This is a genomic window from Mycobacterium sp. IEC1808, from assembly GCF_002101935.1.
GTDB lineage: Bacteria > Actinomycetota > Actinomycetes > Mycobacteriales > Mycobacteriaceae > Mycobacterium.
Genome location: NZ_LQPV01000005.1, coordinates 115344 through 230686 on the forward strand (window position 1 = coordinate 115344; position 115343 = coordinate 230686).

106 protein-coding genes and 2 tRNA genes (2 of these 108 cut by a window edge) are annotated in these 115343 nt (G+C 66.9%); 59 read left to right on the forward strand and 49 right to left on the reverse strand.

Going from position 1 to position 115343, the window contains the following annotated elements; translation table 11 throughout:
• The 6 genes in view from AWB92_RS01740 to AWB92_RS01765 are tightly spaced (at most 10 nt apart) and all read right to left on the reverse strand, a layout consistent with a single transcriptional unit that may run on beyond the window.
• Positions 1 to 696 carry the 5' portion of a class I adenylate-forming enzyme family protein gene (locus AWB92_RS01740; RefSeq protein ID WP_085183791.1) on the reverse strand. The gene continues 831 nt to the left of window position 1, outside the view, so only the first 696 of its 1527 coding nucleotides appear in the window; its start codon is at positions 694 to 696; its stop codon lies off the left edge, out of view.
• A complete protein-coding gene (locus tag AWB92_RS01745; protein ID WP_085183792.1) occupies positions 689 to 2230 on the reverse strand; it encodes a class I adenylate-forming enzyme family protein in 1542 nt (513 codons plus the stop codon). Before AWB92_RS01745 ends, AWB92_RS01740 begins: the two co-directional genes overlap by 8 nt.
• Positions 2220 to 3680 (reverse strand): AMP-binding protein, encoded by a 1461-nt coding sequence (locus AWB92_RS01750; protein ID WP_085183793.1) that lies wholly within the window; start codon positions 3678 to 3680, stop codon positions 2220 to 2222. The genes AWB92_RS01745 and AWB92_RS01750 overlap by 11 nt, the downstream gene beginning before the upstream one ends.
• Positions 3680 to 4465 (reverse strand): enoyl-CoA hydratase/isomerase family protein, encoded by a 786-nt coding sequence (locus tag AWB92_RS01755; protein ID WP_085184056.1) that lies wholly within the window; start codon positions 4463 to 4465, stop codon positions 3680 to 3682. Before AWB92_RS01755 ends, AWB92_RS01750 begins: the two co-directional genes overlap by 1 nt.
• Positions 4462 to 5274: an enoyl-CoA hydratase/isomerase family protein gene (locus tag AWB92_RS01760; protein ID WP_085183794.1), complete on the reverse strand. Its 813-nt coding sequence runs from the start codon at positions 5272 to 5274 to the stop codon at positions 4462 to 4464. The genes AWB92_RS01755 and AWB92_RS01760 overlap by 4 nt, the downstream gene beginning before the upstream one ends.
• 10 nt (positions 5275 to 5284) lie before the next feature.
• Positions 5285 to 6106 carry an enoyl-CoA hydratase-related protein gene (locus tag AWB92_RS01765; RefSeq protein WP_085183795.1) on the reverse strand — a complete coding sequence of 274 codons (822 nt, stop codon included), beginning with the start codon at positions 6104 to 6106 and terminating at the stop codon, positions 5285 to 5287.
• A 130-nt stretch (positions 6107 to 6236) separates the two neighbouring features.
• Between AWB92_RS01765 and AWB92_RS01770 the strand changes: the two genes are divergently transcribed.
• Together AWB92_RS01770 and AWB92_RS01775 are read left to right on the forward strand one after the other, a co-directional pair.
• Complete coding sequence (locus tag AWB92_RS01770) at positions 6237 to 6920, forward strand: hypothetical protein (protein ID WP_085184057.1); 684 nt, start codon at positions 6237 to 6239, stop codon at positions 6918 to 6920.
• Entirely contained in the window at positions 6917 to 7822 is a 906-nt protein-coding gene (locus tag AWB92_RS01775) for an enoyl-CoA hydratase/isomerase family protein (RefSeq protein WP_085183796.1), read from the forward strand. Before AWB92_RS01770 ends, AWB92_RS01775 begins: the two co-directional genes overlap by 4 nt.
• A 181-nt stretch (positions 7823 to 8003) precedes the next feature.
• Here the strand turns inward: AWB92_RS01775 and AWB92_RS01780 are convergent, their stop codons facing one another.
• Entirely contained in the window at positions 8004 to 8810 is an 807-nt protein-coding gene (locus tag AWB92_RS01780) for a TetR/AcrR family transcriptional regulator (RefSeq protein ID WP_085183797.1), read from the reverse strand.
• Positions 8811 to 8949: 139 nt separating this feature from the next.
• On the opposite strand from AWB92_RS01780, the gene AWB92_RS01785 reads away from it, so the two are divergent.
• Together AWB92_RS01785 and AWB92_RS01790 are read left to right on the forward strand one after the other, a co-directional pair.
• Positions 8950 to 9747 carry an SDR family oxidoreductase gene (locus AWB92_RS01785; RefSeq protein ID WP_085183798.1) on the forward strand — a complete coding sequence of 266 codons (798 nt, stop codon included), beginning with the start codon at positions 8950 to 8952 and terminating at the stop codon, positions 9745 to 9747.
• Positions 9748 to 9781: 34 nt separating this feature from the next.
• Complete coding sequence (locus AWB92_RS01790) at positions 9782 to 10789, forward strand: dihydrodipicolinate synthase family protein (protein WP_085183799.1); 1008 nt, start codon at positions 9782 to 9784, stop codon at positions 10787 to 10789.
• Positions 10790 to 10870: 81 nt separating this feature from the next.
• On the opposite strand, the gene AWB92_RS01795 is transcribed toward AWB92_RS01790, so the two are convergent.
• Together AWB92_RS01795 and AWB92_RS29240 are read right to left on the reverse strand one after the other, a co-directional pair.
• Positions 10871 to 11110 carry a CsbD family protein gene (locus AWB92_RS01795; RefSeq protein WP_068110003.1) on the reverse strand — a complete coding sequence of 80 codons (240 nt, stop codon included), beginning with the start codon at positions 11108 to 11110 and terminating at the stop codon, positions 10871 to 10873.
• A gap of 94 nt (positions 11111 to 11204) precedes the next feature.
• Positions 11205 to 11417, reverse strand: a complete 213-nt coding sequence (locus AWB92_RS29240) for a hypothetical protein (protein WP_142281899.1) — start codon at positions 11415 to 11417, stop codon at positions 11205 to 11207.
• A gap of 88 nt (positions 11418 to 11505) precedes the next feature.
• Here AWB92_RS29240 and AWB92_RS01800 point away from each other — a divergent pair, with 88 nt between their 5' ends.
• From AWB92_RS01800 to AWB92_RS01835, 8 genes are all read left to right on the forward strand, one after another.
• A complete protein-coding gene (locus tag AWB92_RS01800) occupies positions 11506 to 11778 on the forward strand; it encodes a GlsB/YeaQ/YmgE family stress response membrane protein (RefSeq protein WP_085183800.1) in 273 nt (90 codons plus the stop codon).
• Positions 11779 to 11983: 205 nt separating this feature from the next.
• Positions 11984 to 12838, forward strand: a complete 855-nt coding sequence (locus AWB92_RS01805; protein ID WP_085184058.1) for an enoyl-CoA hydratase — start codon at positions 11984 to 11986, stop codon at positions 12836 to 12838.
• Positions 12839 to 12870: 32 nt separating this feature from the next.
• Complete coding sequence (locus tag AWB92_RS01810) at positions 12871 to 14073, forward strand: amidohydrolase family protein (RefSeq protein ID WP_085184059.1); 1203 nt, start codon at positions 12871 to 12873, stop codon at positions 14071 to 14073.
• Positions 14074 to 14095: 22 nt separating this feature from the next.
• Positions 14096 to 15715: an acyl-CoA synthetase gene (locus AWB92_RS01815; RefSeq protein WP_085183801.1), complete on the forward strand. Its 1620-nt coding sequence runs from the start codon at positions 14096 to 14098 to the stop codon at positions 15713 to 15715.
• Positions 15712 to 16542, forward strand: coding sequence for an amidohydrolase family protein (locus AWB92_RS01820; protein ID WP_085183802.1), 831 nt, complete (start codon positions 15712 to 15714; stop codon positions 16540 to 16542). Before AWB92_RS01815 ends, AWB92_RS01820 begins: the two co-directional genes overlap by 4 nt.
• A 1-nt stretch (position 16543) precedes the next feature.
• Complete coding sequence (locus AWB92_RS01825) at positions 16544 to 17602, forward strand: acyl-CoA dehydrogenase family protein (protein ID WP_085183803.1); 1059 nt, start codon at positions 16544 to 16546, stop codon at positions 17600 to 17602.
• Between the two features lie 27 nt (positions 17603 to 17629).
• Positions 17630 to 18823, forward strand: a complete 1194-nt coding sequence (locus AWB92_RS01830) for an acyl-CoA dehydrogenase family protein (protein ID WP_085183804.1) — start codon at positions 17630 to 17632, stop codon at positions 18821 to 18823.
• Positions 18824 to 19117: 294 nt separating this feature from the next.
• The gene (locus tag AWB92_RS01835) at positions 19118 to 21871 is read left to right on the forward strand and encodes a LuxR family transcriptional regulator (protein WP_085183805.1); all 2754 of its coding nucleotides are present in this window, start codon (positions 19118 to 19120) and stop codon (positions 21869 to 21871) included.
• 32 nt (positions 21872 to 21903) lie between these two features.
• On the opposite strand, the gene AWB92_RS01840 is transcribed toward AWB92_RS01835, so the two are convergent.
• The 7 genes from AWB92_RS01840 to AWB92_RS01870 form a co-directional block, all read right to left on the reverse strand.
• Positions 21904 to 23538 carry a cation acetate symporter gene (locus tag AWB92_RS01840; protein ID WP_085183806.1) on the reverse strand — a complete coding sequence of 545 codons (1635 nt, stop codon included), beginning with the start codon at positions 23536 to 23538 and terminating at the stop codon, positions 21904 to 21906.
• Positions 23535 to 23882, reverse strand: a complete 348-nt coding sequence (locus AWB92_RS01845) for a DUF485 domain-containing protein (RefSeq protein WP_085183807.1) — start codon at positions 23880 to 23882, stop codon at positions 23535 to 23537. Before AWB92_RS01845 ends, AWB92_RS01840 begins: the two co-directional genes overlap by 4 nt.
• A gap of 153 nt (positions 23883 to 24035) precedes the next feature.
• Positions 24036 to 24749, reverse strand: a complete 714-nt coding sequence (locus tag AWB92_RS01850; protein ID WP_085183808.1) for an NAD(P)H-binding protein — start codon at positions 24747 to 24749, stop codon at positions 24036 to 24038.
• A 66-nt stretch (positions 24750 to 24815) separates the two neighbouring features.
• Positions 24816 to 25964: a thiolase family protein gene (locus AWB92_RS01855; RefSeq protein WP_085183809.1), complete on the reverse strand. Its 1149-nt coding sequence runs from the start codon at positions 25962 to 25964 to the stop codon at positions 24816 to 24818.
• A 25-nt stretch (positions 25965 to 25989) separates the two neighbouring features.
• On the reverse strand, positions 25990 to 26796 hold the full coding sequence (locus AWB92_RS01860; protein WP_085183810.1) for a thioesterase family protein: 807 nt from the start codon (positions 26794 to 26796) through the stop codon (positions 25990 to 25992).
• The gene (locus AWB92_RS01865) at positions 26793 to 28004 is read right to left on the reverse strand and encodes a CoA transferase (protein WP_085184060.1); all 1212 of its coding nucleotides are present in this window, start codon (positions 28002 to 28004) and stop codon (positions 26793 to 26795) included. The genes AWB92_RS01860 and AWB92_RS01865 overlap by 4 nt, the downstream gene beginning before the upstream one ends.
• A gap of 21 nt (positions 28005 to 28025) precedes the next feature.
• Positions 28026 to 29234: a cytochrome P450 gene (locus tag AWB92_RS01870; RefSeq protein ID WP_085183811.1), complete on the reverse strand. Its 1209-nt coding sequence runs from the start codon at positions 29232 to 29234 to the stop codon at positions 28026 to 28028.
• A 239-nt stretch (positions 29235 to 29473) separates the two neighbouring features.
• Here AWB92_RS01870 and AWB92_RS01875 point away from each other — a divergent pair, with 239 nt between their 5' ends.
• On the forward strand, positions 29474 to 30304 hold the full coding sequence (locus AWB92_RS01875) for an SMP-30/gluconolactonase/LRE family protein (protein ID WP_085183812.1): 831 nt from the start codon (positions 29474 to 29476) through the stop codon (positions 30302 to 30304).
• 3 nt (positions 30305 to 30307) lie between these two features.
• On the opposite strand, the gene AWB92_RS01880 is transcribed toward AWB92_RS01875, so the two are convergent.
• From AWB92_RS01880 to AWB92_RS01895, 4 genes are all read right to left on the reverse strand, one after another.
• A complete protein-coding gene (locus tag AWB92_RS01880; protein ID WP_085183813.1) occupies positions 30308 to 31960 on the reverse strand; it encodes an acyl-CoA synthetase in 1653 nt (550 codons plus the stop codon).
• Positions 31961 to 31968: 8 nt separating this feature from the next.
• Entirely contained in the window at positions 31969 to 32583 is a 615-nt protein-coding gene (locus AWB92_RS01885; protein ID WP_085183814.1) for a PaaI family thioesterase, read from the reverse strand.
• Positions 32580 to 33197, reverse strand: coding sequence for a cysteine hydrolase (locus AWB92_RS01890; protein WP_085183815.1), 618 nt, complete (start codon positions 33195 to 33197; stop codon positions 32580 to 32582). Before AWB92_RS01890 ends, AWB92_RS01885 begins: the two co-directional genes overlap by 4 nt.
• A 96-nt stretch (positions 33198 to 33293) precedes the next feature.
• A complete protein-coding gene (locus AWB92_RS01895) occupies positions 33294 to 34286 on the reverse strand; it encodes a Rieske 2Fe-2S domain-containing protein (protein ID WP_085183816.1) in 993 nt (330 codons plus the stop codon).
• An 83-nt stretch (positions 34287 to 34369) separates the two neighbouring features.
• On the opposite strand from AWB92_RS01895, the gene AWB92_RS01900 reads away from it, so the two are divergent.
• The 5 genes from AWB92_RS01900 to AWB92_RS01920 are packed head-to-tail and all read left to right on the forward strand — an operon-like array spanning position 34370 to position 38992.
• A complete protein-coding gene (locus tag AWB92_RS01900) occupies positions 34370 to 34822 on the forward strand; it encodes a nuclear transport factor 2 family protein (protein ID WP_085183817.1) in 453 nt (150 codons plus the stop codon).
• Positions 34812 to 36431, forward strand: coding sequence for an NAD(P)/FAD-dependent oxidoreductase (locus AWB92_RS01905; protein WP_085184061.1), 1620 nt, complete (start codon positions 34812 to 34814; stop codon positions 36429 to 36431). The genes AWB92_RS01900 and AWB92_RS01905 overlap by 11 nt, the downstream gene beginning before the upstream one ends.
• A 19-nt stretch (positions 36432 to 36450) precedes the next feature.
• Complete coding sequence (locus tag AWB92_RS01910; RefSeq protein WP_085183818.1) at positions 36451 to 37569, forward strand: PHB depolymerase family esterase; 1119 nt, start codon at positions 36451 to 36453, stop codon at positions 37567 to 37569.
• Positions 37569 to 37949: a nuclear transport factor 2 family protein gene (locus tag AWB92_RS01915; RefSeq protein WP_085183819.1), complete on the forward strand. Its 381-nt coding sequence runs from the start codon at positions 37569 to 37571 to the stop codon at positions 37947 to 37949. Before AWB92_RS01910 ends, AWB92_RS01915 begins: the two co-directional genes overlap by 1 nt.
• Entirely contained in the window at positions 37946 to 38992 is a 1047-nt protein-coding gene (locus AWB92_RS01920) for a TIGR03857 family LLM class F420-dependent oxidoreductase (protein ID WP_085183820.1), read from the forward strand. The genes AWB92_RS01915 and AWB92_RS01920 overlap by 4 nt, the downstream gene beginning before the upstream one ends.
• A gap of 7 nt (positions 38993 to 38999) precedes the next feature.
• Here the strand turns inward: AWB92_RS01920 and AWB92_RS01925 are convergent, their stop codons facing one another.
• On the reverse strand, positions 39000 to 40496 hold the full coding sequence (locus AWB92_RS01925) for a carboxyl transferase domain-containing protein (protein ID WP_085183821.1): 1497 nt from the start codon (positions 40494 to 40496) through the stop codon (positions 39000 to 39002).
• Between the two features lie 140 nt (positions 40497 to 40636).
• On the opposite strand from AWB92_RS01925, the gene AWB92_RS01930 reads away from it, so the two are divergent.
• The gene (locus tag AWB92_RS01930; protein WP_085183822.1) at positions 40637 to 41659 is read left to right on the forward strand and encodes an LLM class F420-dependent oxidoreductase; all 1023 of its coding nucleotides are present in this window, start codon (positions 40637 to 40639) and stop codon (positions 41657 to 41659) included.
• A gap of 11 nt (positions 41660 to 41670) precedes the next feature.
• The gene (locus AWB92_RS01935; RefSeq protein WP_085184062.1) at positions 41671 to 42897 is read left to right on the forward strand and encodes a cytochrome P450; all 1227 of its coding nucleotides are present in this window, start codon (positions 41671 to 41673) and stop codon (positions 42895 to 42897) included.
• Here the strand turns inward: AWB92_RS01935 and AWB92_RS01940 are convergent.
• The gene (locus tag AWB92_RS01940) at positions 42894 to 44165 is read right to left on the reverse strand and encodes a serine hydrolase domain-containing protein (RefSeq protein WP_085183823.1); all 1272 of its coding nucleotides are present in this window, start codon (positions 44163 to 44165) and stop codon (positions 42894 to 42896) included. The two genes, AWB92_RS01935 and AWB92_RS01940, sit on opposite strands and share 4 nt — an antisense overlap.
• A gap of 113 nt (positions 44166 to 44278) precedes the next feature.
• On the opposite strand from AWB92_RS01940, the gene AWB92_RS01945 reads away from it, so the two are divergent.
• The 5 genes from AWB92_RS01945 to AWB92_RS01965 all read left to right on the forward strand — a co-directional run bounded on the left by AWB92_RS01945 (position 44279) and on the right by AWB92_RS01965 (position 47486).
• Positions 44279 to 45106 carry an SDR family NAD(P)-dependent oxidoreductase gene (locus AWB92_RS01945; RefSeq protein WP_085183824.1) on the forward strand — a complete coding sequence of 276 codons (828 nt, stop codon included), beginning with the start codon at positions 44279 to 44281 and terminating at the stop codon, positions 45104 to 45106.
• A gap of 222 nt (positions 45107 to 45328) precedes the next feature.
• Positions 45329 to 45559, forward strand: a complete 231-nt coding sequence (locus AWB92_RS01950; protein ID WP_085183825.1) for a dsRBD fold-containing protein — start codon at positions 45329 to 45331, stop codon at positions 45557 to 45559.
• Between the two features lie 98 nt (positions 45560 to 45657).
• Entirely contained in the window at positions 45658 to 46206 is a 549-nt protein-coding gene (locus tag AWB92_RS01955; RefSeq protein WP_085183826.1) for a YceI family protein, read from the forward strand.
• A 108-nt stretch (positions 46207 to 46314) separates the two neighbouring features.
• The gene (locus AWB92_RS01960) at positions 46315 to 46755 is read left to right on the forward strand and encodes a VOC family protein (protein ID WP_068130008.1); all 441 of its coding nucleotides are present in this window, start codon (positions 46315 to 46317) and stop codon (positions 46753 to 46755) included.
• Entirely contained in the window at positions 46752 to 47486 is a 735-nt protein-coding gene (locus tag AWB92_RS01965; RefSeq protein WP_085183827.1) for an SDR family oxidoreductase, read from the forward strand. The genes AWB92_RS01960 and AWB92_RS01965 overlap by 4 nt, the downstream gene beginning before the upstream one ends.
• Before the next feature lie 140 nt (positions 47487 to 47626).
• On the opposite strand, the gene AWB92_RS01970 is transcribed toward AWB92_RS01965, so the two are convergent.
• The gene (locus AWB92_RS01970) at positions 47627 to 48784 is read right to left on the reverse strand and encodes a Zn-dependent alcohol dehydrogenase (protein WP_085183828.1); all 1158 of its coding nucleotides are present in this window, start codon (positions 48782 to 48784) and stop codon (positions 47627 to 47629) included.
• Positions 48781 to 50007: a cytochrome P450 gene (locus AWB92_RS01975; RefSeq protein ID WP_085183829.1), complete on the reverse strand. Its 1227-nt coding sequence runs from the start codon at positions 50005 to 50007 to the stop codon at positions 48781 to 48783. Before AWB92_RS01975 ends, AWB92_RS01970 begins: the two co-directional genes overlap by 4 nt.
• Positions 50008 to 50114: 107 nt before the next feature.
• On the opposite strand from AWB92_RS01975, the gene AWB92_RS01980 reads away from it, so the two are divergent.
• From AWB92_RS01980 to AWB92_RS02000, 5 genes are read left to right on the forward strand one after another with little or no spacing between them, the layout of a single operon-like run.
• Positions 50115 to 50513 carry a Rieske (2Fe-2S) protein gene (locus AWB92_RS01980; RefSeq protein WP_085183830.1) on the forward strand — a complete coding sequence of 133 codons (399 nt, stop codon included), beginning with the start codon at positions 50115 to 50117 and terminating at the stop codon, positions 50511 to 50513.
• Between the two features lie 5 nt (positions 50514 to 50518).
• Complete coding sequence (locus AWB92_RS01985; RefSeq protein ID WP_085184063.1) at positions 50519 to 51556, forward strand: amidohydrolase family protein; 1038 nt, start codon at positions 50519 to 50521, stop codon at positions 51554 to 51556.
• Positions 51556 to 52704, forward strand: a complete 1149-nt coding sequence (locus tag AWB92_RS01990) for an amidohydrolase family protein (RefSeq protein ID WP_085183831.1) — start codon at positions 51556 to 51558, stop codon at positions 52702 to 52704. Before AWB92_RS01985 ends, AWB92_RS01990 begins: the two co-directional genes overlap by 1 nt.
• A 4-nt stretch (positions 52705 to 52708) precedes the next feature.
• Complete coding sequence (locus AWB92_RS01995) at positions 52709 to 53146, forward strand: hypothetical protein (protein WP_085183832.1); 438 nt, start codon at positions 52709 to 52711, stop codon at positions 53144 to 53146.
• Complete coding sequence (locus tag AWB92_RS02000) at positions 53143 to 54102, forward strand: alpha/beta hydrolase (RefSeq protein ID WP_085183833.1); 960 nt, start codon at positions 53143 to 53145, stop codon at positions 54100 to 54102. The genes AWB92_RS01995 and AWB92_RS02000 overlap by 4 nt, the downstream gene beginning before the upstream one ends.
• Positions 54103 to 54111: 9 nt before the next feature.
• Here the strand turns inward: AWB92_RS02000 and AWB92_RS02005 are convergent, their stop codons facing one another.
• Positions 54112 to 54627 (reverse strand): hypothetical protein, encoded by a 516-nt coding sequence (locus AWB92_RS02005; RefSeq protein WP_346962939.1) that lies wholly within the window; start codon positions 54625 to 54627, stop codon positions 54112 to 54114.
• A 182-nt stretch (positions 54628 to 54809) separates the two neighbouring features.
• Positions 54810 to 55604: a hypothetical protein gene (locus AWB92_RS02010; protein ID WP_085183835.1), complete on the reverse strand. Its 795-nt coding sequence runs from the start codon at positions 55602 to 55604 to the stop codon at positions 54810 to 54812.
• Between the two features lie 154 nt (positions 55605 to 55758).
• On the opposite strand from AWB92_RS02010, the gene AWB92_RS02015 reads away from it, so the two are divergent.
• Both AWB92_RS02015 and AWB92_RS02020 read left to right on the forward strand, forming a co-directional pair.
• Positions 55759 to 56910 (forward strand): acyl-CoA dehydrogenase family protein, encoded by a 1152-nt coding sequence (locus AWB92_RS02015; protein WP_085183836.1) that lies wholly within the window; start codon positions 55759 to 55761, stop codon positions 56908 to 56910.
• Entirely contained in the window at positions 56907 to 58142 is a 1236-nt protein-coding gene (locus AWB92_RS02020; protein ID WP_085183837.1) for an acyl-CoA dehydrogenase family protein, read from the forward strand. The genes AWB92_RS02015 and AWB92_RS02020 overlap by 4 nt, the downstream gene beginning before the upstream one ends.
• A gap of 21 nt (positions 58143 to 58163) precedes the next feature.
• On the opposite strand, the gene AWB92_RS02025 is transcribed toward AWB92_RS02020, so the two are convergent.
• Complete coding sequence (locus AWB92_RS02025; protein WP_085183838.1) at positions 58164 to 60119, reverse strand: SpoIIE family protein phosphatase; 1956 nt, start codon at positions 60117 to 60119, stop codon at positions 58164 to 58166.
• Positions 60120 to 60336: 217 nt separating this feature from the next.
• Between AWB92_RS02025 and AWB92_RS02030 the strand changes: the two genes are divergently transcribed.
• On the forward strand, positions 60337 to 60831 hold the full coding sequence (locus AWB92_RS02030) for a YetF domain-containing protein (RefSeq protein ID WP_142281900.1): 495 nt from the start codon (positions 60337 to 60339) through the stop codon (positions 60829 to 60831).
• Here the strand turns inward: AWB92_RS02030 and AWB92_RS02035 are convergent.
• From AWB92_RS02035 to AWB92_RS02045, 3 genes are all read right to left on the reverse strand, one after another.
• Complete coding sequence (locus tag AWB92_RS02035) at positions 60823 to 62028, reverse strand: amidohydrolase family protein (RefSeq protein ID WP_085183839.1); 1206 nt, start codon at positions 62026 to 62028, stop codon at positions 60823 to 60825. The two genes, AWB92_RS02030 and AWB92_RS02035, sit on opposite strands and share 9 nt — an antisense overlap.
• A gap of 81 nt (positions 62029 to 62109) precedes the next feature.
• Positions 62110 to 63135, reverse strand: a complete 1026-nt coding sequence (locus AWB92_RS02040) for a hotdog fold thioesterase (RefSeq protein WP_085184065.1) — start codon at positions 63133 to 63135, stop codon at positions 62110 to 62112.
• A gap of 41 nt (positions 63136 to 63176) precedes the next feature.
• Positions 63177 to 63575, reverse strand: a complete 399-nt coding sequence (locus AWB92_RS02045; protein WP_085183840.1) for a DUF4189 domain-containing protein — start codon at positions 63573 to 63575, stop codon at positions 63177 to 63179.
• A 148-nt stretch (positions 63576 to 63723) separates the two neighbouring features.
• Between AWB92_RS02045 and AWB92_RS02050 the strand changes: the two genes are divergently transcribed.
• Positions 63724 to 63984, forward strand: coding sequence for a hypothetical protein (locus AWB92_RS02050; protein ID WP_085183841.1), 261 nt, complete (start codon positions 63724 to 63726; stop codon positions 63982 to 63984).
• 5 nt (positions 63985 to 63989) lie between these two features.
• Here the strand turns inward: AWB92_RS02050 and AWB92_RS02055 are convergent, their stop codons facing one another.
• Genes AWB92_RS02055 through AWB92_RS02075 form a run of 5 tightly spaced genes read right to left on the reverse strand, consistent with a single transcriptional unit; the run spans position 63990 to position 69733 of the window.
• Positions 63990 to 65489, reverse strand: a complete 1500-nt coding sequence (locus AWB92_RS02055; RefSeq protein ID WP_085183842.1) for a class I adenylate-forming enzyme family protein — start codon at positions 65487 to 65489, stop codon at positions 63990 to 63992.
• Complete coding sequence (locus tag AWB92_RS02060; RefSeq protein ID WP_085183843.1) at positions 65486 to 66421, reverse strand: acyl-CoA dehydrogenase family protein; 936 nt, start codon at positions 66419 to 66421, stop codon at positions 65486 to 65488. The genes AWB92_RS02055 and AWB92_RS02060 overlap by 4 nt, the downstream gene beginning before the upstream one ends.
• Positions 66418 to 67575, reverse strand: a complete 1158-nt coding sequence (locus AWB92_RS02065; protein WP_173817325.1) for an acyl-CoA dehydrogenase family protein — start codon at positions 67573 to 67575, stop codon at positions 66418 to 66420. The genes AWB92_RS02060 and AWB92_RS02065 overlap by 4 nt, the downstream gene beginning before the upstream one ends.
• The gene (locus tag AWB92_RS02070; protein WP_085183844.1) at positions 67572 to 68678 is read right to left on the reverse strand and encodes an acyl-CoA dehydrogenase family protein; all 1107 of its coding nucleotides are present in this window, start codon (positions 68676 to 68678) and stop codon (positions 67572 to 67574) included. Before AWB92_RS02070 ends, AWB92_RS02065 begins: the two co-directional genes overlap by 4 nt.
• Positions 68675 to 69733 (reverse strand): acyl-CoA dehydrogenase family protein, encoded by a 1059-nt coding sequence (locus AWB92_RS02075; RefSeq protein ID WP_085183845.1) that lies wholly within the window; start codon positions 69731 to 69733, stop codon positions 68675 to 68677. Before AWB92_RS02075 ends, AWB92_RS02070 begins: the two co-directional genes overlap by 4 nt.
• A gap of 70 nt (positions 69734 to 69803) precedes the next feature.
• On the opposite strand from AWB92_RS02075, the gene AWB92_RS02080 reads away from it, so the two are divergent.
• Positions 69804 to 70670 (forward strand): LLM class flavin-dependent oxidoreductase, encoded by an 867-nt coding sequence (locus AWB92_RS02080; RefSeq protein ID WP_085183846.1) that lies wholly within the window; start codon positions 69804 to 69806, stop codon positions 70668 to 70670.
• Here the strand turns inward: AWB92_RS02080 and AWB92_RS02085 are convergent.
• The gene (locus AWB92_RS02085) at positions 70633 to 71352 is read right to left on the reverse strand and encodes an SDR family oxidoreductase (RefSeq protein WP_085183847.1); all 720 of its coding nucleotides are present in this window, start codon (positions 71350 to 71352) and stop codon (positions 70633 to 70635) included. The genes AWB92_RS02080 and AWB92_RS02085 overlap by 38 nt on opposite strands.
• A 5-nt stretch (positions 71353 to 71357) precedes the next feature.
• On the reverse strand, positions 71358 to 72191 hold the full coding sequence (locus AWB92_RS02090; protein WP_085183848.1) for an FCD domain-containing protein: 834 nt from the start codon (positions 72189 to 72191) through the stop codon (positions 71358 to 71360).
• Positions 72192 to 72252: 61 nt separating this feature from the next.
• Here AWB92_RS02090 and AWB92_RS02095 point away from each other — a divergent pair, with 61 nt between their 5' ends.
• The 3 genes from AWB92_RS02095 to AWB92_RS02105 are packed head-to-tail and all read left to right on the forward strand — an operon-like array spanning position 72253 to position 75334.
• Complete coding sequence (locus tag AWB92_RS02095; protein ID WP_142281901.1) at positions 72253 to 74643, forward strand: CoA transferase; 2391 nt, start codon at positions 72253 to 72255, stop codon at positions 74641 to 74643.
• 18 nt (positions 74644 to 74661) lie between these two features.
• Positions 74662 to 74853, forward strand: a complete 192-nt coding sequence (locus AWB92_RS02100; protein ID WP_046185638.1) for a ferredoxin — start codon at positions 74662 to 74664, stop codon at positions 74851 to 74853.
• A 40-nt stretch (positions 74854 to 74893) separates the two neighbouring features.
• Positions 74894 to 75334, forward strand: coding sequence for a nuclear transport factor 2 family protein (locus tag AWB92_RS02105; RefSeq protein ID WP_085183849.1), 441 nt, complete (start codon positions 74894 to 74896; stop codon positions 75332 to 75334).
• A gap of 1 nt (position 75335) precedes the next feature.
• On the opposite strand, the gene AWB92_RS02110 is transcribed toward AWB92_RS02105, so the two are convergent.
• Positions 75336 to 76643 (reverse strand): cytochrome P450, encoded by a 1308-nt coding sequence (locus tag AWB92_RS02110; protein ID WP_173817326.1) that lies wholly within the window; start codon positions 76641 to 76643, stop codon positions 75336 to 75338.
• Positions 76644 to 76694: 51 nt separating this feature from the next.
• Here AWB92_RS02110 and AWB92_RS02115 point away from each other — a divergent pair, with 51 nt between their 5' ends.
• From AWB92_RS02115 to AWB92_RS02140, 6 genes are all read left to right on the forward strand, one after another.
• Positions 76695 to 77822: an aromatic ring-hydroxylating dioxygenase subunit alpha gene (locus tag AWB92_RS02115; RefSeq protein ID WP_142281902.1), complete on the forward strand. Its 1128-nt coding sequence runs from the start codon at positions 76695 to 76697 to the stop codon at positions 77820 to 77822.
• Positions 77822 to 79387 (forward strand): AMP-binding protein, encoded by a 1566-nt coding sequence (locus AWB92_RS02120; RefSeq protein ID WP_085183852.1) that lies wholly within the window; start codon positions 77822 to 77824, stop codon positions 79385 to 79387. The genes AWB92_RS02115 and AWB92_RS02120 overlap by 1 nt, the downstream gene beginning before the upstream one ends.
• A 91-nt stretch (positions 79388 to 79478) precedes the next feature.
• Entirely contained in the window at positions 79479 to 79904 is a 426-nt protein-coding gene (locus AWB92_RS02125) for a nuclear transport factor 2 family protein (protein WP_085183853.1), read from the forward strand.
• A gap of 59 nt (positions 79905 to 79963) precedes the next feature.
• On the forward strand, positions 79964 to 80437 hold the full coding sequence (locus AWB92_RS02130) for a MaoC family dehydratase N-terminal domain-containing protein (RefSeq protein ID WP_085183854.1): 474 nt from the start codon (positions 79964 to 79966) through the stop codon (positions 80435 to 80437).
• Positions 80434 to 80883 carry a MaoC family dehydratase gene (locus AWB92_RS02135; protein WP_085183855.1) on the forward strand — a complete coding sequence of 150 codons (450 nt, stop codon included), beginning with the start codon at positions 80434 to 80436 and terminating at the stop codon, positions 80881 to 80883. Before AWB92_RS02130 ends, AWB92_RS02135 begins: the two co-directional genes overlap by 4 nt.
• The gene (locus AWB92_RS02140) at positions 80870 to 81406 is read left to right on the forward strand and encodes a maleylpyruvate isomerase N-terminal domain-containing protein (RefSeq protein WP_241523340.1); all 537 of its coding nucleotides are present in this window, start codon (positions 80870 to 80872) and stop codon (positions 81404 to 81406) included. Before AWB92_RS02135 ends, AWB92_RS02140 begins: the two co-directional genes overlap by 14 nt.
• On the opposite strand, the gene AWB92_RS02145 is transcribed toward AWB92_RS02140, so the two are convergent.
• Positions 81401 to 82879 (reverse strand): aldehyde dehydrogenase, encoded by a 1479-nt coding sequence (locus AWB92_RS02145; protein ID WP_085183856.1) that lies wholly within the window; start codon positions 82877 to 82879, stop codon positions 81401 to 81403. The genes AWB92_RS02140 and AWB92_RS02145 overlap by 6 nt on opposite strands.
• Positions 82880 to 82976: 97 nt before the next feature.
• Between AWB92_RS02145 and AWB92_RS02150 the strand changes: the two genes are divergently transcribed.
• The gene (locus AWB92_RS02150) at positions 82977 to 84323 is read left to right on the forward strand and encodes a lipocalin-like domain-containing protein (RefSeq protein ID WP_085184069.1); all 1347 of its coding nucleotides are present in this window, start codon (positions 82977 to 82979) and stop codon (positions 84321 to 84323) included.
• Positions 84324 to 84381: 58 nt separating this feature from the next.
• Here AWB92_RS02150 and AWB92_RS02155 read toward each other — a convergent pair whose 3' ends face one another.
• The gene (locus AWB92_RS02155) at positions 84382 to 85581 is read right to left on the reverse strand and encodes an SRPBCC family protein (RefSeq protein ID WP_085183857.1); all 1200 of its coding nucleotides are present in this window, start codon (positions 85579 to 85581) and stop codon (positions 84382 to 84384) included.
• A gap of 40 nt (positions 85582 to 85621) precedes the next feature.
• Between AWB92_RS02155 and AWB92_RS02160 the strand changes: the two genes are divergently transcribed.
• The 5 genes from AWB92_RS02160 to AWB92_RS02180 all read left to right on the forward strand — a co-directional run bounded on the left by AWB92_RS02160 (position 85622) and on the right by AWB92_RS02180 (position 98765).
• Positions 85622 to 86494, forward strand: a complete 873-nt coding sequence (locus AWB92_RS02160) for a MerR family transcriptional regulator (RefSeq protein WP_085183858.1) — start codon at positions 85622 to 85624, stop codon at positions 86492 to 86494.
• Positions 86495 to 86563: 69 nt separating this feature from the next.
• Complete coding sequence (locus tag AWB92_RS02165) at positions 86564 to 87283, forward strand: DUF1906 domain-containing protein (protein WP_085183859.1); 720 nt, start codon at positions 86564 to 86566, stop codon at positions 87281 to 87283.
• Positions 87284 to 87779: 496 nt separating this feature from the next.
• Positions 87780 to 97007, forward strand: coding sequence for a type I polyketide synthase (locus AWB92_RS02170; protein ID WP_085183860.1), 9228 nt, complete (start codon positions 87780 to 87782; stop codon positions 97005 to 97007).
• Between the two features lie 28 nt (positions 97008 to 97035).
• Positions 97036 to 97428, forward strand: coding sequence for a holo-ACP synthase (locus AWB92_RS02175; protein WP_066928483.1), 393 nt, complete (start codon positions 97036 to 97038; stop codon positions 97426 to 97428).
• Positions 97425 to 98765, forward strand: a complete 1341-nt coding sequence (locus AWB92_RS02180; protein ID WP_085183861.1) for a dipeptidase — start codon at positions 97425 to 97427, stop codon at positions 98763 to 98765. The genes AWB92_RS02175 and AWB92_RS02180 overlap by 4 nt, the downstream gene beginning before the upstream one ends.
• A 3-nt stretch (positions 98766 to 98768) precedes the next feature.
• On the opposite strand, the gene AWB92_RS02185 is transcribed toward AWB92_RS02180, so the two are convergent.
• Positions 98769 to 99296, reverse strand: coding sequence for a DUF3060 domain-containing protein (locus tag AWB92_RS02185; RefSeq protein WP_158090346.1), 528 nt, complete (start codon positions 99294 to 99296; stop codon positions 98769 to 98771).
• A gap of 162 nt (positions 99297 to 99458) precedes the next feature.
• Between AWB92_RS02185 and AWB92_RS02190 the strand changes: the two genes are divergently transcribed.
• Positions 99459 to 99818 carry an MmpS family transport accessory protein gene (locus AWB92_RS02190; RefSeq protein ID WP_142281904.1) on the forward strand — a complete coding sequence of 120 codons (360 nt, stop codon included), beginning with the start codon at positions 99459 to 99461 and terminating at the stop codon, positions 99816 to 99818.
• A 34-nt stretch (positions 99819 to 99852) separates the two neighbouring features.
• Here the strand turns inward: AWB92_RS02190 and AWB92_RS02195 are convergent, their stop codons facing one another.
• Together AWB92_RS02195 and bcp are read right to left on the reverse strand one after the other, a co-directional pair.
• The gene (locus AWB92_RS02195; protein ID WP_085183864.1) at positions 99853 to 100638 is read right to left on the reverse strand and encodes a DUF4239 domain-containing protein; all 786 of its coding nucleotides are present in this window, start codon (positions 100636 to 100638) and stop codon (positions 99853 to 99855) included.
• A gap of 120 nt (positions 100639 to 100758) precedes the next feature.
• Positions 100759 to 101232, reverse strand: a complete 474-nt coding sequence (gene bcp / locus AWB92_RS02200; RefSeq protein WP_067155298.1) for a thioredoxin-dependent thiol peroxidase — start codon at positions 101230 to 101232, stop codon at positions 100759 to 100761.
• A gap of 104 nt (positions 101233 to 101336) precedes the next feature.
• Here bcp and AWB92_RS02205 point away from each other — a divergent pair, with 104 nt between their 5' ends.
• A complete protein-coding gene (locus AWB92_RS02205; protein WP_068135488.1) occupies positions 101337 to 101564 on the forward strand; it encodes a DUF3618 domain-containing protein in 228 nt (75 codons plus the stop codon).
• A gap of 43 nt (positions 101565 to 101607) precedes the next feature.
• Here AWB92_RS02205 and AWB92_RS02210 read toward each other — a convergent pair whose 3' ends face one another.
• Entirely contained in the window at positions 101608 to 101826 is a 219-nt protein-coding gene (locus tag AWB92_RS02210) for a ferric uptake regulation protein (RefSeq protein ID WP_085183865.1), read from the reverse strand.
• Positions 101827 to 102308: 482 nt separating this feature from the next.
• On the opposite strand from AWB92_RS02210, the gene AWB92_RS02215 reads away from it, so the two are divergent.
• Both AWB92_RS02215 and AWB92_RS02220 read left to right on the forward strand, forming a co-directional pair.
• Positions 102309 to 102731, forward strand: a complete 423-nt coding sequence (locus AWB92_RS02215; RefSeq protein ID WP_173817334.1) for an MmpS family transport accessory protein — start codon at positions 102309 to 102311, stop codon at positions 102729 to 102731.
• Positions 102728 to 105685 carry an RND family transporter gene (locus tag AWB92_RS02220; protein ID WP_085183867.1) on the forward strand — a complete coding sequence of 986 codons (2958 nt, stop codon included), beginning with the start codon at positions 102728 to 102730 and terminating at the stop codon, positions 105683 to 105685. The genes AWB92_RS02215 and AWB92_RS02220 overlap by 4 nt, the downstream gene beginning before the upstream one ends.
• Before the next feature lie 28 nt (positions 105686 to 105713).
• On the opposite strand, the gene AWB92_RS02225 is transcribed toward AWB92_RS02220, so the two are convergent.
• Both AWB92_RS02225 and AWB92_RS02230 read right to left on the reverse strand, forming a co-directional pair.
• Positions 105714 to 105786: transfer RNA gene (locus AWB92_RS02225), tRNA-Lys, on the reverse strand.
• A gap of 146 nt (positions 105787 to 105932) precedes the next feature.
• Positions 105933 to 107171, reverse strand: coding sequence for a GNAT family N-acetyltransferase (locus AWB92_RS02230; RefSeq protein ID WP_085183868.1), 1239 nt, complete (start codon positions 107169 to 107171; stop codon positions 105933 to 105935).
• A 174-nt stretch (positions 107172 to 107345) separates the two neighbouring features.
• Between AWB92_RS02230 and AWB92_RS02235 the strand changes: the two genes are divergently transcribed.
• From AWB92_RS02235 to AWB92_RS02250, 4 genes are all read left to right on the forward strand, one after another.
• Positions 107346 to 109706: an MMPL family transporter gene (locus AWB92_RS02235; RefSeq protein ID WP_085183869.1), complete on the forward strand. Its 2361-nt coding sequence runs from the start codon at positions 107346 to 107348 to the stop codon at positions 109704 to 109706.
• The gene (locus AWB92_RS02240; protein ID WP_085183870.1) at positions 109699 to 110589 is read left to right on the forward strand and encodes a DMT family transporter; all 891 of its coding nucleotides are present in this window, start codon (positions 109699 to 109701) and stop codon (positions 110587 to 110589) included. Before AWB92_RS02235 ends, AWB92_RS02240 begins: the two co-directional genes overlap by 8 nt.
• A gap of 118 nt (positions 110590 to 110707) precedes the next feature.
• Positions 110708 to 111931 (forward strand): Ig-like domain-containing protein, encoded by a 1224-nt coding sequence (locus AWB92_RS02245; RefSeq protein ID WP_173817327.1) that lies wholly within the window; start codon positions 110708 to 110710, stop codon positions 111929 to 111931.
• A gap of 87 nt (positions 111932 to 112018) precedes the next feature.
• Entirely contained in the window at positions 112019 to 112309 is a 291-nt protein-coding gene (locus AWB92_RS02250; RefSeq protein ID WP_067155278.1) for a hypothetical protein, read from the forward strand.
• Positions 112310 to 112356: 47 nt separating this feature from the next.
• Here the strand turns inward: AWB92_RS02250 and AWB92_RS02255 are convergent.
• Positions 112357 to 112432, reverse strand: a tRNA-His gene (locus AWB92_RS02255).
• A 53-nt stretch (positions 112433 to 112485) separates the two neighbouring features.
• Positions 112486 to 113133, reverse strand: a complete 648-nt coding sequence (gene orn, locus AWB92_RS02260; RefSeq protein WP_085183871.1) for an oligoribonuclease — start codon at positions 113131 to 113133, stop codon at positions 112486 to 112488.
• A 105-nt stretch (positions 113134 to 113238) separates the two neighbouring features.
• Here orn and AWB92_RS02265 point away from each other — a divergent pair, with 105 nt between their 5' ends.
• On the forward strand, positions 113239 to 114795 hold the full coding sequence (locus tag AWB92_RS02265) for a helicase HerA-like domain-containing protein (RefSeq protein WP_085183872.1): 1557 nt from the start codon (positions 113239 to 113241) through the stop codon (positions 114793 to 114795).
• A gap of 3 nt (positions 114796 to 114798) precedes the next feature.
• Here the strand turns inward: AWB92_RS02265 and mmaA4 are convergent, their stop codons facing one another.
• Positions 114799 to 115343: the 3' portion of a hydroxymycolate synthase MmaA4 gene (gene mmaA4, locus AWB92_RS02270; protein ID WP_142281918.1), read on the reverse strand. The gene runs 391 nt beyond the window's last position; the window shows 545 of its 936 coding nt (coding positions 392–936); its start codon lies beyond the right edge, outside the window; the stop codon is at positions 114799 to 114801.

Below are 115343 nucleotides of genomic sequence, written 5' to 3' on the forward strand. Positions count from 1 at the left end.
GGTCGCGCCGGCCAGCAGCGTGGACAGAATGCCGCTGCCGAATCCGCCCACCCAGAAGAACGGCATCGGAAGATACAGCCGGGTATCGGGCGTGATGCAGCGCGCCGCCAAGCCCGACCCCACGGCGGCCAACGCGTTGCCGTGGGAGTGGATGACGCCCTTGGGTGTTCCGCTGCTGCCCGAGGTGAACATGATGACCATCGGATCGGCGGCCGTGACCGTCTCGGTCATAGCGTCGACGATCCGGCGGGCGGGCTCGCTCGAAACGGCGTGGTCGAGCCGGTCGATCGGCCAAACCTGGCGCAGGGCGGGAAGTTCCAGTCGCGGCACCGCCTCGATGTCCTCCAGGTACCGGTGGCCACGGAACTCTTGCACGCTCACCAGGAATTGAACCGACGCGGCCCGCAGCTGCGCGACCAGTTCGCCGGGTCGTAGCAGAGTGCTGAGCGGAACCAGCACGGCGCCGAGGCGCGTCAGGGCGATCGCCACCTGCACCCAGCGGACGCTGTTCGGCATGATCAGCCCGACGCGGGTTCCCTTGCCGACACCGGCATCGACGAATACCGCCGCCAGATCTCTTGTGGTGGAGTCGAGTTCGCGATAGCTCAGCCGGGCCGTCGGGTCAATCACCGCCGGCTTGGGGCCGTGCTGTGCGGCGCGCGACCGCACCAGTTGGTCGATGGTGCGCTCAGGCATCGAATAGCTTCCGCAGCCGTTGGGTGTCGACCTTTCCGCTCGACAGCCGCGGAATCTCGTCACCCGGCAGGGCGATGAACCGCTTCGGGATCTTGTACGCCGACAATTCCGTCTTGAGCCGCTCCCGCAGCGCGGCTTCGTCGAGACCCGGACGGGCGACGACGGCGGCGACGACTTCCCCCCGTCGCGGGTCCGGAATGCCCACGACGTGAGCCTCGGCGCCGGTGACCTTGGCGATCGCCTTCTCGACCTCGGCCGCCGAGACGTTGGCCCCCGCCGTCTTGATCATCGCGCCGAGCCGGCCGGCGAAATAGAAAAACCCGTCGGCGTCGACGCGCACCAAATCGCCCGTGTGAAACCACCCGTCGGCGTCGAAGCACTCCTCGCGGCTGCGTTTGTAATACCCCTGCATCACGTAGGGCCCGCGGATGCACAGCTCCCCGATGCCCGAGGCATCCGGGTCGACGATCTTGGTGTCGAATCCGGGGGCCGGCTTGCCAAAGGATCCGCGGCGGTGTTCGGGTTGGTCGGATTCGTCGCCACTGATCAACACCACGCTGCCGGCCTCGGTCAGGCCCAGCATGTTGTGCCGCAGTTCCGGATCGGCCGGCCGGGCGTCGGGCGCCATGATCGGATACAGGTTGCCCCGGCGCATCGACGACAGGTCCCGCCCTGGGAAGCTGGGGTGATCCGCGATGTGCGCGATCCCGGCGACGAAACCATTGGTGATGGTGGGCCTTTCGGCCTCGAGCAGGTCGAGGGTCGCGCCCGGGTCGGTGGCGTTCGAGCAGACCAGCGTGGACCCGGCGACCAGCGTGGCGAGCAGGCCGAAAGCGAACCCGCCGATCCAGAAGAACGGCGAATTGCAAAACAGCCGGTCCGCCGCGGTCAGCCCGCGGATCTCGTTGAGGTTCCGCTGGTGGGTTAGCAGGCAGGCGTGCGTGTGCACCACGCCCTTCGGGGCACTGGTGGAGCCCGACGTGTACACGATGGCCAGCGGATCGCAGCCGTCGACGTCGTCCTCCATCGCCTCGAGCAGCGCGGGGGGCACGGTCCGCGCTGCCGTGTGCACACGGCTGGAGTCGACGACGACACGACGCAATTGCGGCACGGCGGTGACGAACAGCCGCTCATCGCTGTCGAGCCCTGCGCACCCGATCACCTCGGCGAGCCGTTGCGCGTAGTCGTGCGAACGAAACGATCTGATGGCCAACAGGATTTCGGTGTCGCTGTCGACGAGCTGCTCGCGCAGCTCGCGAGCGGTGGCGAACGTGGAGAACGGGATCACCACCGCGCCGATTCGCGCGGCCGCGAGCATTCCGATGACGAATTCGATGCCGTTCGGGTAGAGCAGCCCCACGTGGGTGCCCTTGCCCGCACCCAGCGCGATCAGCCCGCGGGCGAGCTCCGCCGAGCGCCGCTCGGCATCCGCGTAGCCGATGCGCTCGCCGTCGCACACGAGAAGCGCGTGCTCCGCGCGGGACTGGGCCTGGTGCCGCAGGACCTCGGCGACCGTGGGGAGGTCACCGGGCATGGTCGCGATGGGCCGCGGACTTGCTGAAGTACAACCTGACCTGGCTGAGGTCGGCCTTGCCCGAAGGCGTTCGCGGGATCGCGTCGACGATCGCGATCTCGGTGGGGATTTCATAGCGCGCCAGCCGCGTTCGCAGATACTGCACCAGCGTGTCGGAGTCGGCGGACGCGGGCTGGCGCAGTTGCACCATCGCGACGGGCGTCTCCCCGAGGCGTTCGTCGGACCGCGCGACCACGGCGGCGCCCGCCACCGCGGGATGGTCTTCCAACGCGACGCGTACGTCGTCGGGCATCACCTTGAACCCGCCGCGGATGATCGCCTGGTCGGCCCGCCCGACGATCCAGACGAAGCCGTCCGCGTCGATGCGGGCCAGATCGGTGGTTCGCATCCATTTCGCCGATGGGCCCAGTTGCCCGGGCTTGACCTCCAGCAGGCCGACCCGGTCGGGCCCGAGCGGCGCGCCTTCGTCGTCGACCACCCGCAGTTGTGCGCCCGGGTTGGCCCGTCCGACGCTGCCGCGCTTGGCTTGCCAGTGCTTTTGGTAATCGGCGAGGGTCCAGCCGGCGACACCGCCGCCGAATTCCGTTGCCGCATAGGAGGTGAGGACCGGAATGCCATACTTCTCGGTGAAGGCGTCGGCGTCGTCGGCCGACAGCGGGGCGGTGCCGCAGGTGACGGCGCGGATGCTCTCCAGGTCCGCGCGCGTCAGGTCGGAGTGCAGCACCGTCCGCAGCGCGGCCGGCACCAGCGACACCGTGCGGGGCCGGTGGGTCCGCACCGCCTCGGCCCATTCCTGCAGCTCGAAGCGCTCCAGCAGCACAAAGGGCCTGGCCTCGGCGACGCACTGCAGAACGCGGAACACCCCGCCGATGTGCACCAGCGGCGAGTTGACGATCGCGACGCCGCGGCGCAGCTGCGTTGGCGCCGGGGACGTTTCCGGGTCGGGGCCCATCACGCTGCGCGCCAGCATGTCGTAGCTGAGATCGATTCGTTTGGGCGGCCCCGTCGTCCCGCTCGTCAGCATCCGCACCGCCACGCCGGGCTGGGCGGCGGATCTGTCGCAGGCCTGCCCCCGGGCGTCGACGGAGGTACCGATGATCGCAACCGTCGCGGTGCCGGCCGGGACCAGCGTGGCCAGGTCGTCGGGTTCGCCGATGATCAACGGCAGCCGCAGGGCGGCGATGTCGGCCCGGGTGCGGTCGTCACCGCGGCCGGGGTTGATGGTGACCACCGTTCCGCCGCCCAGCAGCACCCCGAGGAAGGCCGCGACGTGACCGGGCCGGTTGCGCAGCAGCATGCCGACGCCGGAGGCCCCGGCGGCCACGGATTCGACGCGCCGCGCGGTATCGCCCACCTGGCGCCACGAGATCCATTGGCCCCCATACTCGATCGCGTGCGCGTCGCGCTGCAGGTCGAGCACGTCGGCGATGCGTCGGCTGAGCGGGTGCATCACCGGATCTTCGGTTCGCGCGCAGCGATCTCGCCTTGCTGGGCGCGCAATTCCGCGGTGCCGAGCGGGTTGCCCAGACGCGTGTAGATGAGCCCCTGCTCCAGGGCGGCGCGGTAGGGCCGGTCCAGCGACTCCCAGATCGCCTTCACCGTGCCCTGGGTCGCCGACGGCGGCTTGGCAGCGATGGTCGCGGCGATCTCGTGGGCGCGCCCCCACAGTCGGTCGCGGGCGACGACCTCCGAAACCAAGCCGATGCGCAGGGCGGTGTCGGCCCCGACCCGCTCGTCGTTGCCCATCAGCGCCATCCGCAAGGTCTCGCCCAGGCCGATGCGCCGCATCAGCCCGATCGGCTCCAGCGCGCACACCAGGCCCGCCGATACGTGCGAGTCGAAAAACGTTGCGTCCTCCGAGCAGATGACAACGTCGGATTCGTTGAGGAAATAGAACGCGCCCGCGGTGCACATGCCCTGGACGGCGCACACCACGGGTTTCCACATCTTCTGCCACTTGGGACTGAGCGCCTCGCCCGGGTCCTCGTGGTTCCACACGTTTTCGGGTTGACCGTACGGGGTCTTGACGTCCAGACCGGCGCTGAACGCCCGGTCGCCCGCCGCCCGCAGCACCACCGCGTGCACGGACTCGTCAAGCTTGACCGCGCGCCAGGCCCGGGCCATCTCCTCACACATGGTGCGGTTGAACGCGTTTAGCTGCTCGGGCCGATTCAGCGTGATGGTGGCGACGTGGTCGTCGGCGTCGACCTCGAGCAGGATGGTTTCAAAGCTCATCTGCATTGCCAATTCGGCTTCCGCTTTTCGACGAAGGCCTTGGGGCCTTCCTGCGCATCCTCGGTTCGCAGCACGCGCTCCCGGAAGGCCTCGGCGAGGATCTCGGCCTCGTGCAGCGGCACGTTCAGGCCCTTGAGGATGGCCAGCCGGGTCCCCCGCACCGCCAGGGGCGCGTTGGAGTTGACGATGTCGGCGATCTCGTAGGCCCGGTCCAATAGGCGGTCGTGCTCGACGATTTCGCTGATCAATCCGAGTTCGTAGGCGCGTTGCGCGCTCATCCGCTCGTGCTTGCCCATCAGGGCCATCCGCAGCGCGATCGAGCGGGGCAACACTCTGGACACCCGCACCAATTCGCGCCCGGCCACCAGCCCGATGCTGACGTGCGGATCGAAAAAGGTCGCCTGCTCGGACGCGATGACGATGTCCGTCGTAGTGACCCAGTCCATGCCGGCACCGCAGCACAGCCCGTTGACCGCGGTCAGCACCGGCTTGGCCATGGCGCGAAACGGCGGGGTGCCCTCCTGCGGTGCCTCCCACTGGTCGTATGTCGACAGGTACGGGCGCTCGTAGATCACCTTGCCGTCTTCGGGAATGGCCTTCACGTCGGCCCCCGTGCAGAACGCGCGGCCGGTGCCGGTTACGACCAGCAGCCACACCTTGTCGTCGTTCTCGGCTTCCTCGTAGGCGGCGCGGAGTTCGGTGATCATGAGCGGGCTCAGCGCGTTGAGCGCCTCCGGACGGTTCAGTGTGATGGTGGCCGTGTGCCCGTCGACGTGGTAGTTGATTGTGTCGAACGAGTCAGTAGGCATCCGTGCTCCCTCATCTGCCCTGGAACTTTGGCGCCCGCCGTTGCCGAAACGCCTCCAGCCCCTCTTTGAAATCGCCTGTCCGACACGACAGTTCCAGATTGAACAGCTCCTGCGTCAGCGATTGACTCAACGTCGCGTGCTGACCGAAGTTCAGGGCCTGCTTGGCCAGCCCGATCGCGGCCGTCGGTCCCGAGGCCAGCCGCTCCACCAGTTTCGCGGCGGTGTCGTCGAGTTCGGGCCCGCTCACCGCTTGGTGGATCAGCCCCCAGGCGGCCGCGTCGGTCGCGTTGACCTTCTCGCCCAGCAGCAGCATCCGCCTGGCCCGTGCCAGCCCGACCAGGCGCGGCAGCAGCCAGGTGGAGCCCGAATCCGGGCTGAAACCGCGGTCCACGAACGGTTCCCAGAACACCGCGTCGGCGGCGGCGACGGTGAAGTCGGCGGCCAGTGCGAGGTTGCAGCCGAACCCTACCGCCCATCCCCGCACGCTGCAGACCACCGGCAGCTGAACGCTCGCGACGAGTTCGATGACCCGGTGGGCGGCGTGTGGGATCCGCCGCACCAGATCACCCGCGCGGGGACGTTGGCCGCCGGGCTCATTGGCGGCCACCCAGTCGGCGCCGGCGCAGAAGTCTTCTCCCGCGCCGCGGATGTGGATCGCGCGCAACGAATCGTCGGCGGCCGCATCGGTCAGCGCGCCGACCAACTGACCGATCATCAAGTGGGTCAAGGCGTTACGTCGCGCCGGGCGATTCAAGGTGACCCGCAGGACCGCGCCATCCCGGCACGCGTTGACCGATCCCTCGGCCTCGGCCGCGTCGGTCCCATGACTCACCGTCTACCCGGCCTTTCTCCGCCGATACGGTTACCCATACAGTAGGCAATACGATTGATACGAGGTATAAGTTAGCAAGGAAACCCTAACGACGGAACAGAGCGGGGCGAAACCCGTGGATAAGGGCAGCATGGCCGACGGCACAACCGCTTCGCCCCACACCGGCGACGCCAAATTCGGCGAGGCGCCGTTGGCCCAAACGGTCGCGGCGGCCGGCGCCATGCGGCGCCTCGGCTCGCTGCTGTTATCGCTGGAGCACCCGCACCCCACCGTCGACGCGATGCTCGCGAAGTTCGCCGAGTGGGAAGGCGAGTTGGCCGCCGCGGCCCCGACGGACAGCGCACCGCGAATCGGCGAGGTCGCCGACGACCCCCGGCGCGTATACCTCAACCATGCAACCGACATCGGTGCCTACAACCCATGCTTTCCCGAGTACCGGTTCGACGAGCTCGATGCCGAGAAAGCCGCCGGGGTGGTGTGCTTCCCGCTCGTCTACGAGGGGCCGCCGGGGCTGGTGCACGGCGGCTTCCTCGGCGTGTTCTTCGACAGCGTGATCCAGCACCACAATTGCGTCACCGGCCTTTCCGGCAAGACCCGGTCGCTGCTCGTCACCTTCCGCCGGCCGACGCCCGTGCTGACCGACCTGCGCTTCGACATCGTTCGCTCACAGGTCGAACGGGGCATCGAGTCGACGGCGCGGCTGCTGCTCGACGACGAAGTGCTGTGTATGGGCGAGGTCAAGACGTTGGCGTCGCGGCCGGAGGACCTGACCGGATTCAAATTCGGCAGGCGGCGAAAAGAGTCCGGCAGATGAGCGGCTCCAGCGTTTCGGACGATCGTGTGCTCTTCGACGTCGACCCCGAGCGGCGCATCGCGACGATCACGCTGAACAACCCCAAGCAACGCAACTCCTACGACGCGACGATGCGTGAGGCCATCGCCCGCTGCCTGGACCGAGTGGCGGAGGACGACGACCTCACCGTGGTGCTGTTGCGCGGAGCCGAGGGAGTCTTTTCCACCGGGGCCGACATGAACAACGCCTACGGCTGGTACGGCGACAATGCCGAGGCGTCCGACGACGCGGCGGCTAAGCGTCGTCCCAGTCAGCGTCGGCGACTCACCGTGGACCGCAAGTCCTTTGGCTTCTACCACAATTTCATGGGCTTCCCGAAGGTGACCGTCGGGGAGATTGCCGGCTACGCGCTCGGCGGCGGGTTAGAGATGGCGCTGATGACCGACATCTCCGTCATTGCGCGCGACACGAAGATCGGCATGCCGGCCACCCGCTTCCTCGGCCCGGCCCTGGGCAGCCTGCACATGTTCTTCCACCGGCTGGGGCCGGTGCTGGCCCGGCGGCTGCTGCTGACCGGTGACATCATCGAGGCCGCCGAGATCGAGCACCTCGGAATCTTCACCGACACTTGCGATCCCGGCGCGGTGACGGCGCGGGCTCGCTACTGGGCAGAGAAGGCGGCGAAGATGCCCGCCGACGGGGTCGTCATCGCCAAGGAGGCGTTCCGCCTCGTCGAGCAGAGCCAGGCGTACCAGGGCGAAGAAGTCGCGAGCTACCTGTTTCACGCCTACGGCACCAACTTGCAATTCGCGCCGGGCGAGTTCAACTTCGTCAAAACGCGAGCAGAGCACGGCGCGAAGGAAGCCTTCCGGCTACGTGACGAGCATTTCCACGTGCCGGAGCCGCCGGAAACACAAGGGTAGCCGCCGCGTCAATTCCCTTCTGCCACCAGAGATTCAGCAGAAGAGGGATCGACAGTTTGCCCGCCTCCGAGCGACAACCCGGGCGCATCGTATTTAGCTGATGGACTTGTCGCTATGAGGCGGGCACAAGGCATTCCCCCTCCGCTAGCGACGCGCGTGGCCGGGGTGACTTGGCGATCAGTTACCGCGTCGCGGCCGCCTTCGTCCGTCCGCGCTGGGCGGGCGACTTGGTCGCCTTGCGTTGCCCCGACGGCGCGGACTTGCCGCCTTTACCGCCCTTTTCGATCAGGCTGGCCGCGTGGTCGAGGATGCAGTCCAGGCCGAATTCGAAATTCGTTTCGTCGGGCGCCCCGATGCGGTGTCCCTGCCCGGTCACCTGTGCGATCAGCGGCGTGGTGGCGGGATCGATGGCCACGGCGTCCTCGATGGCGCGCGGCCCGCTGTCCGGGGTCTGGTTCTTCTCGTACAGCCGATGCAGCACCACCGAACCGCGGACGTGAACCGAAACAGCGGAGTAGGTGTCGAAGGCATCCTCGGGTGACAGGCCGGCCTCGACCAGGTTGGCTATCGCGCGCTCCATCTCCTGGGCGCCTAACCGCGCGGCCTTCGGACTGAGGGCGGCGCGAATCAGAATCAGGTCGCACAGAATTGGATTGCCCATGAACGTCTTACGCATCAGGCGGGCATGGTTGCGCAGCGTCTCGCGCCAGTCGCTGGCCTCGACGTAGGGGGTGGCGAACACGTACTTGCTGAGCGCGCGGTCGGTCATCGCGTTGAGCAGATCGTCCTTCTTGCGGAAGTACCAGTAGATGCTGGTGACGCCCACGCCGAGATGTTTGCCGAGCAGTGGCATGCTCAGGTTGTCTATCGACACTTGCTCCGCGAGTTCGAATGCGCCGCTGATGATGTCGTCGGGATTGATGGACCCGCGCTCGCGCCTTTGACGCTTGTCAGCGGTTGCCTGCTTTGCCACTACGGGCACCTCCATCACGATCTAGCCGTGCCACCGGTAAGGTGGAATCTACCGGCGGTTCCTCTCTGACCTGCGTATACGCGGGCGTGTCGTCGAGTTTTCCGTCTGCTACTGTAATACCTATCGTAGGCTTTTTGGTAAAACGGCTGGACACATGGATCTAGGGCTGGCGAATGCCACCGCGGTGGTGGTCGGAGGCAGTCGCGGCATGGGTCTGGCCACGGCCCGCTGCCTGGCCGACGACGGTGCCCGGGTGGCGCTGGTCGGCCGCAGCCGTGCGGCGCTCGATTCCGCGGTGACGGACTTGACCGGTCGCGGCAGCCCGGATGCGCTCGGGCTCGACGCCGACATTACTGACGCCGGCGCCGTCGACAAGGTGTTCGCCGAACTCGCCGAGCGGTGGGACGGCGAACTCAACGTGCTGATCAACACCGTGGGGCCCGGCGCGCCAGGCAGTTTCGAGGCTCTCAGCGACGAACAGTGGCACCAGGCCGTCGAAGAGGGCGTCATGGGTATGGTGCGCTGTGTTCGTTCGGCACTTCCGCTGCTGCGCAAGGCCCAATGGGCGCGGATCGTCAGCTTCTCCGCGCACTCGACGCAGCGGCAAAGTGTCATGCTGCCGGCCTACACGGCGGCCAAGTCGATGTTGACCAGCGTCTCGAAGAACCTCTCGCTGCTGTTGGCCAAGGACGAGATTCTGGTCAATGTGGTGTCGCCGGGCAGCATCGCCTCCGAGTCGCTGGTCGGCTGGGCGAAGTCCGTCGGCGTCGACGGCACCGACCCCTACGCGCTGATGGACGCCATCGCCGAGCATTTCGGGCACCCGGCGCAAATGCCCCGGGCGGGCCTACCGGAGGAGATCGGCCCCGTCGCCGCGTTCCTGGCGTCCCGGCGCAACTCGTACATGACCGGAGCGAACATCAACGTCGACGGTGGATCGGACTTCACCTGACTCCAAATCGTTTGGCCGACAGAAGGAGTGAACGATGGCGACGGCTGGCGAGGCGCGTGTTTGGGCGCGAGGGGCGTTGCGGGGAATCGGCGACTCCCTCTACACGCCGTTCTGCGGCACCGACGGTGACGACATCGACTGGGACGCCTACCGGACGTTAGTCCGCTACTGCGTCGGCGATCTGGGGCACCCGATGTTGTGGTGCACCAGCGGGATCGCCGAGTTTTGGTCACTGACCCTCGATGAGCGCAAGCGATTGCTAGAGGTGGCGATCGAGGAGGCGCGCGGCCTCAACCCCCACGTCGTCATCCAGGCCTGCACCGCGGCGATGTCGGCGAAGGACTGTCTGGAGCTGACACGGCACGCTCAAGAGGTGGGTGCCGACATCGCCTACATCCAAACGCCGATGATGGAGGCCCACGGCGGCGAGGGCGTACTGAGGTTCTTCAAGTACGTTGCCGCGCGCACCGATATCGCGTTGGGCATGTTCAACTCCCCGTCCTCCGGCTACGTGCTGACTCCGGCCGAAAGCGCGCGAATCTACGACGAGGTGCCCGCCGTATGCGCCACCAAGGAGGGCGCGTTCCGGCCGGAGGCGAGCCGGCGGCTGCACGAGTTGGCGCCCGGCCTGGCGGTCTGGGAGTGCGACCGGACCGTTTACCGCGCGGGGTGGCTGCGGGCCGGCATCGTCTGTCCGGCGCAATTGGGCACGGCCGGTTACCTGTTCGAGACCCCGCAGCGGCGCCTGTTTTCCGAGTACTGGGATCTTGTGTTGAACGACAAGCTCCTCGAGGCGATGGACTACGGGCGAGAGTCCGGGATGGACCAGTTCGACCTCGACATCGGATCGTGGTGGACCTGCTACCCGGGCCGATCGGATTACTTCACCCACTGGGGCGGTGCGTTCAAGTACGCCGCCTCACTGCTGGGTCTCCCGATAGGCGACTATCCCCACTCCCGCCCCCCACAGGCGCAGTTGCCGAGCGAGGCGAAGGCCCAGATCGAAAACGCCTACCGGCGCCTGGGGCTCATCGCGGCGTAACCACCGCGCCGTTACGGCGCAACCGATTACAACGAGAAACGGGCCCGGTCGGTAACCGGGCCCGCTCCTTCGACGCGCTATTTAGTTCTGCTCAGCGCGCTCGCGCGATTCGGCGGCCTTGGCCTTGGCGCGAGCCTTCTCGGCCGCGGCTTCCTTCTTCCCCGCGTTGCGCTGCGCTTCGGCCTTGTCCTGCTGCGCTTCACCCTCGTTGATCAGGTCATCCCGGCCGAGGATCGTGCCGATGAATTCCTTCGCCTTACCGAAAACGTCCTCGATGACGCCCCGGACCAGCTCGATGGGACCGCTCTTGCTGTCAACCATTGCATCTCCCTCCCGTTGATGGATGGCTTACCTGGAGTCTTCCCGGTTGCCCAGTCAGCGCAAACGTGATCGCAACGTGGCACACGCCACAACCTCAGTTGACCGGCGGCGGTACGACCGCATCGCCCGCCCCCGGCAACTCACGTCGCAGCCGGCGCTGTCGGGCCCGCAGCGCCAGACCGACCGGAGCGCCGATCAGCGCCACCCAGAACAGGATCTGGGCGCCCGTCAACGCCAACTCGGCCCGCAGCAACACTCCGCGGGCTTGGCGGAGGCGATGAACGAGCGCTCTCAACAGTGTCTTCACCAGTCGTCGATAACCCGCCAGATCGCCGTTTCAAACGCCCGCAAGCGGCATAGGGTGATGGCTACTCGCCTACCGAAGGGATTGCGGAATGCTCACTCTCGGTGTGATCGGCTGGATAGTCATCGGGGGACTGGCCGGTTGGGTCGGCAGCAAAATCATGGGGACCGACGCCCAGATGGGGCTGATCCTCAATATCGTGGTCGGCATCGTGGGCGGCTTGATCGGGGGGTTCCTGCTGCGCGGCTTCGGCGTGGACGTCGCCGGGGGAGGCCTGTTCTTCTCGTTCCTCACGTGTCTGCTCGGCGCGGTGCTCTTGCTGGCGATCGTCAAGCTCATCACCGGGCGACGGGCGCCCCGTTAGGCGACAGCCGGATGACCGGAAACCCAAGATCGCCAAGCACCTTCGACCATCGCGCGGTTAGCGGTTCAGCAGCGGCAAAATCGCTGCTGGACCGGGCTGCCGCAGGCCGGGGAGGCAGTTGTGGAATGCGCTACCGATAGGTATACAGTATGCGTACAAAGTCGGTGGGGATCCGGTAGGCAAGCGTGAGGAGGTGCCGCGGCAGATGTCCGGCAGCGACGGTGCCTCCGAAGATGCGGTGCTCTACGAGGCCACGGCGAGCGGCGTCGCGATCCTGACCTTCAACCGCCCGGATCGCCTGAACGCCTGGGGCCCGGACATCGCCGCCGGCTTCTACGCCGGGATCGACCGAGCCGAACAGGATCCGGACGTCCGGGTGATCGTGGTGACCGGCCGGGGCAAGGGATTCTGCGCCGGCGCGTATCTGGGCGCGCCGAGTTCGGCGCCCAGCTACGGCGAGAAGATGGAGAAGGCGGCTCAGACCGACCTGGCCGAGCTGGTCGGCGAGCGCCCACCCCATTTCGTGACCACACTGCGCAAGCCCGTGATCGCGGCCATCAACGGAGCCTGCGTCGGCATCGGCCTGACGCAGGCACTCATGTGCGACGTCCGGTTCGCGGCCGCGGGCGCCAAGTTCGGCGCGGTGTTCGCGCGCCGCGGCCTGATCGCCGAATTCGGCATCTCCTGGATACTTCCGCGCCTGACGACCTGGGGCGTCGCCCTCGACCTGTTGTTGAGCGGGCGCACCTTCCTCGCCGAGGAGGCGGCCGAGCTCGGGCTCGTCAAAGAAGTCGTCGCGCCCGAACATCTGCTGAGCCGCGCCCTGGAATACGCGGAGGACATCGCACGGAATTGCTCGCCGGCTTCGATGGCGGTGATCAAACGGCAGGTATACGGCGACGCCACTCGCGACGTCGTCGACGCCACGTCGCGCGCCGAGGTCCTGCTGCACGAGGCGATGCCCCGCCCGGACGTCATCGAGGGCATCACCAGCTTCCTCGAGAAGCGGTCGCCGCAATTCCCGCCCTTGTTGGGGAAGCTCACCTCAACCGACGCTTGATTTTTCGCCGGTGGTACCGGGAAAGGATGAACATGGCCCACTTGGATTACAAGGCGATCGACGTCGACAACCACTATTACGAGCCGCTGGATGCCTTCACCCGTCACTTGGACAAGGCATTCAAGACCCGCGGCGTGCAGATGGTCACTCAGGGCAAGCGCACTCTGGCCGTAATCGGCGGCCGCGTCAACCAATTCGTTCCCAATCCCACCTTCGACCCGATCATCGTGCCGGGCTGCCTCGACCTGTTGTTCCGTGGTGAGATTCCGGAAGGCGTCGACCCGGCGTCTCTGATGAAGGTCGAGCGGCTCGCCGAACACCCGGAGTACCAGAACCGCGAAGCCCGCGTTGCCGTGATGGACACCCAGGACATCGAAACGGTTTTCATGCTGCCGACGTTCGGCTGCGGCGTGGAAGAGGCGCTCAAGGAAGACATCGACGCGACGATGGCGTCGGTGCACGCGTTCAACCTCTGGCTCGACGAGGATTGGGGTTTCGACCGGCCCGACCACCGCATCATCGCCGCACCGATCATCTCGCTGGCCGACCCGGCCGGCGCCGTCGACGAGCTGGAGTTCGTGTTGGCGCGCGGCGCCAAGCTGGTCCTGGTGCGGCCGGCGCCGGTGCCCGGCGTCGTCAAGCCGAGATCGCTGGGCGATCGCAGCCACGACCCGGTGTGGGCCCGGCTGGCCGAGGCGGGGGTTCCGGTCGGATTCCACCTCAGCGACAGCGGATACCTGCACATCGCGGCGGCTTGGGGAGGCAAGGGAACCTTCGAGGGGTTCGGCGAAAAGGATCCACTGGACACGGTGCTCCTGGACGACCGCGCCATCCACGACACGCTGGCATCGATGATCGTGCACGGCGTGTTCACCCGACACCCCAAACTCAGGGCGGTCAGCATCGAGAACGGCTCCTACTTCGTGCACCGGCTGGTCAAGCGCCTGAAGAAGGCGGCCAACAACTATCCGCGGCATTTTCCCGAGGATCCGGTGGAGCAGCTGCGTAACAACGTGTGGATCGCGCCGTACTACGAGGACGACCTGACGGAGCTGGCCAAGGTCATCGGCGTCGACAGGATCCTGTTCGGTTCCGACTGGCCGCACGGTGAAGGCCTCGAGTCGCCGCTATCGTTCGCCGAAGAGCTCGTCGGATTCAGCGACTCGGATATTCGGAAAATCATGCGGGACAACGCTCTAGATCTCCTCGGTGTCCAGGTCGGGTCGTCCGCTTGATTATTCGAGGCTGGTTACGCTAGTGAGCGAATGGACCGTGGGCGCGGTTCTCGACGCCATCGCCGACGTCATCCCCGACCGTTTGATGACCGTCTGCGGAGACCGCCGCAGCACGTTTGCCGAATCCGCGCGGCGCACCGATGATCTGGCGAATTACCTCAGCGGCAAGGGATTCGGGGCCTTCGCCGAGCGCGAGTCGCTCGAGCCGTGGGAATGCGGCCAGGACCGGGTCGCGCTCATCATGTACAACGACCTCTACCCCGACATGGTGATCGGATGCCTCAAGGCGCGCACCGTCCCGGTCAACGTGAACCACCACTACTCGCCGCGCGAAATCGCCGACCTGCTGGCCTATGTCCGCCCCAGGGCGATCATCTATCACCGCGCCCTCGGCGCGCGGTTCGCCGACGTGCTCCCCCCGGAGGGGACGGAGCTGCTGGTGTCCATCGACGACGGCAGCGGTGCCCCGGAATTGCCGGGCGCCGTGTCGCTGGACGACGCGCTGGCAGCCGGCGCCACCGGCTTTCGCCCCGCTGGGTCGCCCGACGACCTGATCATGATGTGCACCGGCGGAACGACCGGACGCCCCAAGGGCGTCCTTTGGCGCCAAAGCGACATGTACGTGTCATCGATGGTGGGGGCCGACCACGCGAGCGTCACCGAGATCCATGACAAGGTCCGCGGCGGCGGGCCGCCATGGTTCGCCGTCTCGCCGTTGATGCACGCGGCCGGCATGTGGACCGCATTCGCCGCGCTGTGTGCGGGCCTGACGGTCGTGCTTTATGACGACCGCAACAAGCTCGACGTCCGGTCCGTGTGGGAAACCGCCGAGCGCGAAAAGGTAGGCATGATGACGATGGTCGGCGACGCGTACGCCGGGCCGCTGATCGCCGAACTGCGCGCCCACCGCTACGACTTGTCCGCGCTGAACTCCATCGGCACCGGCGGGGCCGCCACCAACGCGAAATACAAACGCGCGCTGATGGAATGCATTCCGCACATCACCATCATCGAAGGCTACGGATCCTCGGAGAGCGGAAACATGGCCTTCGGTCACAGCCACAACGGCACCGCGAGCGAGACCTTCGCACCCCGGGAAGGCGCCACCGTCGTCTCCGCCGATCGCACCAGGTTTCTGCGTCCCGGTGACCACGAGATCGGGTGGGCCGCCAGGACGGGACGGATTCCGCTGGGCTACTTCGACGACGCTGAGGCCACCCGACGCACCTTCCCCCGGATCGAGGGCCGGCGGGTGGTGATACCGGGCGACCGCGCATCCATCGAAAAGGACGGCACCATACGCCTTTTCGGTCGTGACTCGCTGGTGATCAACACCGGTGGCGAAAAGGTCTTCGTCGAAGAGGTCGAGGAAGTGCTGCGCGCGCATCCGGGCATCGCCGACGCCCTCGTGGTGGGACGGCCCAGCGAGCGGTGGGGCCAGGAAGTCGTCGCGCTCGTCGCGCAACACCCGGGCGCCGACCTGAGCGCCGACGGGCGTGCTCTCTATACCTTCTGCACGGCGCGACTGGCACATTTCAAGGCGCCCAAGGCGTTCATCTTCGTCGAGCAGATTCAGCGTCTGGGCAACGGCAAGCCCAACTACCGGTGGGCCCGAGAGCAAGCTGAAGAGAAGGTGTCATGAACACCAAGGCGATTGACTGCCTCGTCAACGTGCACTTTGGTGAGGCGGACTCCCAACCCACCTGGATGCTCAAGGTCCGAGACGACTACTTCAAGGGGCCGGAGTCGATGTTCGCGCCCGTCGACCTGTCCGAGCTGCTCGACGAGATGGACGAACAGGGAGTGCAGCGGGCGATCCTGATGGATTCGCTGGCCAGCCCGTCCACCACGGCGCGCAAATTCATCGAAGCCAAGCCGGACCGGTTCGCCCTGGCGATGGGTGGGGCGAACCTGTTGCGGCCGGTCCGGTCCCTGCGCGAGCTGACCGCCGTCGTGAGCGATCTGCCGGTGGCGTATGCGGTTGTGGGTCCGAGCTTTTGGGGCGACGGGCAGTATCCGCCCAGCGACGCCGTCTACTACCCGCTGTACGCGAAATGCGCGGAGCTGGATCTCCCGCTGTGCATCAACACCGGCATCCCGGGCCCGCCGATTCCGGGAGAGGTCCAACATCCCATGCACCTGGACCGGGTGTGCGTGCGTTTTCCCGAGCTGAAGCTGTGCATGATCCACGGCGCCGACCCGTGGTGGGACGTCGCGATCCGGTTGCTGCTCAAGTACGCCAACCTGCGCCTGATGACATCGGCGTGGTCGCCCAAACGGCTGCCGGCATCCCTGCTGCACTACATGCGGACGCGCGGCCCGAACAAGGTGATCTACGCGTCGGACTGGCCGGTGCTGCGCATGCGCCGGGTTTTACCGGAAGCCCGCGCGCTCGACCTGCCCCCCGAGGTGCTCGGCAACTACCTCTACAACAATGCGCAGGAGTTTTTCTTCGGGAAGGAACGTTGACATGGACCGCTTCGAACTGCGCAGACTCGATTACAGCCTGTCCGAGGACCACGTGGCTCTGCAGAATGCGTACAAGCAATTCTTCAAGACTCAGTGCTCCATCGAAACGGTGCGCGCCGCGGAACCGTCCGGGTTCGACAAGAACCTGTGGGAACGGCTGTGCGCCATGGGCGCGACCACGATGGCACTGCCGGAGTCCTGTGGTGGCGACGGTGCGACGCTGGTCGATCTCACCCTGGTCGCCGAGGAGATCGGCCGCTCGCTGGCGCCGGTCCCGTGGATCGACCACGTGTGCGCTGCGCGGCTGCTCGGGCGCCTGGGCGGGCTGAACTCCGACACCGCCGGAGTGGCCGATGGTGAACAGCTCGCGGGCCTCGATGCCCGCCTCGACGGTCCGCCGGGCGCCCGGCTGATTCCGACGGGCTCGATCGCCGACCACATCGTCGTGCGCGAGGGCGACCAGGTGGTGCGGCTGACGTTCGGCATCCGGCCGACCAAGGTCGACAACATCGGCCGGTTGCCGATGGCCTGGGTGGACCCGGCCGCCGCGGACACCCGCACCGTCATCGGCGAGGGCCCGGATGCGGTGGCGAATTACCAACGCGCCCTCGATGAATGGCGGCTGTTGACCGCGGCGGCGTTGGTGGGCCTGGTCGAGGAGACGATGACCATCGCCGCGGAATTCGCCAAGACCCGCTACACGCTGGGCGTGCCGATCTCGACGCTGCAGGCCATCTCGCACCCGCTCGCGAACATGGCCATCACCGTTCAGGGTGGCCGCAACCTCGCCCGCCGGGCCGCCTGGTTCCTGGACAACGAACCCGACGAGCGGCCCGAGCTGGCGCCGTCGGCGTTCGTCTTCATGGCCGAGGAGGCCGCCAAGGCGGCGACGATGGCGGTTCACATCCAAGGCGGCCTTGGGGTTTCCTCCGAAGCCGCGGCCACGGCGTATCTGGTGCGCGCCCGGGGATGGCCGCTGGCCGGCGGCGATCCCGGCGCTACCGCCCTGCGCGTCGCCGAGATCGTGACGGCCCGCGAGAGCGCACCACAGCCCGCCTAGATCGGCTCAAGACAGGAGCGAACAACGATGGACTTCTCCCGAGTCGAGCTGTCCGAGGAAGATCAGGCCTTCCGTGAGGAAGCGCGGAACTTCCTGAGCACCCACATGACCGAAGAGGTGCGACGCCGCGACCGCGAGACTGGCGACAACTTCGACGAGGGCCTGCACCTGAAGTTCGGCGCGGCAGGCTATTTGGAGGCCGAGTGGAAGCCGGAATCCGAGGGCGGGTTCAGCCGGGTGCGGCGGCGCATCTGGGAGCTGGAGAAGCGGCGGGTGCACGTGCCGTGGGTGACGTGGGGCACCACCGCGATGGTGGCGCGCTCGGTGGCGAAGTTCGGTAGGGCCGAACTTCGTGACGAGGTGCTGCCGAAGGTCTTCAGCGGCGAGGTCCGGCTGTGCCTCGGCTACACCGAGCCCGAGGGCGGCTCCGACGTCGCCACCTGCAAGACCCGCGCAGTGCGCGACGGTGATGCGTGGATAATCAACGGCTCCAAGATGTTCACCACCGGCGCGCACAACTGCCAGTACGTGTTTCTGATCACCAACACCGCCCCCGAGGCGCCGAAACACAAGAGCCTGACCATGTTTCTGGTTCCGCTGGACTCGCCGGGCATCGACATCCAGGGCATCCGCACGGTGGACGGCGACCGCACCAACATCGTCTACTACAGCGACGTCCGCGTCGACGACAAGTACCGGCTGGGTGACGTGGACGCCGGCTGGACGGTGCTGCGCGAGCCACTCAATGTCGAGCACGGCGCCGTCGCGGCGGCGCCGGACGGGCTGCAGGACACCTCGATCATGATGCACCAGGCGGGATTCATGTCGGAGGCCGTCGACAAGGCCGCCGCCGTCGTGACCCGACCCGGCCCTGACGGCAGCCGGCTGATCGACGACAAATCCGTCGCATACCGCCTTGGCCGGTGCGCGGCCCGGTTGGAAATCGCGCTGTCGTCGCCGAGCATCTACGGCCGCGTCGCCATCGCACAGACCATGCGCGACATCTCCCCGGACCTGATGGACATCCTCGGGGCCGCGTCGACCCTGCCGTTCGGTACCGACGGCGCCGCCGACGATGGCAGCGCCGAATACGCCTACCGGTTCGCCCCCTTGGTGGGCATCTACGGCGGCACGCTCGAGGTTTTCCGCAACATGATCGGCCAGTACACGCTCGGCTTGGGCAAGCCGAATTACTCACCGCCGCTGAAGAAAACGTCCTGAGCCAAACCGCAGCCAACGCGCAAGGCGTCATCGGGGATTTCCCTTAGTCCCGATCTGTACGTAGGCCCATTCTGGCTGTTCGACGACGGCTTTCGCCATGAGGCGTTTGACTATCAGTCGATGTCCAGTAGCTGCACAGTCCACATTCGGCGTATCCACAGGCAGCGTGATTTCGTTGCGCCGGCAAATACCAGCCCCTAGGCTACGTATTTGCTGGAGACCGCCTAAGGGGAACGCGGGAATCGCCAATGTCATGCACATTCTGCGCCGCCGGTGGCTGATGCGGGCCGGCCTGTGACGGGCGGGAAGAGCGGATCGACTGAGGCCAGGGCAGTCGAGGACTTCCTCAGTTCCGCGAGCGGCGGGCCGTCTGCGTTGGTGATCGAGGGCGACGCGGGTATCGGCAAGACCACCCTGTGGTTGTCGGCGCTGCACATAGCCCGAGAGCGCGGCTTCGCGGTCTTGGCCGCGCGCGCGGCGGCGACCGAATCGGTGCTGGCCTACGCGTCGTTGGCCGACCTGATGGCCCACACCGGGGCGGACTGGAGGCAACTGCCGGATCCGCAACGTCTTGCGCTCGATCGAATCTTGTTGCGAGCCAGCACTGACGCCGAGCCCACCGACCAACGCACCGTTGCCGCCGCGGTGCTTTCGGTGGTCCAGATCCTTGCTGAGAAGTCACCGGTGCTGGTAGCCATCGACGATCTGCAATGGCTGGATCCCTCCAGCGCCCTAGCCATCGGATTCGTCGCACGACGGCTAACCGAACGAGTTGGCATGCTGGCAACCTTCCGCACCAACAGCCACCGCGACCGCGCGCCATCGTGGTTTGCGCCACCGCCACCCGCACAATTGATCAGGACTCGGCTGGGCCCCTTGAGCATTGGTGCTCTTCACGCGGCGGTGACGCAGCGGCTAGGCCGCTCGCTATCACGCCCCCAGATTTCACGCGTTTACGAGGTCTCGGCCGGAAACCCCTTCTACGCGATCGAACTGGCGCGCACAGTGCTCGACCAGCCGCCAGGCGCGCGGGTGTCCATGCCGGCCACGCTGATGGAGTTGGTGCGCAACCGCGTCGGGATGCTCGAACCCGCGGTGCGTGAGGTGCTGCTCGCCGTGTCCTGTCTTGGCGCACCGAGCATCCAAGACATCGCGCACGCGACCGGCCGCGATGCGGACGACGTCGTTGCGCTACTGGACGCCGCCGAAGTACAGGGCACCGTCGAAATCGCCGGCAACCGCGTGCAGTTCACCCATCCCCTACTGGCCCAGGGCTGTTACGACGACGCCACCGCAGCGCAGCGCCGCGCCATGCACCGTCGCCTCGCCACCTTGGTCACCGAACCTGAGTTACGCGCCAGGCACCTGGCGTTGTCCGCCCCGACCGCCGATCCCGCCACGCTGCAAGCCCTCGATGCGGCGGCCCGGAGTGCCCGCGTGCATGGGGCGCCGATGGCCGCGGCCGAAATGTTGGAGCTTGCGATCGGGCTCGGCGCAGACAGCCCTAAGCGCCGAATCCGGTTGGCACGCAACTACCTCGACGCCGGCGACCCGGCGCGGGCACGGGCCCTGCTCGAGGACATCATCGGGGCGTTGCCGCCCGGAACTCAGCGAGCCGAAGCGTTGAGCATGCACGCTGTGGTCGCCCTGTACGGCGAGAGCTTCCTTGAGGCCGCCGAGTTGCTGGAGCGCGCCCTCAGTGAGGTCGGCGATCAGCTACCGCTGCGCGTGCAGATATTGGTCAGTCTCTCGTTTGCGATGCTGAATACCGGTGATCCAGCCGCCGCCCTGCGCATCGTCGATGACGCCGTCACCAACGCGGAGCGGCTAGGTCACCCGCAGTTGCTCGGCCAGGCACTGAGCCTGCGGGCACATTTGCGGTTTCGGCACGGCGACGGCATCGACGAAGCCGGCCTGCAGCGCGCGCTGGAATTAGAGGACAACGCGTTCATGCCTGCGGCACTGCGACCAAGCATGCAAAAGGCCTTGCTGCTGGGCTGGAGCGGACAGCTCGATACGGCCTACGCGGCGATGGTAGGCCTGCGACAAGCCTGCATTGAGCGCGGTGAAGAGAACGAACTGATCCACCTGGCCTTCAACCTCTTTCAGATCGAAATGTGGCGTGGAAACGTTGGCAATGCCAGTCTGTTGGCCGAGGACGCCGCAGCACGGGCAGTGCTGCTCGGCACCGACCTTGCGCAGGGCGTCGCCCTGACGATGCGCGCCACTCTCGCTGCCCATGCCGGCCGTGAAGCCGAGGCCCGTGCCGACGTCGAGGAGGCCCTTTCGGCAAGCCAGCGCTGCGGTGCGCACATTCTTGCGTTGTGGCCGCTCACTGCGTTGATCTTTCTGGAGGTATCCCTCGGCGACTATGCCGCGGCGGTGAGGACGGCCGAACCAATGCTGTCGCAAGTCAATTGGGATGGGCAGACAACCGAGCTCGTCCAGGCGCCTTTTTTGCCCGACGTTCTTGAGGCGTTGATAGCCCTCGGACGCTACGACGAAGCGGAGCCGCCGATCGACGCGCTCGAGCGCAACGGTCGCCGGATGGATCGTGCGTGGATGCTGTCAGTCGGCGCGCGCTGCCGCGCGATGCTGTTGGCCGCAGGGGGCGACGTGACCGCAGCGACCGCGGCGGCCGAGGCTGCGGTGGTCGAACATGACAGGCTGCCGATGCCGTTCGAACGGGCCCGCACCCAGCTGCTGCTCGGCCAACTTCAGCGCCGCCGACGCCACCGCGACGATGCCACGGCCAACGTGAGCACGGCGCTGGCGGTCTTCGACGAACTGGACACACCCCTGTGGGCGGCGCGAGCCCGCGCGGCGCTAGCCCGTTCTGAGGTCGATACGGGTCCGGCCAAGCTGCTTACCGCCGGTGAACGACGAGTGGCAGAGCTAGCGGCGTCGGGAATGACCAATCGCGAGGTGGCCGCCGCGTTATTCATCAGCCCAAAGACCGTGGAAGTCCACCTCACCCGGGTCTACCGCAAGCTGGACGTGCGCACGCGCGCCGGATTGGCCCGCCGCATCGACCAGCTCAAGACATGATCGTGTGACCCCCACCCCCGGCTGATGGGCGACTAGTGCGTGACGACGGCCTTCTCGGCGCCGATGCCGGTAAGGGAGCGGACCTCCATCTCCGCGTTGCGCACCGGGTCGCCGCGGTCGGACGACGACAGCGTCCCGACGATACCGAGGACGAACGCCAGCGGGATCGACACGATTCCGGGGTTGGCAAGGGGGAACCACGCGAAGTCCGCGCCGGGGAGCATCGCGGTCTTCGCTCCCGACACCGCGGGCGAGAAGATGATCAACACGATGGTCGAAATCAGGCCGCCGTACATGCTCCACAGCGCGCCGCGGGTGTTAAACCGCTGCCAATAAAGCGAATACAGGATCGTCGGCAGGTTAGCCGACGCCGCGACCGCGAACGCCAGCGCCACCAGGAAGGCGACGTTCTGGCCGTTGGCCAGGATCCCAAGCGCAATGCCGAAAATACCGAGCACCACGGCGGTGATGCGGGACACCCGGACCTGTTCGCTCTCGGTGACCTTGTGCCGCTTGATCAGGCTGGCGTAGATGTCGTGGGCGAACGACGTCGACGCGGTGATCGTCAGACCCGCGACCACGGCGAGGATCGTGGCGAACGCCACCGCGGAGATGACACCGAGCAGGACCACGCCGCCGAGATGGAACGCGAGCAACGGCGCCGCCGAGTTCTGGCCGCCCGCGGCCTTGAGGATCCGGTCGGGCCCGACGATGGCGGCGGCGCCGTAGCCCAGCGCCAGCGTGAACAGATAGAAGGCTCCGATGAGGCCGATCGCCCAGACCACGGACCGGCGTGCCTCTTTCGCGGTGGGGACCGTGTAGAAGCGCATCAACACGTGGGGCAGCCCCGCGGTGCCCAGCACCAGCGCAAGCCCCAGCGACAGCAGGTTGATCTTCGACGTCGTCGACCCGCCGTATTGCGCGCCCGGTGCCAACACGTTGCGGCTAGAAACACCCTTGGTGGTGGCGTGCGACACCGCCGACTGCGCCGAACCCAGGATGTCGGAGAAGTTGAAGCCGAACTTCGCCAGCACCATCACCGTCATCGTCGCCGCGCCGAGGATCAACAGGACGGCCTTGATGATCTGCACCCACGTGGTGCCCTTCATCCCACCGACCAAGACGTAGACGATCATCAGGACACCGACGACCGCGATGACGATCGACTCGCCAAGGCGCCCTTTGACATTCAGCAGCAGCGCAACCAAACCCCCCGCGCCGGCCATCTGGGCGAGGAGGTAGAACAGGGACACCGTCAGCGTCGAGATCGCCGCGACCAGCCGCACCGGGCGCTGCCTGAGCCGGAAGCTCAGGACGTCCGCCATGGTGAACTTCCCTGTGTTGCGGATCAGTTCGGCGACCAGGAGCAGGGCGACCAACCAGGCCACCAGGAATCCGATCGAATACAGGAACCCGTCGTAGCCGTAGACCGCGATCGCGCCGGCGATGCCAAGGAAGCTGGCCGCCGACAGGTAGTCCCCGGCGATGGCGATGCCGTTCTGCGGTCCCGAGAACGCCCGGTCGGCGGTGAAGAACTCGGTCGCGGTGGCGTTGCGCTGGCTGGCCCGGATCACCACGTAGAGGGTGATGAGGACGAAAACGGCAAAGATCGCGATGTTGGCGACGGGATTCCCGATCGTCTGCTGTCCGGCGGCAAACAGCGTCATGACGCCACGCCTTCCGCGCGGATGGCGGCGGCCCTCGGATCAAGCTCCCGGTCGGCGAACCGTACGTAGAGGCCGGTGATGATGAATGTCGTCAGGAACTGGCCCAGTCCGATCAGCAGTCCGACGTTGACGTTCCCGAAGACCTTGGTCGCCATGAAGTCGTGCGCGAAGGCGCCCAACAGCACGTAGGCGGCGTACCAGGCGAGGAAGATCGCGGTCATCGGGAACACGAATCGGCGTAGTTTGCGGCGAAGTTCGGCGAACTCCGGGCTCGCTTGGATGGTTACGAACTGCTCGCCCGTCGCTAATGGGACGTCTTCGGATGGAAACTCGGTAGTAGACAACGCAACTCCTGACCTCGGGTTCGAGCAGGGCTTTTCGGCGTTAGCCTACGAGCAAACCCGATGACAACAGCAGTGCGATTTCTGCCTGTGGGTCTAAATTAACCCTGGCGTCGCCGCGCGGGCACCTGACGGCAACCCGATTGGGGGCGTTTGTTAAGCCGGCACCTCGCGCGGCGAGTCTTTCTTGAATGCCTCCCGTCGAACCATTTCCCACACCGTCGGAGTGTGCTCGGTGGTCGAGACGACCACGGTCATCCGCCGTGCTGTCCCCTCCTGAGCGAGCCTGACGAGGTAGTCGGCCAGGTCGACGCGAGCCGTGAAAGCGCCGACCGGATTGATCTCTCCCGCAACATAATTGGTCACCAGAGGCAAATCGAACAATCCCGACGGGCGCACGACCGTCCAGTCCAGGCCGCTGTCGCGCACCACCGTTTCCATCCGGCGGATGTCGTCGTAGACGGTCTTGCCGATGGTGCGGGCGATGATCGGTTCGAATAGCCGCAGCGCCAGTGGCGTGTGGCGGCGTCCGCGCGCGGGGTAGGCGCCGGTGGAACTCACCACGACAAGCCGGCTGACGCCGGACTCGCGCATCGCGTTCACGATATTGCGGGTGCCGACGGAATACGTGTCGACGGGCCGGCGCGCGAACGGCACCCCAAGCGTCGACAACACGACGTCGGCGCCGGCGACGATCCCGGCCAGCTGATCGCGCCGCACGTCCGCGCCCGCGACCGTCAGCCGCGCGTCGGAAATGGGGAACTCGTCGGGCCGCCGGGTCACCGCCACGGCCGCGTGCCCCGCGTCCAGCACCAGACGCGTCACAAGTCGTCCGGTCGATCCATTGGCGCCAAAGATGACGATTTGCATGAGAACTCCTCCCGTTCGCCACTACGACGAAGCGGGCCGGCCGAAAGTTACATGGGCTCCCGAAGCTCAGGTGGTCAGGATGGTCGCCGCGGCGGTGCCGGGGGCGCCGTATAGCTGGGTGAACCCGACCTTGGGCTCGCCGGGGACCTGACGATCGCCGGCCTCGCCGCGGAGCTGGCGCACGATTTCGTGGATCTGGCGCAAGCCGGAGGCGCCGATCGGCTCTCCGTTGGCGATCAGCCCGCCATCAGTGTTGACCGGCATGGGGCCGCCGATCTCGGTGGCGCCGTCGGCCAGTAGCTTCTCCTGATCGCCGTGCGCACAGAACCCACACTCGGCCATGTGGATGATTTCGGCGCCCGCGTCGGTGTCCTGCAGCTGGATCACGTCGACGTCGCCGGGGGCCACGCCGGCCTTTTCGAACGCGGTGCGGGCCGCGTACACGGTCGGCGCCACGTCCTCGTCGACCGGCGCGAACGTGGTGTTGACCTCGTAGGCCCCGTAATGGCGGGTGCGCACCTCCACCGCCCGTAGGTAGACGGGCTTGGACGTATAGCGGTGGGCGATGTCGGCCCGGCACAGCACCGCCGCCGCGGCGCCCTCGTCGGGCGCGCAGAACATGTATTGGGTCAGCGGGTAGTTCAAAACCGGCGAATCGAGGATGCTCTCTTCGGAGATCGGCTTGCGGCGAAACGCGTTGGGGTTCAACGCTCCGTTGCGGAAATTCTTGGCGGCGACCTTGGCGAGCGTCTGCTGGGAGATGTTGTGGTCGTGCAGATACCGGTTCGCCTTCATGCCGAAGAACTGGGTGGTCAGGTACTGCCCGTTCTCGGCGTACCACCTCGGCATGCCCACCAGCGCCGGATCTTCGGTGAACGCCCCGCGCGGGTGCTTGTCCAGGCCGATGGCGATGCCGATGTCGTAGTCGCCCAACCGGATCCCGTCCGCACAGGCCTTGACCGCGCTGGCCGCCGTCGCGCAGGCGTTGAACACGTTGGTGAACGGGATGCCGGTCAGGCCGACCATGCCGACGATGGCGTCCGGGTTTGCCACCGTCCAGCTGCCGCCGGTGGCGAACTGGACGTCCTTCCATTCGATGCCGGCGTCCGCGACCGCGGCGAAGATCGCGTCGACGCCCATCTGCATCGCCGACTTGCCCTCGAAGCGGCCGAAGGGGTGCAGACCCACCCCGATGATCGCTACGTCGTTTGTCATCCGACTCTCCTCGTGTCCGGCGGCTCTAGCGGCGGCGTACCAGCTGGGCCTGCTGAAGGGCGGCCACCGCCCCGCGCTTGTCGAAGAGTGTGGCAACGGAGACGCCCACTCCGTCTGGGCCGTAATGGTTTTCGGCGCGAACGCCGATCCATTCGCCGTCGGGGACGCGGTGGATGTGCACGGTGAGATCGGTGTTGAGGAAGAGCCATTCGGCGACGCTGAGCCGGCTGCCCATGCCGTTGGCGATGTCGGCCACCGCGAACAGGCGCTGCATCGGCGTCATCGCTTCGCCCTTGACGAGGTCGACGACCGGTCGGGCCCAGCACTCCCCGGGCACATCGTTGAGGATGTCGTTCACCCAGCGCCAATCCAGGCTCTGGATGTAGGTCTGGTTCGCGTCGCTGTCGGGCCGACGGGGACGCCCCTCGCCGATGGGGCGCAGCGGGGGAGTCGGTGTGAAATACAACTCCGCCGTGTCGCCGTGCTGAAAGCGCCAGGCGATCGCGTTGGCCACCGGTCGCGGGCGTTCGTCGGGACCCGGCGCCAGCATTTGAGCGCCGAGCAACTCGATCTTGGTTCCCGGGCGCTCGACGTGCGCGCGAACCCAGAGCGGCCCGTCAACCGGCACCGGCCCGAGCAGGTCGACGACGACGCGGCTCAGCCGGGCGTCGTCGCGCGCCGAGCAGCCCTCCAGCGCGCGCACCAGCAACGCCGAGACGGGTGCCGCGTTCTGCATGGTCGGCGACCACGTGCTGATGACGTGATCCGAGGCGCTGAACCTCTCACCGACTGGATCGTGCGGATCGACCAGCTCGTAGTAGGCGTCGGTCAAGCGATGGCCCCCGCGTCCTTGAGTTCTTCGATGCGGTCCCAGTCCATGCCGAGCTCCATCAAGACGATCTCGGTGTGCTCGGAGGCTTGCGGCGCGCGGGTCGTCACCAGCGGCTCGTGGTTGAACTGGACCGGGCCGCGCACGACGCGGAATGGCTTTCCGCCGCTGGCGAGTTCGACCTCGGCGATCATGTCGTTGGCGACGGCCTGCTCGTCGTCGACCAGATCGAGGAGGCTCTGGAAGGGCGCCCACTGGCCCTTCATCGTCTTGAGGTGTTGGCGCCAGTAATCAAACGGCTTGCCGGCGAAGGCTTTTGCGATCAGTTCGGCGGCGGCGTCGGCGTTCTGGATCAGCGGGAGCACCTCGGAGAACCGCGGATCGTCGGCGGCCTCGGGGATGCCGAGATGCTCGAAGGTGTCCCGGATCAACCCGGTCGGGCTGATGATGCACAGATTGATCGTGCCGCCGTCGGAGGTTTCGTAGTTGCCCATGAAGGGATTCACCGACTTGCCGGTCCCAGGCATGGGCGTGCGCATCACCTCGCCGGTTTCCATGCCCTGGGTCAGGCTGGCGCCGGCCGCCCACCAGGCGGTGCTCAGCAACGACACGTCGAGTTCGACGGCCTCGCCCGTGCGCTCGCGATGCAGCAGCGCGGCCGAGATGCCGCCGGCGATGAACATGCCGCCGATGGAGTCACCGAACGCCGGAATGCCCTGTCCCAGTGCGCCGCCCAACTCCTCGGGGGTGAGCGCGTAGCCGATTCCGCTGCGCGTCCAGAACACGGTGCCGTCGTAGCCACCGATGTCGCGTTCGGCGCCCTTGTCCCCATGAGCCGAACCGCGCGCATAGACGATGTTCGGGTTCGCCGCGCGGATGTGCTCCACGTCGAATTTGTGCTTCTGGCGCTGCGCGGGCATGTAGTTGGTCAGGAAAACATCGGAGGACTTGGCGAGCTCGTAGATCACTTCTTGGCCGCCCGGGGTGGAGATGTCGATTCCCACGCTGCGCTTGCCCCGGTTGGGGTGCTCCATCAGTGGGTGCCGCTCGGGGTCGACCTGGATGCCGCCCATGTTGAGGAAGCCGCGCTGGGTGTCGCCGCGCAGCGGGTGCTCGACCTTGATGACGTCGGCGCCCCAGTCGGCGAGGATGGCTCCCGCAGCGGGGACGAAAGTGAACTGCGCCAGCTCGAGGACCCGAAAGCCCTCCATTACCTTGATCATTTTCGGACCCTACTTCGCGTCGAATGTCACCGGAAGGGCGGTTGGGGAACGGAAGGGCTGGCCGTGGATGTGCGGGTCGCCGTCCGTGAGCAGGGTGAAGTTGGTCAACCGATCCAGCAGGCAGCCGACCGCGACCCGGGTTTCCAGCCGCGCCAGGTGCAGACCCAGGCAAGTGTGCTCACCGGCGGCAAAGGAGATGTGCGGCACGTGCTTGCGGAAGATGTCGAATTCCTCCGCACGTTCCCAGCGCCGCTCGTCGCGATTCGCCGAACCCATGCACACGCCGATCACCGCGCGCTCCGGAATCTCGACGCCCTCGAGCACGGTGTCCTCCGTCGCGAACCGCTGCACCGTGGTGAGCGGCGTTTCGTAGCGCAGCCCTTCCTCAATCGCCTGTGGCAGCAGCTCTCGGTCGGCTTGCACCGCCGCGAACTGATCCGGATGAGTGAGCAGCAGATAGAGCAGGTTTCCCGACGACCGGTATGTGGTCTCCAGCCCGGCGGGCAGCAGCAGCCGCAGAAACGAGTAAATCGCCTCGTCACTTAGCTTTTCGCCGTCGATCTCGGCGGTGACCAGGTCGCCGATGATGTCCTCGGTGGGCTTCGACTTGCGCTGCTCGATCTGCTCGACGAAGTAATCCTTCAGCGCCGCCGACGCCTCGAAAGCGCGCTCATAGTTGACGTGGTAGCTGATCAACGCGACGGCGTGCTTGCGAAACGTCGGCAGGTCCTCGGCGGGCAAGCCCAGCAGTTGGGCGATGACGCGGGTCGGAAATTCGAAAGTGAATTGGCGCACCAGGTCGGCTTCGCCGGTTTCGATGAACTCGTCGATCAACGCGTTGCAGATCGGCCGCACGATGGTGGGCTCCCACCGGGCAAGGGCCTTGGATTTGAACGCCGCGGACACCAGGTTGCGGTGGTCGCGGTGCTTCTTTCCCCCCATCGCCAGGATGGTCGGCCCGATGAAGAGGCCAATCGTCTTGTCGTACGGCGCCGAGCTGAACACCCGGCCGTCGCGAAACACCGCGTTCACCGTGTCGAACGACACCGCCGAATATTCACGCTTGGGCCGCAGGGACTCGGGCGTCTTGGAGTAGTCCATGACGGTCCCGCGGAATACGCCGGCCTGCCGTCGTTTATGAGCGAAGAATGGGTAGGGGTCGCGCAGGCTGACGGTCTCCGGGCCGGTTTGGGAACCGGTCTGAACGTTGGTCGTCACCTAGATCTCCAGCATCTTCAGCAGGAACAGGCTGTCCTTTCGTAAGATCGTACTGTAATTATTACAGTAGACAATATGGGCGCGGTTTCTCGTTTCGTAGCGATGCGCGGCCATTCCTTGGCGGTGAGGGCGCGGTTGACGACATCGGCGGTCGTCGCCCGTCGACGTGTTCCGTAACATGGTTCCTTAGCAGTTGGCCTGGGCCGCCTAAGCTGTTCGCCGCCGAAGAAGGTGACCTGATGACGATCGAAATGATCGCTGACGGTCTGGGATTCACGGAAGGACCCACGAATCTGCCCGACGGCCGGGTCGCGGTAGCGTCGGTCAGCCACGGCTGCGTGTACATCGTGGATCCGGGCGGGGGCGCACCGGAAAGGATCGATACCGGCGGGGGGCCCAATGGTCTGTGCTGCGGATCCGACGGGTCGATCTATGTCGCCCAGGACGGCGGTAATTTCGGTTCCGACGTGGCGGCCGAGCCCGGGGTGCAGGTCATCCGCGACGGCCGGGTAGATTACCTCGCCGAAGGCATGGACGCGCCGAACGATCTCATGTTCGGTCCCGACGGAAAGCTTTGGGTCACCGACACCCGCGCCGAAATGGAACTCTTCAATCCCGACGAGAGCAAGCGCGGGTGGGTGTGGTCCGTCGATCCCGTCACCGGCGAAAAGGAATTGATCCTCGACTCCGGGCCGGTTTGGATCAACGGCCTTGGTTTCAGCCCGGATTCGACGCGGCTGCTGGTAACGGCGACGTCCCCCGCGAAACTCGTGCGTTATCGGATCGGGGCGGCGGGCTCGCTCGATGGTCACGCCGCAGAGGTGGTGTGCACCTTCCAGCGGGCATGGCCGGCGGGGATGGCGATGCGGGCCGACGGGGCGTCCTGGGTGGCGCTGACCGGCGCGGACCGCCTCGACCTTGTTGCCGAGACGGGCGAAATCTTGGATGCGGTGGTGTTGCCCGCCGGGACGCTCCCGACGAATGTGTGCCTGGGCGCGGACTTTGCGGACGAACTGCTCGTCACCGCCTCGTATCAGCAGGCGCTGTTGAGAATTCGGCTGCCGGCCTAGCCTTCAGCCGTTCTCCGCCTGCTCGCGCGCCCACCGGTAGTCGGCCTTGCCCGACGGGCTGCGCTCGATCACCGGGCGGAACACGATCGCCTTGGGAAGCTTGTAGCGGGCGAGCGACTCGCCGGCGTGCTTGATCAGCTCGCCGGCGTCGGCGCTTACGCCTTCGGCCAGGGAGACGACCGCGACGACCTCCTGTCCCCACCGCTCGCTCGGCCGCCCGGCGACCACCACGTCGGCCACCGCGGGGTGCGACGCGAGCGCGGTTTCCACCTCCTCGACGAAGATCTTCTCGCCGCCGGAATTGATGGTCACCGAATCACGGCCCAGCAGTTCGATCGCGCCGTCGGCGCGGTGCCGCGCGCGGTCGCCCGGAACCGCGTAACGCACCCCGTCGATCACGGGAAATGTTTTGGCGGTCTTGGCCGCATCGCCCTTGTAGCCGAGCGGAACGTAGCCGCGTTGCGCCAGCCAGCCGATGCCGTCGTGACCGGGCGGCAGGATCGCGGTGAGGTCTTCGGAGGCGACGAAGGTGTCGGGTCCGGCGTTGAAGGTGCCGGTCGACACGGCCCCCGACATCGACATGTGGTGCATCTGCGCGCCGGTCTCCGATGACCCGACGCCGTCGATGACCAGGGCGTTGGGCAGCGCCTCGATCAGGCGTTGCTTCACGTACGGGGTGAGCAGGGCGCCGCCGTTGGCTACCACGGCCAACGACGACACGTCGGCGATCCCCTTCTCGATGGCGGCAACCAGGGGCCGCGCCATCGCGTCGCCGACCACCGTCACCGTCATCACCCGCTCGCGCTCGATCGTGCGGACGACGTCGTCGGCGTCGAAATGGTCTACGACGGAAGGGAAGACGACGGTCTGCCCCGTGGTGATCGCCGTCATCACGCTCCACTGGGCGGCACCGTGGATCAGCGGCGGCAAGATCATCAACTTGGTGCCGGCGCCCGCGGCGGCCGCGGTGACGATCTCGTCGACGGAGCCGAATGGCTCGCCCGTCACCAGGTTTCGCCCGCCGAAGGACGTCATGAAGATGTCGTGCTGGCGCCACAGCACGCCCTTCGGCATGCCCGTCGTCCCGCCCGTGTACAGCACGTACAGGTCGTCGGGGGAGTGCTGCAGCGGCGGCGGTTGGGGCGAACTGGACGCGACGATGGTCTCGTAATCGACCGCGCCGTAGATCAACTCGTTGCCCGAGTCGTCGGCGATCTGAATCAGCACCCGCAGCTGCGGCAGCTCGGGCAGGATTTCGGCCACGCGCGGCGCGAACGCGGCATGGTAGATCAGGGCCGTCGCGCCGGCGTCCTTCAGCAGGTACTGCAGCTCGCTCTTGACGTAGCGGTAGTTGACGTTGAAGGGGGCGACCCTGGCCTGAAACGCTCCCAGCAGCGCCTCGACGAATTCGTTGCCGTTGTAGGCGTACAGGCCGAGCAGGTCCTGACCCGCCTCGTGGCCGGCGAGCGCGGAGCGCTCCGTGTGGCACCCCAGGCCCCGCGAGCGCAGGTATGCGGCGAGCCGGTTCGCCCGGTCGAGCAGTTGTGCGTAGCTGAAATGCCGTTCACCCCTTATCACCAGGTCGCGGTCGGGGATGGCCGCGGCCACGGCCGTCGCCACAGCGGGAACGGTGAATTGTGTTGCGGTGTCTGACATCTTGCCTCTCACGGCTGGTGGGGTAGCAGGCGAACCATCAGGCCGTTAGCTTCGCTGAGCAGTGTGCCGTCGGCAGCCGTCATGCTAGCGGCTACGAAGAATTTCCTGCCGTCGACGTTCGAGATACTGCCGCGGGCGGTCAGCGGCTCGTCGATCGGCGTGATGCTGCGGTAGTCGACGTGCAGGTAGGCCGTTCGGGTAGGGGGGACGCCCGCGGTCGAGACGATCATGCCGAACAGCCAGTCGTACAGCAGGGGGATCATGCCGCCGTGCACGGCGTTGTTCCCGCCCACGTGGCAGCGGGTGAAGTGTCCTTGCATGGTGACGCCGTCCGGCCCGGACTCGGTGACCAGCCACGGGGGCAGCAGCGGATGTCCCAGCCCGGGCAGTTCAATGACTCGCCCGCCCGGCGACACGCCCTCCGGAACCTGGTGCCCGTCCAGCAGCGCGCAGGCGCTCTCGACGTGTTCGGCCGCGCTGCTCCACAGCGAACTGTCCGTGGAGACGGTCAGGTCCTGCAGGCGGCGCATCGCCGCGACGAACCGTCCCAGCCCCGGCGGCGCGTGTTCGGCCGGCTCGATCTGGGGGAATCCGCCTCGAATTGTCGGCGCGGTGTCGGTCACGGCTTGTCCCACGCTTGCAGCAGGTCGTCCGTTGTGGTGATGGTCGCGAGCAGCGACAGCGTGTTGGCGATGATGGCCTCACCGTACTCGGTGGGAACGCCGGCCACGGCATCCTTCGGCACGACGACGCGGTAGGCGGCGTTGACCGCGTCCATCACGACGTTGGGGATCGCGATGTTCAACGAGACGCCCACCACGACGATGGTGGACACGCCGAGGTTGCGCAGCACCGCGTCGAGGTCGGTGCCGCCCATCGGCCCGACGCCGTGCCAGCGGCTCAGGACCAAATCTCTTGGCTCGGGCCCCAATTCGGGTAGCAGGGCGGCTCCAGGAGTGCCGGGAGTGATGCCCACGTTCCCACCCGCGATGCCGAAAATCCTGGCGTTGTGGTTGGAGCCGAGCCCGTCGGGGCGCCGCTGCACCAGGCAGTGCACCACCTGCACCCCGGCCGCGCGCGCGGCCGGCAGCAGTCGCACGATGTTGGGCAGCGCGACGCGGCGCGCCTCCTCGGCCAGCACCGGCAGCCCGGCGTTCGGACCGATGACCGCGCCCTGGCACTCCTGCGTGACGATCGCGGTGTGCCCGGGCGCCGCGAGGTCGTCGAGCTTAGCCACGCGCGCCGCTCTCCCCCGCAAGCGGGAGGTGCCCCCACCTCATCGCTTCGTCCCCCGCAAGCGGGCGGTACCCCCACTGCATCGTCGCTGGCGCAGTCATGCCGGTACTTCATAGAACTGCGTGGCCCACTTGCGCAGCGCCATATAGCCTTTCGCGTCCACCTTGGAAAGCGGCGGGTGTTCCACGTACCTCTGGTAGCGCCAGATTTGCAGGTCGTCGAAGACGGTGGACAGGAACTGCCGTTCGATCACCTCGCGCAGCTTGCCCTCCGGCACGTCGGACTCGTCGCCCGGGATGCGCGGCCACCAGATCGAGTAGAAGAGGTCCGAGCATTCGTCGTCGACAGGCGTGCAGGTGAAGATCAGCCGATGATTCTGCGCGCCCTCGAAGACGCTGATCGCGCCGCCGAGGCCGAACAGGTGGCTGTGGAAACGCAACGCGAGATCGTCGGGGTTGTCGCTGCTGGCGTCCGGCCAACCGGCGACGAATTGCCACTCGTGTTCGACGATCTTCCAGTCCAGCACCCGGGGCGTCACCGTGGCGTGGTGCACGTATTCGAAGTGCGCGCTGTCGGGTGCGTTCTCGGCCACGATCTGCGGGTGCACCGGTTCGCGCTCGGCCCGTCGGGAGAACTCCGGATAGGCGCGGTAATAGGCCGCCGGATCGGTCTCGAATTGGGGGAACTTTTCGAAGATGTCCGGCATCTCCCACTGCGGCTCCTTGCCGTCCGGCTGATGCCAGATGAACACGCAGTCGTATTGCTCGCGGACCGGAAACACCCGCAGGCGTAGCGCGCGGTTGGGCCGGTCGGGCTGATAGGGGATGTAGCGGTTGGTGCCGTCGGGACCCCAGCGCCAACCGTGGAATGGGCACTCGACGCAGTCGCCGACCACCTTGCCGCCGTGGCCGATGTGGGCGCCGAGGTGTTTGCAGTGGGCTTCCAGCACGTGCAATACGCCTTGCTCGTCGCGGTAGGCCACCAGATCCTCGCCGAAGTAGTGCAGCGGCCGCACCTCGCCGACCGGGAACTCGGGTGACCACCCCACCATGAACCACCCGGTCACCTTCCAGGTGAACGGCACTTTCACGCCGGTGCCTCCCGCGATCGTTGATACTAAGGTCGTTACAGTATAGATTTCAGCAGTTCGGCCGGTAAGCCACAAGGAGAGAGATGACGCAGGCGGCTGACGAGCTGGAAGCGATCCGGCAGCTCAAGGCCCGCTACTGCCGGTTCTTGGACACCAAGGATGTCGAGTCGTGGCGCGCCGTGTTCACCCCCGATCTGGTCGTCACCCTGGATATGGCGGTATCCGCCGGCGGTGCCGATCCGAAGACGGCGCCACCGCTGGAAGGGGTCGACAACTTCGTACCCATGGTGATGGGCGGCCTGGAGAATGTCGCCACGATGCACCACTGCCACACCCCGGAGATCACCCTGACCTCGGCCACCACCGCGACGGGGATCTGGGCGATGGAGGACCTGCTGGTCTTCGCGGACGGCCGCGAATTGCAGGGCGCCGGTCACTATCACGAGACCTACGAGAAGCGGGAGGGCAGCTGGCGGATCAAGACCCTGCATCTGACGCGGACCATCCTTCGGATGCGGGGTGGCGATGGCGGATAGCGAGTCCTTCGACGCCCTGGTCATCGGTGCCGGATTTTCCGGCCTGTACATGCTGCACCGGCTGCGGCAACTCGGCATCCGGGCCCGGGTGCTGGAGAGGGCCGAAAACGTCGGCGGTACCTGGCTGTTCAACCGATACCCGGGCGCGCGATGCGACATTGAAAGCATCGAGTACTCGTACAGCTTCTCCGACGAGATTCAGCAGGAATGGGTGTGGACGGAGTCGATGCCGGCCCAGCCGGAGATCGAGGCCTACCTGAACTTCGTCGCCGACCGGTTGGACCTTCGGCGCGACATCCGGTTCGGCGCCGACGTCGTCGCGATGACCTTCGACGAGGAAGCGGCCGCGTGGGTGGTGCGGACTGCGGTGGGCGAGCGCTTTGTCGCGCCGTTCGTCATCGCCGCCACCGGCATCCTGTCGGCGCCGCTCGAGCCCGACATCCCGGGGCTGGGCACCTTTGCCGGAACGTCGCTGTTCACCAGCCGCTGGCCGAAGGAGGGCTTCGACCTCACCGGGAAGCGCGTCGGCGTCATCGGAACCGGTTCGACCGGTGTTCAGCTCATCCCCATCGTGGCCGAGGAAGCCTTGCAGCTCTTCATTTTTCAGCGTTCACCGGCGTACACCCTGCCGTGGCGGGTGCGGCGATTCGAGCCCGGCGAACTCGACGAGATGAAGGGCCGATACGACGAGATCCGGGCGGCCCAGCGGGCCCACCCCGTCGGGGCGGCCCGGCTGAGCGCGTTCTCGGTGCTGCTCGGGATGCTCGGCAGGCCGCAACTGAAGTCGGCGACGCGCGAGGAGCAACTGCGCGCCGTCGAGGAGAACGGCATACTGGGCGCGCTGAACTGGGGCGACATCTTCTTCGACATCGAGGCCAACCGGATGGCCGCCAAGCTCTACGGCGAGGCGGTGGCGCGGATCGTCAAGGACCCGCAGACCGCGGCCGCGTTGGTGCCCGAGCATCCCTTCGCCTGCAAACGACCGATCATCGACCAGGGCTACTACGAGACGTTCAATCGCGACAACGTCACGCTCGTCGACCTCCGCACGGCGCCGATCCGCGAGGTGACACCGGCCGGCATCCGCACCGCGCACGATTCGTACGAACTCGACGTGATCGTCTACGCCACCGGGTTCGACGCCATGACCGGCGCGCTGTGCCGCATCGACATCCGCGGCCGGGACGGCATGTCGCTCGCCGAGTTCTGGGCCGGCCAGGGGCCGTTGTCCTACCTCGGTTTGGCGGTCGCCGGCTTCCCCAACCTGTTCACGGTCCAGGGGCCCGGGAGCCCCAGCGCCGCAACCAACTTCGTGGCCGCGCTGGAGCAGCACGTGGAATGGATCGGCGACTGCATCGCGCACCTGCGCGCCAGCGGCATCCGCACCATCGAGGCCCTGCCCGCCGCACAACAGGAGTGGATGGACCACACCACCGCGCTGGTGGCTCCGACGGTTTTGGTCCACCCGTCGTGCGATTCCTGGTACAACGGTGGCAACGTGCCCGGCAAGAAACGGATGTACATGGGCTATACCGGCGGAATTCCCGAATACCGGCGCCGCTGCGACGAGATTGCGGCGGGCGGATACATCGGGTTCAAGCTGACCTAGCCGGGACGAGGTGATCGGTATGTCATGGGCGACGCGGGGGCTGGGCCTCTCCAAGGAAGTGGCCCGCGAGCTGAGCATGCTGCTGCCCCGCACCGTGACCGGCCTGCACGAATCGACCGGTTGGGTGCCGGCGTCCCCGCGCGGCCTGCGCCAGTTTGGCGAGGTGATGCTGGACGAGCTTGTGCTGAGCGGCTTTTCGCTGCTGGGCGGCGACCCGGCGGAGATGCGGCCGGTCGATGCGTGCAGCGCGGCGGCGGAGGAGTTGTCGGTCCTCGGCATCGACGGCGCGCATGCCGAGCCGAAACCGTTGCGCGCGACGTCGATACGGCGGCGACGGATCGCCCGACTTGAATACGAGCGGATGACGTTCGAACACGATCCCGCGCTGCCGCCGACGCTCGAGGCCGAAGGCTTCGGCGGCCCGGCCCGCGCGGTCGTGCACCTGTGCCGGCATCGCGACGGCCCGAGGCCGTGGCTGGTCTGGGTACACGGCGCCGGTCAGGGCGGCACCGAAGACTTGCTGCTGTCCCGGATCGGCCGGATACATCACACGCTGGGGTTCAACGTCGCCATGCCGGTGCAGCCCGGCCATGGCAGCCGGCGCCGGGAATGGCCGGCCTATCCGGACGTGGATCCCCTGGGCAACGTCGCGGGCATGATGCGGTCGGTCTCGGAGGTCCGCGCCGTGGTGCGCTGGGTGCAGCCGCAGGCCACCGCCGTTGTGGTGGCGGGGATTTCGATGGGTACCCCGGTGGCCGCGCTGGTCTCCCACCTGGAGCGGCAGATCGACGCGGTGGCGCTGTACACCCCGATCCTCGGGCTCAACGCGATGATCGCGCGGCACCTGGGACGCTGGGGGCAGTCGCGTGCGGGGTTCCGCGAGGTGTTGGGCTCGCCGGAGGTGGCGAAGCTGACCTCGGTGATCGACCCGTTGCGGGCCGACCCGGCGCCGCCACCGCGCCGTCGGCTGATCGTCGGGGCGTGGCATGACCGGATGGCGATGCGCGAGCCGGCGGTCGCGTTGCAGGAACGCTGGGGCGGCGAGTTGTTCTGGTACGACGGCAGCCACGTCGGTCACATATTTTCCCGGCGCGTGCAGGCGGTCACCGAGCGGTTTCTGAGTGGTGTGGCCGGCTGATGGCGGGAATGCGGACGGCCCGCGAAGTCGTCGAGCTATACAACCTGGTGGTCTGGAACGAACGCAACTACGACCTGGCCGAGGAGTTGTTCGCCGACACCGTCATCCGGCACGAGGTCGGTGAGGCACACACCCTGACCCGCGAGCAGGCGGTCAACCGGATCAAGGACCTCTGGGGGATTTTCGACAAGTTGCGCTTCGAGCTGAACATCGTGGTCGCCGGCGCCGACGGCGAGCACGTGGCGCTCGTCTACGACTCGTCGATGACCACCAAGGACGGCACCGAAACCAACGTCGCCAGCATCGAGGTGTTCCGCGTCGTCGCCGGCAGGATCACCGAGGTGTGGAATTGCGGATACCAGCAAGGGGTTTGGAATTGAGCGAGCGCACGCTTGACGAATTGGGCTATTACCTGCTCGCCGGGGCTGGCGGCGACGGGCCCGCGACGCTCATGGACGAGGCCCGCCGCGGCGAGGAGCTGGGGTTCGGCACCGCGTTCATCTCCGAGCGGTGGAACGTCAAGGAGGCCTCGTCGCTCGTCGGCGCGGCCTGCGCGGTGACCAGCCGGATGCAGATCGCCACCGCCGCAACCAATCACAACACCCGCCATCCGCTGATCACCGGATCGTGGGCGACCACGATGCATCGGCTCTCCGGCGGGCGATTCACCCTGGGTGTCGGGCGCGGCATCGCCGCGATCTACGGGGCGTTCGGCATCCCGGCCGTGACGACCGCGCAGATGGAGGACTGGGCCCAGGTCATGCGCCGGCTGTGGCACGGGGAGCTGATCTTCAACCACGACGGGCCGATGGGGAAATACCCGATCCTGTTCCTGGACCCGGACTTCGACGAGGACATTCGCCTGGCGCTGGTGGCGTTCGGACCGAACACGCTGGCGCTCGGCGGCCGGGTATTCGACGACGTCATCCTGCACACCTACTTCACCCCGGAGACGTTGCAACGCTGCGTGGCGACCGTCAAGTCCGCCGCGGAAACGGCCGGCCGCGACCCGGACAGCGTGCGGGTGTGGTCGTGCTTCGCCACGGTCGGCGACCATCTTCCCGAACAGCTGCGGCTGAAGAAGACCGTGGCGCGGCTCGCCACGTATCTGCAGGGCTACGGCGATCTGCTGGTGCGGACGAACAAGTGGGATCCCGCTGTGCTGCAGCGGTTTCGGGAGGACTCGGTGGTGACGTCGATCGCCGGCGGGATCGACCACAAGGCCACGCCCGAGCAGATCGAGCACATCGCGACGCTGATCCCCGACGAGTGGCTGGAACCGTCGGCCACCGGATCCGCCCAGCAGTGCGTGGACCGCATCCGCAAGGAATTCGACTACGGAGCCGATGCGGTGATCATGCACGGCGCGACGCCCGACGAGCTCGAGCCCGTGGTCGCGGCCTACCGGGCCGGCGCCGCTTAGCCCTCTACTAGGGCAGGATGACGGTCCGGCTGACCGGCTCGGCCGCCGCCTGACGACTGGACAGTCCGCGAAGCAGCGAACCCAGCAGCGCGTCACGGGTTTCGCGGGGATCGATGAGCTCGTCGAATCCCAGATGTTCGGCCGAGCGATAGGACGCCTGCAACTCGGCGTCCCGCAGCTTCGCGGTGGTGTCCTCACCGGCATGCGTCGCCCGGCCCAGCGCCGCCGCGCTCATGGCGCCCATGGTCGCGCCCGGGTAGGCGAAGGTCGCGCTCTGGTGATCGAAACCCAACAGCGACATGACCATTGAGCCGAATCCGTATGCCTTGCGCAGCGTGACGTGCAGCTTGATCGTGGTCGCTGCGGTCTGTGCGGCGAACATCCGCGCACCCGCGCGCAGCACGCCGCTGCGCTCGGATCGGCTGCCGGGCAACATGCCGGGATTGTCGGCGAGGAACACGATGGGTAGGTGGAACGAGTCGGCCACCAAGATGAAATGCGCCGCCTTGTCCGCGGCGGCGGCGTCGATGGAGCCCGCGAGCACGTTGGGCTGGTTCGCGACGACCGCGACCGGGTGGCCACCGAGGTGGGCCAACGCGCAGATGATCGCCTTGCCGTACTGCGGCTGGACTTCGAACCAGTCGGACCGGTCGAAGACCACGTCCAGTACCCCGCGCATGTCGTAGACGCGGCGGTTGTCGCGGGAGACGATGTCCAGCAGCTCGGGTGTCGCACGAGGCTGGCTGGCTTCGTCCGGCGGCAGCGGCGCCGGGTATGACCACGCGCTCGGCGGGAAATACGACAGGTACCGCCGGATGTCCGCGATGACGGCCTCGTCGTCCTCGGCCACGTTGTGGATCACTCCGCTCGGCAAGGCGGTGACGGGCCCGCCGAGGTCCTCCTTCGAAATCTCTTCTCCGGTCGACTCTTTGACGACCGGCGGCCCCGCCGTGAAGATCGCGCCCTGTGTGCTCATGATCCGGAAGTCGCAGACGGGCGCGACCAGAGCGCCATGCCCGGCCGACGGGCCGAGCACTGCCGCGACGGTCGGTACCCGGCCCGAGCACTGCGCCTGGGAGAGCAGGTCGGTCGGGGTGCGGCCGTAATGTCCGCCGCCGGGACGAAAGCCGGCGCCTTCGAGCAGCATCACCAGGGGAATCTTGTCGCGCAGCGCCAGTTCGGCGATCCGGTAGCGCTTGGAATTGCCGCCGGGTCCGATGCTGCCGGCCATGGTGGTGAAGTCCTCCGAGCCCAACATCACCGGCGAACCGTTGATCGAGCCGGAGCCGACGACCAGCCCGTCGGCCGCGATCTCGCCACCGACCAGCGTGCCGATCTCGCGGAAGGTCCCCGGGTCGACGAGCCGGTCGATGCGCGCCCGGGCGTCGAGCTTGCCCTTGCCGCGGTGCTTGTCCAGGCGTTCGGGTCCGCCCATGCCCCACGCGCGCCGTCGGCGACGATCGAGGTCCTCGAGCGTCTCCTGCCAATCGGGGGGGTTTGTCATGCCTATGTCCTACCTCACGGGAGATCCATCGCGCGCCTGGTCCGCTGGTGGCGACCCGCTGCGCGCGGCCACGCCGCGCTTGCGATCGCCACAACACCAGCAGGGTCACATACTGGATTGCTTACTGTAAAGTTACCCGCATGTCTGACGGCCCTCGCCTCAAGATCGACGGGGGCATCCCCAATCAGCTGGCGCGGGCCGCCGAGGCCGCCCGAGTCCTGGAAGAGCAGGGGTACGACGGGGGATGGACCCCGGAAACCAGTCACGACCCTTTCCTGCCGCTGTTGCTGGCCGCCGAGCACACGTCGCGGCTCGATGTCGGCACCAACATCGCCGTGGCGTTCGCCCGGAATCCGATGATCGTCGCGAATATCGGCTGGGACCTGCAGGCGTACTCGCGGGGGCGGTTCATCCTCGGCCTGGGCACCCAGATCCAGCCCCACATCGAGAAGCGGTTCAGCATGCCGTGGAGCCATCCGGCGCGCCGAATGCGGGAATTCGTCGCGGCGCTGCACGCGATCTGGACCGCGTGGCGCGACGGCACCAAGCTACGTTTCGAGGGCGACTTCTACACGCACAAGATCATGACCCCGATGTTCACACCCGAGCCCCAGCCCTATCCGCCGCCGAAGGTGTTCGTGGCCGCGGTCGGTGAAGCGATGACCGAAATGTGCGGCGAGGTCGCCGACGGCCACCTGGGTCACCCGATGGTGTCGAAGCGGTACATCACCGAGATCACCACCCCGGCGCTGCTGCGCGGGTTGCAGCGAGCTGGCCGCGATCGCAAGGACATCGAGCTGTCGGCCGAAGTGCTGGTGGCCACCGGCGAAAATGACTCCGAGCTGCAGACGGCCACGGCCGCGGTGCGCAAGCAGATCGCCTTCTACGGATCGACTCCCGCCTATCGCAAGGTGCTGGAGCTGCACGGCTGGGGGGACCTGCACGAGGAGCTGAACCGGCTGTCCAAGCAGGGGGAGTGGGATGCCATGGCTTCATTGATCGACGACGAAATGCTGGCGACCTTCGCCGTCGTCGGCCCGGCCGGGGAAGTCGGTACCGCCCTGAACGACCGCTGTGCGAACGTCGTCGATCGGGTCCTGCCGATCTTTATGACCGCATCGCAAAACTGTATTAGCGCCGTAATGAAGGAGTTTCGCCAGTGAGCACGCCGACGATGGACGATGCCGCCAAGCTGTTGACGGATCCGTTGGCCTACACCGACGAGCCGCGGCTGCACGCGGCGCTGACCCACCTGCGGGCGAACGCCCCGGTGTCGTGGGTCGACGTGCCGAACTATAAGCCGTTCTGGGCGATCACCAAACACGCCGACATCATGGATATCGAGCGCGAGAACACGTTGTTCACCAACTGGCCGCGCCCGGTCCTGACGACGCGGGAGGGCGACGAGCAGGCGCTCGCCGTGGGCGTGCGAACCCTGATCCACCTCGATGATCCGCAGCACCGGGTGGTGCGCGCGATCGGCTCGGACTGGTTTCGCCCAAAGGCAATGCGGGCGTTGAAGGTTCGGGTCGACGAGTTGGCCAAGATCTATGTCGACAAGATGATGGCGGCAAGCCCCGAGTGCGACTTCGTCCAGCACGTCGCGGTCAACTACCCGCTCTACGTCATCATGTCGCTGCTGGGGCTGCCGGAGGCCGACTTCCCCCGCATGCTCAAACTGACCCAGGAGCTGTTCGGAAGCGAGGACTCCGAATTCAAACGCGGCGCCACGAACGAGGATCAGCTGCCGGCGTTGTTCGACATGTTCGAATACTTCAACGGTGTGACGGCGGCCCGGCGCGAGCACCCGACCGAGGACCTGGCGTCGGCGATCGCCAACGCGCGCGTGGACGGCGAACCGCTCTCGGACATCGACACCGTCTCGTACTACCTCATCGTCGCCACTGCGGGACACGACACCACCAGCGCGACCATCTCGGGCGGCATGCAGGCGCTCATCGAGAACCCCGACCAGCGCGAGCGCCTGCGCGGCAACCTCGACTTGATGCCGCTGGCCACCGAGGAGATGATCCGCTGGGTCACCCCGGTCAAGGAGTTCATGCGCACCGCCGCGCGGGACACGACCGTGCGCGGAATCCCCATCGCCGCAGGGGAATCCCTGCTGCTGTCCTACGTCTCGGCCAACCGCGACGAGGACGTCTTCGACGACCCGTTTCGGTTCGACGTCGGGCGCGACCCGAACAAACACGTGGCCTTCGGCTACGGCGTGCACTTCTGCATGGGCGCGGCGCTGGCCCGCATGGAGGTCAACAGCTTCTTCTCCGAGCTGCTGCCCCGACTGAAATCCATCGAGCTGACCGGCGATCCGGAACTAATGGCCACCACCTTCGTCGGCGGCCTCAAGCACCTGCCGGTGCGCTACTCGCTGACTCCCGGCTAGATGGCGGCCGCGATCTGCTTGAGCATCGCGGGCCCATGGTTGTCGGCGATCACCGCTGGCCCATCCTTGTCCCAATAGCCGTTGACCAGAATTGCGATGCCCAACGGTTCCTGGTGGGGACCCGGCGGAGTGAAGCCGATCCAGCTCGAGCAGCCGCCCAGGGATGTCAGGCCATCCTTCCAAATGATTTGTGGCGGGCCGGATTCGACTTGCCACGCCAGGCCCATGTTGGCCGGGCCGCGTTGGGTTTTCCCGCAGACGTCGACCGACAACGGCGTGGGCTGTACCGCCGTGGCGATGCCCTTGATCAGGGTCGGCGGTCCGTTCACCGCCCCTAGTTGCGCCAGCAGCCAGGTGTGCATGTCCGCCGCCGACGACTTGATGTCCGAGGCGGCGTCGGACGACACCTCTCGGCCGTTTGGATACGCCCGCGCCACCGGGGCGTCGTTCGGTACGACCGTCATCGTGTCGGGCATGCCCAGCGGTCCGGCGATCCGATCTCGCAGCAGCCCCGCATACGACGCCCCCGCACCAGCGCAGCCGTAGGCGGCGACGGCGGCGTAGCCCAGGGTGACGAAACCAAGGTTGGAATAAACCCAGCAGCTTCCCGGCGGCGGGCCGTCATGGGTCCGCCACACATCCACCAGCCGGGGCGGCGGCGCGGCCGGATCCTTGAGAAACAGGCCGACCCCGTCCTGCGGACCGGTGGAATCGCGCGGCAGACCAGAGGTGTGCTGGGCGAGCATTCGCGGAGTTATCTGCCGCATCGTCGGGCTCAGGTCGCCGGCATTGCCCAGGTAGCGGCCAAGATAGCGCTGCATGCCCGCGTCCCAGTCGAAGCAGTCCGGCCGCATCGCCGCGCCGTCCGCGAACAGCGTTGCGGTGAAGGTCTTGGTGATCGACCCGATCGAGAAAATCGTTCGCGGGGTGGGCGGCGTCCTTTCGGCCACCGTCCCGTACATGTAGAAGCGGGTGAATTCGTGGTTCGGGTATGCGAACGCCACCGCGACTGCGTAGTTCGGGCCGGGGGCCTTGGATCGCAGATGGTCCAGCAGCGTTTGGGCGTGGTCGCCGATAATCCGGTCCAGGTCGGCTTGGGTCAGCCTGATCGGCCGGGTCCGGCTGTCCGGGATCGGGGTGGCGGTCTCGGTCGGCTCCGCGCGGGGCGGCGCCGACGGCGCACCACACGCGCCCAGCGTTCCGGCGACGCCGAGCATGCCGACATCGGCGGCCAGCCGCCCGAACTCGCGGCGTGAAATGCCGTTCATCTGGCTGCCTTTCCCCCTCCGAAGGCTGAGCGAACCGCTTACCGATCCACAGTGGCCAATCACTCGTCCATGGTCAATGGCGCTCACTACACTCCCCCGGGGAGGACTTGGCAATGACGCGCAGGACGATCGTCATCACCGGCGCCAGTGACGGCGTAGGCGCCGCGGCGGCGCGCCGGTTACATCGCAGCGGCGAGAACGTTGTCGTGGTGGGACGCTCGCCGAGCAAGACCGCCGCGGTGGCCGCGGAGTTGGGCGCGGACCATTTCGTGGCCGATTTCGCCGACCTGTCCCAGGTGCGGGACCTGGCGGACAAAATCCGCTCCACCTACCCGCGTGTCGACGTGCTGGCCAACAATGCCGGCGGCATGTTCACCGAGGTCCATACGACCGGAGACGGTCACGAAATGACCTTTCAAGTCAACTACCTGGCGCCGTTTCTGCTGACCACGCGGTTGATGGACGTGCTCGTCGATTCCCGCGCCACCGTCGTCAACACGACCAGCTCGTCACACAAGTTGCTTCCCCGCGTGCGCGTCACCGATCTGGAGAACACCGCCCGACGCCGGCCTAGCACCGCCTACGCCCTGACCAAGCTGGCAATCGTGTTGTTCACCAAGGAATTCCACCGGCGATACCACGCGGCGGGAGTGTCGTCCGCGACGTTTCACCCGGGCTATGTCAACACCAACTTCGGCGACGCGTCCGGCTCGCGGCCCATCCTCTTCATGAAGTACCGCGTGCCGATCATCACCCGGTTTATCTCCAGCGCGGACGAGGGGGCCGACCAGTTGGTCTGGCTGGCGTCGAGCACCCCCGGAGTGGATTGGAGGTCCGGCGAGTACTACGCGAAGGGCAAGCTCGCGAAGGCCCACCGCGCGGCCTACGACGCCGACCTCGCGCGCGAGCTGTGGGATCGCACGGCGGCGAAGATCGCCTAGGTGGGGTCGCCGAGCGCCACGCCAGCGTGACTGTCGCTGTCGAGCCCCACGCTGGCGTGACGCTCGAGCTCGCACGGCACCGTGAAGTGCCATTGGCAGTTGCCGGTGGGACCAAAGTCATCAGTACGCGGCACGCCGCTCGATGAGCGGGAAAGTGACTCTGTCCCGCAGCATGATCGGTGCATGTACCACGCCAGTCGCCCGAATTCTGCTACGCAACCGATGATCACGCTAGCGCTCGACGAGCACCACGGAAGGACATGCGCGAAGGTCGAACTGCGATGGGGTAGCGCGCATCTGGCCGGGGTAGGGGTCGCTTACCGTCACCCCGCCGACCGTCTGGTGCGCGAGGCCCGCGAGGAGCTGGCGACCGCGCGGGCGCTGTCGGACCTGGCGGACCAGGTTGCCGCGCTATCCCCGGCCACCGCGACGGGTGGGCCCGGATCGCGGTAACGCCATCGACCAGCGAGGAATAAAATCGGACTACGGTCCGCTTAGTCCTGCGAAGGCGTCGGGCAGGCCGCCGCCCTGAACAGGAAAGACGGACAAACATGACTGCAACCGCAACGACGCAGGTCACTTCCGGCACGTGGGCGATCGACCCGGTGCACTCCTCGATCAACTTCTGGGTACGCCATTTGATGGTCAGCAAGGTACGAGGCAGCTTTGGCAACTTCAGCGGAGCGATCGCCGTCGCCGAGGACGGCACGCCCTCCGTGCACGCGGAGATCGCGGTGGATTCCGTCAACACCGGCAACGCCCAACGCGACGCCCACCTCAAGTCGACCGACTTCTTCGACGTGGAGAAGTACCCGGTCGCGACATTTACCTCCACCTCGGTGGAGGCGAACGGCGATAGCTACGTGCTCCGCGGCGACCTGACCATCAAGGGCATTACCAAGGCGGTCGCCTTGGACCTCGAATTCTTCGGTGTCAATCCGGGCATGGGCCACGGCGAAGTCGCCGGCTTCGAGGCGTCGGTGGTGTTGAACCGCAAGGATTTCGGCATCGACATCGACCTGCCATTGGAAACGGGGGGCGCCGTTGTCGGTGACAAGGTGACTGTCACTCTCGAGATCGAGGCGATCAGGCAGTCCTGACGCCGCCCTGGTTACGACGCCGGGCCGGAATTCGTGTCGAATGATCGGCCCGGCGCGTCCAGAAGACGTGTCTCGCATTCGAACTGAAGCGACGCCTAATCTGAGCGTATGCCGGGTATTCACCACGCCGCGATCTGCACCTCCGACGTCGAACGCTCGACGAAGTTCTGGCGCGACGGCCTGGGATTCGCCGAACTGTTCGACCACACCTTCACCGGGGACTGGCCAGAACTCTTCGGCGCCAAGACCGATCGGCTGCGCTCGATATTCCTCGGCGACCCGCAGGCCCCCGACACCGGGATCGTCGAATTGGTCGTCTTCGACGGCGCCGACGACGGTTCAGCACCAGCGGGGCGACCGCGGCACGGATTCTTCCTGCTGTCCCTGCAGCGCGAGGTCGACGAGACGCTTACCACGTTGGCGGCATTGGGTTTCGCCGACGGCGTCCGCCGCATCGGCGTGCCGGCCCCGGGCGGCAAGACCGTCCCGATGGCGGTGATCACCGCGCCCGACGGGGTCCTGGTGGAGCTGATCGGATCCCCGCAGTGACGGCCCTGGTGACCGGCGGCGCGTCGGGCATCGGGCGTGAGGTCGCCGCACGGCTGCGCGAGGCGGGTCACGGCGTGGTGGTGTGGGACCTGTCCGGCGGCGACATCGCCTGCGACGTCAGCGATCCCGACGCGGTGTCGGCGGCGATGAAACAAACCGTGCGCGACCACGGTGTGCCCACCCGGATGGTGACGTGTGCGGGAATCGGGGCGTCGGGCATGCTGCTCGAACAGCCACTCGCGGAATGGGAACGGGTGTTGGCCGTCAACCTCACCGGAACCTGGCTGACCATCCGCGCCGGGGCGCGGGCGATGATCGACGCCGGCGTGGGCGGCTCCATCGTCGCGGTGTCGAGCATCAGCGGCACGCTCGCCGACCGCGACATGGGCGCCTACTGCGTGTCCAAGGCCGGCGTGAACATGCTGGTGAAGGTCGCCGCCGCGGAATGGGGCGGGCACGGCATCCGGGTGAACGCCGTGGGCCCGGGTGTCACCCGCACACCGATGCTGGCCAAACCGGAGCAACTGCCGGGCTGGGTGGAAGGGCTGTCCGAGCGGACGGCGCTCGGCCGCCTCGGTGAGGCCACCGACGTGGCCGGGGCGATCGTCGGTGTCCTGGAATTGCCTTGGGTGACAGGTCAAGTCGTGCACGCCGACGGCGGCTTGGCACTGCACAGCCCGATCGACGCGTACGGTCAAACGCAGCGGGTGATGGGCGGCAAAGGCAAATAGTTGCGCCGAGAGTGTATTCAGGGTTTTGAGTGTGCGGTGGCGGCTTTCAATGTGTGCCCAGGGCGGGGTTTCGGCGATTTGCCCGCCCAGAGCTCACTTACGATGCCCACGATTCACAATCAACGTATGGGCGGCAGGGTCTAGCTGATCCCGTAATCGATGATGCCCCGGACGATCTTGCCGTTGAGCAGGTCGTCGTAGGCGTCGTTGATGTCGTCGAGCCGGTAGCGCCGGGTGATCATCTCGTCGAGCTGCAGCTGACCGGTCTCATAAAGCCTGGCCAGCCTTGCGACGTCCGCCTTGGGGTTGCACGAGCCGAATATGGTGCCCGCCAGCGTCTTGTTCATCAGGATGAAGTCCTGCAGGTCGATCTTGACCGAACGGGTCAACTGCGAGGTCATCCCCGTGAGCACACACGTCCCGCCCTTGCGGGTGAGTTGCACCGCGTCGCGCACGTCCTCCGGGGTTATCAAGGACGGCGAGACCACCACCGCGTCGGCCATCACCCCGTAGGTCAGGCCGCGCACCAGGTCCAAAGCCTCGGCCACGCTTGCGGCGCTGTGCGTCGCACCGAACTGCAACGCCGACTTCTGTTTGAACTCAACGGGGTCCACCGCGACGATCTGTGCGGCGCCGTTGATCCGGGCGCCCTGGATCGCTCCGGTGCCGATGCCGCCGACGCCGATCACGACGACGGTATCGCCGGCGCGCATGTTGGACCGGTTCGCGACGGAACCGTAGCCGGTCGGGATGGCGCACGACAGCAGGGCGCTCGGCGCCAGCGGCAGGTGCGGCTCGATCTTGACGAGCGAATTCGTCGACACCACAGTGTGTTGCGCGAACGCGCCGACTTTTGCGATGTGGCCGAGGTTTCGGCCATCGGAGGTGTGGTGGCGGAAGGTGCCGTCGGTGGGCATCCCCGGGACCATGGTGCCGATGCCGACGTCGCAGAGGTACTCGACCCCGGTCGCGCACCAGCGGCACTGCCCGCACACCGCGACGAACGACATCACCACGTGGTCGCCGGACTCGAAATCGGTTACGCCCTGGCCGACTTCACGCACGATGCCCGAGCCCTCATGCCCGCCGATCATCGGGAACATCGTCGGCAGGCCCATGGATCGCATCACCTCGTTGGGCGCCGACATGTCGCCCTTGAGTATGTGGTCGTCGGAGTGGCACAACCCGGCGGCGGCCAGCTCAACCAGGACTTCGCCGGCACGCGGCGGGTCCAACTCGAATTCTTCGACAGACCACGGCCCGCCGACGTCGTGCAGGATCGCCGCCCGGCTTTTCATGCGGCCGGGGCGAAGGTGACCGGGAGCTTGTTGGGGGACCGGAAGGTGAGCCCGACGATCTTGGACTCCTGGCCGCTTCCGTCGTCTGGCACCAGGGCCAAATCCTTGACCCGGTCGAACAGGCTGTTCAGCATGACCCGGGTTTCCAGCCGGGCCAGGTGCATGCCGAGGCACATGTGGATGCCGGCGGCGAACGCGATGTGGGCGTGGCGCGGCCGGTGGATGTCGAAGGTGTTCGGGTGAGGCCAACGGGTTTCGTCGCGGTTGGCCGAGCCCATACACATATCGACCTGCGCGTCGGCCGGGATTGTCTTGCCGCCTATTTCGATTTCCTGGGTGGTGGTCCGCATGACCATCGTCAACGGCGTCTCCACCCGCAGGCCCTCCTCGATGGCGGCCGGGATCAGCGACCGATCCTGCTGGACCATCGCCAGTTGCTCGGGGTGGGTCAGGAGCAGGTACAGCAAGTTGCCCGAGGAGCGATACGTGGTCTCCAGGCCGGCCGGCAGCAGCAGCCGCAGGAACGCGATGATCGCCTCGTCGGTGAGCTTCTCGCCGTCGATCTCGGCCGCCACCAGGTCGCCGATGATGTCGTCGGTGAGCTTGTGGCGCCGCTGTTCCACCTGCTCGAGGAAGTAGCCCTGCAGCTCCGCCGCCGCGTTCAGCCCGGCCATGATGTCGGTCGGAATCGAGATCAGGTCGAGCGACAGCCGCCGGAACAGGTCGAGATCCTCAGGAGGGAGCCCGAGCAGCACCGAGATGATCCGGGTGGGAAATTCGAACGTCAGCGCCTTGACCAGGTCGGCGTGGCCGTCATTCTTGATTTCATCGATCAGCCGGTCGCATACCGGCCCGATGACCGAGGGCTCCCACCGCTCCAACGCGGTGGCCCGGAAGGCCTTGGCCACAAGGCTGCGGTGGTCGTGGTGTTCCTTGCCGCCCATCGCCAGGATGGTGTGACCCATCACCAGTCCGATGGTCTTGTCGTAGCTCGCCGACGTGAAGACCCGGTCGTCACGAAACGCCTGAAACAGCCCGTCGTAGCCGAACAACACCCATTCGTCGTTCGGCCGCAGTTCCTCGGGCATCAGCGAGTGGTCGGCCAGGGAACCATGCCAGACCGGATCGGTGCGCCTCATGTACTCGAAGAACGGGTAGGGGCTGGTTTCCCCGGTGAGATCGAGGGTGACGGGCTGGCCGTCCGGATCCGTGCCGAGCGTCATTCGCGCTCCTCCTGAGCCACCGATAAGGGCGGATATCTGTGCCGAGGGAATATGACTATCATAGTATAAATAGCAACGAAGCCCAACGGCTTGTGGTCTTTACCGTAATGCGCACAGTATTGACCCGAGAAGGCGGTGATTCCCAGGTGGCCAACCGGCGATTCGTGTGCTCGCTCGACGAGCTGCCGCCCGGCGGGATGAAACTGGTCGACGTCGGCAAGTTCGGCGTGGGCGTCTACAACGTGCACGGTGAGCTTTACGCGATCGTCAACTACTGCTCACACGAGGGCGCCCCCTTGTGCCTTGGCCTGATCGGCGGCACCAACGAATCGGCCCCCGAATCGCTCGACGGGATGCGCCGCGTTCGTGATGGGCAGATCGTTCGATGCCCTTGGCACAATTGGGAATTCGACGTTACTACTGGTCAAAACCTGGCCGATCCGCGGCGGCGCGTCCGCACCTACCAGGTCGACGTCACCGACGGTGAGGTGTTCCTGACGGCATGAACCCCATGATCATCGACACCAACGTGCAGCCACACTTCCGCTACAACGCCGAGATACGACGCTATCTCCCGGCCGCGCATCAGCTGCGCTCGATCCCGGATGTCGAGCAGCAGTGGTATCAGGCGCCGGGTGGCGACTACCGGGCGGACCTCTACGGCGAGCACTACCCGGGCTCGGATCCCGAAACGATGGCCCGGCACCTGTTCGACGAGATGGGCGTCGATTACGCCATCCTCAACCCGCTGACCCGCGGCAACATCGCCGATTACCTGCTCAACAGTCGCATCTGCGCCGCGGTCAACGACTGGCTGCTCGATCGCTGGCTGGAGCCCGACACCACCGACCGTTTTCGGGGCACCATCCGGGTCAACCCCGAGGACGTCAGGGGCGCGGTGGCCGAGATCGAGCGCCTGGCCGGTCACCCCAAGCTGGTGCAGGTGGGTGTTCCGATGCAGTCGCGCGAGCCGTACGGCAAACCGATGTTCGAGCCGATCTGGGAGGCCGCCGCCGCGCACGGGCTGCCGGTTGCGGTGCACATCAACGGCGGCAACGGCGTCGACCACCCGCCCACCTTCGCCGGGCACGCGCACACCTACCCGGGGTACGCGGCGTTCATGCCGTTGAACTACTTCGTGCACCTGGCCACGCTCATCATCGAGGGCGTGTTCGGCCGGCACCCGGGCCTGAAGTTCGTGTTCGCCGACGGCGGTTACGACATTCTCACCCCGTTGATGTGGCGGCTGGACACGTTCTGGCTGTCGATGCGCGACCAGACACCCTGGGTGGACCGGTATCCCAGCGAATACCTGCCCAGCCACGTCCGGTTCTGCTCCTCGGCGTTCGACGGGCCGACCGAGACCGGCGCGATGCGGCGCTGGATGGACTTCACCGGCAAGTCCGACCTGCTGATGTACGGATCGAGCTACCCACACTGGTCCACGTCGCCGCCGGAGGCGAGTGCGGCGGGGCTCGACGCCGAGCAACGCGACAAGGTGTTGTGGCGGAATGCCATTGAGCTGTACGGGCTTAAGGAGCGCGTCTGATGACAACGATCGAACGACTCGACTCGCCAACCGGTCAAGAGGACGAAATCGCGGTCACCATCGTCGACACCGACGTGCACCCGCTGCCGGTCTCGGCCGACGTGCTCAAGTCCTACGCGCCCGCCGAATGGGTGGACAAGATCTGGCCGACGGGCAACGCCGTCAGCCCCGTCCCGCATTTCTACGACACCCCCGATTCGTACAAGACGATGTCGTTGCGCCTCGACGCCGCCCCGCCCGGCGGCGGAGTCGCCGGCAGCGACCCGGATTTCGCCGCCAAGCAGTTGCTTCTCGACGCCGGTGTCAGCATCGCGACGCTCGAGCCGATGTGCGACGCGCAACTGCCGCAGGCCGAACACGTGCTCAAATCGACCTACAACGACTGGCTCGCCGACGTCTGGCTGGACAAGTACAACTGGCACGGCCGCTGGCGCGGATCGATCAGCGTCAGCGCGCAGACGCCGGAGCAGGCGGGCCACGAGGTGGAACGGTGGGCGGGACATCCGTACATGGCCCAGGTGCTGATGACACCGCAGACGCGTGGGATCCCTTTCGGCAACCCGCATTTCGACCCGCTGTACGAGGCGGCCGCACGCAACGGCTTCCCGATCGCCACGCATTTGATGGGCCAGACGCCTTTCGAACTGATACCGCTGTACCCGGTCGGCAACCCCGCGCACTGGCACGACTTCTTCGCCTCGTGGCCGTTGCTGTACGTCTCGCACCTGATGAGCCTGGTGTTCGACGGCGCCTTCGATCGCCACCCGGACCTGCGGGTGGTCTTCGTGGAGGGCGGCTTCACCTGGGCGATGCCGGTGATGTCGCGGATGGACCGGATCTGGGAAGCGCGCCGCGGCGACCTGCCCCACGTGCGTCGCCGCCCATCGGAATATGTGCGCGAACACGTCCGGTTCACCACCCAGCCGCTGGAAGACGCCGACACCGTGCAGTTCCGCGAGTACCTGGAGTTGATGGACCTCGGCGACAACCTGATGTTCTCGACGGACTACCCGCACTGGAGCTACGACTCGCCGACCTACGCGATCAACCGATTCCCGGCCGACCAACGGGAGCGGATCATGCGCGGCAACGCGACGGCTCTGTACGGACTACCGGCGACCGTGAAGGCGCTCCCCGGAGAACGGTGACGAGGTGGCCGATCGGGCCGCCAGGCTGACCGCTTTGGTCGGCGAATACGACGAGAAGTGGTCGGCGCTGGACTTCGCGGGCGTCGCCAACCTGTGGGAGCGCCACGACCCGCGGCCGATCTACATCGGTGACGAATATGCGGTGCCGCTGGTCGGCGCCGACGAGCTCGATCGGCACTGGGCCAGGATCGGCAGTCGGCTGAAGCGCGCCACGGTCTCGTCACGGTTATGGACCGCCGAGGGGTTGGCCGGGGGAGTGGCGCGCTGCGTTTTGCTGAGCCAATGGAGCTGCACCGGGCAAGAATCCGATGTTGCGCACACCGGTACCAGCTGGATCACGTGGTTGCTGACGTTTCGCGGTGATAGGTACCGCATCTTCCACCACATGGAATTGCAGGTCTACCTTGAAGAGGGTTTCCCGGACGGAAGTGGAGGGGTATGACGCAGACCAACCTGACGCGGCCGCAAGGCCTAAGCCGGATCGACCCGGTGCTGCGTGATGCGGCGATCGAGCTGAGTGTCGTCGAGTTCCGCACCGAGACACTGCCCGCGGAGCGCAACGAGGCCGACGCCCGGGCCGCCGAGCGGGCCGCGGCCGTCCAAACCGATGGTGTCGCCGTGGAATCGCGATCGATCGCCGGTCCGGACGGCCAACCGCTGGGCATTCGCCTATATCGCGGTGGCGCGGGATCCTGCGCGCCCCTGGTGGTATACGCCCACGGCGGCGGCTTCGTGACGGGAAACCTGGACACCGATCACGCGCATTGCGTGGAGCTGGCCCGTGCCGCCGACTGCCTTTTGGTCTCGATCGACTACCGGCTCGCACCCGAAAATCCGTGTCCGGCCGCGTTGGACGACATGGATGCGGCCTTGCGCTACGCCGTGGACAACTGCGCCGAGCTGGACGTCGACCCCAGCCGCATCGCGGTGATGGGACGCGACGCCGGTGCGGCGCTGGTCGCGAGCCTGGCCCAGCGTGTGTTCGACGAGGAGGGCCCGCCCGTGCTGGTGCAGATCCTGCACCAGCCGATGCTCGATTCCGATGCCACCCCCTCGCGACGGGAGTTCCAGCGCACGCCGGGCCTCAACGGTCCTGCCGTGAGCCGGGCCTGGGGCCACTACCTCGGCCATACCACGGCGAGCGGTCAATACGTCCCCGCGCATCGGGCCAACCTCGAGGGGCTGCCACCCACGTTTATCAGTTGCTCCGAGATCGACCCGTGCCGTGATGAAGCCATCGCCTACGCCAACCGGCTACTGCACGCCTACGTCCACACCGAATTGCACGTCATCGCAGCGACATTCAACGGCTTCGATTCTTTGGTTCCCGATTGGGTTGTCTCCGAAGAGAACCGGGCGCTGCACGCCCAGACGCTGCGCCGTGTGTTCGCCATGTAGGGGCTGCGGCTAGACCGGTGTGAACTTCGTGATCAGCCACTTGTCGTTGATCCGGGACATGCGCACCAGGATGCTGCTGACCGCCACCGACGGCTGGGCGCTGTCCTTGGTCGTCGTGACCTGATCGACGAAGACCAGAACCCCCGCCGAATCGGGGTGCAGTTCCGACACGGCGGCGCCGGTCACCTTGGCCTTGGTTTTCATCGACTTCTGCCTGGCCACCGGGGCCACCGTCTGCTGACTGAATTGGTCGAAGTACGACAGGAAATCCCCGGCGAGGTGTGTCCTGGCGGCCGCGAAGTCCTGGTCGAGCGAGTCGGAGGAATACGACAGTACCGCGGTCGTTCCATCCGTCGCGGCGTTGACCACCGTGCGCGCGACGCCGGCGTCGGTCTGTTGGTCCGGCCGGTACTGCTCGAAGTACAGCCACGTCGCCACGCCACCCGAGATCAGTAGCAGCGCAACCAAAACCGCCGCAATGACCTTGCGGGCCCTGGGCGAGAGGGCGCGGCGGCGGCGCTCGATCGTCGCGGCTTCGTCGGGCTCTTCGTCGTCGGTGGACTCTTCCTCGTCGGCCACGTCCTCGTCGGCCACGTCGTCGGTGGGCTCCTCGCCGATTGGCTCCTCGGCCACCGAGGTCTGGTTGCCTTCGGCCGGCCCCTCGGTGGGTTCCGGTGCGGCCGAATCGATGTCGCGCACGTCTTCGGTCACGGCACGTACTCAACTTTCGACATCTTGTATTTCCCGCCGACATCGGCAACCGTCACCCTGAGGCGCCAAATTCGCGGTGGCTCGTCCTTGCCCGGCGGGGAATTGGTGACTTGCGATGTCGCCGAAACCAATACCACCGCCGAGTTGTCGTTCATGGACTCGAGGGCGGCGGCATGCACGGTTCCTTCCGTGACCGCCTTCGACTGGATGACCACCGATATGAAGTCGTTGGCCCGCTGCTGGAAATCGGTTTGGAATTCGCCGGTGGAGCCGTCGATCACGCGCTGGACGTCGGCCTTGGCCTTGTTGAAGTCCAACGAAATCATGTTGAGGACACCCTGCTTGGCGCCGGCGACGAAGGCGGCTTCGCGCTGTTGGTGCCTGGTGGTGTCGCGATGTTGAAGCACCATGTATGCGCTGGAGCCGACGAAGGCAATGATGCCGATGACGGCCGCAATCGCGGCGAGCAGCGGCATTCGCCGCCGCCATGCAGCTTGCTCGGTCACCGACTCGTCGTAGTCGTCCTCGTCGTATTCTTCGTCGTCCTCGTAGTGGTCCTCGTCATCGGCGTAATCCTCGTCCGCGGCGTAATCCTCGTCCGCCTCGTCGTACTCGTCGGGATCCGGCAACCCGAGGGCCTCGCGTCGCAGCCGAGCGGCGCGGGCGCGGGCTTGGGCCGCGGCGGCTCGCGCTTCGGCCGCGGCGGCCTCCGCCTCGGCCTCTTCGAGCAACGCCCTGGCGTCGGCCTCCGATGCGGTCGAATGATCGGGCGTTTCGTTCGCCTCAGCCACCGCGATTACCGCTCGTGATGATCATTATCGATTGGACTCCGGTATCTCTTACCGTACTGCTCATTGCTAACATCAGAATCCACAGCGAACTCCGACGAGAACCGACCAGGCGGATGATCAACCACCCACGTTTCCTCTCGAATCTGCCGGCATCATGACCGCTGTCGACTCTCCCGAAAAGATACTCTTCGCGTCCACAACCCAGGCCTTTCTGCAAAAAGAAGCGCCGCTGAGTCGCGTCCGCGAACTGCACGCCGCGGGACTGTCCTTCGACCCGGCGTGGTGGCGGCGCGCCGCCGAACTCGGCTGGACGGCCCTCCTCGTGCCGGAGGAGTTGGGCGGCGGCAGCGTCTCGGACAGCGGCGTCGTGGACCTGGCCATGGTCGCCGAGCAGCTGGGCAAGACGGTGGCGCCCGGGCCGCTGTATCCGGTCAGCGTCGTGCTCGCGGCGCTCGCCGAGTGCCCCGATCCGCAGGCGCACGCCGAGACCATCGAGTCGCTAATGTCCGGTGAAACCGTGGCGTCGTGGGCGGTTTGCGAGCCGGGCAGGGGCTGGGCTCCCCTGGATCCTTCGGTGGCGGCCACCCGGACGGAGTCCGGCTTCCGCATTGATGGTGCCAAGGACCGTGTCGAGGCCGGGGCGCAAAGTAGGGTGCTGTTGGTCGTGGCGCGATGCGATGACGGCGTTCGTCAGTTCCTGGTGCCAGCGGACGCGCCCGGTGTCCGGATCACGCCGCAGCAGTCGGTCGACTTGGTCAAGCAATACGCAAAAGTCGATTTCGACGGTGTGGTCGTAGAACGGTCCGCCGCAGTCGGCGGCCCCGCCGAGGCCGCCGCGCTGATCGGGCGGCAGAGCCAGCTCGCCCAGGTGCTGCAGTGCGCCGAGGTGGTCGGCATTCTGCAAACGGTGTTCGACTTCACCGTCCAATGGGCGCTGGACAGGCATACATTCGGCCGGCCGCTGGCCTCCTACCAGGCCCTCAAGCACGGCTTCGCCGACATGAAGTTGTGGCTGGAAGCGTGTCGTGCCACCACGTCGGCGGCAGTTGCCGACGTCGCCGCGCGCTCGCCCAAGGCGGGCTTGTCGGCGAGTATCGCCAAGTCATATGTCGGCGAGATGGCGGGCCGGATCGTGCAGGCTTGCGTTCAGATGCACGGCGGCATCGGCGTCACCTGGGAACACGACCTGCACCTCTACCTGAGGCGGGTCACGTTGTACCGCTCCATGTTCGGCACGCCCGAGGAACACAACCTGAGGGTGTACGACGCGGAGAGGGCGGCCCGATCGGTGATGAACTCCCGATGACCACCACCGAAACCGTCGCCGAATTCGCGGCCCGGGCCCGAGTGTGGTTGGCGGACAACCTACCCGCCATCGACCCCGAGAACCCGCCGCCCGCACCGCGTGACGACGAGCGATCCTGGAACAGGGCCCGCGAACTGCAAAAGCGGCTCTACGAGGGGGGATTCGCCGGTATCTGCTTTCCCCGCGAGTACGGTGGCCTAGGCCTGGACTACGAGTACCAGAAGGCATTCGACGCCGAATCCCTCGGCTACGAGATGCCGCTGATCCTGAACACCCCGACGTTCACCATCTGCTGCGCCACCCTGCTCGACACCGGAACCGAGGACCAGAAGAAGCGGCACATCGCGGCCGCCCTGCGCGGCGATGAAGTCCTGGTGCAACTGCTGTCCGAACCCAGCGGCGGTTCGGACCTGGCCGGTGTCATCACCCGAGCCGAACGCCAAGGCGACCGTTGGATCATCAACGGCGCAAAAACTTGGAGCACAAGCGCTTTCGCCGCCGACTATGGATTGTGTCTGGCGCGCACCGACTGGGACGCGCCCAAGCACGAAGGCCTGACCATGTTCCTGGTACCCATCGGGCATCCGGGAATCACGTTGCGGCGCATCACCATGCTGAGCGGGTCGACCGAGTTTTGCGAGGAGTTCCTGGACGGTGTGGACGTCGGCGATGACGCCGTCGTCGGCGAGGTCAACGGCGGCTGGGCGGTCGCCTCGCGCCAGCTGTACCACGAACGCCGCGCGGTGGGGCAGGGTTCGGAGTTCGCCAGTGGCGCCGGCCACGAAGGCGGGCACACAACGCCGGTCGACTACGTGGCGCTCGCCGAGAAGATGGGCCAGGCCGACAACGAACGCATCCAGGAGATGGCGGGCCGGGTGCTCGTGCAGCGCGCGGTCGGCGAGCAGCTGATCGATCACGTCTACCGCAATGTCCGGGATGGCGTGCTGCCCCCCGCCGCGGGAACCCTGATCAGGCTCTTTCACTCCGAGACGGTGACCATGGACATGGACGCCGCGATGGCGATCACCGGAAGCGCCGGTGTGGTGGGCGAAGTCGGCGAAGGCCTCGAGGCCGGGCTGCGGTACCTGTCCCGGCAGAACGTCGCCATCGGCGGCGGCACCACCGAGATGGCCCGCAACGTGATCGGCGAACGGGTGCTGGGCTTCCCCCGGGAATACGCCGCCGACCGTGGGGTGCCCTTCAATCAGGTTCGGCACGGTCAGGGCCGCTGACCTACCCGATGGCGAGAGCGCTTAGCGATCGCTGTTGTCCACGGGCATTTGGACCAGCGACAAGACGTGATGTGCCGGGGTTCCGGGGGCCGCGACCAGCGTGAGGGCACCGCCCTGGGTGCGCGCCCGGTCGCGGGCGGCCGCCAGGGCGCTCACGCCGGCCGACCCGAGATGGGTTACCCCGCTGAGGTCGACCGTCAACGACGCTACGCCGGAACGGCTTTCGACCGCGATCTGTCGGTCCAGGGTAGCCGCGGTAGCCGCGTCGACATCCCCGCTGACCACGATGCGGCCGGCCTCGCCGACCAAGGAGACGAATTCGGAGTTGACGGATCGTGGGCGGGTTGAGCGGCTGACGGTCGTGTCGGTGATGAAGTTGGCCGGCCGCGACAGGCGGTGCGTCAGGCTGGCCGTCGTCCCGCCGTCGTCATGGGTGACCTGAGCCTTGTCCACCAACGCTTCGGCCATGGCCAGTCCGCGCCCGCGGCCTCCCTCACCCTCGCGGTAGTCCTTCCACCGCCCCTGGTCGACAACCGAGGCGTGCAGGTTGCCATCGCCGGCCAGCGCGGCCTCGACCACGATCCATTTCGAAAGCCGGTCGGAAACCATTGTCGCGTACCCATGCTCGATCGCGTTCTCGACAAACTCCGAAACCGCGTGGACGACGTCACAGATGTCGTCGAGGTCGGCGCCGACTTCCGACAGCCACTCACGAAGCTCGGCGCGGACCGCGCGTGCGGCATGAATAGTCGCGTCCAGCGTGATCCGCAGCGGTTCGGGCGGTGTGCGCCGTTGCGCCGCAAGCAATGTGACGTCGTCCTTGTAGCCCGTCGACCGCAGCAGCAATTCCAGTGTCTCCGAACAAATCCGGTCGATCGGCCGGCCCGGTGCACCGATGACGAAGCCGCGGCTGCCGGCGGCGATGTTGGCGGCCAGCTCGGCGAACTCCGCGGTGCTCGCGCCCAGCGGTCGGCCGGGACGTTCGATCAGACCGTCGGAATACAGCAGGACCGAGTCGCCCATCTCGAGCACCTCGGTGCGCACCGGGAATCCGGTGCCGCTGCCTAGGGGACCCGCACCCGTCGGCTCGGCATAGCGCGAGCCCGCGCCGGCGCTGACAAGCAGCGGTGGTGGGTGTCCCGCTGTGCAGTACTGGAATTCGCCCGTCGCCAGGTCCAGCGAACCGACGCATAAGGTCGCCGACTTCGACCCGGGGACCTGTTCGTGAAAGCGGTCGACCGCTTCGAGCGCTTCGACGATGTTGTGGCCCAACGCAATCTGCATCCGCAGCGCGGTGCGCAATTGCGACATCACCGCCGCGGCCTCGACGCCGTGCCCGACGACGTCGCCAACGACCAGCACCAGCCGATCACCCAGGGCCATCGCGTCAAACCAGTCGCCACCGGCCGCGGTGTCCTCCGCGGCGACGAGGTACTCCGCGGCGACATCGGCGCCGGGAACGATAGGCACCGACGGGGCCAGCAATGCCTGCTGCATGATGGTTGCCGAATCGCGGACGTGCCGGTAGCGCTCGGACAGCTCCTCCATCCGCTCCTCGGCGGCCTCCCGCGCCCGCACCCGGACGGTGACGTCGTCGAAGATGATTTGCACACCCTCGATCGATCCGTCGTCCCCACGACGAGGTGTGACGATGAAGTCGAAATACCGTTCCTCGATTCCCGAGCCGTCATAGTCGGCCTGCAGCCGCCATTCCGTCCCGGTTTGCGGTTCGCCCGTCGCGTAGACCCGGTCGAACATTTGGTAGATCTGCTGGCTCTCCAGCTCGGGGAAGACCTCGCGCGCAAGCTTTCCCACCGGGTTGCCGGTCGGGTTGAATGCCCGGTAGGCCGAGTTGACCGCGATAAACCGGTGGTCGGGCCCTTTCAGGCCGACCAGCATGGCGGGAACATTCTCGAAGACACGCCGAACGTCGTCGGGCACACCAACGGTGTTGTCCCACTCCATTTCGGCGACCATCTGGCCGTCCCTTCCCGCGGAACCTCGCTATGCAGTCACACAATCGGGTCGAATGCATGGCGTTTGCACACGTAGATATTCAGATTAGCAACGCTTGTTAGGTACCCATTGCATCAGTTTGCTAACGGCTATCCCGGCACGTCCGGTGGTTACGCCGGATGTCGAGGGGTACCTCAGGTCACATGAGCGTTCCCCGCCCAACCCGAATCGCGTCGACGTGAGGGATCTGCTGCTGCAGTTCGTCGACGGCTGGCGACCGGCGGCCTTCGCCGCGCTCAAGGCGTTCGCGTTATTCATCACCGCCGCAACGGCTTTCCGACTCATGTTGCGGCGCACCATCGCCGAGTTCACGCCGTTCGACTGGGTGACCGCCGTCGCGGTGGGCGCCATTGTCGGGCGAACCGCGACGGCCGCCGACACTTCGTGGTTAACCGGGGCGGCCGCCCTCGTCGCCTTGATCGCCGCCCACGACCTGGTCGCGCGGCTGCGGTTCGTCCCGTGGGTGCGCCGTCTGGTAGACCCGCCGGTGCGGGTGCTGATCCGCGACGGCGAACTCGATGAGTCGAACCTGAAACGCTGCCGGCTCACGCACTCGGACCTGGACGCGATCCTGCGCCAGCACGGCCACCAAACACCCGCGGGCGTTCGCCTCGCGGTGTTCGAGACCAGGGGCGTCGTCTCGATCATCGACGACGCCGACCGCTCAGGCTGAGACCGGCTTTTTCCCGGGCGCGGACACCTTCATCAGCTTCATCAGGTTGCCGCCCATGATCTTGGCGACGTCCTCCTCGTCGAAGTCGGTCAGCTCGTCGACGAAGGAGATGGGGTCCTTCAGGCCCTCGGGGTGCGGCCAGTCCGATCCGAACAGCACCCGGTCGGTTCCCACCATCTTGACGATCTCGGTGAAGCGGTCCTCCCAGAACGGGGTGATATACACGCAGCGCTTAAACGCCTCGATCGGGTCCTCGCTGAACGACTGCGGCATCTTCTTGTAGACGCCCTTGAGGCCCTTGAAGAGGTCCGGCACCCAATCCGCGCCGTTTTCAATGGAAAGGATCCGCAACTCGGGGTTGCGCGACAGCGCGCCGTGGCACACCAGCGCGCCCATCGCGTCGATGATCGGCCGGTGGCCCATCACCAGGCTGCGGAAGGGGGTCGGCTTGAACGGCAGGAACTCGTCGCCCGGCTCCCACACATTGGCGAACTCGGAGTAACCGCTGTCCGAGGCGTGCATCGACACGGGGATCCCGGCTTTGACGCAGGCCTGCCAGAACGGGTCGAACTCCTCGAGCCCGAACGACCGGCTGCCCTTGTAGCCGGGGACCGGTGCGGGGCGCACCAGCACGGTGCGGGCGCCGCGCTCGAGGACCCACTCGAGTTCTTCGAGCGCGCGCTCGACGATCGGCAGGGTGATCACCGGGGTGGCGAAGATGCGGTCCTGATAGTTGAAGGACCACTGTTCGTACATCCACTGGTTGAGCGCGTGGATCACGTCGTGGGTCATCTCCGGGTCGTCCTTCATGCGCTCCTCGACCAGGCTGGCCAGGGTCGGGAACATCAGGGCGTAGTCGATGCCGAGCTCGTCCATGACCTCCAGCCGCGCGCCCGGCTCGCGGAAGGCGGGGATGGCCTTCATCGGCTCGCCGAGAATCTCGCGATAGCTCTTGCCCTGGGCGCCGTTGCGGAAGTAGTCCTCCTGCGCCCCTGGCCGCGCGACCACCTCGAACGTGGGGTTTGGGATGTATTCGCTGATGTGGCCGCGCACCACGATCTTGGTGCGCCCACGCACCTGCACGTAGTCGATGACGTTCTTGCGCTTGTCCGGGAGGAACTTGGTCAGCGCCTCCTGCGGCTCGTACATGTGGTTGTCGGCGTCGAACACCGGGAAGGAAAGTTCGCGAGACGGCATGGCGATCTCCTTGCGGAAGTCTGTGGTTCTCAGTATCTGGTAATGACGTTACCACTTCTGCCCGGCAAGAAGTACCGGGACCTAAATGTCGGCCTGCAGGCCGGTCGGCGTCGCCCCGTTGATGATCGCGAAATTCACGGTCGCGGTCGCGGCGAGCTCGTCGCCGTCGCCGTAGATGTCGACCTGCATGACCATCGCGCGCCGACCGGACCGCAGCATCCTGGGAACCGCGCGCGCGGCGCCCTGCCGAATCGGGCGCAGGTAGCGGATGAAGAGGTCGGCGGTGGTCATGGTGGTGCCCTGCTGCAGATAATCCAGCCCGAACTGCCCGCCCGCCACGTCCACCAGCGTGGCGATCAAGCCACCCTGAAGGGCGCCGGACGTGTTGACGACATTGGGGCTGACCGGCATCGTCATCGCGAATTCGCCGTTGTGGATGCCCGGCCGCATTCCGATTTGCGCGAACAGCTCACCCAAGGTGGGCGTGGCCGATTCCTCGTCGGTCTCCCGGATGCCCAGCGCGCGGCTGCAGTAGTCGTAGAGCTGGCCGGCATCGATCGGTTTGCCGATCAATTCGGTGCCCAGCCAGTGCAACCGTTGGGCGCCCATGATGGTCTGCATGACGATCGCTGCCGCGGCCCCGATATCGAGTCCCGGGTTGAAGACCCCTTCCGTGATTCCCTGCCCGACGATGTCGCGGATCAACTGATGCAACGGGGACAGCACCCGGGTGTACTCGCGGGGGCGGGTTTCGGCCAGATGCTGGTTGTACAGGCTCAACGCCCTGTTGAGGCTGTCCTGGGTGCTCGTCTCAGGTTGTTGGCTGACGCGGTCGATCACCAGCTTCAGCGCAGCGGTGCTGTCCAGTCCGTTGGTCTCGGCGCGCCAGCCCTGCACCGATTGCGCGATGGTCCGGTCGAACAGCGCCAGGAGCAGTTCGTCCTTGCTGCTGAAGTGCTGGTAGAAGGCGCGAAGCGAGGTCTTGGAGCGCGCGACGACCTCCTGCACGGTGAAGTCGGTGCGCCCTGTTTCGCCCAGGATCGCGACGGCCGTCTTGATAAAGCGGTCACCACGCGTCACTTCGACTTCCTCGGTCGGTTCAGCCATGAGAATGAGGTTACCGCGCATTGCGGGATATGCAGGAACGGTCAGCCATTGCAGTCGCGCAGGTCGACCGTCGACCCCGGTCCGGCCCCGTCCAGCGCTGCCGCATCGGCCGCGTCCTGGGTGAGCGCCTCTCGCCCCGCCAACACCTTCCCGTCCCTGCTCTCCGCGATCGAGAAGCAACCCAATCCGGACGCGAGGACCTCGCAATCGTTCGTCTTTCCCTTGACGTCGCACCACAACACGGCGGCGTCCTCCGCCTCATGCCGGGTCCGGTAGTTGAGCCGGATGGACTCCTCCCCGGTCGAGAGCGACCCCGCGGCCGCGCCCCAGCATCCGGGTCTGCAGTAAAAGTCGACGTCGGCTTTGACCGCCGGCGCCGCCGCCAGCGACCCGGCGGCGACGAGCACGGCGATCACCGCGGGCAGGGCAAGGTTCCTCATGGCCACGACCCCATCTCGCCCCCGCTGAACGACGTTCACAATGTCGCAGGCGCAGCAATGAGCGGGTTGTGAACCGGCTCTGAGCCCCGTGAGAGCGGCGGTTGGCTTACTGGGCAGGTCGCGGCGGTGCGACTAGCATCAAACGGTTATGAGGGCGGTCTTCGTCGCGGTGTGCTCCGTGATCGTCTCGGTGTTTGTCGGCGTTCCGGCGGTGGCGCACGCCGACCCGTGCGTCAACGGCACCGTCCGGCCCGGTGGTTGGGGTGGGGACTCGTTTTTGTGCCAGGACCGCGGGTGGTTGCATGTCGTGCCGAACGGTGTCGGTGGTAATCGCCCCGATCAGCCGCCGCCGCCGGGGTGTGCGCGGTTCGCGGACAAGTACATGTGCCCCGTCGACAGGCCCGGCTAGCAGCCCTAGCCGCCGCGGGACTCGATCATCGCCGAGCGATTGACTTTCGTGGCCGCGGTGCGGGGGATCGCATCGACGAACTCGACGGTCTTGGGCGCCTTATAGTGGGCGAGCCGATTTTTCGCGTACTCGATCACCTCTTCCTCGGTGAGGCGCGCCCCGTCGGCAGGCTGAACCACCGCATGCACGCGGCGCCCCCACTGCGGGTCAGACAGCCCGATGACGACGACGTCGGCGATGCCCGGGTGGCCCGCGAGGGCCGACTCCACCTCCGCCGGAAAGACATTGGCGCCGCCCGTGATGATCATGTCCACCCGGCGATCGACGATGTAGAGGTAGCCGTCCTCGTCGAGATACCCGATGTCGCCGGCAGAGCGGAAGCCGTCGTCGGTCGACGGCAGCGGCGCCGCCCCGCCCAGGTATCGCGATCCCGCGGCCATCGGTGACCGCAGATAGATCTCGCCGTGTTCACCGGGGCCCAGCGGTATCCTTCCGGCGTCGAGTATCCGGATCTCGGTCTCCCGAAAGCCGCGGCCGACACTGCCCGGATGGGCGAGCCACTCGTCGCCGCGCAGCGCGGTGAGTCCGAGGTTCTCGGTCATCCCGTACGCCGTCACGATTTGCTCCGGGCTCAGCAGCTCGAACCAGGTGTGCATAAGCGACGGCGGCATCACCGCGGCACCCTGCAAAACGAAGACGACGCTGGACAGGTCGCGTTGCCGGACGTCCGGCCGGGCCGCGATCCGCGCCAGCATCGTGGGTGTGGCCGTGAAGTTGGTGATCCGGAAGCGTTCGATCACGTCCAAAACGAGTGCCGCGTCGAACTTTTCGAGCACCACCAGGTGGTCACCGGCCAACAGGAAAAAGAACGTGGCGAAGCCGTTGGTGTGATACATCGGCGCGGGCACCATGATCGTCTGCGGCTGGGCCACCGGCGTCCAGTTCGACAGGAACGGCTCGCCGTGCTGCGGCGTCCACAGCGAGGGCGCCAGGCTGAGGATCACCTTCGGCACACCGGTCGAGCCGCTGCTGCAAATGCCGTTGGCGTGAGGGGAAACGACTGGCGGCAGCGGGGTTTCGGACTCGGCGGCCGCCCGGGCCTCCAACTCCCAACGGGTTTTTTCGTCGACGACCACCGCGGGGTCGATGACCTCGCGCACCCGGTCTCGCTCCCACTCGGGCAGGTCCCAGTGCATGGGCACGGGAACCGCGCCGATCTTCCAGCACCCGAGCGCGGCGAGCATCAGGTGCTGTGAATTCGGGATCGCCAGCGCCACAAGGGAGCCGACCCCTGCGCCGCCGGCCGCCAGCGCGCGACCCCACTGGTTGGCGCGGGCGTCGAGCTCACCGAAGGTCAACGTGCTTGCGGTGCCGTCGAGCGCGACGACCGTCACCGCCTCGTCGTCGGGGCGTTCCTCGGCGAGCTGCTGGAGCTTGGCGCCGAACGGGATCCCTTCCTCCAGCGGATTGGAACCCGCCTCGGACGCGATCCGTTCGGTCGTCACGCCGGTACCGGCCCGCTGAACAGGGTCTCCAGGTGGCCGTCCCGGACGTCGGGTATCAGGCGCAGCGCGAGGGCCTCGGCGCTCAGCGGCAACCGGATCAGCGGTTGGGTGTGCCGGTCGAGCACGCTGACGTCGGACTCGTCGCAGAAGCCCAGGGCGCCGAGCAGTTGGTGCGAGGTCCGCAGCACCTGCCGTGCCGTGTCCGCGGCCTTATATCGCAGGACCAGCGCGTCGGCCGAACGAACCTGCACCGGAAGGGATTCCGGCCGGCAGATGGTGTACTTCGCGAGTTCGTGCAGGCCGCGCACCCCGACGGCGGCGTCGGCGACCGCGAACCTGACTGCCTGGAAGTCGGCCAGCGGCTGGCCGAACTGGACCCGCGCGCGCACGTGTTCGGTGACGATGTGCAGCGATTGCTGCAGGGCTCCCAGAATCCGCCATGATCCCAGCACGAGATGAAGGTTAACGTCGCCGGCCGGGACGGTTCCGTCGGGTGCGCTTAAGGTGGCGGGCACCAGAAACGGCCCCAGCTTGGCGTTCGTTCGCACCCCCGGTTGCGGGTGGTACCGCAGGCCGTCCAGGTCGGCGGCGATCCAGTCACCGGGCAGATCGCCGTGGTCGATGCGGGGCGCTTCGGGGTTGACCAGGGTCAGTCGGGCGCCGTCGATCGCCAGTAGCTCCTCCACGACGGGGTAGGGCAGCGCGTTCGCGCCGGCGGCCTGGCAGAGCACCGCGGCGGCAAGCAAGTCGTCGGCCTCCGACCGCACGTCCAGTTCGAACGCGCCGACGTCATTCAGGGCGCTGCGTGCCGCGTCGCGCACGCCGTCGTCGGCCTCGGCGCGCAACGCCGCCGGTGGGCCGCCCACCCGGGCGAGCCGCTTGCTGGCGACGGCGGCGTAGTCGCTGATATCTTGTGGCAGTTCGGTTTTCACCGATGGCCTCCCAGAACGTCGCGTGCCACCAGCATGCGCTGCACCTCGATGGTGCCCGATGCCACGGTGGCGGCCTGTGCGTAGCGCCAATGGTCTTCGATGGCCCCGTGCAGGGGCGCCGACGAGCCGCTGTCAAGCGCGGACGGGCCCAGCACGTCGAACAGCAGCTCGGCGACCAGCTGATCGCACGTGGTGGTGGCGATGCGGGCGGCGCTGGCCGCCGCACCCGCCGACGGGTCGTCTTGCAGCGAGATGGCCCGATACGCCAGCAGCCTGGCCACCCGCAGGTCCACCAGCGCCCGGGCCCAGCGGGCGCGAATCGATTCGGGCAGCGCGTCCCAGCCGTCGCCGAGTTGCTTTTGCAGCCGGTCGAGCAGGGACTCGCACCGCGCGTAGCGAGCGATGCCGACCCGCTCGAACGCCAGCGCCTCCCGCATCACCCGCCAGCCGTCGCCGACCTCGCCGAGGACGTCACCGGGGAATGCCTGCACGTCGTCGAGGAACATCTCGTTGAGGTGATGCGGTCCCAGCATCGATGGGATCGGCCGGACGGTGAACCCGGGCCGGTCCATGGGTATCAGGAACAGGGTGAGCCGCTTGGCTTTTGGCGCGTCGGGATCGGTACAGGCCGCCAGCACGCACCAGGACGCCATCTGGGCGTACGAGGTCCACACCTTCTGGCCGGTGATGCGCCACCCGTCCCCGTCCGGCACCGCGCGGGTGCGCAGCGAGACGAGGTCGGTTCCGGCCTCGGGCTCGGAAAAGCCTTGGCACCAGATCACATCGCCGGACGCGATGGCCGACAGGTGCTTGGCCTTTTGCTCGTCCGTGCCGTAGCGCATGAGTGCCGGGCCGACCCAGTTGATGCCCATGTACTGCGGGCCGCGGGGCTCGTGCTGGGCCCACATCTCCTCGCGCAGCACGGTCTGCTGCCAGACCGAACCCCCGCCGCCGCCATGCTCTTTCGGCCATGCCAACGCCAGCAGCCCCTCGGTGGCCAACAGCTTGCAGAACGTCTCGGTGGTGGCGAGGTCCTGTGGGTTTTCGGTGCAGGCGCCGAGGAAGTCGGCGGGGATGTGGTTGGCGATCAACTCCCGTAAGTGACTTCGGAGTTGTCCGGCGTCCTCGCCGAGGTCGTAATCCATCCGAGTCATCCCTTCGGCAGTCCGAGCAGCCGCTCGGCGATGATGTTGCGCTGCACTTCCGACGTTCCGCCGTAGATGGTGGCGGCCAGCGCGTCCTGGCGTTCGAAGAGCAGATCCGGATCGCTGACCCACTCCTGTCCCTTGGCGACGGCGGCCAGTTCCCAAACGCGTTGCAAGGTAACCGATCCGAGCAGCTTCATGATGTCGGCCTCGGGGCTCGGCCGACCCGCCAGTTCGTTGCCCAGGGCCCGGTATCCGGTGGCGCGCAGCGCCTCGGCGTCGGCCAGTAGTGAGCCGAGCTCGGCGCAGATGTCGTCGGTCGGACGCGCGCCGCGCACCGCGTCGAGCCCGCGCTTGATCTCGACCCAGTTCATGATCCAGATCATCTGGCGCTCGTGGTGCAGCGACGACAATGCGACGTTCCAGCCGCCATTGAGCGGGCCGAGCAGGTTTTCCGCCGGAATCTCGACATCGTCTAGGAAGACCTCGCAGAATGTCTCGTCGGAGATCGAGGCCATGCGGATCGGCTCGATCCGCACCCCGGGCGATTGCAGGTCGAGGATCAGGCAGGAGATGCCGCGGTGCTTCGGCGCCTCGGGGTCGGTGCGGACGTAGAGCGTGCACCAGCGCGACTCGTGGGCCTGGGTGGTCCAGATCTTGTGACCGTTGACCCGGAAGGTGTCCCCGTCACGCTCGGCCCGGGTGCGCAGCCCGGCGAAATCGGACCCCGCTTCCGGCTCGGACATGCCCAAGGCCCACCACTCGTCGCCGCGCAGCAGGGGAACCAGTAGCCGCTCGATCTGGGCGGGCGTGCCGAACTGGCGGATACCAGGGGCGGCGACGTTTGGGCCGGCGATGTTGGGCAGCTTGGGCGCGGATCGCAGCGCGGCCTCGATCCGAACCTCCATCGCGTCGCGCAGGCCTAGCGAGCGGCCGCCGTGCTCGCGGGGCCAGGTCGGTTGTATCCAGCCGGCCTCGAAGGCAGCCCGCTGGTAGTCACGCCGCAGCGGCAAGTCCCAGCGGTATTCGCGGTATTTCTCGTAGTAGTCCTTCGGCAGGAATTCCGTGAGCCACGCGCCGAATTCGTCGACTATGGATTCCACGGCGGTCATCCGCTGCTCCCCGCGAACCGGCGGCCCACCTCGTGGAAGAGCGCGCGGCTGTCGCCCAGCATCGCCGCGCCCTGCCAGGCGTGCCGGACGTAGAGGTGGATGTCGTGCTCCCAGGTCTGCCCGAGGGCGCCGTGCACCTGCACCGCGGTCCGCGCGCAATTGACCGCCGCTTCGCCGGCCGCCGCCTTGGCCAGCGCGGCGGCGGTCCAGGCGTCACCCGGGTCGGGATCGGCGAGCCGGGCCGCGGCGGCGTAGGTGAGGCTGCGCGCCCGCTCCAGGCCGACGTGGTTGTCGGCCAGCGCGTGTTTGATGCCCTGGAACGCACCGATCGGCGTGCCGAACTGCCGCCGCGTCTTCGCGTGCTCGACCGCGCGGTGCAGGGCGGCGCCGGCCACGCCGACCAGATCGGCGGCCGCGGCCACCAGCGGCGTGGTCAGCGCGGATTCGAGGTCCACCGGCGCGGCGGCCAACGGCTGGGCGTCGACCTCGACGTCGGCCACCGGTTGCGCGGGGTCCGTCGACTCGCCCGCCAGCACGGTCACCCCGTCACCACAGCGCGCGACGACGGCCATGACCTCGTTGTCCGCGTGGGCCAGCGTGACGAGCAGCTCGGCGCGCGAGAGGTTGGGGACCGCGACCGCCCGCCCGCGCAGCCGTCCCCCGCGCAACGTCATCGGTGCGCTGGGCAGCCGAGACCCTTTCGAGTGGACCGCCAGGGTGGCGACGGCGCCGCCGGCGATGTCGGCGAGCACCGAGTCGAGGCCGGTGGCCCGCAATGCGCCCGCGGCCAGCCCGACGCTGCTGAGCAAGGGGATCGGCGCGATCGCGGCGCCGCATTCCTCGAGGACAATGGCCAGCTCGACGGGTCCGTAGTCGGTTGCTTCAGAGGCCGCGAGCTCCGTCCAGCCGAGGTCGACCACCGTCTTCCACGGGGCGCGCCAGCGCTCGGGGTCTACCATCGCCTGGCGGGCGGCATCGGGCGGACACTCGGTGCGCAGGATGCCGCGCACGGTGTCGCGCAGCGACAGCTGCTCCGAAGTCAGTCCGACATCCATAAGACCCCTAACATAATAAAAATAGTAAACTAGCGCCGCTGTTGCAATCGGCGCGAGCATAGGTGGGCGCATGGTCGAGTGGTATCTGTTCCTGCCCCAAGTACGGTTATCGGCCGCCGACATCACGGAGCGGACGCTTCATGCCGAGGCCGGCGGGTTCGACGGGGTGGCGTTCATCGATCACCTCGAGGCGCCCGGGCTGCCCGACGAAACCATTTGGGAGGCAATGGGCATCGCCACCTGGGTGGCCGCCAAGACGGAGCGGCTGCGGATCGGCCACCTGGTGCTCTGCGACGCGTTCCGGCATCCGGCCGTGCTCGCCAAACAGGCCGTCACCCTCTCGGACGCGTCGAACGGCAGATTCGAACTCGGTCTCGGCGCGGGCTCCTGGCCCGCCGAATTCACCAGATTCGATGTGGGTGAGCAGGATCCGAAGGCCAGGGTCGCACAGCTCGGGCGCCACATCGAGCTGATCCGACAGTACTGGGGCGACGTGCCGGGGGAGGCCGCGCAGGTCCCGCGCAGGTCCCATCCGATACCGCTGCTGCTGGGCGGCACCGGCCCCCGGATGATGGAACTCGTTCGTAAATACGCGGATTGGTGGAATCTGCCGGCGAACCATCTCGACAAATTGCCCAACCTGGCCCCCGCCGCGGGTACGGCGCGCGTGTCGATGCAGCAGATGGTGGGATTTGTCCGGACAGGCAGCGATCCGGACAAGGTGCGCGAGGTGAGCACCCGGCGATTCGGCAACCTGGGCTCGGGACTGGTCTGTGGCGATGCCGACGAGCTGATCGCGCACTTCGGCGGTCTGGCCGCCCAGGGCGTCGAGCGGTTCTACGTGTGGTTCGCCGATTTCGCCGCGCCGGAATCCCTGCGCGAGTTCGGCGAGTCGGTGATCAAGGGGTTCGCTGGCGCCGGCGGCGGGCTTCCGTAGGCACGACCGGCGGCCGCGCGTACGGACCGCGCTGCACGGCCGACAGCCGGATCTCCGGCAGGTCGACCGACGGGTCGACCGTGTCCAGCCAGGCGACCGCCTCGGCGACGTCGGACACCTGGATCGCGTACATCTCGAAGGGAACGTCCTGCAGCATCTCGGTTTCCACCGGGCCGGGCGTCACGATGTGCACGGCGATCCCGTCACGGTCCACCTCGAGCGCCAGGGCGCGGGCGAAAGCGTTCATGCCGGCTTTCGACGCGGAGTAGGCGGTGCGGGCCATCATCGGCTCATGCGCCGCCGACGACGAGATGAACACGAACCGTGAGCCCGCGCGCATCCGGGGCAGCGCGGCGGCCGTCACCACGAAGCACGAATCTAGGTTGGCGGAGATGATGTCGCGCCACTGATCGAATGTCTGCTTGCGCGCGTACGTTCCGCCGAGGGTGCCGGCCGCGTGCACGACGAGGTCGATGCGCTCCAAACTGCTTATGGCAGAGGCGAACCCGTCCGGATCGGACGCGTCGGCGACGATGTGGCGGGCACCGAGCTCCTCAGCGGCCGCGCGGAGCGGGGCCTCGCGCCGCGCCGAAAGCACCACGTCGTAACCGAGCCCGCTGAGCTTGCGGGCGCATCCCTTCCCGATCCCGCCGCTGCCGCCGGTGACTAGTGCGGTTCGCATCGACGTCAGGGGCGCCGGACGTCCCGCGGGCGCGACCCCGAACGTGAAAGAGCCTGCGGCGACAGCGCGTAGATGCGTTGATCGGGCCGGCCCGACAGCACGTAGGTCTGGGTGTCGGCGAGGTGGCGGCCCGCGATCCGGCGGGCGCGGTCGACGTCACCCTCGGCGATGGTCTCGGTCAGCTTGACGTGCGTGCCGAGCACGGCGCGGCGCTGAGCCAGCGAGGGGTAGGTGCCCCGAGCCGCGCTCTCGTCGGCCCACTGTTGCTCGTGACTGGTCCACAGCGTCTCCAGGCTGCCGACCACCGCGATGATGGTGTGGTTCCCGCAGCCGCGGACCACGAGATCGTGGAATTGGCGGCCGATTTCGGTGAACAGTCGGCCATCCTCGAGATGCTCGGCCATCGAATCGTTGACCTGCTTGAGTTCCGGCACCAACGTGTCCATCCGGTCGGGCCGCTGGGCCGCCAGTGCGGCGCAGGCGGGTTCGAGTTCCCGCAGCGCGAAGCCCAGGTCGGCGACCTGGACGGACTCGCTCTGCAGCAACAGGCCGAGCATGTAGGCCGCGCTGGTCTTCGCGGGCGCGTGCACCACGGCGCCGCCGCGGTTGCCCCGCCGGACCGAGACCAGGCCCTCGGTTTCCAGGATCCGCAGCGCCTCGCGCAGCGAGACCAGGCTGACGTTGAATTGCTCGACGAGCACTTCCTGGCGCGGCAGCAGATCACCGTCGGCGAGCTCACCGTCAATGATCTGACGGCGCAACTCGTCGGCTACGATTTCGGCGATCCGCGGCGCCGACAGTCGGCGACGGGCGTCTTGGCCAATTCCCAGGGCGGTCATCCAATCCTCGCGCGTGCTCGACTGGCTTAGCTATTTTAGCAGTAATGGTATAAATAGCCGCGTGAGGCGCGAGGCCGACAGCCGGCCGACCCCGCTCGACGGATTGCGTGTCGTCGAGATCAGTGACCGGATAGCCGGCGACTATTGCGGCAAGCTGCTCGTCGACGCCGGGGCCCGGGTGCGCAAAATCGAACCGCCGCAAGGGGATTGGCTGCGGCGGTACTCCGCCAGCTGTTCGCCCGTGCCGGACGGCGAGCCATCCCCGTTCTTCAGCTACCTCAATGCCGGCAAGCGCAGCCTGACCGTCGCCGCGGACTCCGAACGCTATCGCGCCGAGCTGGCCGGAGCGGACGTCGTGGTGGTCACCGCGGGCAGGTCACGGGCCGTGGCGCTGGGCGTCGACCCGCAGCGGCTGGTGGCCGATTCGCCGCGGGCGATCGTCGTCACGATCTCCGACTTCGGTTGGAGCGGACCCTACGCCGAGCGCGCCGCGAGCGAATTCACGTTGCAGGCGTGGGCCGGCTCGCCCGGCTTTCGCGGCGACCCCGCCGGGCCTCCCATCGCGATCGGCGGCGACCTGGGGGAGTACATGGGCGGCGTCTACGCCGCGTTCGGCGCGCTGGCCCTGCGTCGCCGAGTCGAGCGTGGCGGCCCCGGCGAGCATCTCGACCTGTCGATGCTCGAGGCGATGACCGCGATGCAGAGCAGCGAATGGTTGCATTCGCAGCTGCTGCGCGTTCCGCCCGTCCGCCGCACGTTGGAAGTGCCTTCGATCGAACCGGCCAAGGACGGCTACGTCGGCATCACCATGGTCACCGGGCAGCAATGGCTGGACTTCTGCGCGATGGTCGAGTGCCCCCAGCTGGAGGAGATCGAACAGCTGCGGTTTCAGATCGGCCGGTGGGCCTACCGCGACCTGATCCGCGAACACATCGGCCCGTGGCTGGCCGAACGGACCGTGGCGGAGATCGTCGAACTCGGTCAGCTGTTCCGGTTGCCGGTCGCGGCGTTGGGCAACGGTTCCACCATCCGCGACATGGAGTACGTGCGGGACCGCGGGGTGTTTGCGCCCAACCCGGCCGGCTTTCACCAGCCGCGCCCGCCGTGGCTGATGGCGGCGTGCGCGCCCGCGCCGCCGGCCGCCACCCCGTCGCCGGGTGAGGCCAACGATGAACCGGCCTGGGAGAGAAGCGAATCCGATCCGGTGCCCACTTCACCGGGTCTGCCGCTGGAGGGCCTGCGCATTGTCGACCTGACGGCGTTCTGGGCCGGGCCGGCCGCGACCCACCTGCTGGCCGCGTTCGGCGCCGACGTCGTCAAGGTGGAGTCCATCCAGCGGCCCGATGGCATTCGCTACTCCGGCGGGATGCGCACCGACGTGGACGACTGGTGGGAGTATGGCTGGGTGTTTCAAGCGATGAACACCAACAAACGTTCCGTCACAGTGGATTTGGGCTCGGATCGCGGACGCGACCTGTTTCTGGATTTGGTAACCGGCGCCGACGTGGTGATCGAGAACTTCTCACCGAGGGTGATGGACCAGTTCGGCCTCACCGCGGACGTGCTGCTGAAGGTCAACCCGAAACTCGTCGTCGCCCGGATGCCGGCGTTCGGCCTGGACGGTCCGTGGCGTGAACGCGTCGGATTCGCCCCGACCATGGAGCAGATCGCCGGCCTGGCCTGGGTGACCGGGTTGCCGGAGGCCCCGCCGGTGACGCCGCGCGGAGCCTGCGATCCGCTGGCCGGCGTGCACGCGGCGTTCGCCGTGCTGGCCGCCCTGAATTTCGCCCAACGCACCGGCACCGGCCAGCTCCTCGAGCTGCCGATGCTGGAGACGGTGCTCAACGCCACCGCGATACAGGCGATCGAAGCCGAGGTGTTCGGGGTGACGCTGGGTCGGCGCGGCAATCGTGGTCACGGGGAGGCGATTCAAAACATCTACCGGTGCGCCGGTGACGACGACTGGATCGCGGTCACGGTGCGCGACGATCCGCAGTGGCAAGCACTGGTCGACGTGATGGATCGTCCCGCCTGGTGCGACGAGGGCCTGGCGACCGCGGCGGGGCGGCGGGAGCGCGCCGACGACATCGATCGCCGGCTGCGGGATTGGTTCGCCGCGCAACCGCTGGAACCGACGGTGGAGCGGTTGGCCGGGGCGGGCGTTCCCGCCGCGCCGGTGGTGTCGCCGTCGTTGGTGACCGAGAACCCCCAACTGCGCGACCGGGGATTCCTGGAGGCTCTGAACCATCCGAGTACCGGGCCGGGCCTGTATCCGTGCCCGCCGTTCGCGAAGCTGGCCGGCCAGGACAAGTGGCTGCTACGCCCGCCACCGCGGCTAGGCGAGCACAATGGAGAGGTACTGCGCGATCTGTGTGGACTGACCGACGACGAGCTGGCAAACCTGGCCAGCGACAAAGTGATCGGGACCCGCCCGGCGGGCCTCAAAAGATAACGGTGAGGAGGTCGCCTGATGCGCGTTACGGTCGACGAGAACCTGTGTGAGGCCAACGGCTTTTGCGAATCGCTCGCCCCGGAGGTGTTCGAACTGGGCGACGAGGACGTGGTGCAGATCGCGGACGGTCCGGTGCCGCCGCGGCTGGAGATCGATGTGCGCGCCGCGGTGGACCAGTGCCCCAAGGCCGCGCTGCGCCTGATCGACTGACGGGCGCCACCATGTCGGCGGCGCACCGTAGAGCGCGGGCATGCCGCCGAGGGACATGTCCAGGTACGCCGCGATGCGCCCCTACTTCGAGGTCGTCGCTGACGCCCTGACGGGGTTGGTCGACGGGACCGACTTCTTCGACATGCACGCCGAGGATGTGGTGGTCGAGTACGTCATCACCGTCCCGGATTACCCGCGCCGCATCGTCGGCCGCGAGGCGCTGGCCGAGCTGTACGCCGACTACGGCGAGTCGATCGTCCAGACCGGCAGCAGCGACGTGTACCGCTATTACGACCCGGAGAAGTCGATGGTGATTCTCGAGTACACGATGCACGGGACGGTGGTGCGCACGGGCGCGCCGTACGTCAACCGATTCATCTCGGTGATCATGGTCAAGCACCGCAAGATCGTGCACTGGCGCGACTACCTGGACCCGTTGGCGGTGTTCGCCGCATTCGGCGACGCGCCGGCACCTTATTGAGCTACCGCCGCTCGGTCAGCGAGATCGCCATCTCGTCATAGATCGACATGTTGGTGAGCAGATTCGGATGGGCCACCTCGGCCGGACCGAGGGCGATGTCGTCGCAGCGCAGCAGCAGTTCGTCGAAGACCGCGCGGAGTTCCGCGCGCGCCAGCATGGCGCCCAGGCAGTGATGCGGTCCGCCGCCTCCGAACGCCACGTGCGGGTTGGGCTGACGCCCGATGTCGAAGGTGAACGGTGAGGGGAAGGCCTCCTCGTCGCGGTTGGCCGAGCGCAGCATGGACACCACCCGCTCGCCCTTCCCGATGTGCTGGCCGTCCATCTCGACGTCGACCTTGGCGGTGCGCGTCCAGTAGGCAACCGGTGACGCCCAACGCAACACCTCCTCGACGGCGCTCGGCCGCAGCTCCTCCCGCGCGCGGTACCGCTCGATCTGCTCGGGGTTCTCGACGAACGCCTGCAGCCCAATCGCCAACGCGTTCTTGGTGGTGTCGCTGCCGGCGAATGTCAGCACGAAGAAAAAGAACTCGAGTTCGTTGGCGGGCAAGCTGAATTCCTCGCCGTCCTCGCCGGTGATCACCGCGGACGCCAGCGTGCTCCAGATGTCATCGGTGGGATGGCGCCGCTTTTTCGCGGTGAGCTCCATCGCGTACCCGAAGATGGTGGCGTAGAGATCGGTGTAGTCCTGAAAGGTCGGCCGGGGCCCGGGCGCATTGGCTTTCAGGATGCTGTCCAGGCAATCGAAGATTCGCGGCCGGTCTTCTTCCGGTATGCCGATGATGTCGCCGATGACCGTCATCGGCAGCGCGTCGGCGACGTCCTCGATCCAATCGCCGCCGCCCTCGGCGAGTAGGCGGTCGATCATCCGCGCGGCGCGCGCCCGGATGCCGTCCTCGAGTCTGGCGATCGCGCGCGGGTTGAACGCGTTGGAGATCAGCTTGCGGCGCTTGTTCAGATCCGGCGGGTCCATGTTGATGATCGTCGGGTACGACGAGAACATCCCGACCGGCTGGATGAGCGGGCCGTCGACCGCGGTGAAGGAATCGGTATCTCGATGCAGGCGCACCGCGTGCCGATGCTTGGTGGCCACCCAGAATTCGCGGTGGACCGTATTGGAAAAGAGCTGAGTGACGCCCGGGGTCATCTCGTGCCGGAACAGCGGACGGGAACATCGCAATTCAGCGAACAGCTCGTCGGGAAAACCATTGCGCCACAAGGCAAGATCGGATAGATCCACCGCCGCAGCCGTCATCTGAACCCCGCTTCTAGCGCCACGCCGGCACCTCACCGACGCCGCGTTGACGTTCAATGCTTAAGATAGTAAAAATAGAGCCTATCGTCGAACCCGCTGGGAGGGGTCGTGACGGATACAATTTCGGACTCGGCATCAGAGTCGGCCGCAGATCCTTCGGAGCGTGAGTTCGGGCAGGCCGGGATCGCGCTGTCTACCTACCGGTTCCCGACGGGCTGGTTCATCGTCGCGTTCGGCTCGGACCTGCCGCCCGGCGAGGTCAAGCGCGCGCACTACTTCGGCGAGGAGTTGGTGCTCTTCCGCACCGAATCCGGCCAGGTGCACGTGATGGACGCGTACTGCCAGCACCTCGGCGCCAACCTCGGCGTCGGCGGCACGGTCGAGGGCGAGAACATCGTCTGTCCCTGGCACGGCTGGCGGTGGCGCGGCGACGGCACCAACGCCCTGATCCCCTACAGCAAGATCGGCTGCAAGAACAACGTCCGCATCCGCACCTACCCGAGCATGGAGTGGTACGGGTTCATCCTCGCGTGGCACGAGCGGCATGGGCGCGCGCCATATTGGCAGCCGCCGGTGCTGCCCGAGCTCGAAACCAATGAGTACTACCCGCTGCACCCGCACACGCAGATGCTCAACCGGGTCAAGGTGCACCCGCAGATGATCATCGAGAACGCCGCCGATCCCTACCACGTGCAGTACGTGCACAAGGCCGCCAATCCCGCCACCACCTCGTCGTTCGAGGTCTCCGGATACCACCTGCACGCCACCGTCAACGCCCATTTCGGCGGCGGCCGCGCCTCGACCTGGCTGACCCCGAACGGGCCGGTCGACGCCAAGATCATTTACGACAACTACTCGTTGGGATTGGGCCTGGTTCGCTTCCCCAGCGAGCTGGTAGCCACCGTGCAGGTGACCGGGCAGACGCCGGTCGACGAGGACTACACCGACTACTTCTACACGCAGGCTTCGATCCGCGAGCCCGGCGACACCGGCGACGTACCCACCGGCCGCGCCGCCAAGTTCCTGGCGCTGCAGCAAGAGGTCATCAAGCAGGACTTCTTCACGTGGGAGAACATGAAATACCTTGAAAAGCCCAACCTGGCACCCGAAGAGGCGCACGACTATGCCGCCCTTCGTCGCTGGGCGCACCGCTTCTACCCGGGCCCGCAGCCCTCGCCGTCCGACTTCGGCTACACGGCCGACGGCGAACCCGACCCGGCGGCCGCGAAAGCCTGATGCCGGGACCGTCGGATTTCGGCGTCGACAGCTTCACCGTGCCCGCCGTTCTGGATCGGCGGGCGGAGCAGCACCCCGACCGGGTGATGATGTCGATCGCCGGCGTGGACGTGACATTCGAGCAGATGCGCCAGCGGTCCCGCGCGGCGGCGCACGTGTTGGCCGGTTTGGGCGTCGGACCCGGCGATTGCGTGGCGCTGTTCACCGCCACCTGCCCGGAATGGGTGTACTTCTGGCTGGGCGCGGCGCGCATCGGCGCAGTCAGTGCCGCGGTGAACGCCGCGAACAAGGGCGATTTTCTGCTGCACACGCTGCGGTTGTCGCGGGCCAGGGTGATTCTCACCGACCCCGAGCGCCGGCCCCGGGTCGACGAGGTTGTCGGGCAGCTGGACACGGTGACCGGCGTTGTGGTGCAGGACGATTCGCTCACCGCCACGTTGCACCTCGACGCCGACGTTCCGGTGACCGAAAGCCCGGTCGGCCCGGCCGACGTGGGGGTGTTGTTTTTCACCTCCGGCACCACCGGGCCGTCGAAAGCGGTTGCCACGACGTGGCATTATCTGTTCTCGGTCGCCGCTACCGCCGCCGCCGCGTGGGAATTCGGCCCGGGGGAGGTGCTGTGGACGGCGATGCCGCTCTTCCACCTCAGCGCGGCGCCCAGCGTGCTGGCACCGATGCTGGTCGGTGGAACGACCGTGTTGGCCAAGGCATTTCATCCCGGCGAGGTCTGGGACGACATCCGCGCCCGCGGGGCCATCGGTTTCGCCGGTGCCGGCGCCATGGTGTCGATGCTGCAAAACCTGCCCGCGGATCCGCGTGACGCGCAGCTCCCGCTGCGGTTCATCTCCGCCGCGCCCATCGACGCGGATGCCTACCACGAGATCGAAAAGCGTTACGGCTGCCGCATCGTCACGATGTACGGCATGACCGAGGCCTTTCCGGTCGCCGTCAAGGGTGTTTCCGACGAAGGCGTGCCCGGAACATCGGGCCGGCCGAATCCGAACTTCGAGGTGCGCATCGTCGATGATCGCGGCGACCCGCTACCGCCCGGCGCGGTCGGCGAGATCGCCTGCCGTCCCAGGCACCCGCACGTCATGAGCGAGGGCTACGTGAGCGAGGGCTCGCGGGTGGAGCCGCACCCGGAGTGGTTTCGCACCGGTGATTTGGGCCGACTCGACGCCGATCGGAACCTGACATACGTGGACCGCATCAAAGACTCGTTGCGCCGGCGCGGCGAAAACATTTCCTCGGTCGAAGTGGAGGCCGTCGTCATGCGCCACCCCGCGGTGGCCGAAGCCGCGGCGGTCGGGGTGCCCAGCGACTTGGGGGAAGACGACATCCTGTTGATCGTGACGCTGCGCCCCGGGGCGGACCTCGATTACGCGGAGTTGCTCGACTTCTGCACCACCCGGATGCCGTACTTCTGCGTCCCGCGATTCGTCGAGGCGGTGGATGAACTGCCCAAGAACGTCATCGGACGAGTGCGTAAAGACGTGTTGCGCGCTCGTGGACTTGGTCCGGGCGCCTGGGATCGTGAGAAAGCGGAGTATATCGTTCGCCGGTAAGTTACGTTAATGTTACGTAATCGTCGGTAAGTTAATTTATTGTTACGTAACTACCCCTTGTTGGGCGTCGTCCAGAGAGGCTGCACAGCACATGACCATGACATATCAGGAACAGCAGATGCTCCAGGCCGCCACGGCCCGCGCTGCCATCCTGGATCTGACCGCCCGGCACAACAGGGCTTACTCCGACGGTGACCGCGACCGCTGGATCGCCACGTTCCGCCACGCCGGCGCCAGCTACACTCGCGATGGCGACCTGTTCACCGATCTGCGCGCGGCCTTCGACGGCGGCGACGGGCAACGCCTGGTCACCCTCGACCACGAGATCCGCATCGACGGCATCAACGCGAGCATGCGTTGCGTCGCGGTGCTGTTCGCCGCGATGTACGGCGATACCACCCTGCGGGCCACCGGAACGTACCGGGACACGCTGATCTACGAGCGCGGCGCCTGGTACTTCACTTCCCGTGCGCTCGAATGGGATTCGGTGCCCAGCCGGCATCCGCTCGTCATGTGAGTGGGGATCACGACCTCAGTTACCAGTTAGCCTTTGGTAGCTACGAAGACGCGCTGCGCATGGTCGGCGCGAAGTGCGAACCCCGCACCGCGGCGACCCCCGTCAGCGGCGCACGCATCCAGCTTTTTGCCGCGATGGTCCACGACGGGAACCGATCGTATTGGGATGCGGAGTTTGCCCGGGAGACGTGGGGCGGGCTGCTCGCCCCGCCGGCCCTCCTGATGGGTTGGTTGATCCCGCCGCCCTGGCAGCCGACGGGCAGGCCGCCTGCGGCCTCGGTGGTGCTGCGGGTGCCGCTGCCCGGCACCACGTTCATCAACGCGGCCAACGACGTTGAGTTCCTGCGGCCCATCGTCGAGGGAGACGTGCTCACCGCCGTCGAGGAGCTGGTGTCCGTGTCACCGGAAAAGCGGACCCGGCTGGGGGTCGGTCATTTCGTCGAGACGCTGGAGACCTATACCCGTCAGGACGGCGCCGTGGTGGCCACGTGCCGAAACACCCTATTCCGGTTCACGCCGGACGGCGCCTCGTGACCGACCTGGACTGGAACACGATCGACGTCCCCGTTGACTTGCCGGAGGTGGTCGATCACATCAGCTATCAGCGAGTGGTCGAGAACGCCGGGGCGACATGGGACTATTTCCCGGGACATTTCGACCCGAGTTATGCCCAAAATCAAGGCAACCCAACGATTTACGTCAACACAATGCACCTCGCGGGGTTCGCCGATCGGGTCGCCACCGATTGGGCGGGCCCGGGCAGCCGTGTGGTGCGCCGCTCGATGCGGCTGGTCGGCTCGGTGTACGCGGGAGACACGATGATCGGGCGCGGGCGGGCTCTGACCAAGCGGCGGGATACCTCGGTGGATCCGCCGCGCTGCCTTGTTGACATCGAGATCCAGGTGACCAATCAGCATGGCGCCCTGTGCTGTCCGGTCGAGCTCACGCTGCAGATGCCCGAACGCCGTGGCGATAGATGACGTAGCCGAACTGCACCTCGCGGCGTGCCGGCGATTCAGCGAGGCGGTCGTCGCGGCGCAGGGCAGGTGGGACCGTCGCTCACCGTGTGATGCCTGGGACGCCCGAGGGGTGCTCGAGCACGTGATCGGCTTTCACGACGTACTTCTCCTGCGGCCCCTCGGGCTGAAACCCGACCGGCCCCGGGACGACCCGCGGGCGCGTTGGCAATTGACCTATGACTCGCTGACCGGGGCGCTCGAATCCGATAGTGCTACGCGGCTGGACGCCTACCGGCTGATGCCGAACCTGACCCGCGATGTCGTGGTGCACACCTGGGACCTCGCCCGCGCTGTGGGCGCCGACGATCAGCTGGATCCCGGCTGGTGCGAAAGGTTTTACGCCGCCTTGCCGCCGGACACCCGAGAGCTGACCGCGTCGGGGATGTTCAAGGCGCCCGTTGCGGTGAACGACGAAACCGACGTGCAGACAAGGCTTCTCGCACGGCTGGGCCGCGACCCCGCGTGGCGACCGCCTGGGCTATAGCGGCGGCAGCTTGCCCTTGCACACCAGCGTCTGAAGTTCGACGTACTCGTGCAGGCCCTCCGGTCCGAACTCGCGTCCGATGCCCGATTGTTTGAAGCCGCCGAACGGGGCGCCGATGTCGAGGGTGTACATGTTGATGCCGTAGGTGCCCGTGCGGACCCCGGCCGCGACCTCCAAGCCATGGGCGATGTCAGCGGTCCACACCGAACCGGCCAGACCGTAGTCGCTCTCGTTGGCGATCCGGATGGCGTCGTCCTCGTCGCGGTAGCGCAGCACGGTCAACACCGGTCCGAAGATCTCCTCCCGGGCGATGCGCATGTCGTTGGTGGCGTCATCGAACAGCGTCGGCCGCACGTACCAGCCGCGCCCCGACGGACTGTCTTGGTCAGTGTTCAAGCCGCCGACCACCACGCGGGCCCCCTCAGTCTTGCCGGAGTGGATGTACTCCTGGACCCGACGTTGTTGCCGTTGCGCGACAAGGGGTCCGATATCGGTCGCCTCATCGGCCGGATCGCCGACGTTGAGCGACGACATCATCTCGGCGAGCGCGTCGACCACCTCGTCGTGACGCCGATCGCTGACCAGGATGCGGGTCTGCGCGACACAGGCCTGGCCGTTGTTCATCAGGCCGGCGGTTTTCAGCCCGGCCACGGTCTTGCCGACGTCGGCGTCGTCGAGAATGATCGCCGCCGACTTGCCGCCCAACTCCAGGCTGTAGCGCTTCAGCTGCTCGCCGCACAGCGCGGCAATCCGGCGCCCGATGGCGCTGGAACCCGTGAACGCGATCTTGTCCACACCGGGATGGCGGACCAGCGCCTCGCCGACCTCGGGTCCGCCCGGCAGCACCGAGACCACCCCGTCGGGCAGGTCCAGTTGTTCGATCATTTCGGCCAACCACAAAGCGTCCAAGGGCGTTTCGGGCGCGGGCTTGATAATCACGGTGCAACCGGCGATCAGCGCCGGGATCAACTTGGGCATGATCAGGAACTGCGGCACATTCCACGGCACGATCGCCCCGACCACCCCGACGGGTGCCCTGCGCAGGTGCACTTCCCCGAGCACGCCCTGGCGGCGCTCCGTCCAGGGAAAGTCGCGCGCGGCGGCCAGGGCGAGATGGATCAGCGAGGCAGCGGCGGCGCCTTGACCCAGCCGGCTGAAGCTGCGCGGAGAACCCATCTCGTCGGTGATCAGGTCGGCCATCTCCTCGATGTGGCCGCCGTAGATCCCGGCGAGCTGCTCGACCTTGGCCATCCGATCGGCATGGGTCATGCGGGGCCAAGGGCCGTGGTCGAAAGCGCTTCGCGCGGCGGTAACGGCGGCGTCGACGTCCTCGGGCCCGGCCACCTGGACGTGGCCGATCGGCTCCTCGGAGTGCGGCGAGATGACGGCGAGCTGTTGTGGGTTGGCGGGCTTGCGCCACTGCCCCCCGATGAAGAGTTCGTTATAGGAACGATGGCCGGGATTGTCGTTCATCGGGGCACTTCCTCGGGGAATGGGACCGCGACCGCAATTTCGCTATTGACGCTAACATAGTGAAAAAAGCAGGATGGCGCCGTGGCAAGGAAGCGACATGGATAGCGACTGGAGCACTTACCCGTTCCGGTTGGTTCCCGGCGATCCCCAGCTGGACTTCCCCGCCGCCGAAGGCGAACACGCCGACCAGGAGTCGGACACCTGGTTCATCGCCGGGCAGCTCGATGCCGCCGAAAGCGGCCGTTCGTTTGCCTTCCTGACCATCTTCAACAAGAACCGGCCGGGTGGAACGATCGTGGCGGATTTCTACACGATGGCGCTGTTCGACCTCGACACCGGTGACTACGGCACCTACACGGACTACGACATGCCGCCGGCGAACATGGAGCCGGGGGCCCAGCGCAAGCTGAGCATGGCGCCGGGTTACCTCGACCTGAGCTACCACAGCGGCGCGGGAACCGCGTCGTGGAGCGCCTGCCGCAACGGCGACGGGGAACTGTTGCCGTTCACGTATCGCGTCAGCCTGGTGGGAAAGGACCACTCCGGCCGGCCGATGCGGCTCGACCTGGCCGTAACACCAACGCGCGCACCGACACCGGTGGGTGCGTCGACCTACAACGGGAAGATCGTGTGCTTCGGCCAAAGCGAGACGTACTCCTACTTCCAGACCGGAATGGCGATGACCGGAACGCTGCGCTGGGGAGACGTCGTCGAACAGGTCTCCGGCAGCGGCGGGCACGTCGACCGGCAGTGGTTCCCGAAGTACGCCGGCGGCGGGGGAAGCGGGGGAGACCCCCGGGCGAGGTCACACGAGTGGCGCACCATCAACTTCGACAATGGCGTGGACCTGAGCATCTGGCGGCAATTCGACCGCACGAACGGCAATGCGCTGCAACCGTTTACCGGTGTCACGACCAGCTACCCCGACCCGGCCACGCCGCCCGACTGCGCGGAGGACGTCGAGATCACGATCCACAGCTACGTCCGGTGGCCGAACGCGGTGCGTCCGCTGGTGCGGCCCGTCGCGTCGGCTCGGTACATGCCGGACCGCCACCGGATCCGCTGCGCCACACTGCAACTCGACATTATCGGGGAGCCGTTAGTGGCGGCTCCGGCGCACGGCCTGCCGATCGAGTACATGGAAGGCCCCTACCGTTACCAGGGGACGCTGTGGGGCAAACCCGTGACCGGGTTTGCCTTCAATGAGCGCTCGCTCGCGCTGTATCGCGATTGGGAGTTGGTCGAGGTGCTGGCGACGACCGTCGCGAACGTCGAACCGACCGCCCCGGAGCTGCAGACGATCGTCGACCGGGTGGTGCCGTTGGTCGCTGCCGGCCGTCGCGGCGAGGCGGTCGAACTGCTGAGTGGCGTGGCTCCGGTCGTAAACGGGGCGCTGGCAACGATTCTCGAAGATCTGATCGCCGTCCTGTCCGAGCAGAACTGAGGGACTCTGCGCCGAGCCTGTAAATTCGCAGGCGTTCACTTGCGCTTTCGCTGCAAATTTACAATCTCGGCGCAAGCGCCTCGCCCCAGGTGATGTGGCGGTGCTGCAGCCCAGGTTCGTTGCGGCCGAACACCAGGTGATCCCGGGCGCCCGACTCGAGGTTGGCCTGCAGGCCCTCGGCCAGTCGGTAGTCCTCGTCGCGGACCGTGGCGTGGGCGTACTCGAAGACGGCTCGAGCGCCGGCGGCCACGGACTCGTCGGACAGGTCCAGCGGTGTCGAGTTCTGGTGCACGGTGATCGACCGACCGGGCCGGTCGCCCGGGTAGATGCGGAAGAGCTCACCGTTGGCGATCGTCACGGACAGCACGATGTTCGGGAACAGCGCGTAGATCACGACCATGTTGTGGAACGGGTCCCATTGCTCTTCGGGAATATCGTCGAGGTCAAGGATCGCGTTGAGCGGGAAGATCAACCGGTGATGTGGGCCGAACGCGTCGAACACTGTGCAGTTGCTGCGAGCGATGGTGGCAAAGGTTTGCCGATGCACGGTGGCGAAATGGTAGTTCTCCGCGAAGGTGTCGGCCGCCAGCTTCCAGTTGATCGGAAAGTCGAGCACCTTCTCGCCCAACGGGGACCACCGGCCGATGCCCCAGGAATCGAGCTCATCGGCCAGCGGCCCCAGATGCGCGGCGACGTCCAAGGTCGCGCCGGGATCCAAAGCGACCCAAAGGAATCCGGCATATTCGGCGGTCGGCAATTCCGTCAAACCATCGGACTTGATCGACGCCGTCTCCGATGGGCGCCGACCCGCTGCGCCCGGCTTCGCCGCGCTTGCGATCGACGCCTCCGGGAACCCCTCACGTCCCGGAAGCGCCACCAAGCGCCCCGTGTTGTCGTACGTCCACGCGTGGTACGGACACGTGAACCGCTTCGCCGTGCCGCACCCCGTCGCGACCTGCGATTGACGGTGCAGGCAGACGTTGTCGAACGCCTTGACCGAACCCGCTGACGTTCGCGTCAGCAGGATTGATCGACCCATCACCGTCTTGGTGCAGTACGCGCCCGGAGCCGGCAGCTCCGAGACATAGCCGACCAACTGCGGGCTGGCCAGCAGCATGGCCCGATCCCGTTCATGCCGCTCGACCGACGTGTAATCCCGTGCGTCCACCCGATGCTGCGACGGCGCCAAGTCGGTCGCCTTGTCACGCGCCAGCTTCAACGCACGCCGCGTCAGGTCGACGAGCTGGTCACGCTCCATATGCCCAGTACAGACCTTGTGACAGTTGTAAGGTCAAGCCGTGGCTGAGCAGTTGCTGATCGGCGACGTTGCGGCCCTGACCGGAATCGCATCGGGCCGCATTCGCCACTACGAGAAAATTGGGTTGCTGCACGCCGAATACCTGAGCAACGGCTACCGCGTCTTCGACGTCGACCAGGTGCTCGAGCTGCTGCGCATCGACCTGATGCGAAGCCTCGGCGTCGGCATCAACGACATCCAGCGCTTGCTCGACGGGGGCCAGACCACCCTGGCCGAACTGCTCGACGAGCACCGCACTTTGCTGGTGCGCGAGCGCGATCGGCTCGATCAGCTGATCGCGGCGATCGATGCCGCAACCGATACCGGCCCGTCCGGCCTCAACGAAGACATCCTGCGCAGGCTGGCGACGAGGCATCGCGACAGCATCGGCGTTATCGGCAGGCTCACCGCCCCGCTTTCCCCGTCCGTCACCGAGATGTACGCCCAGCTCTTCGACGGGTGGGAGCTGCCGGTTCCCGCTTTGTTCGGGCAGATGGCGTTGCCCCCGGCGGCCAGCACGCTGCTGGAGCAACTGGCCGAGACGCCGGGACATCAAGTGCTTTTCGACCGGCTGCGCAAACTCGCCAACGACGTGGTTGCGTTAGACGCAAGCGATTCCGCGGCAACAGAACTCGCGCGCACCTGGATCGACGCGCAAGTGGCCGACCCGTTGCCCGAAGACGTGGTCGGCGTGCTCCGGCGGGTGCAACCGTTGCTGGTGAACGACCCGGTGATGGTGCAGGGATTCCGGGCCTGGGCCGGCTCCATAAGCCCGGCGGCCGCCCATTTCCTTGATGAGATCTCCTGGCAGACCGCCCGCCGCGGCCTGGAGGCCATCATCGTCATCGTGCTGCCTGGCGATCCGTCGGTGTGATGCATATGTGATCTCTGATGCTCAGGTGGTTCACGTGACAAGTGATGTTCCTGTCGTACCCTGTGGCATGTGTCGGTCTCGCGCCGTGACGTGCTCAAGTTCGCGGCCGCGGCCCCGGGGCTGGTAGGGCTGGGCGTCGCGGCGGCGTCGTTGCGGGCCGCGTCGGCCTCAGCGTCACTGGGCACCCTGCTCGATTACGCGGCGGGCGTGATCCCGGCCAGCCAGATCAGGGCCGCTGGAGCGGTCGGATCCATTCGCTACGTCTCGGACCGCCGGCCGGGCGGCAACTGGATGCTGGGCAAGCCGATCCAGGTGGGTGAAGCCCGTGACCTGAGCAGCAACGGGCTCAAGATCGTCTCGTGCTACCAGTACGGCAAGGGGTCCACGGCCGACTGGCTGGGCGGGGCGGCCGCGGGGCTGCAACACGCGCAGCGCGGGATGCAGTTGCACGCCGCCGCCGGCGGTCCCGCGAACGCCCCGATCTACGCTTCGATCGACGACGACCCGTCGTACGAGCAGTACAAGCAGCAGATAGTCCCGTACCTGCGTTCCTGGGAGTCGGTGATCGGGCACGAGCGCACCGGCGTGTACGCCAATTCGAAAACCATCGAGTGGGCGCTGCACGACGGCCTCGGCTCGTACTTCTGGCAGCACAACTGGGGCTCGCCGAAGGGCTTCACCCATCCGGCCGCGAGCCTGCATCAGGTGGAGATCGACAAACGAAGCGTCGGCGGGGTGGGGGTCGACGTCAACGAAATCCTCAAACCGCAATTCGGTCAGTGGGCCTAGGGTCCCCGCGGTCCGACTTCCAGCAAACACTCGTTCGCTCATTTTCAGCCGTCGCGGGTCGGGCCTACGGGACTGACGCGGCGTCAACGGCGGTTAAGCGAGCCGAATTTTTTAACATAACGATTACATAACAATCGTGCCTTGATCAGCGCAGTTATAGCTACTCGACCGTAACCACCTGCATGCAGCAGGTTTGTTCGCCGCGCCCGCGCGGGCGGTTAAACCCGGTGTTACCCACGACACGGTTACCCGTGCGTAGAACTCACCAGTAACCGATCAACATGCAAAAAGGGCACTGATCCTTATGACACTCTTAGTACAGCCGATGCCGTCCGCCGCCCCGCTCGACCGTTGGGGTGGCCCGCGACAGCACACCGGCCAGCCGTCCTCCGGCTGTGATTCGACGGGGAATCGACGTTATGACAACAGGCCCCCACCGTCGGGAACGGCCGAACGAAACCGAGACGTAAAGACGCATACAGGGGAGAGATAGAAGGTGACGATCCACGAGCACGACCGGGTGTCCGCCGACCGCGACGGGAACAGCCCGCACAGCGCCCATGCTCTGGTCGACCGTCTGACGGCCGGCGAGCCGTATGCCATCGCCTTCGGCGGGCAGGGCAGCGCCTGGCTGGAGACCCTCGAAGAGCTGGTGTCGTCGGCCGGGATCGAGTCCGATCTGGCAACGCTGGTCGGCGAGGTGGAACTGCTGCTCGAGCCGGTGGCCAAAGAGCTGGTCGTAGTCCGTCCGATCGGTTTCGAGCCGTTGCGGTGGGTGCGCGCGCTGGCCGCCGAGGATCCCGTCCCGTCGGACAAGCACCTGACGTCGGCCGCGGTGTCGATCCCCGGCGTGCTGCTCACCCAGATCGCGGCGGCGCGTGCGCTGGCCCGGCAGGGCATGGATTGGACCGCGACGCCCCCGGTGGCCGTCGTCGGGCATTCGCAGGGCGTGCTCGCCGTCGAGGCGTTCAACGCCGCGGGCGCCCGTGACATCGAGCTACTGGCCCTGGCCCAGCTGATTGGCGCGGCCGGGACGCTGGTCGCCCGTCGGCGCGGAATCTCCGTGCTGGGCGACCGCCCCCCGATGGTCTCGGTGACCAACGCCGACCCCGAACGCATTCGCCGGCTGCTCGACGAGTTCGCCCAGGACGTGCGGACCGTGCTGCCCCCGGTCCTGTCCATCCGCAACGGCCGCCGATCGGTCGTCATCACCGGCACCCCGGAGCAGCTTTCGCGCTTCGAACTGTATTGCCAGCAGATCTCCGAAAAGGAAGAGGCCGACCGCAAGAACAAGATCCGCGGCGGCGACGTCTTCGCGCCGGTCTTCGACCCGGTCCGGGTCGAGGTGGGCTTCCACACGCCGCGGCTGGCCGACGGCATCGACATTGTCGGGAGCTGGGCCGAGAAGGTCGGCCTCGACGTCGCGCTGGCCCGGAAGCTGACCGAGGCCATCCTGGTGAGCGGCGTCGACTGGGTGGACGAGATCACGAGCGTTCACCAAGCCGGCGCCCGCTGGATTCTCGACCTGGGGCCCGGGGACATCCTGACCCGGCTGACCGCGCCGGTGATCCGCGGCCTCGGTGTCGGCATCGTGCCCGCCGCCACCCGCGGGGGTCAGCGCAACCTCTTCACCGTCGGGGCCACCCCCGAGGTCGCCCGGGCGTGGTCGACCTACGCCCCCGGCGTGGTCCGCCTTCCCGACGGCCGGGTCAAGCTCTCGACGAAGTTCACCCGGCTGACCGGACGCTCGCCGATCCTGCTCGCCGGCATGACCCCGACCACCGTCGACGCCAAGATCGTCGCGGCCGCGGCCAACGCGGGGCACTGGGCCGAGCTGGCCGGCGGCGGACAGGTCACCGAAGAGATCTTCGCCGACCGCATCGAGGAGCTCGCCGGACTGCTCGAGCCCGGGCGCACCTACCAGTTCAACGCCCTGTTCCTCGATCCCTACCTGTGGAAGCTGCAGGTCGGCGGCAAGCGGCTGGTGCAGAAGGCCCGCCAGTCCGGCGCCGCGATCGACGGCCTGGTGATCAGCGCCGGCATCCCGGACCTCGAGGAAGCCGTCGAATTGATCGACGAGCTCAACGACGTCGGCATCAGCCACGTGGTGTTCAAGCCCGGCACGGTCGAGCAGATCCGCTCGGTCATCCGCATCGCGACCGAGGTGCCCACCAAGCCGGTAATCATGCACATCGAGGGCGGCCGCGCCGGCGGGCACCACTCCTGGGAGGACCTGGACGACCTGCTGCTGGCGACCTATTCGGAACTGCGGTCGCGCCCCAACATCACGGTTTGCGTCGGCGGCGGCATCGGCACCCCGGAGCGGGCGGCCGAGTACCTGTCCGGGCGTTGGGCCGAGGCCTACGGCTTCCCGTTGATGCCGATCGACGGCATTCTGGTCGGCACCGCGGCGATGGCGACGCTCGAGTCCACCACCTCGCCGTCGGTCAAGCGGATGCTCGTGGAAACCACCGGCACCGACCAGTGGATCAGCGCCGGAAAAGCCCAGGGCGGCATGGCTTCCAGCCGTAGCCAGCTCGGCGCCGACATCCACGAGATCGACAACAGCGCCTCGCGGTGCGGTCGGCTGCTCGACGAGGTCGCCGGCGACGCCGATGCGGTCGCCGAGCGCCGCGACGAGATCATCGCGGCGATGGCCAACACCGCCAAGCCGTATTTCGGCGACGTGGGGGAGATGACCTACCTGCAGTGGTTGCGGCGCTACGTCGAACTGGCCATCGGCGACGGCGATTCGACCGCCGACACCGCGTCCCCCGGCAGCCCCTGGCTGGCCGACACCTGGCGCGACCGTTTCCAGCAGATGCTGCAGCGCGCCGAAGCGCGTTTGCACCCAAAGGATTTCGGGCCGATCGAGACGGCCTTCGCCGACAGCGAGCTGCTGGAGAACCCCGAGGCGGCGATCGAGCTGCTGCTCGCCCGCTACCCGGACGCCGAAACCGTGCAGCTACACCCGGCCGATGTGCCGTTCTTCGTCACGCTGTGCAAGACCCTGGGCAAGCCGGTCAACTTCGTGCCGGTCATCGACAAGGACGTGCGGCGCTGGTGGCGCAGCGACTCGCTGTGGCAGGCCCATGACGCCCGTTACGACGCCGACCAGGTGTGCATCATCCCGGGCACCGCGGCGGTGGCCGGCATCACCCGGATGGACGAGCCCGTCGGCGAGCTCCTCGACCGCTTCGAGCAAGCTGCCATAGATGAAACGCTGGCCGCGGGTGCGGAGCCCCGGCCGGTCACGTCGCGCCGGCGCGGGCGCGCGGACGTGACGGGACCGCTGGCCGTCGTGCTCGACGCGCCCGACGTGCAGTGGGCCGGCCGCACCACGACCAACCCTGTTCATCGGATCGCCGACCCGAATGACTGGCTGGTGCATGACGGACCGGAAAGCCAGCGTGCCACCCACTCCTCCACCGGGGCGCGGCTCGAGGTCAACGGTGACGGCGTCGTGCTGAGCGTGCCCGTGTCGGGCGCGTGGGTCGATATCCCATTCCGGTTGCCCGCCAACACCGTTGACGGCGGCACCCCGGTGGTGTCCACCGAGGACGCCACCGCCGCAATGCGCGCGGTCCTGGCGATCGCCGCGGGCGTCGACGGGCCGGACCTCCTGCCCCCGGTCACCAACGGGAGGGCCACCCTGACGGTGGACTGGGATCCCGAGCGGGTTGCCGATCACACCGGCGTCACGGCCGTCTTCGGCGAGCCGCTGGCGCCGAGCCTCACCACCGTGCCCGACGCGCTCGTCGGCCCTTGCTGGCCCGCCGTTTTCGCGGCCATCGGCTCGGCGGTCACCGATTCCGGTGTCCCGGTGGTCGAGGGCCTGCTGAGCCTGGTGCATCTGGACCACGCCGCCCACGTGGTCGGCACGCTGCCGACGGTGCGGGCCCAATTGACCGTCACCGCAACGGCTTCGGGCGCCTTCGACACGGACATGGGCCGGGTGGTCCCGGTCTCGGTGTCTATTTCGGACGCGGACGGTGCGGTAATCGCCACGCTCGCGGAGCGTTTCGCGATCCTCGGGCGCACCGGCGCGGCCGAGCTCACCGATCCGGTCCGGGCTGGCGGGGCGGTGTCGGAGAATGCGACCGACACGCCGCGTCGTCGCCGTCGCGACGTCACGTTAACGGCGCCGGTGGACATGCGCCCGTTCGCGGTGGTGTCCGGTGACCACAACCCGATTCACACCGATCGGGCGGCCGCGCTGCTGGCCGGGCTGGAATCGCCGATCGTGCACGGCATGTGGCTGTCGGCCGCGGCGCAGCACGCGGCGACCGCGACCGACGGCAAGGCCCGCCCGCCCGCTCGGCTGGTCGGCTGGACGGCGCGTTTCCTGGGCATGGTGCGCCCCGGTGACGAGGTCGATTTCCGGGTGGATCGCGTCGGAATCGACCGGGGCGCCGAGGTTTTGGAGGTGGCCGCTCGGGTCGGCTCGGACCTGGTGATGTCGGCCACCGCGCGGCTGGGCTCCCCGAGGACCGTCTACGCGTTCCCCGGGCAGGGCATCCAGCACAAGGGCATGGGCATGGAGGTCCGGGCCCGGTCCAAGGCGGCGCGCAAGGTATGGGACGCCGCCGACAAGTTCACCCGGGACACGCTGGGCTTCTCGGTGCTGCATGTGGTGCGCGACAACCCGACCAGCATCATCGCCAGCGGCGTGCACTACAACCACCCTGAAGGCGTGCTGTACCTGACGCAGTTCACCCAGGTCGCGATGGCGACCGTGGCCGCCGCGCAGGTCGCCGAGATGCGTGAGCAGGGTGCCTTCGTCGAAGGCGCCATCGCGTGCGGCCACTCCGTCGGTGAATACACCGCCCTGGCCTGCGTGACCGGCATCTATGAGCTGGAAGCCTTGCTGGAGATGGTGTTTCACCGCGGGTCCAAGATGCACGACATCGTGCCGCGCGACGAGCTGGGTCGCTCCAACTACCGACTCGCGGCGATCCGGCCCTCGCAAATCGACCTGCCCGACGAGGAGGTTCCGGCGTTCGTCGCCGGGATCGCCGAGAGCACGGGTGAATTCCTCGAGATCGTGAACTTCAATCTGCGTGGCTCTCAGTACGCGATCGCCGGCACCGTGCGCGGCCTGGAGGCACTGGAGGCCGAGGTCGAGCGTCGGCGCGAGCTCACCGGCGGCCGGCGCTCGTTCATCCTGGTGCCCGGCATCGACGTGCCTTTCCACTCGCGGGTATTGCGGGTCGGCGTGGCCGACTTCCGGCGCGCGCTGGAGCGGGTCATGCCGCGCGACAAGGATCCCGACATCATCATCGGCCGCTACATCCCGAACCTGGTGCCGCGGCCGTTCACCCTCGATCGCGACTTCGTCCAGGAGATCAGGGATTTGGTGCCCGCCGAGCCGCTCGACGAGATCCTCGCCGACTACGACACCTGGCGTCGTGAGCGGCCGGCCGAGCTGGCCCGCAAGGTGTTGATCGAGCTGCTGGCCTGGCAGTTCGCCAGCCCAGTGCGCTGGATCGAGACCCAGGACCTGCTGTTCACCGAGGAGGCCGCGGGCGGTCTCGGTGTGGAGCGGTTCGTCGAGATCGGTGTCAAGTCGGCGCCGACCGTCGCCGGCCTCGCGACCAACACCCTCAAGCTGCCCGAATACGCGCACAGCACGGTCGAAGTGCTCAACGCCGAGCGTGACGCCGCTGTGCTGTTCGCCACCGACACCGACCCGGAGCCGGAGCCCGAGGACGAGGTCGACGATTCCATCGCAGCCACCGCGGACGCGGCGGCGCCGGAAACCGCTGCGTCCGCACCGGTTTCCGCACCGGCCGCGCCGTCGGGGGCAGCTCGGCCGGACGACATCACGTTCGACGCCGCCGACGCCACCCTGGCGCTCATCGCGCTGTCGGCCAAGATGCGCATCGACCAGATCGAACAGCTGGACTCCATCGAGTCCATCACCGACGGCGCGTCGTCGCGGCGCAACCAGCTGCTGGTGGACCTGGGTTCGGAGCTGAACCTGGGGGCCATCGACGGCGCCGCCGAGGCCGATCTGGCCGGTCTGCGCGCGCAGGTGACCAAGCTGGCGCGCACGTACAAGCCTTACGGCCCCGTGCTTTCCGACGCGATCAACGACCAACTGCGCACGGTGCTGGGGCCGTCGGGCAAGCGGCCGGCCGCGATCGCCGAGCGGGTCAAGAAGACCTGGGAGCTGGGCGAGGGTTGGGCCAAGCACGTCACGGTGGAAGTGGCGCTGGGTACCCGCGAGGGCACCAGCGTTCGTGGCGGCGCCATGGGCCACCTGCACGAGGGTGCGCTGGCCGATGCCGCCTCCGTCGACAAGGTCATCGACGCGGCCGTCATGTCGGTCGCCGCGCGGCACGGCATTTCGGTGGCGCTGCCCTCGGCGGGCGGTGGCGGCGGCGCGACCATCGACGCGGCCGCGCTCTCCGAATTCACCGACCAGATCACCGGTCGCGACGGCGTGCTGGCCTCGGCGGCCCGCCTGGTGCTGGGCCAGCTGGGCCTCGACGACCCGGTGAGCGTGTCGCCGGCGGCCACCGATGCCGAGCTGATCGACTTGGTCACCGCCGAATTGGGGGCGGACTGGCCACGTTTGGTGGCTCCGGTGTTCGACGCCAAGAAGGCCGTCGTGTTCGACGACCGCTGGGCCAGCGCCCGCGAGGACCTGGTCAAGCTCTGGCTGACCGACGAGGGCGACATCGACGCCGACTGGATGCGGCTGTCCGAGCGGTTCGAGGGCGCGGGCCACGTCGTCGCCACCCAGGCCACCTGGTGGCAGGGCAAGTCGCTGGCCGCCGGCCGCCAGATCCACGCGTCGCTGTACGGCCGCATCGCCGCCGGCGCCGAGAACCCGCTGCCGGGTCCGTCCAGCAGCGAGGTCGCCGTGGTGACGGGCGCTTCCAAGGGCTCGATCGCGGCCTCGGTGGTCGCGCGGCTGCTCGACGGCGGCGCCACCGTCATCGCGACGACGTCCAAGCTCGATGACGAACGGCTGGCGTTCTACCGCGGGCTCTACCGTGACCATGCGCGCTACGGTGCCGCCCTGTGGGTGGTGGCGGCCAACATGGCGTCCTACTCCGATATCGACGCCCTGGTCGAGTGGGTCGGCACCGAGCAGACCGAAAGCCTTGGGCCGCAATCCATTCACATCAAGGATGCGCAGACCCCGACGCTGCTGTTCCCGTTCGCGGCCCCGCGCGTCGCCGGCGACCTGTCCGAGGCCGGTTCGCGCTCCGAGATGGAAATGAAGGTCCTGCTGTGGGCCGTGCAGCGGCTGATCGGCGGCCTGTCGAAGATCGGCGCCGAGCGCGACATCGCGTCGCGCCTGCACGTGGTCCTGCCGGGCTCGCCCAACCGCGGCATGTTCGGCGGCGACGGCGCCTACGGCGAGGCCAAGTCGGCGCTGGACGCGCTGGTGAGCCGCTGGCACGCGGAGTCGTCGTGGGCGGCCCGAGTCAGCTTGGCGCATGCGTTGATTGGCTGGACGCGTGGCACCGGGCTGATGGGCCATAACGACGCGATCGTCAGCGCGGTCGAGGAGGCCGGCGTCACCACCTATTCCACCGACGAGATGGCCGCGATGCTGCTCGGGCTGTGCGACGTGGAGTCCAAGGTGGCCGCGGCCAGCAAGCCGATCGAGGCGGATCTGACCGGCGGCCTCGCGGACGCCAACCTCGACATGGCCGAACTCGCCGCCAAGGCGCGCGAGGAGATGTCGAGCGAGGCGGCCAGCGAGGACGACGATGACGCGGCCGCGGGCACCATTCGCGCGCTGCCATCCCCGCCGCGCGGCTACCGTCCCGCGCCACCGCCGGAATGGGCCGACCTGGACGTCGACCCGGCCGACCTGGTGGTGATCGTCGGCGGCGCCGAGCTCGGGCCGTACGGTTCGTCGCGCACCCGCTTCGAGATGGAGGTCGACAACGAGCTGTCGGCGGCCGGTGTGCTGGAGCTGGCGTGGACCACCGGGCTGATCCGCTGGGAAGATGACCCCCAACCCGGTTGGTACGACACCGAATCGGGTGATCTGGTCGACGAGTCCGAGCTGGTCGAGCGCTACCACGACACCGTGGTGGAACGCTGCGGGATCCGCGAGTTCGTCGACGACGGCGCGATCGACCCCGATCACGCGTCCCCGCTGCTGGTGTCGGTGTTCCTGGAGAAGGACTTCGCGTTCGTGGTGTCCTCGGAGGCCGACGCGCGCGCGTTCGTCGAGTTCGACCCGGAGCACACGATCATCCGGCCGGTGCCCGACTCGAGTGACTGGCAGGTGATCCGCAAGGCGGGCACCGAGATTCGGGTGCCACGCAAGACCAAGCTGTCCCGCGTCGTCGGCGGTCAGGTGCCGACCGGGTTCGACCCGACGGTGTGGGGCATCAGCCCCGACATGGCGAGTTCCATTGACCGGCTTGCCGTGTGGAACATCGTGGCGACCGTCGACGCGTTCCTGTCGGCCGGCTTCAGCCCGGCCGAGGTGATGCGCTACGTGCACCCGAGCATGGTGGCCAACACCATGGGTACCGGCATGGGTGGTGGCACGTCGATGCAGACGATGTACCACGGGAACCTGTTGGGCCGTAACAAGCCGAACGACATCTTCCAAGAGGTGCTGCCGAATATCGTTGCGGCACACGTGGTTCAGTCCTATATCGGCAGCTACGGCGCGATGATCCACCCCGTCGCAGCCTGCGCGACCGCCGCCGTGTCGATGGAGGAGGGCCTCGACAAGATCCGGCTGGGCAAGGCCGAGATGGTGGTGGCCGGTGGCATCGACGACCTGACGCTCGAGGGCATCATCGGCTTCGGCGACATGGCCGCCACCGCGGACACCGGCATGATGCGCGGCCGGGGAATCCACGACTCGAAGTTCTCCCGGCCCAACGACCGGCGCCGGCTGGGCTTCGTCGAGGCACAGGGTGGCGGCACGATTCTGCTGGCGCGCGGTGACCTGGCCCTGAAGATGGGCCTGCCGGTGCTCGCGGTGGTCGCGTTCGCGCAGTCGTTCGGCGACGGCGTGCACACCTCGATCCCGGCCCCGGGACTGGGTGCGCTGGGCGCGGGCCGCGGCGGCAAGGACTCGCCGCTGGCGCGTGCGCTGAACAAGTTGGGTGTGGGCGCCGACGACATCGCCGTGATCTCCAAGCACGACACGTCGACGCTGGCCAACGATCCCAACGAGACCGAGCTGCATGAGCGGCTGGCCGACTCGCTGGGCCGCTCGCCGGGCGCCCCGTTGTTCGTGGTGTCGCAGAAGAGCCTCACCGGTCACGCCAAAGGCGGTGCCGCGGTCTTCCAGACGATGGGCCTGTGCCAGATGCTGCGCGACGGGGTCATCCCGCCCAACCGCAGCCTGGACTGCGTCGACGACGAACTGGCGGGCTCCTCGCACTTCGTGTGGGTGCGCGAGACGCTGCGGTTGGGTGAGAAATTCCCGCTCAAGGCGGGGATGTTGACCAGCCTCGGGTTCGGCCACGTGTCCGGGCTCGTCGCGCTGGTACACCCGCAGGCGTTCATCGCGGCGCTGGACCCGGATCAGCGCGCCGACTATCAGCGGCGTGCGGACGCGCGCTTGCTGGCCGGTCAGCGCCGACTCGTGTCGGCCATCGCCGGCGGCCCGCCGATGTATCAGCGGCCCCCGGACCGTCGCTTCGACCATGACGCGCCGGAGAAGCGGCAGGAGGCGGCGATGCTGCTGAATCCGGCCGCCCGCCTGGGCGAGGACGAGGCCTACGTCGGGTGACTTCGGTTATCGGTTAACCTGGCCAGCCATGGGCATTGTCGGTGTGGGGATCGATCTCGTCTCCATCCCTGATTTCGCCGAGCAAGTCGACCAACCGGGAACGGCTTTCTCCGAAACGTTCACGCCGGGTGAGCGGCGCGACGCCTCGGACAAGAGCTCGTCGGCGGCGCGTCACCTGGCGGCCCGCTGGGCGGCGAAGGAGGCGGTGATCAAGGCGTGGTCGGTGTCGCGGTTCGCGCAGCGACCCGTGTTGCCCGAGGACATCCACCGCGACATCGAGGTGGTCACCGACATGTGGGGCCGCCCCCGCGTGCGGCTGACCGGCGACATCGCTAAGCATCTGGCCGACGTGACGATCCACGTGTCGCTGACGCACGAAGGGGACACCGCCGCCGCGGTTGCCATCCTGGAGACCCCTTGAGCGCTCGCGGAATAGCGGAGCGCGTCCGCGAGGTGTTGCCGTCGGTGCGCCGCGACCTCGAGGACCTGGTGCGGATCGAATCGGTGTGGGCCGACCCCGCCCGCCGCGACGAGGTGCACCGCAGCGCGCGGGCCGTGGCGGACCTGTTGTCGCAGGCCGGTTTTGGCGACGTGCGCATTGTCAGCGAGGGCGGGGCGCCGGCCGTCATCGCGCGGCATCCGGCGCCGCCAGGAGCGCCCACCGTGTTGCTGTACGCCCACCACGACGTGCAGCCAGAAGGCGATCACAGCCAGTGGGCGTCGCCGCCCTTCGAGCCGACGGAACGCGACGGGCGGCTGTACGGCCGCGGCAGCGCCGACGACAAGGCCGGTGTCGCAACACATTTGGCGGCATTTCGGGCCCATGGCGGCCGGCCGCCGGTCGGCGTGACGGTCTTCGTCGAGGGCGAGGAGGAATCCGGCTCCCCGTCGCTGGGTCGATTGCTCGCCGCGCACCGCGACGCGCTGGTCGCCGACGTGATCGTGATCGCGGACTCGGACAATTGGAGCACGGACACACCCGCGCTGACGGTTTCGTTGCGTGGGCTGGTCGACTGCGTGGTCGAGGTCGCGACGCTCGACCACGGGCTGCACTCGGGCCTGTGGGGCGGTGTGGTTCCCGACGCGCTGAGTGCCCTGGTGCGGCTGCTGGCCAGTCTGCACGACGACGACGGCAACGTCGCCGTGGCCGGTCTGCACGAAACCGACATCAGCTCACTGAATTATCCCGACTATCCGCCCGAGCGGGTCCGCGCCGATTCCGGTGTGCTGGACGGGGTGTCCGAGATCGGTTCGGGGTCGGTGCCCCAGCGGCTCTGGGCGAAACCGGCGATCACGGTGATCGGCATCGACACGACACCCGTTGCGGCAGCGTCGAATACGCTCATCCCGCGGGCCCGGGCCAAGGTCAGCATGAGGATTGCGCCCGGCGGCGACGCCGAGGCGCACCTGGACGCATTGACCGCGCATCTGCAGCGGCACGCCCCGTGGGGGGCGCGGGTCAGCGTCACGCGCGGCGACAAGGGAGAGCCCTACGCCATCGACGCCAGCGGCCCCGTTTACGACGCGGCGCGAGCGGCCTTCCGGCAGGCCTGGGGCGCCGAGCCGATCGATATGGGCATGGGCGGCTCGATCCCGTTCATCGCGGAGTTCGCCGCCGCGTTCCCGAAGGCGAAGATCCTCGTCACCGGCGTCGAAGACCCTGCGACCCAGGCGCACAGCGTCAACGAGAGCGTGCACCTGGGCGTGCTGGAGCGCGCGGCGATCGCGGAGGCGCTGTTGCTGGCCAAGCTGGCCTAGGTTTTAGCGGTTGCGCTGCGAGACGATGTTGTTGCTTCCCGTCCTGTTGATCGTCGGCGCGCCACCCCGGTAGGTCACCAGGTTGTCGTCGCCGATGATGCCGATGGTGTCGGCGCTGTCGACGGTGACTTTGTTTGCGCTACCTCGGATGTCGAGCCGCAGGCAGTGGCCGGTGACGGTGTAGGTGTTGTTGCCCCCGTCCAGCTCGAGGTTTCCGTTGTTGCAGTCGATCGTGCCCGTCGTACCGGCGTTGATCATGATGAGGTGCCCGTGCACGGTGTCCTTGTTGTAGTGAGTCGCCATGTAGCACCCGATGGCGATCAGGGCCGCGACCCCACAGATCAGGAGAAATCTTTTTCGGGGATTCTTCGCCAGCTCGACCAAGCTGGGAAACCGCCGCCACAAAGACTCGCCGGGTACCGCCCCACTTCCCGAGTCGGTCGTGAAGGGCTGGGGCGGCGTCACGGGTGGCTGGCCGACGCCGCGCTCCAGGTCGCGTATGTACTGCTCGGGGTCTTCTCGGTCCCTCATCGTCGGCTCCTTACACGTCTCCATCTAGGAACGCGCCATAAGTCTGCCCCATGACGCTTGCGAGATCCTTGTGCGCGACCGGACCGGCGTTGCGTCTACGAGTTGCTGAAACGCGCGAGCGGGCGCAAAGTACCCGTGGGCGGGGGCGAGAACGGAGAACTGATGAAGTCCTTGTTTGCCCTAGCCCTCGCGCTATCGGTCGTGGCGTCGCTGACGATGGCGCCGGTCGCGGCCGGTGCACCGGGCGATGCGGTGGTGTACACCGTGACGTCGGATGCCCCGTTGGCGGCGGTGTCGTATTACGACGCAACAGGTGTCCTGCAGATTCTGAACAATCAGCCTGTGCCGTGGTCGGTCTCGTTCACCAGCAAGGACACCAGCCCATCGGCGGTGCTGAGCGTCGCCGCGAATCCGACAGGTCAGAAGACGACGTGCACGATCACCGTCAACGGGACGGTGAAGGACACCCAGTCCAAGACCGGGGCGGGCGAAGCCAACCTGGTGCAGTGCATCTCAACGTAATCGGAACTCACTATTCGAACCCGCTCGACAATCCTCACGTTCCGCGGTCGACCTCGTCAAAAACCGCAACCGCGTGGGCAAATGGTTGCGAGGTGACGCCTAGTGGGCCGAAAGGATGGTCAAGCACGAAGACGAGGAATAGCAGTAAGCCGAGCAGGACAGCGACGGTACTCGTCAGGACCATGTGACCACGGTTGCTCGTCAGGCGCAAGAAACCGGTGAGCGTGATCAGCACCAACCCGCCGAAGATCAACGAACACCACAGCAGCGGCGGTATTCGTGGCTTGGCATCGAGGATCCGGGTGCTGCGTTCGGATGCCAAGGCGGTCAGCCGGCCTAGAAAATCTTGGCTGATGGGGCTCGACGCGGCATTGGACTGCTGACCGCCGACGATGCGATACATTCCCGTGATCGCGGCCCGCCCACGATTGCTGATGCGGCCGAAATCCTGCTTGCCCCACTCCGGGCCCTGCGTCCCATCCGCGTACTGGCGCAGCTGTTCGCGGATCTGCGATTGCTCGGGCTGCGGCATGGCGACGGTCTGGCGGTACATCGTCGTCAATGTCGATGCCTCGTTGGAAACATTGACCTCGGCGGACAGGAATTCCTGCCAGCCGACCACAACGGTGAAACCGAGGAGAGCGCCGTAGACCAGTCCCACAACCGTCACATACGGCGAAAGCGCCGAGTTATGTTCCGGGCCGGTGTCATCGGAAAGGACTCGGCTGCCCAGCTGGACGGTGCTGACCGCTATCAGTACTGCGCCGACGATGACGACGGCCAACAACAGCCAAGCTCCGATTGCCCCGAAGTCCCCCATCAATCATCAGGATGCCAACAATCGCCAGCCATCTCGCGAAGCGCCACCGACGTGTCGCCGAATAACTTCGTGAGTTGTCCACCAGATGATTGCCGCTGTGGTGGGATCTTCAATCCTCGACTACACCGAGAGGTCGCGCCGCAGCTTGGCGACGTGGCCGGTGGCCTTGACGTTGTACTGCGCGACGGCGATCTTGCCCTTCTCGTCGACCACGAAGGTCGACCGGATCACCCCGGTGACGGTCTTGCCGTACATCTGCTTCTCCCCGTAGGCGCCCCACGCCGTCAGCACCTTGCGGTCGGGATCGGACAGCAGCGGGAACGTCAGCTTCTCGGCGTCGCGGAACTTCGCCAGCTTCTCGGGCTTGTCCGGCGAAATGCCCACCACGTCCAGTCCGGCCTCGTTGAGCTCGCGCAGGTTGTCGCGAAAGTCGCATGCCTGTTTGGTGCATCCCGGTGTCGAGGCGGCCGGATAGAAATAGACGACCACTCGGCGGCCCTTGTAGTCGGCCAGCGACACCGTGTTGCCGTCGGCGTCGGGCAGGCTGAAGGCGGGCGCCTTGTCGCCCGGGGCGAGCCGTGTCGTCTCGGTCAAGACGGGTCCTTTCTCTTCACCGGCGCGATGGGGTTATCGCCGGCTGATCTAGGGTAGTGCGGGCAGGTGCATCACCTGAAGACTGGGACTTGGAGGACAGACACGTGGCGGACCGGGACCCCGAGGCCATCAAGCGGGACATCGACCTCGCCCGCGACCAGCTGGCGGCCACCGTCGACTCACTCGCCGAGCGCGCCAACCCCCGCCGTCTCGCCGACGACCTCAAGGCCCGCGCTGTCGAATTCGTGAAGAAGCCCGTGGTGATCGCTTCGCTCGTGGGGATCTCGTCGGTCGTCGTGATCGTCGTGGTCCGCCGGATCAGGGATCGCTGACCATCGCAAAAAGTGGCGAGTCCCGTATTTGGGGAGCCGTTGTTTATCGCGCCGTCTTGGCGGCTTCGCGACGAGCCTTCTCTTTCGCACGGGTCGAGCAGCAATGTCCCATATCGCAATGGAACCGGTCGGCGCATTCATGCGAGCAATAAATTGAGGCGGCCGGAAGCCAGTCCGGATCGGACAGGTCACGCCGTCGATCGTTCGGATCGAACGTATGGCCGCAATGTACGCAGACCTTGACCTTGGCCTTGGTAGCCATGTCGATCAGCGTACGCGCTATTGCCTTAAATCTGTGCTGGTTTCAACCCGTGACAACAATGGACGTCTTGTAACAAGTTTGCGCCGGCGAATCGGCTATTTCCGGACACTGAATTTCGGCACGACCGCGCGGCCATCCCGATGAGAACGACGGCTGGAGGTCTACACCATAAATCAGTGCCTCACAGTGAAATCGCTTGTAGCGCAAGTTGTTCCACGCCTCCCGCTCCGCGCGGTCGTGGATGTCCTTTGCCGAGCGTCGCTTATTGCTGTCCGCGCGAGTAGCTCACCCTGCCGTTGCGTCGTCGCCCAGCAAACTGGCCAGCTGGGGCACGACGAGCGGTGCGGTTGCCGTGCGGCTCGGAGCGACCGCGCGCCAGGCAGGAATTAACTCGACCGTCATGGCGTTGGCTAGCGATTGCGCGGGCGCCGAGATGCGTAGACGGTGAACCCGTGGCACATTCCTAGTCGGAGGGGACGGTGTTGAGGCTACTCAAGCGGGCATGGGTTGCGCTGGTTGTCGTTGTGGCAGTGGTCATCGGCGGCGTTGCGGTGCAGCGCCTCAGCGGCGTCTTTCCGGGACCCGGCCTACCCAAGCCCGACCCGCGCGACGCGACCCCGCCCTACGCGGCCAAGACCGCCATCTACGAAATCCTGGGACCACCAGGGACAACCGGCGTCGTCAACTGGATGGATGCCGACGCGCAACCGCAGAAGGCCAACTTCACCACGTTGCCGTGGTCGCAGACGATCGTCGCGGAAATGCCCGGCATCTTCGCGTACGTCGTCGCACAAGGCGACGGCCCGTCGATGGGCTGCCGGATCACCGTCGATGGCAAATTGGTCGATCAGCAACAAGTCAACACGCGTGATGCGCAGGTCTCCTGCTTGGACAAATCCGCGTGACCGATAACTCGAGCGACACGGACGAGATACCCGTCGCGCAACGTGCCGAAGTCGAGCACAAGCCGCGTCTGGCCCGCGCCATCCGCGTTCTGGCGTTGCCGATCGTAGTGATCTGGCTGTTGATTGCGGTGGGCGTCAACGTCTTCGTCCCGCAGTTGGAGAAAGTTGCCGAGGACGTCTCGGTGCCGCTCTCGCCATCCGACGCGCCCTCGGTGACCGGGATGAAGCACATCGGGGAGAAGTTCAAGGAGTACGACTCCGACAACCTCGTTTTGGTCACCCTCGTCGGTGACCAGCCGCTCGGCCAGGACGCCCACCGCTATTACGACGATCTGGTCAAGAAGCTGAAGCAGGACACCAAGCACGTCGAGCATGCGCTCGACTTCTGGGGACAGCGATTCACCGCCTCGGGTGTCGAGAGCTACGACCACAAGTCCGCCTACGTCCAGGTCAACCTGCGCGGCGACCAAGGCGGCGCTGTCGGCGACAAGTCGGTCGACGCGGTTCGCAAGATCGTCGCGGACTCGACACCCCCTCCGGGGGTGAAGGCCTACGTCGCGGGTCAGGGGGCCCTGACCGACGACACGATCGTCGTGGGTAACGCGAGCCTGTTCAAGATGACGATCATCACCGTCATCATCATCGCGATCATGCTGATGTTCGTATATCGGTCCATCGGCACTGTGCTGTTGACGATGGTGATTCTGTTCGTCGGACTGGCCACCGGCCGAGGCGTGGTGGCGCTGCTGGGCAACACCGGCATCATGGGGCTTTCGACGTTTGCCGTCAACTTGCTGACGGCACTGGCCATCGCGGCCGGCACCGACTACGCGATCTTCATGGTGGGCCGTTACCAGGAGGGTCGCGAGCGGGGACTCGACCGCGAAGCCGCCTACTACGACACCTTCGCCGGGGTCACCAAGGTGGTGCTGGGCTCGGGTTTGACGATCGTCGGCGCGCTGGCCTGTTTGCATTTCACTCGACTGCCCTACTTCAATTCGCTGGCATACCCATGCGCAATCGGTCTGTTGGTCGTTGTGGCCGCTGGGGTGACCCTGACGCCGGCGCTGATCGCAGTCGCAAGCGGTTTCGGCCTTTTCGACCCGAAGCGCAAGTTCAACTACACCCGGTGGCGCCGCCTGGCGACAGCCATCGTGCGGTGGCCGGCGCCCATCCTCGCGACCTCCGTCATCCTGGCGATCGTCGGCGCCATCGGGCTGATGGGCTTCAACCCCCGTTACAACGACCTGTACTACCTACCCAAGAGCGCTTCCTCAGTTCAGGCATACGACGCGGCCGATCGTCACTTCACCCAGGCCCGGCTGAATCCGGACCTGCTGATGATCGAATCGGACCACGATCTGCGTAACCCCACCGACATGCTGGTCCTGGACAAGATTGCCGGAGCCATCTTCCGGGTGCCCGGCATCGAACGGGTGCAGAGCATCACCAGACCGCTGGGGCCGCCGATCCAGGACGGGTCCGTCCCGTTCCAGCTCAGCGTGCAAACCGCGCCGATCCGAAGCAACCTGAACTACCTCAAAGACCGCGTCGCCGACATCAAGAAGATCACCGGTTTCCTCGACACTCAGATCGCGCTGTTGGAGCGCCAGTACGCGGTGACCCAAAAGCTCGCGGCCGCTGCGGAGGACAGCTCGAAAACCACGGGGGAGACAGCGGCGATCACGGACGAGATCCGGGACCACATCGCTGATTTCGACGACTTCTGGAGACCGATTCGCAGTTACTTCTACTGGGAGAAGCACTGCTACGACATCCCGATCTGCTGGTCGCTGCGATCGCTGTTCGACGCGTTGGACGGATTCGACCAGCTGGCCGAAAAGTTCCACGCCCTCACCGGCGATCTCTCCGACACCGCAAAGGCCACCCGCGAGCTGCTGGCGATCATTCCCGAGAATATTGCCGTCAGTAAGGCGATCCGCGACACGACACTGACCATCTACAGCACGTTCGACAACCTGGTCGATCAATTCGATCGGCTGACCGACACGAACGCCGTAATGGGCAAGTCCTTCAACGACTCTCAGATCGAGAGCCTGTTCTACCTGCCCCCCGAGATCTTCAAGAACCCCGACTTCCAGTTGGGGTTGAGCTTGATGGTGTCGCCGGACGGCAAGGCCGCCCGGTTCATCATCACCCACGCCGTGGATCCGGCGACGACGAAGGGAATCGCGTCGGTCGAGCAAGAGCGCCAGGCGGCCAAGGAGGCGATCAAACTCACCTCGCTGCAGAACGCCGACATCTACCTCGGCGGCACCGCTGCGACGTTCAACGACATCGCCCACGGCGCCAAGTTCGACCTGATGATCGCCGGGGTGGCCTCAATTGTGCTCATCTTCATCATCATGGTGATCGTCACCCGCGCTTTGGTCGCTGCGGGCGTCATCGTCGGCACGATCGTGCTGTCGCTGGGGGCCGCCTTCGGATTCTCGACACTCATCTGGCAGCACCTCCTTAATTTCGAGTTGCACTGGGTGGCAACCGAATTCGCGTTGATCGTGCTCTTGGCTGTGGGATCGGACTACAACCTGATGCTGGTGTCGCGAATCGAGGAAGAGATCGGAGCGGGCCTGAAAACGGGTCTCATCCGCGGCATGGGTCTCACCGGCCCGGTGGTGACCGCCGCCGGTCTCGTGTTCGCCGTCACCATGGCCACGATGATCACCAGCGACCTCCGGGCGATCGGCCAGTTCGGCACCACGATCGGGCTCGGCCTGATGTTCGACACCTTTGTCGTGCGATCGCTCATCACGCCGTCGATCATGACGGTGATGGGACGCTGGTTCTGGTGGCCAAAACGGGTACGCGTCCGCCCCGCCAGCCAGATGCTTCGGTCCGTCGGCCCGCGCCCGCTGGTTCGCGCGCTGCTGTACCAGCCGCGGCACGCGGATGTGCAGAGCAGCGCCCGGGACAGCACGCCGGTTGCAGGTTGAGGCGTCGTTGAGACGCGTCAGTTAAAAGTGCGCCGTCAGGGTTTCGAACCCCGGACCCGCTGATTAAGAGTCAGCTGCTCTACCAACTGAGCTAACGGCGCCGTCTACGGCCGAGACCGCGTAGGCGACAATAACAGGCGTCCTGCCGCCAAGCGAAATCCCGATGTCCCCCCAGGATAGCGGTTGAGTCGCGAGCGGGTGGTCCCCCGCCCGGTGGCGTAGGAAAGGTCTTGTTCGCCAAGAACTATCAAAATAGCGTCCCGCAGTAGGGCGCGCGCTCGGTGCTGAACGCGGCGTCCAGTTCGCGGATGGCACCCGGCCGCAGTTCGGTGAGGCGGTCCGCTCGCACCAGTTCGGAGGCGCGATGCGCCCCCATGTAGATGGTCGACAATTCGGCCAGGCCGATTTCGACGTCCGCCGGCCCCTCGTGCGGCGTGCATTTGCCGGCACCGTCACGGGTCTGGAGCTGGAATCGTCCGCCGGCGAGGTTGAGCGGGTCTGTGACCTCCAGCACGAGGTCGGTGTCCGCGGAGTATTCGCGTGCGCCAAGCACTTCGGGCACGTCGTTGATCCGCACCCACAGGAAATCGCTCATCCCCGTGGTCTGGGCGGTGCGTTGGTCGCGCAGTTTGAGCCGAAGCGGATCATCGACCGGTACGTCGATCTCGATGTTGTCGAACATCTCCAAGGCCAACAGCGTCTGCAGCAGCTCGGTGTGAGCTTCGTCGGTGATGGGGCAGAAGTCTTCGACGAGCACGGAGCCGAACGGCGGCCGAAAGGCGTGTTTGCCCGCACCGACGACGCGGTACGCCAGGAAGCCGTCCGGGTGAACGGTGAAGTTCAGCGCTGACCCGGTGCCCCGCTGGGTGGGCCTGTCCTCCAAAAAGTCGGCCCACCATGCGTCGTCTCGCTCCACCGCGCCGTTCGTGACCGCGCACCACCGTTCGTAGATTTCGGGCAAGAGTTCCTTCGCCTCCGCGGCGTTGACCTCGCGGGCTCGGTTGCCGTTCGGTGCGTCTCGAAGCTTCGCGAAGCGGCGGTCGATGGAGTAGCAGTGGGCGTAGCTCGCCACACCGGCGCCGAAACCGTCGTACATCGCGGTCTGGGTGGGAACTCCGCAGACGATCGGGTAACCGCGCTCGAGAAGCTTTCCCAGCCCCTGCGCACTGAGCTGCGCCCAAATTCCCGTTCCCTGATGCGTCGACGCGACCGCGATCATGGTCAGCCAGGCGGCCCGCAGGCTGCCGCCGCCGGGCACGGTGAGCCGGGCGCGATAGATGATTGATGTCCCCACCAGGGTCGGATGCTCGGGATCCGAGACATCCTCGGCGACCAGGATGTCCTCTAGCTCGACGCGGCGTTTCCAGGCTTCCACGGCGCGCGGGTCCACCGGGTCCCCGAAAGTGCGAGCCTGGTTCTCATAGACCGCCTGCCAGTCATTTTCGGTCGGATGCCTAATTATGATCGCGTCGTCGGTCGTGTTCATTGGTGGTCCAATCCGCTTCTAGCCCAGCCGAATCGGCGCTCCGGACGCCGAATCCTTATACCGGGGGCCCGCTCTCGTTCGATACCCGGGTGTCGGACCGTCAAACGTCAATTGACGCGGGCAACCCACCGCTGGGTGGGTCGGACGGCCCTCGTCTGGGTATAGCCATACCCCATGCTGCAAGGAATCACGCGGCTCGCCATTGCCGCGCCGCGTCGCATCATCGCGGCTACCCTCTTGATCCTGATAGGCGCCGCCATCTTCGGAATACCGGTGGTCAACCGCCTGTCGGGCGGCGGCTTCCAGGACCCGACGTCGGAATCCGCGCGGGCGACCGCCCTGCTCAGGGACCGATTCAACCAAACCGATCAGCAGATGCTGATCGCCGTTACCGACCCCACCGGCGCCCAAAGCGGCCCGGCGCGCCAGGTCGCCACCGACATCGTCGACCACCTGGAACGGTCGCCGTGGGTGCTGAATGTGTCCTCGGCCTGGACGTCGCCGCCGCAGGTCGCTACCCAGCTGGTCAGCAAGGACAGGTCGTCCGGCCTGATCGTGGCCGGGCTGAAAGGCGGCGAGAACGACGCACAGGATTACGCCAGCATCCTCGCCCGCGAGCTGGTGCACGACCGCGACGGCGTCACCGTGCGCGCCGGCGGCATGGCGGTGGCGTATGCGCAGATCAATGACCAAAACGCGGGCGACCTGCTGTTGATGGAGTCCATTGCGATCCCGCTGAGCTTCGCGGTGCTGGTCTGGGTGCTGGGCGGGGTGGTGGCCGCAGCGCTGCCGATCGGCGTGGGCGGGCTGGTCATCGTCTGCACGATGTCGCTGTTGCGGCTGATCAGCTTCGCGACCGACGTATCGACGTACGCCCTGGACCTGAGCATCGCGATGGGTCTTGCCCTCGCGATCGACTACAACCTGCTGATCATCAGCCGCTACCGCGAGGAGCTGGCACGCTCCGGCGAACGGGATCGAGCGCTGTTTCGGACGATGGCCACCGCTGGTCGCACCGTGCTGTTCTCGGCCACCACCGTCGGGTTGTCGATGGCCGTGATGGCGCTGTTCCCCATGTACTTCTTGAAATCGTCTGCCTACACCATCGTGGCCACCGCCGTGATGGTGGCGATCGCCACGGTGGTGGTAACGCCGGCGGCGATCACGCTGCTGGGTCCACGACTGGACGCGCTCGACGTCCGCCGGTGGTTCGCGCGCCGGGTGCCGCCGCGGTCGAAGTCGTGGCGCGACCATGCCCACAAGCCGGTCTATTCGCTGTTCTGGTACCGGTCGACCAAGTTCGTGCTGCGCCACGCCATGCCGGTCGGCCTGGCCGTCGTCGCGCTGCTGCTGTTGCTGGGCGCCCCATTCCTGGGGGTGAAGTGGGGCTTCCCGGACGAGCGCGTGCTGCCCCGCTCGGCGTCGGCGCGCCAGGTGGCCGACATGCTCGACAACGATTTCGGCAACGGATTAGGAACCTCGATATCCGTCGTCCTCCCCGACGCCCGCGGGGTGACAACCGCCGACCTGGAGCGCTACGCCGCCGCGCTGTCGCGCGTACCCGACGTGTCCGCCGTCACGGCGCCCACCGGGATGTTCGTGGCCGGATCCCTGGCCGGGCCGCCCGCCGCGGCCACCGGCATGGCCAACGGCAGCGCGTTCCTCACCGTGGCCACCACCGCGCCGCTGTATTCGCAGGCGTCGAACACCCAGCTCGACCGGTTGCACGCGGTCAGCGGGCCGGGCGGGCGGTCGGTGGAGATGACCGGGCTCGCGCAGATCAACCGCGACAGCGTCGACGCGATCACCCAGCGGCTGCCGGCCGTGCTGGCGCTCATCGCCGTCATCACGTTCGCCCTGCTGTTCCTGCTAACCGGCAGCGCCGTGCTACCGCTGCAGGCGCTCGTGTGCAATGTGTTGTCGTTGACGGCGGCGTTCGGCGCGATGGTGTGGATCTTCCAGAACGGGCACCTCGGCGCATTCGGGACCACACCGAACGGGACGTTGAACGCCAACATCCCAGTGTTGTTGTTCTGCATCGCATTTGGGCTCGCCATGGATTACGAGGTCTTCCTGGTCTCGCGGATCCACGAATACTGGCTTGCTTCTCCGGTCGCCCGCGAGGAGCGACCGAATCCCGCCGAGGCGCATGCGGTCACGGACGAAAGCACGGCGCTGGGCCTGGCCGGCATCGGCCGGGTCGTCACCACCGCCGCGCTGGTGATGTCGATCTCATTCGCCGCGCTGATCCCCGCGCACGTCTCGTTCATGCGAATGCTGGGTGTCGGCCTGACGCTTGCCGTGCTTGCCGATGCCACCCTGGTGCGGATGGTCCTGGTGCCCGCGTTCATCCACCTGCTCGGCCGGTGGACGTGGTGGGCGCCCCGGCCGTTGGTTCGGCTGCGTGAACGGTTGGCGACGGGGGAGGGCGACGCCGCCAAGGTTGGTCGGCGCCGTTGGGCCGCCGACGCCCACGAGCCGCGGCAGCCCCGGATCAGGAGATGGCCCAGCCGGGCGGTGACAGAGCGTGGTTAGCGCCGCCGTCCTGGCCTTGAGCTCCGCGCTCTGCATCGCCATCGGCGACGTCCTGCAGCAACGGGCTGCGCACTGCATCGAGGACAGGTCGATCGGCCACATCGCATTGCTCGGCACCCTGCTGCGCAACCGGCGGTGGTGGTGGGGTGCGCTGTTGCTCGTAGCCAGCATCGCGTTGCAGGCGGCCGCCCTGGGCAAGGGATCGGTGCTGCTGGTGCAGGCGCTGCTCATGCTTTCGCTGTTGTTCGCGCTGCCCATCAACGCCCGGTTGTGGCATCGCCGGGTGACCGTCGGCGAGTGGATCTGGGGCGGCTTGCTGACCGCCGCGGTGGTCGTGGTCGTGGTGGTCGGCAACCCAGGAGCCGGTCGCTCGAGCGCCCCGCTGGGAACCTGGCTGGCCGTGGCTGTCGTGCTTGCGCCGCTGCTGGTGGCGTGCGTCGTGGCCGGCCGGATTAGGGGTGGTGCCATGGCCGCCGCGCTGTTCGCGTTCGTGTCGGGGTCGCTGTGGGGTGTTTTCGGGGTGCTGACCAAGGAGGTCGTCGCCCGGCTCGGCGATGGCGGGTGGGCCGTGGCCCGAACCCCCGAGCTGTACGCCTGCGTGCTGGCCGCGGCGGGGGGCGTGGTCTGGAGTCAGGCGGCGTTCCGGGCCGGGCCCCTGACCGCTTCGATGCCCACGCTGCAGATGTCGCAGCCGGTGGTGGCGGCGGTGCTGGGCGTCGTCGTCCTCGGCGAGACGCTGAACGCGGGCCGCGCCGGCATAGCCGCCCTGGTGGTCGCTGCGCTGGTCATGACGGCAGCGATCTTCAAGCTCGCCCGTGTCGAGGCCGTCGTGACCCGCGATGGCGTCGAGGCCGGCCGGCGCCGGGTCAGCCAACCGACGTAATCGCGTGCGCGGCGGTCCGCGGGTTTCGCAGGCGGACTGCGCAATCCGTTCGCATAGCGCATTGTGAGCAGCCAAAAACCAATTACAATGCTTCCACTCTGGTCAGCGGTGACCGAATATGCCGATCGAATTGGAAGGTCGCTCGATGACGCCTTTGCGCAGACGTCGATCATGGCTGGCTGTCGCCATGGTCGTGTTTGCTGTCGTCGCCGTTGCCTGCAGCAGCAGTCACACCGCCGCGCCGGCGAAGGTCATCTTCGACAAGGGCACCCCATTCGCCGACCTGCTGGTCCCGAAGCTCACCACCTCGGTGACCGACGGCGCCGTCGGCGTCACGGTGGACGCGCCGGTGACGGTCAGCGTTGCCGACGGTGTTATCGGGTCGGTCACGATGGTCAACGAGAACGGCAAGATGGTCAATGGGCAGCTGAGCCCCGACGGGCTGCGTTGGTCGACGACCGACCAACTGGGCTACAACCGGCGCTACACGCTGAACGTGAAGGCGCTGGGCCTCGGTGGGGCCGCGACCCGGCAGATGACCTTCCAGACGAGTTCACCGGCCCACCTGACGATGCCCTACGTGGCGCCGGGCGACGGTGAGGTGGTCGGCATCGGTGAGCCGGTGGCGATCCGCTTCGACGAGAACATCGCCAACCGCGCCGCGGCGCAGAAGGCGATCGTCATCACCACCAACCCGCCCGTCGAGGGCGCGTTCTACTGGCTGAACAACCGCGAGGTGCGTTGGCGCCCAGAGCATTTCTGGAAGTCGGGCACCGCCATCGACGTGGCGGTCAACACCTACGGCGTCGATCTGGGTGACGGGATGTTCGGCGAGGACAACGTCAAGACGCACTTCACCATCGGCGACGAGGTCATCTCGACGGCCGACGACAACACCAAGATGGTGACCGTGCGCGTCAACGGCGAAGTCGTCAAGACGATGCCGACCTCGATGGGCAAGGACAGCACGCCCACGGCAAACGGCTTTTATATCGTCGGCGGTCGGTACAAGCACATCATCATGGACTCCTCGACCTACGGCGTGCCGGTCAACTCGCCCAACGGGTATCGCACCGATGTCGAGTGGGCCACACAGATTTCGTATAGCGGCGTCTTCGTGCATTCCGCGCCCTGGTCGGTCGGCGCTCAGGGCCACACGAACACCAGCCACGGCTGTCTGAACGTGAGCCCGAGCAACGCCGAGTGGTTTTACGACCACAGCAAGAGCGGCGACATCGTCGAGGTGGTCCACACCGTGGGATCGACGCTGCCCGGCACCGAGGGACTGGGCGACTGGAACGTCCCGTGGCCGGTGTGGCAGGCCGGTAACGCGAATACCTAACCTGGCGACCCGTTCCGGCGGCTCGGCAATGCGTCTTTCACGTTTCATTCATTCGTCCGCGACCTGAACGTTGTAGGGTGCCGGGCCATGAGCACCCCTTCCCCCGGGCCCGGTTGGTGGCTGGCGTCGGACGGCAATTGGTACCCGCAGCGTTGGGAGACCACCTTCGTCCATTACACGAACGAGTCTTTGGACGCCGTGATCGAAGAGGCGGCCCGCCAGTCCAAGGTCTACGGAGAGCAGGGCTGGGAGATCGTCGGCTCCTCGGTGCAACGCGTCCAGGTCGCCCGCCACTTCAGCGACTACGACAAGGGCGGCGACCACTATTTCGAGTGGAGCATCGTCTGCACACTGAAACGGCCGCTGGCGCCGGGATAACCGCACCCTTACAAAAAGGCCGGAGGACGAGACGCCCTCCGGCCTGTTGGGGTGGCTGACGGGACTCGAACCCGCGACACCCAGGATCACAACCTGGTGCTCTACCAGCTGAACTACAGCCACCATTGCCGCGAGCCGGCACCCGTAACTGGGCCAACGAGCGGCGATCATCGATACTAGCCGCTCGGTGGCTCGGTCTCCGAATCGATTGTTCGAGTTGGATTCTCTGCGTCCTGAAGATCGGCGACCACCATCTCGATTTCGCTGGTAGACGGCCCCGGCAGGGGCACGAATGCGGTCCGCCGGTAGTACTGCAGTTCGCGGATGGATTCGTGGATGTCGGCCAGCGCCCGGTGCGTGAGCCCCTTGGCGGGCTGGCCGTAGTAGATGCGCGGATACCAGCGCCGGCAGAGTTCCTTGATGGAGCTGACGTCGATCATCCGGTAGTGCAGGTAGGAGTCCAGCTTCGGCATGTCGCGGGCGATGAACGAACGGTCCGTGGCGATCGAGTTGCCGGCCAGCGGCGCCGTCTTGGGTTGCTTGACGTGCGTGGTGATGTAGTCCAACACCATCGCCTCGGCGGTCGCCAGGTCGACGGTGGACGCTTTCACCTCGTCGATGAGCCCCGAGCGCGAATGCATTTCGGCGACCACGTCGATCATCGACGACAGCGCGGCGTCGTCGGCGTGGATCACCACGTCGACCCCGTCGCCCAGGACGTTCAGCTCGGCGTCGGTGACCAGCACCGCGATCTCGATCAGCTTGTCCGAGGCCAGGTCCAGCCCCGTCATCTCGCAGTCGATCCACACCAATTCGTCGCGCACAGCGCTCAGCGTATGCGCAATTGAGCTCTGCCTCTGCCAGGGCCCGGGAAGTAGTGTGAGTGTGCCGGACCGGACGGGCGCGACTCGGAAAGAGGGGCGAGCACGATGACCACCGAATCAGCGGCGACACCCGCGCAGCGGATTGCCAGCGGTTACGCCGTCCAGGGCCAGGCTTTGGAATTGGGCACGGTCGTCGTCGACGGGGCGGCGGACCCGACCGCGCAGATTCGCATCCCGCTGGCCACCGTCAACCGCCACGGGCTGGTGGCCGGGGCGACGGGAACCGGCAAAACCAAGACGCTGCAACTGATCGCCGAACAGCTCAGCGCCGCGGGCGTGCCCGTGCTGATGGCCGATGTGAAGGGCGACCTGTCCGGGCTGTCCCGGCCCGGAGAAGCCAACGACAAGACCGCCGCGCGTGCGAAAGACACCGGCGACAACTGGACGGGGACGGCGTTCCCGGTGGAGTTCCTTTCGTTGGGTACCAAGGGAATCGGCGTGCCGATACGTGCGACGGTCGACAGCTTCGGCCCCGTTCTGCTGTCAAAGGTATTGGGGCTCAACGCGACCCAGGAGTCGACCCTCGGGTTGATCTTCCATTGGGCGAAGGGTCGAGACTGGCGGCTGGTCACCACCGACGATCTGCGCGGCGCCATCAGCTACCTGACCAGCGACGCGGGCAAGGAAGACCTGAAGTCCCTGGGCGGCGTGTCGGCGACGACGGCGGGCGTCATCCTGCGGGCGCTGGTGAACCTCGACGCCGAGGGTGGCGACACGTTCTTCGGCGAGCCCAAGCTCGACCCGAACGATCTGCTGCGCGCCGACGGCCAGGGCCAGGGCATCATCTCGCTGCTGGAGTTCACCGGTCAGTCGGTGCGTCCCGTCATCTTCTCCACCTTCCTCATGTGGTTGCTCGCCGACCTGTACGCAAAACTCCCCGAGATCGGCGACGTGGACCGGCCCAAGCTCGTCTTCTTCTTCGACGAGGCGCACCTGTTGTTCGCCGACGCGTCCAAGGCGTTCCTCGAGCAGGTCGAACAGACCGTCAAGCTGATCCGCTCCAAGGGTGTCGGGGTCTTCTTCTGCACCCAGCTACCCACCGACATACCCAATGACGTGTTGTCTCAGCTGGGAGCTCGGGTGCAGCACGCGTTGCGGGCGTTCACGCCCGACGATCAGCAGGCTCTGTCCAAGACCGTGCGCACCTATCCGAAAACCGATGTCTACGACCTGCAGTCGGCGCTGACGTCGCTGGGGATCGGCGAGGCCGTCGTGACCGTGCTGTCGGAGAAGGGCGCGCCGACGCCGGTCGCGTGGACCCGCATGCGGGTGCCTCGTTCGCTGATGGCCTCGATCGGCACCGACGCGATCACGGAAGGGGCCAAAGGCAGTCCGCTGCAAGCCAAGTACGGGCAAACGGTTCAACAACCGGCGCAGCCCCAGGCCGGTCCGCAAGTTCCGCAAGCCCAGTCCGACTACCCGCCGGTCCCGCCGAACGAGCCGATTCCGCCGATGCCCGCTCCCGTGGAGCCGGCCGAACCGAAGGGTCCGGCCATGTGGGAGGAAGTCCTGAAAAACCCGACGGTGAAAAGCGGCATCAACACCGCGATCCGCGAAGCGGTGAAAGCGATCTTCGGTACCGGCGGACGACGCCGGAAGTAGCGCCTACCGCAAATTCGGCGTTTTATCAGCCGGGTGCGTGACGGCCCCCGGCTTGAGGTGGCTGACCAAAATGCAGTCCAACATCTCCTCGGAGAAGTAATGTTCGCAACCGCGCAGATACTTCATGTACTGGTTGTAGGTCTCTTCGGAGGTGACCTCAACGGCCTTCTCCTTGTTGGCCTCCAGCGCGTCACCCCAGAGACGCAGCGTCCGGATGTAGTGCCGACGCAACGAAACCGGTTCTGGCACAATAAATCCCGCCTTTTCGGCGTGTTCGATCATCATCGACGTTGACGGCAGCCGCGCACCGGGGAAGATATCGGTGATCATGAACCTGATGAATCGCATCGTCTCGAAGGTCAGCTTCTTGCCGCGGGCGGCCAGGTCGTACGGGTGGTAGCTGACGTTGCTCTGGATCGTCATCCGACCGTCGTCCGGCATGATGTCGAAGCACCGCTTGAAGAAGTCGCCGTAGTTCTCGTGTCCGAAGTGCTCGAAGGCCTCGATCGATACGATCCGGTCGACGGGCTCGAAAAAGTCTTCCCAAT

Coding starts and splice junctions, on each gene's coding strand:
- AWB92_RS02120 (WP_085183852.1), top strand. CDS start 77,822: ATGCCGGGACCGTCGGATTTCGGCGTCGACAGCTTCACCGTGCCCGCC.
- AWB92_RS01770 (WP_085184057.1), top strand. CDS start 6,237: ATGGCCGACGGCACAACCGCTTCGCCCCACACCGGCGACGCCAAATTC.
- AWB92_RS01910 (WP_085183818.1), top strand. CDS start 36,451: ATGTCATGGGCGACGCGGGGGCTGGGCCTCTCCAAGGAAGTGGCCCGC.
- AWB92_RS01785 (WP_085183798.1), top strand. CDS start 8,950: ATGGATCTAGGGCTGGCGAATGCCACCGCGGTGGTGGTCGGAGGCAGT.
- AWB92_RS01805 (WP_085184058.1), top strand. CDS start 11,984: ATGTCCGGCAGCGACGGTGCCTCCGAAGATGCGGTGCTCTACGAGGCC.
- AWB92_RS02040 (WP_085184065.1), bottom strand. CDS start 63,135: ATGGCTGAACCGACCGAGGAAGTCGAAGTGACGCGTGGTGACCGCTTT.
- AWB92_RS01800 (WP_085183800.1), top strand. CDS start 11,506: ATGCTCACTCTCGGTGTGATCGGCTGGATAGTCATCGGGGGACTGGCC.
- AWB92_RS01960 (WP_068130008.1), top strand. CDS start 46,315: ATGCCGGGTATTCACCACGCCGCGATCTGCACCTCCGACGTCGAACGC.
- AWB92_RS02100 (WP_046185638.1), top strand. CDS start 74,662: ATGCGCGTTACGGTCGACGAGAACCTGTGTGAGGCCAACGGCTTTTGC.
- AWB92_RS01985 (WP_085184063.1), top strand. CDS start 50,519: ATGATCATCGACACCAACGTGCAGCCACACTTCCGCTACAACGCCGAG.
- AWB92_RS01790 (WP_085183799.1), top strand. CDS start 9,782: ATGGCGACGGCTGGCGAGGCGCGTGTTTGGGCGCGAGGGGCGTTGCGG.
- AWB92_RS01915 (WP_085183819.1), top strand. CDS start 37,569: ATGGCGGGAATGCGGACGGCCCGCGAAGTCGTCGAGCTATACAACCTG.
- AWB92_RS02150 (WP_085184069.1), top strand. CDS start 82,977: ATGGATAGCGACTGGAGCACTTACCCGTTCCGGTTGGTTCCCGGCGAT.
- AWB92_RS01935 (WP_085184062.1), top strand. CDS start 41,671: ATGGACGATGCCGCCAAGCTGTTGACGGATCCGTTGGCCTACACCGAC.
- AWB92_RS02015 (WP_085183836.1), top strand. CDS start 55,759: ATGACCGCTGTCGACTCTCCCGAAAAGATACTCTTCGCGTCCACAACC.
- AWB92_RS01865 (WP_085184060.1), bottom strand. CDS start 28,004: ATGGAGGGCTTTCGGGTCCTCGAGCTGGCGCAGTTCACTTTCGTCCCC.
- AWB92_RS01880 (WP_085183813.1), bottom strand. CDS start 31,960: ATGTCAGACACCGCAACACAATTCACCGTTCCCGCTGTGGCGACGGCC.
- AWB92_RS01970 (WP_085183828.1), bottom strand. CDS start 48,784: ATGAAAAGCCGGGCGGCGATCCTGCACGACGTCGGCGGGCCGTGGTCT.
- AWB92_RS02000 (WP_085183833.1), top strand. CDS start 53,143: ATGACGCAGACCAACCTGACGCGGCCGCAAGGCCTAAGCCGGATCGAC.
- AWB92_RS01980 (WP_085183830.1), top strand. CDS start 50,115: ATGCGCACAGTATTGACCCGAGAAGGCGGTGATTCCCAGGTGGCCAAC.
- AWB92_RS02025 (WP_085183838.1), bottom strand. CDS start 60,119: ATGGTCGCCGAAATGGAGTGGGACAACACCGTTGGTGTGCCCGACGAC.
- AWB92_RS01750 (WP_085183793.1), bottom strand. CDS start 3,680: ATGCACCCGCTCAGCCGACGCATCGCCGACGTGCTCGACCTGCAGCGC.
- AWB92_RS01825 (WP_085183803.1), top strand. CDS start 16,544: ATGGACCGCTTCGAACTGCGCAGACTCGATTACAGCCTGTCCGAGGAC.
- AWB92_RS01760 (WP_085183794.1), bottom strand. CDS start 5,274: ATGCCTACTGACTCGTTCGACACAATCAACTACCACGTCGACGGGCAC.
- AWB92_RS02090 (WP_085183848.1), bottom strand. CDS start 72,191: ATGACCGCCCTGGGAATTGGCCAAGACGCCCGTCGCCGACTGTCGGCG.
- AWB92_RS02130 (WP_085183854.1), top strand. CDS start 79,964: ATGGTCGGCGCGAAGTGCGAACCCCGCACCGCGGCGACCCCCGTCAGC.
- AWB92_RS02245 (WP_173817327.1), top strand. CDS start 110,708: ATGCCGATCGAATTGGAAGGTCGCTCGATGACGCCTTTGCGCAGACGT.
- AWB92_RS02075 (WP_085183845.1), bottom strand. CDS start 69,733: ATGGATGTCGGACTGACTTCGGAGCAGCTGTCGCTGCGCGACACCGTG.
- AWB92_RS01945 (WP_085183824.1), top strand. CDS start 44,279: ATGACGCGCAGGACGATCGTCATCACCGGCGCCAGTGACGGCGTAGGC.
- AWB92_RS01745 (WP_085183792.1), bottom strand. CDS start 2,230: ATGCCCGGTGACCTCCCCACGGTCGCCGAGGTCCTGCGGCACCAGGCC.
- AWB92_RS02065 (WP_173817325.1), bottom strand. CDS start 67,575: ATGACTCGGATGGATTACGACCTCGGCGAGGACGCCGGACAACTCCGA.
- AWB92_RS01850 (WP_085183808.1), bottom strand. CDS start 24,749: ATGCAAATCGTCATCTTTGGCGCCAATGGATCGACCGGACGACTTGTG.
- AWB92_RS02195 (WP_085183864.1), bottom strand. CDS start 100,638: ATGGGGGACTTCGGGGCAATCGGAGCTTGGCTGTTGTTGGCCGTCGTC.
- AWB92_RS01975 (WP_085183829.1), bottom strand. CDS start 50,007: ATGACGCTCGGCACGGATCCGGACGGCCAGCCCGTCACCCTCGATCTC.
- AWB92_RS02265 (WP_085183872.1), top strand. CDS start 113,239: ATGACCACCGAATCAGCGGCGACACCCGCGCAGCGGATTGCCAGCGGT.
- AWB92_RS01955 (WP_085183826.1), top strand. CDS start 45,658: ATGACTGCAACCGCAACGACGCAGGTCACTTCCGGCACGTGGGCGATC.
- AWB92_RS01930 (WP_085183822.1), top strand. CDS start 40,637: ATGTCTGACGGCCCTCGCCTCAAGATCGACGGGGGCATCCCCAATCAG.
- AWB92_RS01795 (WP_068110003.1), bottom strand. CDS start 11,110: ATGGTTGACAGCAAGAGCGGTCCCATCGAGCTGGTCCGGGGCGTCATC.
- AWB92_RS02155 (WP_085183857.1), bottom strand. CDS start 85,581: ATGGAGCGTGACCAGCTCGTCGACCTGACGCGGCGTGCGTTGAAGCTG.
- AWB92_RS01940 (WP_085183823.1), bottom strand. CDS start 44,165: ATGAACGGCATTTCACGCCGCGAGTTCGGGCGGCTGGCCGCCGATGTC.
- AWB92_RS02190 (WP_142281904.1), top strand. CDS start 99,459: ATGAAGTCCTTGTTTGCCCTAGCCCTCGCGCTATCGGTCGTGGCGTCG.
- AWB92_RS01755 (WP_085184056.1), bottom strand. CDS start 4,465: ATGAGCTTTGAAACCATCCTGCTCGAGGTCGACGCCGACGACCACGTC.
- AWB92_RS01780 (WP_085183797.1), bottom strand. CDS start 8,810: ATGGAGGTGCCCGTAGTGGCAAAGCAGGCAACCGCTGACAAGCGTCAA.
- AWB92_RS01950 (WP_085183825.1), top strand. CDS start 45,329: ATGATCACGCTAGCGCTCGACGAGCACCACGGAAGGACATGCGCGAAG.
- AWB92_RS01855 (WP_085183809.1), bottom strand. CDS start 25,964: ATGACAAACGACGTAGCGATCATCGGGGTGGGTCTGCACCCCTTCGGC.
- AWB92_RS02250 (WP_067155278.1), top strand. CDS start 112,019: ATGAGCACCCCTTCCCCCGGGCCCGGTTGGTGGCTGGCGTCGGACGGC.
- AWB92_RS02050 (WP_085183841.1), top strand. CDS start 63,724: ATGAGGGCGGTCTTCGTCGCGGTGTGCTCCGTGATCGTCTCGGTGTTT.
- AWB92_RS02175 (WP_066928483.1), top strand. CDS start 97,036: ATGGGCATTGTCGGTGTGGGGATCGATCTCGTCTCCATCCCTGATTTC.
- AWB92_RS01875 (WP_085183812.1), top strand. CDS start 29,474: ATGACGATCGAAATGATCGCTGACGGTCTGGGATTCACGGAAGGACCC.
- AWB92_RS01905 (WP_085184061.1), top strand. CDS start 34,812: ATGGCGGATAGCGAGTCCTTCGACGCCCTGGTCATCGGTGCCGGATTT.
- AWB92_RS02020 (WP_085183837.1), top strand. CDS start 56,907: ATGACCACCACCGAAACCGTCGCCGAATTCGCGGCCCGGGCCCGAGTG.
- AWB92_RS02045 (WP_085183840.1), bottom strand. CDS start 63,575: ATGAGGAACCTTGCCCTGCCCGCGGTGATCGCCGTGCTCGTCGCCGCC.
- AWB92_RS02210 (WP_085183865.1), bottom strand. CDS start 101,826: ATGGCTACCAAGGCCAAGGTCAAGGTCTGCGTACATTGCGGCCATACG.
- AWB92_RS01925 (WP_085183821.1), bottom strand. CDS start 40,496: ATGACAAACCCCCCCGATTGGCAGGAGACGCTCGAGGACCTCGATCGT.
- AWB92_RS02080 (WP_085183846.1), top strand. CDS start 69,804: ATGGTCGAGTGGTATCTGTTCCTGCCCCAAGTACGGTTATCGGCCGCC.
- AWB92_RS02230 (WP_085183868.1), bottom strand. CDS start 107,171: ATGAACACGACCGACGACGCGATCATAATTAGGCATCCGACCGAAAAT.
- AWB92_RS02235 (WP_085183869.1), top strand. CDS start 107,346: ATGCTGCAAGGAATCACGCGGCTCGCCATTGCCGCGCCGCGTCGCATC.
- AWB92_RS02085 (WP_085183847.1), bottom strand. CDS start 71,352: ATGCGAACCGCACTAGTCACCGGCGGCAGCGGCGGGATCGGGAAGGGA.
- AWB92_RS01830 (WP_085183804.1), top strand. CDS start 17,630: ATGGACTTCTCCCGAGTCGAGCTGTCCGAGGAAGATCAGGCCTTCCGT.
- AWB92_RS01990 (WP_085183831.1), top strand. CDS start 51,556: ATGACAACGATCGAACGACTCGACTCGCCAACCGGTCAAGAGGACGAA.
- AWB92_RS02070 (WP_085183844.1), bottom strand. CDS start 68,678: ATGACCGCCGTGGAATCCATAGTCGACGAATTCGGCGCGTGGCTCACG.
- AWB92_RS01820 (WP_085183802.1), top strand. CDS start 15,712: ATGAACACCAAGGCGATTGACTGCCTCGTCAACGTGCACTTTGGTGAG.
- AWB92_RS02125 (WP_085183853.1), top strand. CDS start 79,479: ATGACCATGACATATCAGGAACAGCAGATGCTCCAGGCCGCCACGGCC.
- AWB92_RS01775 (WP_085183796.1), top strand. CDS start 6,917: ATGAGCGGCTCCAGCGTTTCGGACGATCGTGTGCTCTTCGACGTCGAC.
- AWB92_RS01810 (WP_085184059.1), top strand. CDS start 12,871: ATGGCCCACTTGGATTACAAGGCGATCGACGTCGACAACCACTATTAC.
- AWB92_RS02035 (WP_085183839.1), bottom strand. CDS start 62,028: ATGCCGTCTCGCGAACTTTCCTTCCCGGTGTTCGACGCCGACAACCAC.
- AWB92_RS01900 (WP_085183817.1), top strand. CDS start 34,370: ATGACGCAGGCGGCTGACGAGCTGGAAGCGATCCGGCAGCTCAAGGCC.
- AWB92_RS01840 (WP_085183806.1), bottom strand. CDS start 23,538: ATGACGCTGTTTGCCGCCGGACAGCAGACGATCGGGAATCCCGTCGCC.
- AWB92_RS02145 (WP_085183856.1), bottom strand. CDS start 82,879: ATGAACGACAATCCCGGCCATCGTTCCTATAACGAACTCTTCATCGGG.
- AWB92_RS02185 (WP_158090346.1), bottom strand. CDS start 99,296: ATGAGGGACCGAGAAGACCCCGAGCAGTACATACGCGACCTGGAGCGC.
- AWB92_RS02105 (WP_085183849.1), top strand. CDS start 74,894: ATGCCGCCGAGGGACATGTCCAGGTACGCCGCGATGCGCCCCTACTTC.